This is a genomic window from Ramlibacter albus (genome assembly GCF_014297445.1).
Taxonomy (GTDB): Bacteria; Pseudomonadota; Gammaproteobacteria; order Burkholderiales; family Burkholderiaceae_C; genus Ramlibacter; species Ramlibacter albus.
Map to the genome: position 1 here is coordinate 55,368 of NZ_JACORU010000013.1, position 103,566 is coordinate 158,933.

The window sequence follows — 103,566 nt, forward strand, 5'->3', positions numbered from 1 at the left end:
CGTGCAGCGCGCCCCTCTCGGCGGCGGCACACGCGCTCTCGAATACGCCGCGTCGTTTACGCTGCTCGTGCTGCTGGTCGGGCTGGCCGAGGTCGCGGCGCAGCGCGGCTGGGTCTCCAAGCTCGTGCTGCCGGCGCCCAGCCAGATCTGGGCGGTGCTGGTCGACGGCTTCACGTCGGGCTTCTACCTGCCCCACCTGCGCTCCACCGTCGGCTCGATCTTCGCGGGCTTCTTCATCGCGGCCACCGCGGCGATCACCATCGCCGGCACGCTGGCGAGCGTGCCGGTGCTCGAGCGCGTGCTCACGCCGTTCTTCGTCGCCTTCCAGAGCATGCCCAAGGTCGCGATCGCGCCGCTGGTGGTCATCTGGTTCGGTTTCGGCGAGCTGTCCAAGACGGTGATCGTCATCACGGCGTGCTTCTTCCCGATCCTGATGAACGCGCTGCACGGCCTGAAGCTGCGCGACCGCGACCACCTCGAGCTGATGCGCTCGCTGGGCGCCACGCGCCTGCAGCTGTTCGTGCGCCTGCGGCTGCCGCACGCGCTGCCCTACATCTTCGCGGGGCTGCACATAGGCGTGATCTTCGCGCTGATCGGCACCGTGGTCGCCGAATTCGTGGGCACCAATGCAGGCGTCGGCTACGTGATGCTGCAGTCCAAGGCCAATTTCGACCTGCCCAGCGTGTACGCGTGCCTGCTGCTGCTCATGGCCATCGGTGTGCTGCTGCACGCGCTGATGAAGCAGCTGGAAAAGCGCGTGGCGTTCTGGGCGCAGGACATCAGCCAGGTCTCCGCCTGAGCCTTCCACTTCCACCACAAGGACACTCCCGATGCGACTCTGGTACCAGCTGCTTTCCTCCGAGACGGGGATGAAGAACTTCATCGCCGCCACCCAGAAACTCGTGGACCGCGTGGTCTCGCCCGGCACCACCGTCGAAGTGCGCGGCACCACGCAGGGCGTGCTGGGCGACCAGTACCGCCTGTTCTACAACTACGACACGCGCGAGGTGATCGACAACGCGCTGAAGGTGCGGCAGGGCGGCGGCTACGACGCGTTCGTGCTCGCCAACTCGCTCGACCCCGCGCTGGTGGAGCTGCGCGAGATGCTCGACATCCCCGTCGTGTCGTTCATGGAAGTGAACTGCTTCACCGCCTGCACGATGGGCGAGCGCTTCGGCTTCATCGTGGCCAACCGCAAGATCAGCGCGCGCTACCGCGAGATCATCCACGGCTACGGCCTGCGCGACCGCTTCGCCGGCTGCGAGGCGCTGTTCTTCGACGACGTGCGCAAGCAGGAGGACGCCTTCACCGACCCCGCGGTGGCCGATGCGGTGGTGGAGGAGACCAAGCGCGCCGCACGCCGCGCCATCGACCGCGGCGCCGAAGTGCTGGTGCTGCCCGGCCCGCCCGGCGCGCTGCTCGCGCAGATGGGCATCTTCGAGGTGGAGGGCGTGCCGGTGCTCGACACGTACACGCTGCTCGCGAAGGTTTCCGAAACGATGGCCGTGATGCACAAGCTCACGGGCGTGTGCGTGAGCCGCCGCACGCTGTACGAAGCCCCGCCGGCGGAGCTGGTGCGCAAGGTCGGCGCCGCCTACAAGGTCGACCTGCTGCGCGACGGCTGAACCCGCCGAACCCCACCCAAGGAGACAGACATGAAGCGACAGACGTTCCTCAAGGCGTGCCTGCTCGGCGCGGGCGCCGTGGCGGCCCCGCTCGGGCTGCGCGCCCAGCAGCGCACCAAGGTGGTGGTCGGCGGCGCCGTCACCACCATGCAGACGCTCGCGGCGTACTTCAGCTCCACGCCGCTGGAGCTGTACTGGAAAGAGGAGAACCTCGACGTCGAGGTGATCGGCCTGCCCGGCGCCAACGTCGCGCTGCAGGCGCTGCAGGCCAAGAAGGTGGACATGGTGCCGGGTACGCACTCGGCGCTCTTCGCGCTGCTCGAGAAATTCCCCGACGCGGGCCTGAAGACGTACTTCATCCACACCAACGCGCTCAACAGCCTGCCGGCGGTGCTGGACAAGAGCCCGCTGAAGACCATCGCGGACCTGAGCGGCAAGACGGTGGGCGTGCAGAGCCTGGCCAACAGCCAGGTGCCGATGCTCAAGGCGCTGGTGCAGCAGGCCGGCGGCAACCCCGCCAGCCTCAACTTCGTGGCGGTGGGCGAAGGCGTGGAAGCCGCGCATGCGCTCACGACCAACCGTGTCGACGCGCTCGCGCTTTACGACGGGCTCTATGCCGGCATCGAGGGCGAGGGCGTGAAGCTGCGCGAGCTGGCCGGCGACTTCGTCAAGCGCGAGAACGTCGGCTTCAACGCGGGCCTGATCGTGCGGCAGGAGGACATCGACAAGAACCGCCCGATGCTCATCGGGCTGGCGCGCGGTGTCGCGAAGTCGATCCTGTTCTGCCAGACCAACCCCGAGGCCGCCGTGCACATCCACTGGAAGGTGTACCCCGCGACCAGGCCGCGCGGCATGCCGGAGGCCGAAGCCATGCGCAAGAGCCTGCTGCCGCTGCAGGCGCGGCTGAAGAACGTGGAGAGGCCCGGCGGCCTGTTCGGCAACGTCACGGAGCGGCAGATCGCCGGCTACCAGCAACTGCTGGTGGCGGGTGGCCAGATGAAAGCGCCGATGCCGGCGGCCAAGGTGTGGGACGGCAGCATGGTGCGCGAGATCAACAACTTCGACCATGACAAGGTGATCCGCCAGGCGAAGCAGTGGAAGGCGTGACGCCGTGAACGGCGCCCGCAGCGTCGTCGAAACCCTGCTGGGCGCCGGCGTCGACACCTGTTTCGCGAACCCCGGCACGAGCGAGATGCATTTCGTGGCCGCGCTCGACCAGGCGCGCGGCATGCACTGCGTGCTCGGGCTGCAGGAGAACGTCGTCACCGGCATGGCCGACGGCTACTGGCGCATGGCGGGCAAGCCCGCGTGCACGCTGCTGCACTGCGGGCCGGGCCTGGCCAACGGCATGGCCAACCTGCACAACGCGCGGCGCGCGGGCAGCGGCATCGTCAACATCGTCGGCGACCAGGCCACCTGGCACCGGCCGCACGATCCGCCGCTGGCTGCCGACACCGAGGGCATGGCGCGCACCGTGTCGGCGTGGGTGCGCACCTGCAGCGCTGCGGCCGATGCCGGACGTGACGCGGCGGCCGCGATCGAGGCGGCGTGCACGCTGCCCGGCCAAGTGGCCACGCTCGTGTTGCCGTCGGACGCTTCGTGGGACGAGGGCGGCGAAGTGGCGCAAATGCACGCGCCCACCGCGCAGCCCGTCGACGGCCACGCCATCGACAACGCGGCGCGGGTGCTGCGCTCCGGCCGCAAGGTGCTTCTGCTGCTCGCGGGCGCCGCCGCGCTGGACGAAGGGCAGGCCGCGGCCTGGCGCATCGCCGCGGCCACGGGTGCGACGCTGATGGCCGACTACGTGATCGGTCGCGTCGCGCGCGGGCGCGGCCGGGTGCAGCTCGAGCGCGTGCCGTACAGCACCGACCTCGCGATCGAGGCGCTCGCGAAATTCGCGGACGTCGTGCTCGTGGGCGCGAAGGCGCCCGTCGGCTTCTTCGCTTACCCCGGCAAGCCGTCACGCCTGGTCGCGCCCGGCGCGAACGTGCACGTGCTGGCCCGGCCGGAGCAGGACGGCGTGGCCGCGCTGCGTGCGCTGGCCGAAGCGCTGCGCGTTCCGGCCGCGGCGATCCCCGATCCCGGCCCGCGTCCTGAGGTTGCAGGCGGCGCGCCGACACCCGAGAAGCTCGCGCAGACGGTGGCGGCCTTGCTGCCGGAGCAGGCGATCGTGTCGGACGAAAGCGTTTCGTACGGGCGCGGGTTCTACAAGTTCACGCACGCCGCGGCGCCGCACGACTGGCTGCACCTCGCGGGCGGCGCCATCGGCGACGGCCTGCCGGTGGCGACCGGCGCGGCCATCGGGTGCGGTGGCGGGCGACGCGTGCTCAGCCTGCAGGCCGACGGCTCGGCGATGTATTCGCTGCAGGCGCTGTGGACGCAGGCCCGCGAGAAGCTGCCGGTGACCACCGTGATCCTGAGCAACCGCAAGTACGCGATCCTGGTCAACGAACTGAAGGCCGTCGGCGCATCGCCGGGGCCGACGGCCATGCGCATGCTGGACCTCGCGAACCCGGAGCTGCGGTGGCCCGAGCTCGCGCGCGGCATGGGCGTGGAGGCCGCGACCGCGAGCACGATGGAAGAGTGCGCCTCGCTGATGAAGCAGGGCTTCGGCCGCGAAGGGCCGTTCCTCATCGAGCTGCTCGTCTGAGCGTTGCGCTCAATGCCGCGGCGTCGCGGACGCGCGGCCGTGCCGGCGCCGGTACCAGTCCGGCCGCTCGGGCGTGAGGTGCACCTGCAGCTCGGGCGCGCGCTCTTCCTCCATGCGCCGGAAGACGTTCACGAGGAAGTCGATGAAGAGCCGCACGCGCGGCAGCCGGCGCTGGCTGCTGCGGTAGAGCAGGTTGATCGGCGGCGCATGGCGCGACTCCCAATCGAGCAGCACGGGCACGAGCTGCCCGGTGCGCAGCGGCTCGCGGATCGACAGGTCGCTGAAGCGCCCCACGCCCTGTCCCGCGATGACGGCTTGCAGCACGTCGTCGCGGTGCGTGCTGACGAGCCAGCCCGACACCGATGCGGACCGCTTCAGGCCCTCACGCTCGTGCTCCCAGAAGTCGATGACCGTGCCCTCCTGGTCGCGGAACAGCAGGCATTGGTGCTGCTCCAGCTCTTCGATGGTGGACGGCACGCCGTGCTTGTTCCAGTAGCCGGGCGACGCGCAGATCAGCAGCCGCGTGTTGGCGAGCCGGCGCTGGATCAATCCTGCCGCTTCGGGCCAGCCATAGACCACCTGCACTTCCGCGACGTTCGCTTCGACGGCGGTGGGCTTGTCGACCGTGCGCACGTCGATCTGGATCTCGGGGTAGCGCGCGTGGAAGGCCGGAAGCTCTGGCAGGATGCAGTGCTGCGACAGGATGGTCGGGCAACCCACCACCAGCGTGCCCTTCGGCCGTGACGCGGCGCCGCGCAGCGCCTCGTCCGCGACCTGCAGCTGCTGCAGGATCGGTTGGCACATGTCGAGATACGCCGCGCCGTCGGCCGTGAGCTTGATGCCTTGCGGCGTGCGTTCGAACAGGTTCACGCCAAGATTGGTCTCCAGCGTCGAGACCAGCCTTGCCACGGCGGCGACGCTCACATCGAGCTCGCGCGCCGCGGCCGAGAAACTGCGGGTGCGGGCGGTGGCGAGGAAATATTCCAGGGCGCGCAGCTTGTCCATGGTTACTACCTAGAACGATAGGGTTCGGGGCTTCAACAATTTGTCAAAGCTCATTTTGACGTGCGCGAGGTTTCGCCGCACCGCCGGCATTCCTAGACTGGGGCGAATGGAACCCCACAAGGACAACGCATGATCACCGTCGGCAGCGACATCGGCGGCACCTTCACCGACTTCGTCCAGGTGGACGAAGGCACCGGCCGCATCGAGGTCTACAAGACCCTCACCACACCCTCCGACCCCTCCCTGGCCATCGACCAGGGCGTGCGCGAACTCGCGCAGCGCGCGGGCAGCACGGCCAAGCGCATCGACGCGATGGTGCACGGCACCACACTCGTCATCAACGCCGTCATCGAGCGCAAGGGCGCGCGCACCGGCCTGATCACGACGCGCGGGTTTCGCGACGTGCTGGAGATCGGCCGCGAGAAGCGGTTCGACGCTTACGACCTGCAGATCGAATTCCCGGCGCCGCTGGTGCCGCGGCGCCTGCGGCTGGAAGTGGACGAGCGCATGCACGCGAGTGGCGAAGTGCTGCAGCCGCTGGACGAAGCTTCGGTGCACAGTGCCGTGCAGGCGCTCATCGATGCCGACTGCGAATCAATCGCGGTCTGCCTGCTGCATTCCTACGCCAACCCCGCGCACGAGCGCCGCGTGGCGCAGATCGTGGCCGAGATGGCGCCGCAAGTGGCGGTGACGATCTCCAGCGAGGTGCTGCCGGAGATGAAGGAGTACGAGCGCACGAGCACCACCACGCTCAACGCGTACGCCAAGCCCGTCACCTCCCGCTACCTCACCAAGCTGGAAGAGCGCGTGCGCGCACAAGGCTTCGCCGGCGGCCTGCTGATGATGCAGTCCAGCGGCGGCATCAACTCCGTCGATTTCGCGCGGCAGTTCCCCGTACAGATCATCGAGTCCGGCCCTGCGGCCGGAACGCTCGGCGCCGCGCACTTCGCGCGCCTCGCGGACCTCGACAAGGTGCTCGCGTTCGACATGGGCGGCACCACCGCCAAGCTCGCGCTCGTGGAGAACGGCAAGGCGCTGCGCACCAACGACTTCGAAGTGGCGCACATGCACCGCTTCAAGCCCGGCAGCGGTTTGCCGGTCCGCATCTCCGTCGTCGACCTCATCGAGATCGGCGCGGGCGGTGGCAGCATCGCCAAGCGCACGCCGGTCGGCACTCTGCAAGTGGGCCCGGAGAGCTCCTCCGCGCAACCCGGCCCGGCGTGCTACGCGCAAGGCGGCACGCTGCCCACGGTCTCGGACGCCGACCTCGTGCTCGGCTATCTCGACGCCGAGCACTTCCTCGGCGGCCGCATGAAGCTCGACCGCGAAGCGGCGGTCGAAGCCATCCGCAAGCACCTCGCCGAGCCGCTGGGCATCACGGTGGAGGAAGCCGCGTTCGGCGTCCACGCCATCGTGAACGAGAACATGGCCTCGGCCGCCAAGGCCTATACCAGCGAGAAGGGCGAGAACCCCAAGTCCTGCGCGCTCGTGGGCTTCGGCGGCGCCGGCCCGGTGCACACCTGCGACCTCGCCGCGCGCCTCGCGATCGAGACCGTGCTGATCCCGCCGCGTGCCGGCGTTGCCGCCGCCTTCGGCATGATCGTCGCGCCCGTCACGTACGACGCGGTGCGTTCGCGCCGCACGCTGCTCTCGCGCATCACCCCCGAGTTGCTGGAGCAGGTGAGGGCCGAGCTGATGGCCGAGTGCCGCGAGCGCATGCCTTCGACGGTGGCGCCCGAGTCCATCACGTACGAATTCAGCGTGGACATGCGCTACGTGGGCCAGGGCTACGACGTCAACGCCGTGCTGCCTGCGCAGCTGAATACTGCCGAAGCCGCGGCGGCGATGCAGGAGGCCTTCGAGCGCAGCTACCGCAAGCTCTACGGCCGCACCTTCCCCGTGCCGCTGGAAGTGATGAACTTCCGCCTGTCCGCCAGCGCGAGCCGGAAGGTGATCGACCTGCCGACGGCCACCACCTCCGAAAGCAAGGGCGACGGCCGCGTCGGCAGCCGCCGCGCCTTCTGCGCCCGCACGAAGAGCTGGAAGGATTTCTCGGTGCACCGCCGCAGCGCCATCGCGCCCGGCGTCCACTTTGCCGGCCCCGCCATCGTGGAGGAAGATGAGTCCACCACGGTGATCCACAGCGACTCCTATGCGCACGTCGACGCGAACGGCAGCCTGATCATCCAACTCGAACCTGCAAGGAGCCACGCATGACCGCCGCCTCTCGCGCCATCGACCCCATCACGCTCGAGATGTACTGGCGCCGCATGGTGTCCATCGTGGGCGAGCTCGGCTCCACGCTGCGGCGCACGTCCTTCTCCACCGTGGTGCGCGACATCGGCGACTACGGCTGCGCGATCTTCGACGCACGCGCAAGGCTGCTCGCGCAGACGCCCGACAGCACACCCGGCCTGTGCGGCCCGCTCGGCGCCATGCTCAACCGCTTCCTCGAAGCCATCCCGCCCGCCACGTTGGTGGAAGGCGACGTGCTGATCGGCAACGACCCCTGGGCCGGCAGCGGCCACCACAACGACGTGAGCATCATGCTGCCGGTGTTCCACCGCGCGAAGCTGATCGGCTACGTGATGACGTGCTGCCACCACGTGGACATCGGCGGCCGCCGCGCCACCACCGAAAGCCGCGACAACTACGAGGAGGGCCTGCGCATCCCGATGCTCAAGTTCCACCGCGCTGGGGAGATGAACACGGACGTGCTCGCCTTCATCCAGTCCAACGTGCGTTCCAGCGAAACCGTGGTGGGCGACCTCGGTGCGCAGGTAGCCGCGTGCCACGTGGGCAGCGAGCGCATGCGCGAGCTGTGCACCGAGCTGGGCGCGCCCGACCTGCAGGCGCTGGCCGACGAGATCGTCGCGCGCAGCGAAGAGGTGACGCGCAGCGAGATCCGCAAGCTGCGCAAGGGCACTTTCTCGCACGACGCGCAGGTGGACATCGTCGGCGGCCAGACGCTGCTGATCCGCACCACGGTCACCATCACCGACGACGAGATCGTCGTGGACTACTCGGGTAGCTCGCCGCAGGTGGCGCCCGCGATCAACTGCACGCTCACCTACACGAGCGCGTACACCGTGTTCGGCATCCTGTGCATGCTGGACCTGCCGGTCGCCGTGAACGAGGGCACGCTGCGCCCGATCCGCGTCGTGGCGGAAGAAGGCAGCGTGCTCAACTGCCGCTTCCCCGCGCCGGTGTTCGGCCGCACCGCTATCGGCACCTTCCTGCCGGACTTCGTGTACCAGGCGATCGCGCCCGCCGCGCCGGAGCGCATCTGCGCGGAAGCGGGCGCCACGCCGATGTGGGGCCAGTACATGTTCGGCAAGCGCAGCGACGGCGAGAACTTCGCACCTTTCAACGTGTCCAGCGGCGGCCTCGGCGCGCGCGCGCATCGTGACGGTGTGTCGTGCCTCGCCTTTCCCTACAACGTGGGCAACACGCCGGCCGAAGTGGTCGAGAGTGAAGTGCCTGTGCTCGTCGAGGAGCGTTCGCTGTGGCAGGACTCGGCGGGCCCTGGCCAATTCCGCGGCGGGTTGGGCCAGCGCTATGTGCTGCGTCTGCTCGATGGCGATCTCGGCCCTTCCGGCGACGTGCTCGCCAGCTTCCGCGGCGGCCGCTTCATCCACCCGCCGCTGGGCGTGCTCGGTGGCGGCAGCGCGCCGCGCGGCTTCCTGTCCATCCGGGGCGACCAGCAGGACGCCGGCAAGCAGGTGGTGCTGCGCGCCGGCGACCGCATCGTCAGCCAGATCCCCGGCGGCGGCGGCTACGGCGACCCGCGCCAGCGCAGCCGCGAAGCGGTCAAGCGCGACCTGCAGGACGGCCTGATCTCCGCCGAGCATGCGCGCACGCAGTACGGCTACGAACCCACTCTTTGATTCCGCACGAAAGGCAGTTCACATGAAGACATCGAGAAGCCAGTGGATCCGCGGCGTGGCAGCCGGCCTGTTGGCGCTCGCGTTCGGCGCGGGCGCCTTCGCGCAGGGCGCTTACCCCAACCGCCCTATCAAGCTGATCGTGCCGTGGACGACGGCGGGCACGGTGGACATCTCGGCGCGCATGCTCGCAGAGCGCCTCTCGGCCAAGCTCGGCCAGCCGGTCGTGGTGGACAACCGCGCGGGTGCGACGGGGCAGATCGGTTCGCAAGCCGTCGCACGTTCGCCCGCCGACGGCTACACGCTGCTGGTGATGTCGGCCACCGTGCACTCGGTGTCGCCCAACATCCAGAAGACCTTCCCGTTCGACCCCATCGACGACTTCACGCCGGTTTCGGAGATCGTGCGCTTCCCGTACGCACTGGTCGTTTCGTCGAACAGCCCGTACCAGAGCGTGGCGGACCTCGTGGCTGCGGCGAAGAAGGCGCCGGGCACCATCTCCTACGGTTCGTTCGGCCCCGCGAGCGCGCCGTACCTGATCACCGAGATGCTGGCGCTGGCCTCGGGCACCAAGCTGCTGCACGTGCCGTACAAGGGCGCCGCACCTGCGATCACGGACGTGATGGCCGGCCACATCCACTTCTTCATCGACTCGCTGCCGTCGCCGCTGTCACAGGTGCGCGGCGGCAAGCTGCGCGCGCTGGCCGTGACGACCTCGCAGCGCTCGACCGTGCTGCCGAACGTGCCGACGCTCGCCGAGACGCTGCCCGGCTTCGAAGCGATTGCGTGGCTCGGTATCGCCGCGCCGCCGCAGACGCCGCGTGACGTGGTCGCGAAGCTGCACGCCGCGCTCCAGCAGATCGCCGCCGAGCCGGAGTACGGCGCGAAGCTGCGCGACATCGGCCTGGAGCCCACCGCGAGCGCCTCGCCCGAGCAGTTCCGCACCTTCCTGCAAGGGCAGAAGGCGCACTGGGCCAAGGTGATCAAGGACGCCAACATCCCGCTGAGCGACTGACCGGCATGCCGACGACACACGACTTGCGGACCGGCGAGGTCCGCGGCTTCCGCATGCTCATTGCGGGCGAGTGGCGCAGCGCTTCGGACGGCGAAACTTTCGAGAGCATCGACCCGTACACGCGGCGCGCGTGGGCGCGGGTGCCGCGTGCGAGTGCCGCCGACGTGGATGCGGCGGTCACCGCCGCGCGCCAGGCGTTCGAGTCGGGCCCGTGGGCTTCCATGCTGCCGGCGCAGCGCGCGCGGCTGCTGCGCAAGCTCGGCGAGCTGCTCGAAGGCCAGACCGACGAACTCACGCACGTGCAGGTGCTGGAGAACGGCAAGCTGATTCGCGAAGTGGGCGGCCAGGTGAAGGGCCTCGCTTCCCAGTGCTACTACTTCGCCGGCATGGCCGAATCGCTGCACGGCCACACGGTGCCGGTCAGCGTGCCCGACATGGTGAACTACACGGTGCGAGAGCCGATCGGCGTCATCGCGGCCGTGACGCCGTGGAACAGCCCGCTCTCGCTGCTGTTCTGGAAGCTGTGCCCCGCGCTCGCGGCGGGCAACACGATGGTGATCAAGCCGTCCGAGGTGACGCCGGTGTCCACGCTGGTGCTGGCGGAGTTGTTCGAGAAGGCGGGGTTCCCTCCTGGTGTCGTGAACGTCGTGACCGGCGATGCGCGCACGGGCGCGGCGCTGGCCAACCACCCCGGCGTGGACAAGATCGCGTTCACCGGTTCGACGCAGGCCGGCAAAAGCGTTGCGACGGCGGCTGCGCAGCGGCTTGCACGCGTGTCGCTCGAGCTCGGCGGCAAATCGCCCAACATCATCTTCCCGGATGCCGACATTGCCGGCGCGGTCAACGGCGTGCTCGCAGGCATCTTCGCTGCGACGGGGCAGACGTGCCTCGCCGGTTCGCGCGCGCTGGTTCACGTGGACATCATGGATGCGTTTGCGGCGGCGCTCGTCGAGAAGACGCGCCGCATCCGCATCGGCGACCCGCTGGACCCGGAGACCGAGATGGGCACCGTGTCCTGCCGCATGCAATACGACAAGGTGCTGCAGTACATCGAGATCGCCAAGGCGGAAGGCGCGACGCTCCTGTGTGGCGGCCGGCACCCGACCGACCCGGCGCTGCAGCAGGGCCTGTTCGTGGAGCCCACGATCTTCGGCAACGTACGCAACGACATGCGCATCGCGCAGGAAGAGGTGTTCGGCCCGGTGCTGTGCCTGATCCCGTTCACCGACGAGGACGACGCGGTGCGCATCGCCAACGACAGCCGCTTCGGCCTGGCCGCGGGCGTGTGGACCAACGACATCAAGCGCGCGCACCGCATGACGAGGCGCCTGCGTGCGGGCACGGTCTGGGTGAATACTTATCGCCGCACCAATTACGCCACGCCGTTCGGCGGCATGAAGGAAAGCGGCCTCGGGCGCGAGAATGGCCTCGAAGCGATCTACGATTACACGGAAACGAAGAGCGTGTGGATCGACACCGGCGCCGGCATCAAGGACCCGTTCAATCCGCGCGCCTGAGAGGCTTTGACCGATGGATTTCAATCTCGACCCCGACCAGCAGGCGTTCGTCGACTCGGTGCGCCGCTTCGCGAGCGAGCAGCTCGCGCCCGGTGCGCTCGCGCGCGCGCACTCGCCCGGCTTTCCGCGCGACGTGGCGCGGCTCATGGCGAAGCAGGGGCTGCTCGGCATCGCTTTCGATGAAGCCGATGGCGGGCAGGGCGGCAGCCTGCTCGACGCCGTGCTGGCGATCCAGGAGGTGGCGCTGCACTGCCCGCGCAGCGCGGACGTCGTGCAGGCCGGCAACTTCGGGCCGATCCGCACGTTCGTGGAGTACGCGAGTGCGCAGCAGAAGTCGCGGTGGTTGCCGGGCCTGCTTTCGGGTGAGGTCGTCATCTCGCTGGGCATGAGCGAACCGGAGGCGGGGTCCGCGGTCACAGAGTTGAAGACGAGTGCGCGTGTCGAAGGCGAGCAGGTCGTCGTCAACGGCACCAAGGTGTTCTCGACGCACAGCCCCGATGCGGACGTGTTCCTCGTGTACGTGCGCTTCGGGCCCGGTGTCGATGGCATCGGCTCCGTGCTCGTCGAGCGCAACACGCCCGGCTTCACGGTGGGCAAGCCGTCCGCTTTCATGAGCGGCGAGGAGTGGAGCGAGCTGCACTTCGTGGACTGCCGCATCCCCAATGCGAACATCCTGCTGGGCGAAGGCGGTTTCCGCAAGCAGATCGCCGGCTTCAACGTCGAGCGGCTGGGCAACGCCTCGCGTTCGCTCGCCTTGGGCCGCTACTGCTTCGAGCAGGCGCGCGCTTACGCGACGACGCGCAGGCAGTTCGGCCGTGAGCTGTGCGAGTTCCAGGGCCTGCAGTGGAAGTTCGCGGACATGAAGCTGAAGCTGGAGCTCGCGCAGCTCGCGCTGTACAAGGCCGTGGTGGAGCAAGGGCCCGACGGGCTGCCGACGGCGCAGGGCACGGCCATGGCCAAGCTCGCGTGCAACCAGGCGGGCTGGGAGGTCTCGAACGACGCGCTGCAGGTGATGGGCGCGCTCGGCTACAGCCAGGAGAGCCTCGTCGAATACTGCGTGCGGCGCACGCGGGGCTGGATGATCGCGGGCGGCTCGATCGAGATGCTGAAGAACCGGATTGCCGAAGGCGTTTTCGAGCGCAGCTTTCCGCAGCGGCCGGGGCGATGAGCAGGCTGGCCGATGCCTTGATGCGGCCGCGCAGCGTCGCGCTGGTGGGTGCATCGGACGATCCGGCGAAGACATCAGGGCGGCCGCAGCGGTTTCTTGCCGAGTCCGGCTATGCGGGCCGCGTGATGCCGGTCAACCCTGGGCGTGCCACCGTGCAGGGGCAGCAGGCGTGGCCTTCGCTCGCGGCGCTGCCCGAAGTGCCGGACCACGTGTTCATTCTCTCCCCGACCGACAGCGTCGCCGCTGCGCTCGGCGAGTGCGTGCGGCTGGGTGTGCCGCTCGTGACGGTGCTTGCCGACGGCTTTTCCGAAGAGGGCGAGGAAGGTCGCTCGCGCGAGCAGGAGTTGCGCGCGTTGCTCGAAGGCAGCCGCACGCGCCTCGTGGGGCCCAGCAGCATCGGCGTGGTGAACCCGCGCAACGGCTTGCTGCTGACCGCGAACGCCGCATTCGCGGAACCGCAGGCGCGCGATGGGCGAGTGTTCGTCGCGTCGCACAGCGGAAGCATGATCGGTGCGCTGGTCTCCCGGGGTCGCGCGCGAGGCATCGGCTTTGCGGGGCTCGTGTCGGTCGGCAACGAAGCCGACCTCAGCCTCGGCGAGATCTGCGAAGCGACGCTCGACGACGAAGGCATCGACGGCTACCTGCTGTTCCTGGAGTCGATGCGGCATGCGCACGCGCTGCACCGCTTTGCGGCTGCGGCAGCGGCACGCGGCAAGCCGGTGGTGGCTTACAAGCTCGGCCGCTCGGAGGCGGCGGCGCGCATGGCTGTCACGCACACGGGGGCGCTGGCCGGCGAGGACGCCGTGGCCGATGCGTTCCTGAAGGATTGCGGCATCGCGCGCGTGGGTGTGCTCGATGCATTGCTGGAGACGTTGCCGCTCGCGCGGCGGGTGTCGTTGCGTTCCGTGCGGCGGAGCCGCGTTGGGGTCGTGACGACCACCGGTGGTGGTGCTGCAATGGCAGTCGACCAGCTCGGCATCCGCGGCGTCACCGTGGAGCCCCCGTCCGAAGCCACGCTGGCCCGCCTGAACTCAGCCGGGGTGAAGGCTAGGCCCGGCACGGTGCTGGACCTGACGCTCGCAGGCACGCGCGCCGAGGTGATGAGTGCGGCGCTGGACGTGATGCTGTCGGCGCCCGAGTTCGACCTCGTGCTCGCGACCATCGGCTCGTCCGCGCGATTGCAGCCCGAACTGGCGGTCGCGCCGTTGTTGCGCGCCGGCAAAGGCGAGAAGCCGCTCGCGGTCATGCTCGTGCCGGAGGCACCGCAGGCGCTGGCGACGCTGACCGAGGCGGGCATCCCGAGTTTCCGTTCACCGGAAAGCTGCGCGGATGCCATCGCTGCCGTGTTTGCGCGCAGACCTGCGAGGCCGCCGCTGCCGCATCGAAGTGCCGCCGCCGGCAAGTCGCTTTCCGAATTCGATGCCTATGCGTTGCTCGACTCGCTCGACGTGCCGCATGCGCCCGCGGTGAAGCTGCGCTTCGACGAGCCGTTGCCGCGACTTCCGTTCGAATATCCGGTCGTCGCGAAGATTTGCTCGGCCGACATTCAGCACAAGACGGAGGCGGGCGGCGTGATGCTCGGCATCCGTGACGAAACTTCGTTGCGCGACGCATTGCAGCAGCTGCGCGCGAATGCATTGCGCCACGCGCCATCTGCGAACGTCGAGGAAGCGCTCGTGCAGCCGATGGTCGCGGGCGTTGCGGAAGCACTGGTGGGCTATCGCGTCGATGCGGAAGCGGGACCGATCGTCATGGTCGCGGCTGGCGGCATCTGGACCGAACTCGTGCGCGAGCGCAGCGTTCGGCTCGCGCCCGTGAGCGTCGAGGAGGCGCGCGAGATGGTGGCCGAAGTGCGGATGCTGCAAGCGGCGGCGGGGCGACGTGGCCAGCAAGCGGGTGATCTCGAGGCTTTGGCGCAAGCGATCGCTGCGTTCTCGCAGCTTGCGACGCGTGCGGAGCATGTGCTCGAAGCCGAGATCAACCCGCTCAAGATCCTGCCGGACGGCGTCGCCGCGGTCGACGCACTGGTGGTCGTCGCTGCTGCCTAGGTCAGAACGCCGAGCCGCGCGATTTCCTCAGATGTCGCGGTGTCCAATTGCTGAAGTTGCGCGAGCACGCGCGAAGCCTGCGTACCCGCCGCCGGCTCCGTGAGCTCCATGAACTTGTCCGCGAGCTCTTCATCCGTCAGCGGGTCCTCCGGATCGCCATGCCGGTGCGCCTGCAGGTACTCGTACCGCGCGCCGCCCCGGGTCGTGACGATCGCCCGCGCCGCACGCTGGCCCGGAAAGAGCGCGGTGAGGGCAGGGTCCTCGACAAGGTCCACCCGCCGCATCAACGCCTGCACCTCGGGCAACACCACGCGCTCCGGCTGGAACGCCTCGCTGCGCACGCGCCCGAACAGGATCGCCGTTGCCACGCCATAGCGCAAACAGAACTTCGCCTCGAACGGCGTCGTCGCGGTCGTGCGCCCCGTCACGTCGAGCGACACCTTGTACGACTCGATGCGCACGTGCTCCACATCCGCTGCCTTCAAGCCATGCTCGCGGCAGATCGCGAGCGTGGCATCGATCGCCGAGAAGATGTGCCCGCAGCAGCCATGGTTCTTGAAAGTGACCTGCGTGATGTTGTGCCGCTCGCCCAGGTCGGCAAATGCCTTGTCCCAGTCGGGGTGGTCCGCCATCGCCGCGCCGAACCCGGCCTCGCCTTCCAGGATGTCGAGCGCGCCCGTCACGCCTTCGCGTGCCATCAACGCCGAGGAGACGCCCGCTTCGGCCGCGCGCCCCGCATGCAGCGGCTTGCTCATCGCATCGGAGCGGAAGGCCTGCTGCAGCGCCGCCGCAAACGTTCCCGCCGTGGCAAGCGCATGCGCCGTCTGCTGCGCATCCAGCCCGAGCACCACGCTCGCCGCCGCGGCCGCGCCGAAGCTGCCGACGGTCCCGGTGGGATGCCAGTAGCGGTAGTGCGCAGGCGCCACGGCCGCACCGAGCCGCGTCGAAACTTCATAACCCGCAACCACGGCGCGCATGAACCGTTCGCCATCCGCACCGGTTACCTGCGCCGTCGCCAACGCCGCCGCGATCACCGGACACCCAGGGTGGTAGATCGCGTCGCGATAGATGTCGTCGAACTCCGCGGTGTGCGATGCCGCGCCGTTGATGAACGCCGCCACGCGCGCGGAAGTGGGCGTGCCTTCCGGGTAGAGCATCGCTGCGCCTTGCCCGATCTCGCCCGCGAACGCCTTGCGCATCAACGTCGCAGGCGCAAGGCCGGCACCGGCGATGAGCGCCGCATACCAGTCGATCACCGCGCGCCGCGTGTGGTGGCGCACGTTGGCATCCAGTTGCGCGGTTCGCTGCGCGGCGGTGTATTCGGCGATCTTCTGCATCGGCATGGCCGCATTCTGACCCCAACGTGCCGGTTAACGCGAAAGCAGTCCGTGGATTCCCTCTTGGCATTCGCGCCGCGCACCGCTTCAATGTCCACCTGAGACCCCATGAGAAGGAGCAGTACGTGACTCTCGACCGCCGGACTTTCCTCACCCGCAGTGCCGCGCTCGGCATCGGCAGCGCCTTGGGCACGCCGGCCTTCGCGCAGGCCGAGTACCCCGCGGGCACGGTGAAGATCCTCGTGGGCTTCGCCGCGGGCGGGCCCACCGACCTCGCGGCGCGCCTCGTCGCCGGCAAGCTGCAGACGGCGCTGGGCCAGAGCTTCGTCGTGGAGAACCGCGCCGGCGGCGGCTCCAACCTCGCCTCGGAACTGGTGGCCGCTGCCGCGCCCGATGGCTATACGCTGCTGATGGCGGCGGCGCCCATCGCCATCAACAACCACCTGTACAAGGGCCTGAAGTACGACGTGATGAAGAGCTTCGAGCCGATCAGCCACGTCATGTCCGCGCCCTGCATCCTCGCCGTGCGGCCCGACTCGTACAAGACGATGGCCGAACTCGTTGCGGCGGCGAAGCAGCAGCCCGGCAAGCTGAGCTTCTCGTCCTCCGGCGCAGGCGGTTCGCAGCACCTCGCGGGCGAGCTGATGCAGCAGAAGGCCGGCATCAAGCTGATCCACGTGCCGTACAAGGGCGCGGCACCCGCGCTCAACGACCTGCTCGGCGGGCAGGTCAGCATGGGCTTCATGACGTCGCTGTCTTCGGTGCCGTACTTCACCTCTGGCAAGCTGCGCGCGCTGGCGGTGGCTTCGCCGCAGCGCCTGCCGCAGTTGCCCGACGTGCCGACGATGGCCGAAGTGGGCCTGCCAGGCGTGGAGATCAACTCGTGGAGCGGCCTGCTCGCGCCGGCGAAGACGCCCGCGCCCATCGTCGCGAAGCTGCACGCCGAGGTCGCGAAGGCACTCGCATCGCCCGACGTGAAGGACAAGCTCATGTCGCAAGGCGCGGTGGTGGTGGGCAACACACCCTCGGAGTTCGCGGCCTACCTCGCGCGCGAAAGCGCCGAGTACGGCCGCCTCATCAAGTCGATCAACCTCACGCTGGACTGAAGCGATGGCCGAGAGCTGGGACGAGATCGTCGTGCGGGTGCTGAAGGCCAACAAGGTCCGCCTGGTCGCGCACGTCCCGGACAAGGTGCTGGCCCCGCTGATCAAGCGCATCACGGCCGACGCGTACTTCACCGTCGTCACGCCGGCGCGCGAGGAAGAAGCGGTGGGCATCGTCACCGGCGCCTACATGGCCGGCATGCGCGGCATCGTGCTGATGCAGACCAGCGGCTTCGCCACGATCACGAACGCGCTCGCGTCGCTGACGGTGCCCAGCCAGATCCCGCTGCTGATGATCGTGTCCGAGCGCGGCACCATCGGCGACCACCAGCTCGGGCAGGCGCTCGTTTGCCGCACGCTGCGCCCGATCCTGAACACGCTGAACATCGAGCACTTCGCCATCGAGCGGCACGAGGACGTCGAGTTCGTCGCCGACCGCATGATCAAGCAGGCATTCATGACGCAGGCCGCCGCGGCCATCATCCTGTCGCCGCTGCTGACCGGCCGCAACAAGACGGACTACTGAGGACGCGCATGGACGATCTACTCACGCCGATGCGCCGCAGCGACGCGAAGGTGATGAACCGCGCGGACCTCACGCGCCGCCTCGTCGCGAAACTCGCGAACGAAGAGGCCGTGATCGGCGGCATCGGCAACACGCATTTCGATTTGTGGGCCGCCGGCCAGCGCTCGCACAACTTCTACATGCTGGGCAGCATGGGACTTGCCGCGCCGATCGCGCTGGGCACCGCCATCGCGCAGCCGCAGCGCAAGGTGTTCTGCCTGGAGGGTGACGGCTCGCTGCTGATGCAGCTCGGCTCGCTCGGCACCATCGCCACGGTGAACCCGAAGAACCTCACCGTCATCGTGTGGGACAACGCGGCCTACCAGATCACCGGCGGGCAGCCGACGCTCACGGGCTCCACGGTGGACCTCGTCGCGATGGCGAAGGGCGCAGGCCTTGCGCGCGCCGCGTGGGCGAAGGACGAATCGCACTTCGAGGCGCTCGTAGATGCCGCACTGGCCAACGACGGCCCCATGTTCATCGGCGCGCGCACCGGCAACGACCCGCCCGCGGGCGTGACGGAGCGCGACGCCAACAAGATCCGCACGCGCTTCATGGAGGCGATGCTGGGCGGCAGCAGCCGCGCCTGAAACCCCTAGGGATGCCATCGCGACACCGCCTTCGGTGTCGCCGCCGACTTGCTGCCCGCCAGCGCATACGACAGCTGGTTCGCGGCGCGGATGACCACCTTGGCGTGCTTCTCCAGCTTGGCCTTGCTGAGCCGTGAGCTCGGCCCCGAGATGCACATCGAGCCGAGCAGGCGCCAATTGAGGCCGAACACCGGCGCCGCGACGCTCGCTACCTCGGCCTCGCGTTCCCCCAGCGACAGGTGAAAGCCGCGCTCGCGGATCTCCTCGTACGGCGCGCCGGTGGCGCCGCTGAAGGCCAGGATGACGCGCCCCGGCGCCCCGCGGTCCAGCGGCAGGCGCTCGCCGATGCGCACGTGGTGGCGCACCGAGTGCGGCCCTTCCACACGTGCGACGCATGCGCGGATGTCGCCCTCGCGCACGTAGAAGGATGCGCTCTCGCCGGTGAGCTTCACCAGTTCATGCAGCGTCGGCTCCACGACGTTGTTGACGTCGAAACCCGCCTGGTAACGCGCGCCGAGCCAGCCGGTGGCCGGGCCCAGGCGCCACTGCCCGTCCTCGGTCTGCACCATGTATTGCGAGAGCGCCAGCGTGCGCGCGAGGCGCAGGGCGGTCGTCTTGTGCATGCCGCTGCGGCGGCTGAGCTCGGCCAGCGAGAGCGCCGGTTCGCCAAGGGCGAACGCTTCCATCAACGAGAGCGCGCGCGTCACGGCCGTCACGCCGCCGCCGCTCTCAGCCTCTTCCGTGGTCGAGTTGCGCATGATGCACCGTGGTTCACTGGATGAAACGGCATTGTACGCCGTGGAACACACGCGTAAAGTCCGTGCCACTCACAAGGAGACAAAGCAATGCTGATCACTCGTCGCGCCGCCGTCGCTTTCGCAGCCGCAGCCCTGGCCACCGCCGCCATCGCGGAAACCTGGCCGTCGCGCCCCATCAAGCTGATCGTGCCGTTCCCGGCCGGCGGGGGCACGGACATCATCGCGCGTGAAGTCACGCAGAAGATCCCCGGCTACACCTGGGTCGTGGACAACAAGCCGGGCTCCGGCGGCAACCTCGGCATCGACGCCGTGGCCAAGTCGCCCGCCGACGGCTACTCGCTGGTCATCGGCCAGACGAGCAACCTCGCGATCAACCCGACGCTCTATTCCAAGCTGCCCTACGACTCCGTGAAGGACCTCACGCCGATCGCGCTGGTGGCCAGCTCGCCGCTCGTGATCGTGGCCAGCGCGAATTCGCCGTTCCACACCATCGCCGACGTCGTGAAGGAAGCCAAGGCCAAGCCCGGCACGATCAATTTCGCCACCTCCGGCAACGGCACCGTGGCGCACCTGGCCACCGAGTCTTTCCAGAAGGCCGCCGGCGTCAAGCTCACGCACATCCCCTACAAGGGCGCGTCGCAAGGCGTCACCGACGTGATCAGCGGCCAGGTGCAGCTGTACGTGTCGTCCATCCCCACGCTCATCGGCCACATCAAGAGCGGCAAGATGCGCGCGATCGCGGTCACTTCCACCAAGCGCGTGGACGACCTGCCCAACGTGCCCACCATCGCCGAGTCCGGCTACAAGGGGTTCGAGGCGGTCACGTGGTTCGGCATCCTCGGCCCGGCCAAGCTGCCCAAGGACATCGTCACCAAGCTCAACGCCGACTTCAACAAGGCGCTGAAGGACCCGGCCCTGGCCAAGAAGCTGGAAGACCAGGGCGCGGACATCGCGGGCGGCACGCCCGAGGAGTTCGCCAAGCTCATCCGCGAAGACATCACCCGCTGGGGCAAGATCGTCAAGGAATCGGGCGCCAAGGTCGACTGACCCACATCATTCAAGGACATCGACATGACCACCGACATCAACCGCGAATTCGAGCGCGTCTCCCCCGAAATCGTCAAGCAGGCCGCCGAGTACCAGGCCGCCATCCTGGCCGACGTCAACGGCCGCCGCGGCGCCATGCATGGCCGCATCGCCGCCCTGCGCCCGCGCATGAAGATCGCCGGCTCCGCGCTCACCGTGGAAGTGCGCCCGGGCGACAACCTGATGATCCACGCCGCGATCTCGCTGGCCAAGCCCGGTGACGTGCTCGTCATCGACGGCAAGGGCGACCTCACGTCCGCGCTGATGGGCACCATCATGATGACGGCGTGCAAGCAGCTGGGCCTGGCCGGCGTGATCATCGACGGCGCCGTGCGCGACAGCCTCGAGATCGACGAGATGGACTACCCCGTCTTCGCCGCCGGCACCAACCCCAACGGCCCGACGAAGTTCGTGCCGGGCCGCATCGGCCACCCGATCACCTGCGGTGGCGTGAACGTGTGCTCGGGCGACCTGATCGTCGCCGATGCCGACGGCGTGATGGTCGTCGAGCGCGAGCGCGCCGCGGCCCTGCTGCCGCTGGCCCGCAAGAAGGTCGAGGACGAGACCTCGCGCATCGCCGCCATCAAGAAGGGCGACACCGCCGCCAAGTGGCTCGACGCCGCGCTGCGTGCCGCGGGCGTGCTCAAGGAAGGCGAGAAGCTGTGAGCGCCAGGCGCACGATCGTCGTCACGGGCGCGGACCTCGCATCCCAGGCGCTGGAGCTCCTCAAGGACTTCGAGGTCGTCTACGCCGGCAAGACGCCGCAGGAGGCAGACCTCATCGCGCTGTGCAAGCAGCACGACCCGGTCGGCATGATCGTGCGCTACGGCAAGGTCCCGGGCTCCGTGATGGACGCCGCGCCTTCGCTGCGCGTGATCTCCAAGCACGGCAGCGGCACCGACACCATCGACAAGGAGGCCGCCAAGGCGCGTGGCATCGAGGTGCGTGCGGCGGTCGGCGCGAATGCGGCGGCAGTCGCGGAGCAGGCGCTCGCGCTGCTGCTCGCCTGCGCCAAGTCCGTCGTGCAGCTGGACAAGCGCATGCACGCCGGGCACTGGGACAAGGCCACGCACAAGAGCGTGGAGCTCCACGGCCGCACCATCGGCCTCGTGGGCCTCGGCGCCATCGGCCAGCGCTTCGCGCGCATGTGCGATGCGATGGGCATGAAGGTGATCGGCTTCGACCCGTTCGCGAAGGACCTGCCGTCGTACATCCGCGTGGTGGACCTCGACACGATCTGGCGCGAGTCGGACGCGATCTCGCTGCACTGCCCGCTCACGCCGGAGAACCGCGAGATGGTGAACGAGAAGACGCTGGCCGCGTGCAAGCGCGGCGTGATCATCGTCAACACCGCACGTGGCGGCTTGATCGACGAGGCCGCGCTGCTGCAGGCCCTGCGTTCGGGCCAGGTCTTCGCGGCGGGGCTCGACAGCTTCGCGGTGGAGCCGATGGCGGCGCCGCATCCTTTCCATGGCGAGGCGAACATCGTCCTCAGCCCGCACATCGGCGGCGTGACCGGCGATGCGTACGTCAACATGGGCGTCGGCGCCGCGCAGAATGTGCTGGCCGTGCTCGAGAAGGTTGCAGCCACCGCGCGCTGACAGGAGATTCGCCATGACGAACCGGCTCACCTCATTCACCAGGCGCGCCGCCGTCGTGGTGTCCCTCGGTGCCCTGGCCTTGGCCGCGCAAGGCGCGCTCGCGCAGGCCTGGCCCGCCAAAACGATTCGCATCGTGGTCGGCTTTGCCGCCGGCGGCCCGACCGACGTGGTTGCCCGCGCCTTCGCCGAGCACGCCTCGCGCGCGCTCGGCCAGCCGGTCATCGTGGAGAACAAGCCCGGCGCCAACACCGTGCTCGCCGCCGAGGTGGTGGCGAGCTCCGCGCCCGACGGCTACACGCTGTTGCTGGGCGCCACCAACCACACGATGATCCCGGCGCTGTACAGCGCACGCGTCAAGTTCGACGCCGTGCGCTCGTTCACGCCCGTGTGCACGCTGGCAGAAAGCCCGACGGTGCTCGTCGTCGGCCCGGCGATGAAGGTGACGAACCTCGCCGGTTTCGTGCAGGCGGTGCAGGCCGCGCCCGGCAAGCGCACGTTCGGTTCGCCTGGCCCCGGCAGCTCGGGCCACTTCGCGGGTGAACGCTTCGCGCGGCTCACGCGCACGTCGATGAACCACATCCCCTACAAGGGGGCTGCCCCCGCCGTGACGGACCTGCTCGGCGGCCAGCTGGACAGCTCCTTCGCCACGCTCGGCTCCGTGCTGACGCACGTGCAGTCCGGCAAGCTCACGGCCCTCGCGGTGGCGTCGGCGCAGCGTTCGCCGCTGCTGCCCAGCGTGCCGACCTTCGAGGAAGCCGGCGTCAAGGGATTCCGCGACGACGCGTGGTACGGCCTGCTCGCGCCAGCCGGTACGCCGCCGGGCGTGCTGGAGGCGCTGGAGAAGGCCGCGCGCGGCTTCACGCAATCACCGGCAACCGTCGAGAAACTCGGCGGGCTGGGGCTCAATGCGCAGAACGTTTGCGCCGCGGCGTTCTCCAACCAGTTGCAGCGCGAAGTGCAGGCGAACAGCCAGCTCGCGAAAGAACTCAACCTCAAGCTCGATTGAGCGACTCCCATGAACTTCCTGAACCTGTCCCGCCGTACATTCGTGGCCGCCTGCGCGCTGGCTGCGGCATCGTTCGCCCACGCGGCATGGCCCGAGCGCCCCATCACGCTGGTGGTGCCGTACGCGCCCGGCGGCTCCGCCGATGCGCTGGCCCGCGTGCTCGCCGCGAAGATCGGCACGAAGCTGGGCACGACCGTCGTCGTCGACAACAAGGGGGGTGCCAGCGGCACCATCGGCGCGGCGTTTGCCGCCAAGGCGCAACCGGACGGCTACACGATGCTGTACGACGCGACGCCGTACTCGATCAACCCGCACCTGTTCGCGACGATGCCTTTCCAGCCCACGGCCTTGCAGCCGCTGTCGCTCGTCTCGCTCGCGCCGAACATCGTGATCGTGAAGGCGGACTCGCCGTTCAAGGACATCAAGGACCTCATCGCGAAGGCCAAGGCGCAACCGGGCAAGGTGAACTTCGCCTCCGGCGGCAGCGGCACCGTGCAACGGCTCGCGGCCGAGCTGTTCCGCCAGAAGCTGGGCCTGGACATGGTGCACGTGCCCTACAAGAGCGGCGGCCCGGCGATCACCGACGTGATGGGCGGCCAGGTGGACTTCATGTTCAGCACGGTCGCGGCGTCGTCGCCGCTCGTGAACTCCGGCAAGCTGCGCGCGCTGGCGATCTCCTCGCCCAAGCGCCTGGACAAGCTGCCCAACGTGCCGACGGTGGCCGAAGCGGCCATCCCCGGCTACGAGGTGTACGAGTGGAACGGCATCTTCGTGCCCACCGGCACGCCGGCGGACATCGCCACGAAGCTGCAGAAGGCCGTGGCGGAAGCCTTGCACGACGAGGAAGTGAAGAAGCGCTTCACCGACCTCGGCGCGCAACCCATCGGCTCCACGCCCGCGCAGTTCGCCGACTACCTGAAGAAGGAAGACGCGAAGTGGGGCGAGGTGGTGCGCAAGGGCAACATCAAGCTGGACTGATTCGAGCCGATGCGCCCGCTGCCTGAGCGCGCGTGCGACGCGCACATGCACATCTTCGACGCGCGCTTCGCGCCGTCGCCGCACTGGCCGCGCAAGCCGCCGCACGCGGATGTCGCGGCGTACCGGCAGCTGCAGGCCCGCAACGGCACCGGTCGTTGCGTGGTGGTCACGCCGTCCACCTACGGGGTGGACAACGCATGCACGCTCGACGCGCTCGCGCAACTGGGCGACAGCGCGCGCGGTGTCGCGGTGGTCGATGCCGATGTCTCGCAGGAGGAGCTGGCGCGCCTCGCATCGCAGCGCGTCTGCGGCCTGCGCGTCAACTTCGTCTCGCCGCAATCCTGGGGCGAGACCGCGCCGCGGATGCTGGAGACACTGGCGCACAAGGTGGCGCCGCTCGGCTGGCACATCCAGGTGTTCGCGCACCCGGAGCAGCTGCTGGCGATGGAGCCGTTGCTTGCGTCGCTGCCGGTGCCGCTGGTCATCGACCACATCGGGCGCGTCGATCCCGCGGAAGGCACGCAAGGGCCGGCCTTCAAGCTCCTGCAACGCCTGCTGGGCGGCGGCAACACCTGGGTCAAGCTCTCGGGCGCGTACATGCGCTCGCGCGAGGGGGCGCCGCGCTACGGCGACATGGTCCCCATCGGCCAAGCGCTGGTGCGCCATGCACCCGAGCAGGTGGTGTGGGGCAGCGACTGGCCGCACACGACGGAGCCGGCCGGTTCCGTCAACGACGATGACCTCGTCGACGTGCTGCTCGCGTGGTGCGGTAACGCGGACACGCTGCGCCGCGTGCTCGTCGACAATCCGCAGCGCCTGTACGGCTTCGAGTAAAAGGCCCGCCATGTACTTCCTAAACCCACCGCAAGTGCGCGAGCTCGCGCGCTTCACCACGATGCCCGAGCGCTTCCGCACCCGCACGAAGAGCGTGTGGGCCGACGCGAACCGCGCGGGCCGGCCCACCGACTCTTTCCTCGAGGGGCCGGTGTTCGACCGGCACGGCAACCTCTACGTGACGGACATCCCGTTCGGCCGCATCTTCCGCATCGACGCCGCGGGTGAATGGACGCTGGTGGCCGAGTACGACGGCGAGCCCAACGGCATGAAGTTCCTGGACGACGCCACGCTGCTCATCACCGACTACAAGAACGGCCTCATGCAGCTGGACGTCGCGAGCGGCCAGGTGCGGGGTTTCCTGGAGCGGCGCAACTCGGAGCGCTTTCGCGGCGTGAACGACCTGGTGTTCGACAGCGCGGGCAACCTCTATTTCACCGACCAGGGGCAGACGGGGTTGCACGACCCGACGGGCCGCGTCTACCGGCTGCGCCCGAGTGGCCAGCTCGACCTGCTGCTGGACAACGTGCCGAGCCCCAATGGCGTGTGCCTCTCGCCGGACGAGACGGTGCTCTACCTCGCCGTGACGCGCGGCAACTGCGTGTGGCGCGTGCCGCTGCTGCCGGATGGCAGCGTGGCCAAGGTGGGCCAGTTCTTCACGTCCTGCGGGCCCAGCGGCCCCGACGGGCTTGCGGCCGATTCGCAGGGCCGGCTCGTCGTCGCGAACCCGGGCCTCGGTTATGTCTGGGTGCTCAATGCCCGCGCCGAGCCGGTGTGGGTGCTGCGCGGACCGGAAGGTGCGTCGACCACCAACGTCGCTTTCGGCGGTCCGGGCAACACGCGCCTTTTCGTCACCGACTCGACGCACGGGGACGTGCTCTATGCCGACCTCGAGGCGCCCGGCCTGCCCATCCACCGAAGAAGCGCGAAACCTGCTACTTGACGCTGCCGGGCGAAGCGCGCACCGCCTTCACCGCCGCCGGCTTGCGAGCCTGCCCGTACGGCACGAACACCGGCGCGCGGCGGTTCGAAGCGAGCATCGCCACTTCGCGGAAGCTGTCCACCTCCTGCGGGTTCAGGTCCCAGTAGCTGCCGTAGAGCATCGGGCCGTACTGGTGCATGAAGAGCACGATGCGCGCGGCGTCCGCATCGCCGCGGTTCGCGAGCGCCATCATGCGGCCGAATGCCTCCGAATAGCGCGCGGCGCGGTAGCTGGCCAGTGCGTCGTCGAACTGCCCGTCGGGGCCCGCCAGCACCGGCATCGTGCATGCGGCGAGCAACAAGGCGCAGAAGGCGCGGGAGATGCGTGGATGGGTCATGGCGTCCTCCGTGATCGGTGGACCTTATCGACCGGCGGCGTGGCGCGACATCACCTGACGGGGTGATGTGCGCGGAACATGTGCGTAAACGCACATGCCCCTGTTTCACCGCGCGCGCAATGCTGGCACATTGGCCTGCATGCAGTACGACGAAACGGGAGTTCTCCTCGGCCTCATCGAGCGCATCCACTGCGCCGCACTCGACGCCTCGCTCTGGCCCGGCGTCCTCGAGGACATCGGCCGCGCGGTGGACGCGACCGCGGGCACGATCCACTCGCACGACTTCGCCGACAGCAGCGCGAACCTGGAGACGACGGCGACGAACATCGCGGCGTTCTGCGGCATCGACGAGCCGGCGCTCGTCTCCTACGCCGCGCACTACAGCATGACGAACGTCTGGACCGCGAACGAGGACACGCTGCCGGCCGGCTCCGCGGTGCTGTCCTCGCAGCTGTACCCCGACTCCATGCTCAAGCGCACGGAGTTCTACGGCGACTGGCTGCGCGGGCAGGACCTGTTCTACGCGCTCGGCTCGGTGGTGGAGAAGGAAGACTCGCGCGCCATCAAGCTGAGTTTCCTGCGCCCCGAGCGGGCGGGCCAGTTCGGCGAAGCCGAGTTGCAGCTCGCGCGCTTGCTGATGCCGCACGTGCGCACCGCCGTCGCGGTCCACCGCCGCATCCACCGGCTCGGCCAGCTCTCCCAGTCGGCGCTGGCGGCACTGGAACTGCTGCCGCAGGGTGTGATCTTCGTGGCGGCGAGCGGGCGCCTGCTGCACTGGAACGGCGCTGCGCGCGAGGTCTCGCGGCGCACCGGCAGCATTGCGGTCGCGGGCAACGGCGAGCTGCGTGCGTGCACGCACGAGCTGTCGCTCAAACTCGCTGCTGCCATCCGTCGCGCATGCGAACCGGGCACCAGCGGCGCCAGGAGCCCCGGAACGCTGATGAAGCTTCCCTCCAGGGAGGGCGAAGTGCAGGTGCTGGTCGCGCCTGCCGCGGCTGTCGACAACTCGCCGTTCCCGATGGGCGCCGCGGCCGCGTTGTTCGTCACCGAGAACGCCGGCACGCCGGCCGTGCTCGCCGACGCGCTGCGCCGGGTCTACCAGCTGTCGCCGGCGGAGGCGGCACTGGCCGAAGCGCTGGTCAACGGCAAGTCGCTCAAGGCGTTCGCCGCCGAGCGCAACGTGAGCATGAACACCGTCAAGACGCAGATGAAGTCGGTGACGGCCAAGGTGGGCGCGAAGCGCCAGGTCGACGTCGTGCGCACGATCCTGGCGGGGCCGGCGATGCTCAACGGATCGTTCGAGCCGCCGCGCTAGGCTCCTAGCGCCGCGCGATCAGGTTCGCGCCGGCCCAGCGGCCTTTCGTCACGCACTCGTTCACCGCGACGCGCATTTCGTCGAGCACGCATTGCGTGGCGCGCGTGATGCGCTTCTGCGCGGGCCAGGCCGACACCACGCGCCGCCGCAGCGCGGGGTTCATGGGCGCGGCAGCGAGCACGCCGCGCGCGACGTCGTCAAGGATGGCCGCGCCCGGCAGCACGGTGTAGCCCAGGCCGTGCTGCACGAAGGTCTTCTGCAGGTTCATCGCATCCGCTTCGGCGACGACATCGAGCGTGACCTTCTGCACCGCGCATTCGTGCTCCACCAGCGCCCGGATGCCGTGGGGGGCGCTCGGCAGGATGACGGGCTTGCCGGTGAGGAAGGACAGCCGGCGCGGCTTGCGCAGCGCGAGCCCGCTGACCGGCAGGCCGACGATGTAGAGCGACTCGTCGAGCAAGGGCTCGATCGCGAGCGTCGGTGTCGGCTCGCGGTCGTAGAGCAGGGCGGCGTCGAGGTCGCCGGCCAGCAGCCATTGCTGCAGGTGCCCGGCATAGCCGGTGATGACGCGCAGCTTCACGCCGGGGTACTTGTTCTTCACGCCGGCCGCGATGGGCCCGGCGATCAGGTCGCAGGTGCTCGGCAGCAGGCCCAGGTTGACGACACCCGAGACGGCGACGGACGCCGACTGGATCTCGCCGCGCGCCTGGTCCAGCTCGCGCAGCGCGCGCCGCGCGTGCTCGGCCAGCAGCTTGCCGGCGTCGGTGAGCTCCATGCCGTTGCGCTCGCGCGTGAAGAGTGGCGCGCCCATCTCCTCTTCCAGCAGGCGCAGCTGCCGCGACACCGCCGGCTGCACCAGGTGCAGCACGGCCGCGGCGCGCGTGACGCTGCGCGTCTCCGAGACGGTGAGCAGCGCGCGCAGTTGCTTCAAATCCATGGCATTCCGTCCGCTGATGGGGACCAGCAAAAAATGTTATTTGCCTAGAGGCAGTAGATCAAATTTTAATAGACCCATGACGACCGACAACACCTGGCAGGAACAGATCTACCTGCAGCTCAAGGCCGCCGGCGTGCGGCAGGTGGCCTACGTGCCCGACGCGGGCCATGCGCACGTGATCCGCCGCGTGCAGGCCGACAGCGACATCCGCGACATCGTGCTCACCACCGAGGAAGAGGGCGTGGCCGTCTCCGCCGGGGCCTGGCTGGGCGGGCAGCGCGCCGTGCTGCTGATGCAAAGCAGCGGCGTGGGCAACTGCGTCAACATGTTCTCGCTGCTGGAGAGCTGCCGCTTCCCGTTCTGCACGCTCGTGACGATGCGCGGCGAATACGCCGAGTTCAACCCGTGGCAGGGCCCGATGGGCCGCGCGACGCAAGCCGTGATGGAGCAGATGGGCATCACGGTGCACCGTGCGTCGCGCCCCGAGGAAGTGGCCGACGTCGTCGGCGCCGCGCTCGCGAGCGCATTCGAGGCCGGCGAGCGCGTCGCCGTGCTGCTGTCGCAAAGCCTGATCGGGCGCAAGAAATGGGTGAAGTGATGAGCATCGACCGCCGTGCCTTCGTGGCCGCCCTCGTGGCGCAATGCCCTGACGCCTTGGTCGTCACTGGCCTGGGCTCGCCGTCCTACGACGCGTTCGCTGCCGGCGACCGGCCGGGCAATTTCTACCTGTGGGGTGCGATGGGTGGTGCGGCTGCCGTTGCCCTCGGGCTCGCGCTGGCGAAACCCTCGCGGCCCGTCATCGCCATCACCGGCGACGGCGAGCAACTCATGGGGCTCGGCGCACTCGCCACTGCGGCCGTCCAGCGCCCGGACAACCTCACCGTCGTCGTGCTGGACAACGGCCACTTCGGCGAGACCGGCATGCAGCGCAGCCACAGCAGCCTCGGCCTGAACCTGGTGGCGGTGGCCAAGGGCTGCGGCATCGAGGATGCGGTGGTCGTGCGCGAAATGGACGGCGTGCAGGCCATCGCACGGCGCGTCAATGCGAAGGCCGGGCTCGCGCTCGCGCAGGTGATCGTCGCCGCCGACGAACTGCCGCGCGCGCTGCCGCCGCGCGACGGCGTGTACCTGAAGAACCGCGTGCGCGAGCACCTCGGCCTCGCGCCGCTTTGAGGAGCAGCACCATGCACCGCTTTCGCCAGTTCATCGGTGGCGAGTTTTGCGACGCGGCGGACGGCCGCACCTTCGAGAGCTTTGACCCGTTCCGCGGCACCGCCTGGGCGGAGATCCCGCGCGGCGGCGCGGCGGATGTGGACAGGGCCGTGCAGGCGGCGCATCGCGCCTTCACCTCCGGCGAGTGGGCGCAGCTCACGCCGAGTGCGCGCGGCGCGTTGTTGCGCAAGCTGGGCGACCTCATCGCGCGCGACGCGGCGAAGCTCGCCGCCATCGAAGTGCGTGACAACGGCAAGCTGCTGGCGGAGATGGGTGCGCAGCTCAACTACCTGCCGCAGTGGTTCTATTACTTCGGCGGGCTCGCGGACAAGGTCGAGGGCACCGTGGTGCCGCTCGACAAGAAAGGCTTCTTCAATTTCACCCGGCGCGAGCCGCTGGGCGTGGTGGCCGCGATCACGCCGTGGAACTCGCCGTTGCTGCTGGCCGGCTGGAAGATCGCGCCGGCGCTGGCGGCGGGTTGCACCGTGGTGCTCAAGCCTTCGGAGTTCACGTCTGCTTCCTCGCTCGAACTGGCGGCGCTGTTCCAGGAGGCGGGCTTTCCGCCGGGCGTGTTCAACGTGGTCACGGGCTTCGGTGCGGAGGTGGGCTCGGCGCTTGTGGAGCACCCGCTCGTGCGCAAGATCACCTTCACCGGCTCGGATGTCACGGGCCGTGCGATCGCAGCGAGCGCCGCGCGCAACATCAAGCACGTGAGCCTGGAGCTCGGCGGCAAGTCGCCGAACATCGTGTTCGACGACGCCAACCTCGACGACGCGGTGAATGGTGCCGTCTCCGGCATCTTCGCCGCGACGGGCCAGACGTGCATCGCGGGCTCGCGGCTGCTGCTGCAGTCGTCCATCCACGATGCCTTCGTCGACAAGCTGGTGGCACTGGCATCGACGGCGCGCATGGGCGACCCGATGCAGCCCGACACGCAGGTGGGCCCTGTCACCACGCGTCCGCAATACGACAAGGTCCTGCGCTACATCGACATCGCACGCGGCGAAGGTGCCCGGCTGGTGCTCGGGGGCGGCCCCGCCACGTGCGGCGACGGCTGGTTCGTGCAGCCCACGATCTTCGCGGACGTGCGCAACGACATGCGCATCGCGCGCGAGGAGGTGTTCGGGCCGGTGCTCTCGATCATCCGCTTCGAGGACGAAGAAGATGCGGTGCGCATCGCGAACGACACCGCCTACGGCCTCGGCGCGGGCGTGTGGACGCGCGACCTGGGCCGCGCCTTCCGCATGTCCGAGCGCATCCAGGCGGGCACGGTCTGGGTCAACACCTACCGCGCGGTGAGCTACATGTCGCCGTTCGGCGGCTACAAGGATTCGGGGCTGGGCCGCGAGAACGGCATCTCGGCCATCGAGGGCTACCTGCAGACCAAGAGCGTGTGGATCAACACCGGGGCGCCGACGGGCAACCCGTTCACCATCCGCTGAGAGAAGAGAAGTGAAGGAGACATCGCCATGATCAACCGACGCACCGCCATTGCCGCCGCCGGTGCGGCACTGGCCGCGCCCTCATTCGCGCAGGCTGCGTACCCCTCGCGGCCGATCCGCATCGTCGTGCCCGCAGGCGCGGGCGGCTCGGGCGACATCACGGCGCGCCTGTTCGGCAAGTACCTCGAGGACAGCTGGAAGGCCAACGTGGTGGTCGAGAACAAGGCCGGCGCGAACGGCCTCATCGCCACCGAGTATTTGTGGAAGCAGCCGAACGACGGCTACACGCTGGGCATCGCGTCGGGCTCCACGCATGCAGCGGCGCCGTACCTGTTCAAGAAGCTGCCCTACGACCCGCTGAAGGACTTCGAGCACATCGGCCTCTTCGGCGTGCTCGGCTCCGCCCTTCTGGTGCCGGCGAACAGCCCGATCCAGTCGCTCAAGGACCTCGTCGCGTACAGCAAGGCCAACCCGGGCAAGGTGTTCTTCGGCCACTTCAACACCTCGTCGCAGGTGCCGGGCGAGATGCTCAAGGCGGTGGGCCAGCTGCCGATCGAGGGCGTGGCGTACAAGACGATCGCCAATGCGATCACCGACCTCATCGGCGGGCAGATCCAGCTGATGTTCGTCGACTACGTCGCGGCCGCCTCGCACATCGAGTCCGGCAAGGTGCGGCCCATCGCGGTGTCGGAGGCGAAGCGCAACCCGCGCCTGCCCAACGTTCCCGCCGTGGCCGAGCTGTACCCCGGCTACGAGATCATGGCCTTCCTCGCGTTGTACGCGCCGGCCGGGACGCCTGCCCCTGTCGTCACGAAGGTCAATCGCGCGATGCGCGATGCGCTCGCAACACCCGCCATCCGCACGCGGCTGGAGACACTCGGGCTGACGTTGCGCGACTACTCGCCCGACGACTATCGTTCTTTCCTCGCAAGGGAAATCGAGAACTGGGCGAACTACGCGAAGGTTGCGAAGATCGAACCGCAATGACGGTACCCGCGACGCAGTTCGTCGATGCCCACTTCCACCTGTGGGACCTTGGGAAGAACTATTACCCCTGGCTCTCGGATGGCGACCGGCCGTCGGTGGTGAAGGACTTCTCGTCGCTGCGCCGCAATTACCTCGTGCAGGACTTCGACGCGGACGCCCGAACGCTCGCGCCGGCGATGGAGCGCGTCGCCGCGGTCCACATCCAGGCCGAGCATGACCCGAAAGACCACGTGCGCGAAACGGCGTGGCTGCAGTCGGTGGCGGACGATCCCGCGTCGCATGGCACGCCGCAGGCGATCGTCGCCAACGCCGACCTCGCCGCGCCCGATGCGCAGAAGGTGCTGGAAGCGCACTTCGCCTTCCGCAACACGCGCGGCATCCGCCAGGCGTTGCACCGGCGGCTGCACACCTCACCGCGCTACGACCCGCTCGAAGACCCGGCGTTCCAGCGCAACTTCGGCTTGGTGCAGCGCTTCGGCCTCTCGTTCGACCTGCAGTTCTTCCAGGAGCAGGGCGAGGGTGTGGCCGCGCTCGTGCGAGCGCACCCGGGCGTGCAGTTCATCCTCACGCATTGCGGCATGCCGCTGTCCACCGAGGCGGAGTACCTCGCGCTGTGGCGGCGCAACCTGCAATCGCTCGCCGCGCTGCCGAACGTGGCCGTGAAGATCTCGGGCTTCGGCCTGTGGGCTCCCGACTGGGACGTGGGCACCGTGCGAGACTTCGGAGGCTGCTGTCTCGACCTCTTCGGCGTGGCGCGCTGCATGCTGGCAAGCAATTTCCCCGTCGACCGCATCCACGCGACCTACGACCGCGTGTGGCTCAGCTATGCCGAGGCCTTTGCCGACCTGTCGCCTCATGAACGAGAGGCATTGTTTGCCGGCAACGCCCGCCGCTTCTACCGAATCGAACACACCAAGGACGCTTCATGAAACTGTTCACCACACCGGCATCGCCCTGGGTCCGGCGCTGTGTCGTCTCCATCAGCGAGCTGGGGCTCGACAACCGCGTCGAGCGCATCCCCACCAAGTGGCCGCACACCTGGGCGACGCAGACCACCGAGTACGCGCCCGAGTTCGCCGCGGCCACGCCGGTCGCGCGCATCCCCGCACTCGTGACCGACGATGGCATCCGGCTCGTGGAGTCGCACGCGATCTGCGACTACCTCAATGCGGAGCTGGGCGGCTACCGGCTGCTGCCGCAGTCGGGCCGCAAGCGCTGGGAGCTGATGTCGGTCATCTCCATCACGAGCGGCGCGCTGGAGGCGCAGATCAGCCGCCGCGCGGAGCTGCTGCGCCAGCCGCCCGTGCGCTCCGAAGATTTCATCCGCAAGATGCATGATCGCGAGCACCGCTGCTATGACGCCCTGGAGCAGATGACGGATGCGTTCACCGCCGACGTCGACCTCGCGCAGATCACGCTGGCCTGCGCGCTGAGCTACCACGACTTCCGCTTCAAGGAAGACTGGCGCAGTGGCAAGCCGAAATTGACGCAATGGTTCGAGCGCTTCATCCAGCGGCCCTCCATGCAGGCCACGATGCCCACCGAAACCCCGCAGCACTAGAAAGAAAAAAGATGCATCGCCGAACCCTCCTCGCCGCCACCGCCGCTGCCGCGGCCGCCACGCTGGGCCTGCCCGCCCGTGCGCAGGCCTATCCGAACCGCCCCGTGAAGATCATCCTGGGCCTCGCGCCCGGCGCGAGCACGGACGCGGGCACGCGTTTGCTCGCACAGCACCTGCAGGAAGTGACGGGGCAGACGTTCGTGGTCGAGAACCGCCCCGGCGCGGGCAGCACCATCGGCGCCGCGGCCGTGGCATCCGCGCCGGCCGACGGCTACACGCTGTTCATGGGCACGGGCAGCTACGCGACGAGCGCGGCGCTGTACCCGAACCTGTCGTTCGACCCCGTCAAGTCGTTCAAGCCGATCACGCAGCTCAACCGCTTTCCTTCGGCGATCGGTGTCGATGCCAAGTCGGACATCAAGTCGCTGCCGCAGCTGATCGAGATGGCGAAGGCCAAGCCGGGCACGATCTCTTTCGCGTCGACGGGCCACGGCGGCCAGACGCACTTCGCGGGCGAACTGTTCCAGCAGATCACCGGCACCAAGCTCATCCACGTGCCCTACAAGGGCGGCGGCCCTGCGCTGCAGGACGTGATCGCGGGCCGCGTGCCCTTGATCTTCGTCGACCTGTTCACGCTGCTGCCGCACTGGCGGCAGGGCACGGTGCGCATCCTCGCGGTGACGGGCAACAAGCGCGCCGATGCGGCGCCGGACATTCCCACCGCGCAGGAGCAGGGCGTGCGTGGCTTCGAAGTGGTGGCATGGCTCGGCCTCTTCGCGCCGGCTGGCACGCCCGACTCGGTGGTCGAGTACATCCACAAGGCGGTGGCCACGGTCGGCAAGCGCGAGGCTTTCATCAAGCGCATGGCGGACAGCGGCGCGGAAGTGGTGGCCAGCACGCCGGCCGAGTTCTCGCAGTTCTTCCAGAAGGAAGTGGACCTCTACAAGCGCGTCGCGCAGGCGGCCCACATCAAGCTGGAGTAAGCAACTCGCGTTAGCGCTTTTGGAGCGGGTGGAAACACCAGCTTTGCATGCAGCTGCATGCAAACCTACGATGGGCCGAACGTCACCGGAGACTGAATTGACCATCGGCATCGGCTGCGACATCGGCGGCACCTTCACCGACCTCCTGCTCATCGACGAAACCACGGGCACGGCCCACGTCGAGAAAGTCCTCACCACGCCGGACGATCCGTCGCGCGCCATCGAGACCGGGCTGCGCAGCCTGGACGCGATGGCGCCGGGCACGGTGCGCGAAGCGGCGATGCTGGTGCACGGCACCACGCTCGTCATCAACGCGGTGATCGAGCGCAAGGGCGCGCGCACCGGCCTCATCACAACGCGGGGCTTTCGCGACGTGCTGGAGATCGGCCGCGAGAAGCGCTACGACGGCAACGACCTGCAGATCCGCTTCCCCGAGCCGCTGGTGACGCGGCCGCTGCGCACCGAAGTCGACGAGCGCGTGCACACGTCGGGCCGCGTGCTCACGCCCCTGGACGAGGCCACGGTGGAAGCGGCCGTGAAGAAGCTCGTCGACGGCGGCGTGCAATCGATTGCCGTGTGCCTGCTCAACTCCTTCGCGAACCCGGCGCATGAAGTGCGCGTGGGTGAGATCGCGGCGCGCGTGGCGCCGGACATCCCGGTGACGCTGTCGCACCAGGTGCTGCGCGAGCTGAAGGAATACGAGCGCACGACGACGACGGTGATCAATGCGTACGCGAAGCCGGTGGTGGACCGCTACCTGCAGCGGCTCGACGGCCGCCTGCACGACGTGGGCTTCGGCGGCGAGTTCCTGCTGATGCAATCGAGCGGTGGCCTCAACTCGGCCGCGATGGCGCGGCAATTCCCGGTGCAGATCATCGAGTCGGGCCCGGCGGCCGGGATGATCGGTGCGGCGCACTACGCGCGGCTCGCCGGCTTCGACAAGGTGCTCGCCTTCGACATGGGCGGCACCACCGCCAAGATGTGCCTCGTGATGCAAGGCCGCGTGGGCCGCGTGAACGAGCTGGAAGTGGACCGCGTGCACCGCTTCAAGCGCGGCAGCGGCATCCCGGTGCGCGTGCCCGTCGTGGACCTGATGGAGATCGGCGCGGGCGGCGGCAGCATCGCGAAGGTGAGCGCCAAGGGCACGATGGAAGTGGGCCCCGAGAGCGCGTCCGCGATGCCGGGGCCGGTGAGCTACGGACAGGGCGGCACGGAGCCCACGGTGTCCGACGCGGACCTCGTGCTCGGCTACCTCAATCCCTCGTACTTCCTCGGCGGCCGCATGCCGCTGGACCGCGAGAAGGCCGCGGCCGCCATCGAGATCGAGCTGGGCATCCCGCTGGGGCTGAGCACCGAGAAGGCCGCATGGGGCATCCACAGCCTCGTGAACGAGAACATGGCGAGCGCCGCGAAGGTGTACGTCGCGGAGAAGGGCGAGAGCCCGAGCAGCTGCGCGATCGTCGCCTTCGGCGGCGCGGGGCCGGTGCATGCGTACGACCTCGCGCGGCGCATCGGCGCGCGCACGGTGGTGATTCCGCCGCGCGCGGGTGTGGCTTCCGCGTTCGGCATGCTGATCGCGCCCGCGTCGTACGACACGGTCCGCACGCATCGCACGCGCGCCCGCAAGGCAGACGCCGCGCAGCTGGAACCCGTGTACGCGCAGATGCAGGACGAAGCGCGCGCGGGTTTGCCCAAGAGCGCGAAGCCCGAGTCGGTGTGGTTCGAGCGTTCCGCCGACGTGCGCTACGTGGGGCAGGGCTATGACGTGTCCGTGCCCGTGACGCCGCAGATGCTGAAGCAGGGGGCACTCGAGCCGGCCCTGCGCGCAGCCTTCAACGAGGTCTACCTCAAGCTCTACGGCCGCGTGTTCGACGAGCTGGAGCTGGAGGTCATGAGCCTGCGCGTGACCGCGTTCGCTCCCGGCAAGACCTTTGCCGATGCGGCCCCCGTGCCGAAGGACGGCACCGTCGCGGCGGCCGCGCGCCGCGATGCGTGGTGCCCCGTGAGCGAGGCCTTCGTCGAGCACGCGGTGTATCACCGCGCCGCGCTGCCGGCCGGTGCCACGGTGCAGGGCCCCGCCATCGTCGAAGAGCCCGAGTCCACCACCATCGTCGGCAAGGGCGCGACGATGACGGTCGACGCGAGCGGCAGCCTCGTCGTGCGCGTGCCCGACCTGCAGGTGCGCGCCACGGGCGGCGGCCGCATCGATGCGGTGACTCTGGAGATGCTGTGGCGGCGCCTCGGCTCCTCGGTGGACGAACTGGCCGCGGCGCTCGTGCGCACGTCCTTCTCCTCCGTGATCCGCGACGTGAACGACTACGCCTGCGGCGTGTTCGACGCGCAGGCGCGTTTGCTCGTGCGCTCGACCGACAGCACGCCCGGCATCGCGGGCGGCCTCGCGCCGATGCTCAAGCACATGCTGGAGAAGATCCCGCCGCACACCCTGCGCGAAGGCGACGTGCTGATCGGCAACGACCCGTGGCACGGCAGCGGCCACCACAACGACATCTTCGTGGTCACCCCGGCCTTCCATGAAGGACGGTTGATCGGCTTCGACGCCTGCTCGGCCCACCACGTCGATATCGGCGGCCGCCGCGCGACCACGGAAAGCCGCGACAACTACGAAGAGGGCCTGCGCATCCCGGTGTCGCGCCTGTACAAGGCCGGCGAGCCCAACGAGGATGTGTTCGCCTTCATCGCGAGCAACGTGCGGCTCGCGGAGACCGTGCTCGGCGACCTGCGCGCGCAGTGCGCTGCCAACCACGTGGGCTGCGAGCGCCTGCGCGAGCTGTGCGTGGAGCAGGGCTGGGCCGACTTCCAGCCGCTGGCCGACGAGATCATCCGCCGCAGCGAGGAACTGGCACGCGCGGAGATCGAGCGCATCCCCGACGGCCAGTACGTGCACGAAGCGCCGATCGAGGTGATCGACGGCCAGGCGATCCGCCTGAAGGTGACGGTGACCGTCAAGGGCGACGAGCTCACCGTGGACTACTCGGGTAGCTCGCCGCAGGTGCGCCCGGCGGTGAACTGCACGATCCGCTACACCGCGGCCTACTCGATGTTCGCCGTGCTCGCGCTGCTGAACCTGCCCGTGCAAGGCAACGACGGCTCGATGCGGCCGATCCGCATCGTGGCGGAAGAGGGCAGCGTGGTGAACGCGAAGTTCCCGGCGCCGGTGTTCGCACGCACCAGCATCGGCAACTTCATCCCGGAGACGATCTTCAGTGCACTGGCACCGGCGCTCCCGGACCGCGTGGTCGCCGCATCGGGCTCCACGCCGCTGTGGGCGCAGTACATCTTCGGCAAGCGGCGCGACGGCACGAGCTTCGCGCCGCTGAATGCGGCCAACGGCGGTCTCGGCGCACGCGCAGGCCAGGATGGCGTGTCGTGCCTGACCTTCCCGGTCAACATCGGCAACACGCCGGTGGAGATCCTCGAAAGCGACATCCCCGCGCTGGTGAAACGCCGCGAGCTGTGGGAAGACTCCGCCGGCGCGGGCCGTTTCCGCGGCGGGCTCGGCCAGCGCTTCGAGATGGTGGTGCTCGACGGCGACATCGGCCCCGACGGCAACTTCCTCATCGGGTTCCGGGGCGGGCGCTATTTCTTCCCGGTGCCCGGGCTGCTCGGTGGGGCGGACGGCCCCAACGGCCGGCTCGTCATCAACGGCAAGGTGGCCACAGGCGGTGGCGATGCCTCGGTGCCGCCGGGCGGCACGATGCTCTGCGAAATCCCCGGCGGCGCAGGCCTCGGCGACCCGCGAGAGCGATCGCGCGAGCTGATCGAACGCGACATCGCGTACGGCTACATCTCCGAGCAGAAGGCCCGCGAAGCCTACGGCTGGGAGCGCGCCGTCGAGGCCGCGAAGTGACCGGCGAGGAACTGCCCCGCCCGCTGCGCAAGGGCTCGCGCGTGGGCATCGTGTGCGAGACGATCACCAACGCCATCCGCGAAGGCAAGCTGCGCCCGGGCGAGCGCTTACGCGAGCACGAGCTCGCAGAATGGCTCGGCGTGAGCCGCACCCCGATCCGCGAAGCGCTCAAGCGCCTCGAAGTGCAAGGCCTCGTGAACCCGGCTGCCGACGGCATGATGGTGACGACGCTGTCGCCGCAGCAGGTGACGGAGCTGTACACCGCGTGGGCCGAACTCGAAGGTGTGGCCGCTCGCCAGGCCGCACTGCACGCGCGCCCCGCGGACATCCGCCTGATGCGCAGCATCTGCGAGCAGTGGAGCCCCGACCTCACGCCCGAGCGCCTCGGCACGCTCAACCACCGGTTGCACCAGGCGATATACGCCGCGTCGTGCAACACCTTCCTGCAGCGCTCGCTCGAAGGCATCGAGAACGCGGTCGCGCTGCTGGGCGTGCAAACCTACACCTATGCGCAGCGCCGCGAGGTGGCCGGTGCGGAGCACCTCGCCATCGTCGACGCGATCGCGCGGCGGGACGCCGAGGCCGCGTCGGCCGCGGCATCGAGTCATATCGAGCAAGCGGAAAAGATCAGGTTCCTCGTAGTCGGGCAGCGCCCACCCACTCTCTGAAAGGCAGTCCCATGAAAAGACGTCTCGTGCTCCAGGCAGGAACCGCCCTCGCAGGGCTCTCGGCGTCGGGCCTCGCGCTCGCGCAGCAGTACCCGAGCCGGCCGATCAAGCTGGTGGTGCCCTGGCCCGCGGCGGGCGTGACGGACATCGTCGCGCGCGTCGTCGGCGAGAAGCTGCAGGCCGAGCTGGGCCAGCCCGTCGTCGTGGAGAACAAGGCCGGCGCCAATGGCTTCATCGGCACCGAGTACGTCGCCAAGGCCGCGCCCGACGGCTACACGCTGCTGCTGATGACGACCAGCACGCACGTGGTCGCGCCCAACCTGTATCGCAAGCTGCCCTACGACCCGATCAAGGACTTCGCGCCGATCTCGCAGATCACGGCCGCGCCGACGATCATGGTCGCGCCGCCGAATTCGCCGCACAAGGATGTGGCGGCTTTGATCGCGTACGCGAAGGCGAACCCGAAGAAACTGAACTACGCGACATACGGCGCAGGCGGCAGCTCGCAACTCGCCGCGGCGCTGTTCATGCAGGCTGCCGACATCGACATGACGCCGATCCCGTACAAGGGTTCCGCGCCCGCGATCGTCGGCTTGATGGCGGGCGAATGCGACGTGTTCTTCGACTCCATCCCCGCGTCGCTCGGCCACGTGAAGAACGGCAAGCTCAAGGCGCTGGCGGTGACGAGCCAGAAGCGCGTGGAAGCGGCACCGGAGATCCCCACCGTGGCCGAGACCTTCCCCGGTTTCGAGTTCATCGTGTGGCAGGGCGTCGAAGCACCGGCCGGTACGCCGAAGGCCGTGGTGGACCGCCTGAGCGCGGCGATCATCAAGGTGATCGACCAACCCGAGGTGAAGGCCAAGTTCAACGGCCTCGGCGCGATGGGCGTGAGCAGCCCGACGCCCGAGCACCTCGCGCAGCAGAAGGTGCGCGAGAAGGACAAGATGGGCACCGTGATCAAGCGGGCCAACATCGGCTACCTCGACTAGCCTTGCAAGCGGTGCAGGACTACCCCGCCTCGTGGTGGGCGGCCTCGTCGCGGCACGCCTGCGACTTCGCCGCGCTGCGCGAAGACATCGAGACCCACGTTGCGGTCATCGGCGCCGGCTTCACGGGCCTGTCCGCCGCGCACCACCTGTGCGAGCTGGGCCTGCGCTGCGTGGTGCTCGAGGCCAACCGCATCGGCTGGGGCGCGAGTGGCCGCAACGGCGGCATCGCGGTGCCGCGCTACAAGTTCACGTACCCGGAGCTCGAAGACAAGTACGGCGAGGCGACGGCGCTGCTGATGTACCGCGCCGCGCACGACGCGGTGGACTCGCTGGAGCGCATCGTGCGGCAGCACGGGCTGGACTGCGGCTTCGTGCGCAGCGGGCACCTCACGCCGGTGGTCAGCGCCAGCGACGTGGCAAGGTTCATCGCCGACGTGGAATGGCTTGCATCACGCGTGCACGACACGGCGCCGCGCATGCTGGATGCGGCGGAAGCTTCGCGCAGGATCGGCACTGCGTTCTACTCGGCGGCTTACCACGAGCCGCGCGGCGGCGTGATCCATCCGCTGGAGTACTGCATCACGCTGGCGAATGCGCTGTATGCGGCGGGGGTGCGTATCCACTGCGGCACGCCCGCGACGCGCTGGCAGGTGGAAGGCGACGGTGTCGTCGTGCACACGCCGAATGGCCGCGTGCGCGCGAAGCAACTCGTGATCGCGAGCAATGCGTACAGCGACCTCACGCCCGCGGGCAAGCCGCTCGAAAAGCGCGTGGTGCCGGTGGCATCGGCCGTGATCGCGACGGAGCCTTTGCCCCCGGACCTGCGCGAGAGCCTGCTGCCCGGCGGCGAAGCCGCCACGGATGCCAAGCGCTTGACCAACTACTACCGCGTGCTGCGGGACGGCAGCTTCTTCTTCGGTGGCCGCGGCGGCGCATCGAGCCGCGCCTCGCAGCGCATCTACGACCGCCTGCGGCGCGACATGGTCGCGATCTTTCCGCAATTGGCGAGCGTTGCCGTGCGCCACCAGTGGTTCGGCCTCGTCGCGATGACGCTCGACACCTTGCCGCACGTCGGCTCGCTCGACGCGCGCGTGCACTACGGCATGGGCTACAACGGCCGCGGCGTGGCGCTCTCGGCGCTGTTCGGCCGGCTGCTCGCGAACCGCGTGGCAGGCCATGCGCCCGCAGTGGGGCCCATGAGCTCGGGCCGGTTCGAGCCCATCCCGTTCCATGCGCTGCGCGTGCCGGCCAAGCAGGTCGCCATCACCTGGAAGCAACTGGTGGACGCGCTCGGCGTGTGACCCCGACCGTCAAGGGGTTGGATATGGATCAAACGGGAAGTAATAACCCTGCCGATAAAATCAGGGCAAACCAGCATTAGCCCTTGCCATGAGCGCCTTCCTCGAAGAGAAAGTCCTGTCCGTCCACCACTGGACGGACAAGCTGTTCACGTTCACCACGACGCGCGACCCCGCGCTGCGCTTCTCCAACGGCCACTTCACGATGATCGGCCTGCGCAAGGACGACGGCAAGCCGCTGCTGCGTGCGTACTCCATCGTCAGCGCGAACTACGAGGAGCACCTCGAGTTCCTGTCGATCAAGGTGCCGAACGGGCCGCTCACGTCGAAGCTGCAGCACATCCAGCCGGGCGACACCATCATCGTCGGCAAGAAGCCCACGGGCACGCTGCTGATCGACTACCTCAAGCCGGGCAAGCACCTCTACATGCTGTCCACGGGCACGGGCCTGGCGCCTTTCATGAGCATCGTGCGCGACCCGGAGACCTACGAGAAGTTCGAACAGGTCATCCTGGTGCACGGCGTGCGGCAGAAGGACGAACTGGCGTACCACGACCTGCTGCTGGAACACCTGCCCAACCACGAGTTCCTCGGCGACCTCGTGACGAGCAAGCTGCGCTACTACCCCACGGTGACGCGCGAGCAATACAAGAACATGGGCCGCATCACGGACCTCATCGCCAAGGGCAAGCTGTTCAAGGACCTGGGCATGCCGGACATCAACCCGGAGGACGACCGCGTGATGATCTGCGGCAGCCCCGGCATGCTGCGCGACCTGAAGCACATGCTCGAAGAGCGCGGGTTCCAGGAGGGCAACACCTCCACGCCCGGGGACTTCGTGATCGAGCGCGCGTTCGCCGAACAGTGAACGCTTTGGATCCCCGCCTTCGCGGGGATGACGGGCCTTACGCTCTGAGCCCTTGCGCGTAGGGCGAGGGCCCCGCGATCGCCTCTTCCACCTTGCTCACGCTGCCCAGCGTGGCGAGCTTGTCGTGGATGTTCTGCACGATGCAGTCCTGCTGCCGCCACAGCGCCATGAAGCGCGCGTCGTGTTCCGTCTCCAGCCAGCCTTCGGGGTCGCGCTGCCGCAGCGCGTGCTGGGTGGTGAGGAAGTGCATGAAGCGGTTGTGCACGCCCAGCAGCTCGGCGAAGTCGGTGCCCAGCTCGGGGAACCAGCCGTGGCGGATGAGGCAGGCTTCGTCCAGCGCTTCGGCCGCTTCGTTGCTCTCGCCGAAGAAGACCGGCGTGTAGCGCAGCTGGGCCATCCACGCGCCGTAGCGCTCCAGGGCGTCGAGCAGCCTCAGGGCCTGCTGCCGGCGCACTTCGCGCATGCGCAAGTGCCGGGCGATGCCGGCGCTCAGGAATGCCACGACCACCAGCGCGGCGGCCACCCACAAGCCGAAGTAGAACCAGATCTGCATGGTGACTCCCTAGGCGGCCTTGCGCGCGGTGCTCTTGCGCGCGGTTTTCTGCGGGGCCTTGTGGGCCGCCTTCTTCGCGCCGGCCTTCGAAGCGGCTTTCGCGGGTGCCTTCGCCGCCGCGCGCCCGCCGCCTTGCAGGCTGCGCTTGAGCAGTTCCGTGAGGTCGATGACGTCGGCGCCGCCTTCCTGCGGTGCCTCCTCGAGCTGCACCTTCTCCTGCGTCTCGCCGGACTTCGCCTTGGTCTCCACCAGCTTCATGATCGCGTCGCGGAACGAGTCGCGGTATTCCTCGGCCTTCCAGTGGCCCGACATCTCGTTGACCAGCTGCTTGGCCATCTTCAGCTCGGTTTCCTTCAGCGCGGGCTTCTGCGGCAGCGGCAGGCCCTCCCAGCTGCGGATCTCGTCGCCCCAGCGCATCAGGTTCAGCACGAGCGCCGGGCCCATCGGCACGAGGATGGCCAGGTGCTGCTTGGTCTGGATCACCACTTTGGCGAGACCCGCCTTCTTCGTCTGCACCAGTGCCTCGCGCAACAGCGCGTACACCTTCTCGCCCTTGTTGATGGGCGCGGTGTAGTACGGCTTTTCGAGGTAGACGAAGGGCACTTCGTCGATGTCCACGAAGGCCTCGATCTCGATGGTCTGCGTCGTGCGCGGGTAGGCCTCGGCGATCTCTTCCTTGGTCAACGTGACGTACTCGCCCTTCTGGTACTCGATGCCCTTGACGATGTTCTGGGCGTCGATCTCGCGGCCGGTCTTCTTGTTCACCCGCTTGTAACCAACGGGGTCGCCGGTGCGCTTGTCGAGCCAGTCGAAGTTCAGGTCGGTCTCGGCCGTCGCCGAATAGAGCCCGATCGGGATGTGCACGAGCCCGAAGGTGATCGCTCCCTTCCACACGCTGCGCGTCGACGTGCCGGCCATCCCTTCCGTCGATTTGTTCTTGCTTGCCATGGAAACTCGAAAAAGTGTTTCCAGAAGTGTGCGCGATGCGAGTGCGCGCTTCCTGTCGGACGCGCGCAGGCCGCGGTGTAGGTGGCGGGCTACGCGCCTACGCGGGCTTGAAGCGGCGGGCCTGGCCTTCCCAGCGGGTGCATAGCCGCGCGAAGCGGTCGCGGCAGTCCTGGCTGAAGCATTCCTGCTGGCCCAGCATGCGCAGGTTGCGCGCGATGCGGCTGGCGAGCAGGTAGCGGTGTGCGGGTGCCTGCATCTGCATGAACGCCGTCATCAGCGACAGCGTGGCCAGCCAGAGCGCGCGGCTGGCTTCGGCAAGCGTGGTGAGGGTGGGGTTCGGGGGCATCGGCGCTCCAGCGGTTCAAGACCATTCTGGAGGCCGGGCCCGAGGCGGGCGCGTCAGCGCCCGGGGGAAAAGCGGGCGCGCCGCTTCCTACAGCCGAGGCGGGCCTTTTTACAGCGGGCGGCCTTCGGACTGCGTGGCCTGGGCGCGGGCGTGGCGCTTCTTGCCGGCGGCGCGGGCCTCTTCGCTGGTGAATTCGTGGGCGTGGCCGCTCTGGTGCGCGGCGCGGCCGCCGAGGCTGGCGATCTCGCGCTGGCGCTGCGGGTCCATCGCAGCAAAGCCGCGCAGGGACTTCTTGGTAGCGGGCTTGGTCTCGATCGTGGTTTGCGAATCCATTCTTTCCTCTTGCGGTTGGGTGAAGAAATCAATCCTGGTGCGGGTTCCCTGTTTCCTCGGATTCGGGTCAGCGCAACGGCAGAGTCTGTGCTGGGCCGCGGCCCTGTCGTGTAGGACGAGGCCGATAGCCGTGTCGGAAGTGACGAAGGGGGCCCGTTTAGACTGCGGGCCATGAAACCTGACATGCCTCCGTCCATCGCATCGCAGGCGGAGGCGCACTGGGTCGAGGGCGAGCTGGTTCGCAGCCTGATGCGCACCCAGCGCAGCACGCAGTGGATCGGCCTGGTGATCATCGCCCTCTTCACGGGCGTGCTGTGGGACGACGCGTCGCTGCGTCTGCTGCTCGCGTGGGTGCTGCTCGCACTCGGGGCCGCCGCCGTGCGCTTCTGGTCGATGCGCGAATACGTGCGCGAGGTCATGGTGCGCGGGGCGGCGGAACACCGCGCGTTCATCCAGAAGTGGCGGCTGATGTTCCCCGCCAGCGCGCTCACGTGGGGGCTCACCACCGTCCTCTATTTCGACCGCTCCTCGCTGGCGGACCAGTTCATCTGCTGGCTGATGATGGCGGGCCTGGCGATGTTCTCGATCAACGCGCTGTCCGCGCACCTGCGCTCGATGTACGCCTACCTGAACACGCTGGCCGTCACCTGCCTCGTGGTGATGGGGTGGCGCATCGGCGGGGAGCTGCAGTTCCAGGGGCCCACCTACCACTGGTGGATCATCGCGCTGCTGCTGATCTTCTGGCAGGTGCTGCGGCAGGCCGGCAAGCGGCTGCACGAGACGCACCGCAAGAACTACGAACTGCAGTTCCGCAACAACCAGCTGATCGAGTCGCTCACGCGCCAGACGCAGGCGGCGCTCGATGCGGTGGAGATCAAGAACCGCTTCCTCGCGAGCGCCGCGCACGACATCCGCCAGCCGGTGCACGCGCTGGGGCTCTATGCGGACTGGCTCGGGAGCGAGCCGGAACTGGTGCACGAACTCGCGCCGAAGATCGTGGAGTCCACCAAGGCGGTGAACCAGCTGTTCGACTCGCTCTTCGACCTCGCGCGGCTGGACTCCGGCAAGATCAAGCTGAACATCGAGGTGGTGGACCTCAAGCAGCTGCTGCACGACCTGGAGGTGCAGTACCGGCCGCTCGCGGAGGCCAAGGGCCTGCAGTTCCGCGTGCACGTGCAGCCGGGGACGGTGGTGTCCGACCCCATCCTGCTGCAGCGGATCGTGGGCAACCTGATCTCCAACGCGGTGAAGTACACGCAGAAGGGCGGCATCCTCGTGGCCGCGCGCGGCTCGCGCAGCGGCCGGCGCATCGAGATCTGGGACACAGGCGTGGGCATCGCGCCGGTGTACCAGCGCGAGATCTTCCGGGAGTTCTACAAGGTGCCCACGCATGCGGGCACGGAGGACGGCTTCGGGCTGGGCCTCTACATCGTGGCGCGGCTCACCCAGATCCTCGGGCACCCGCTCACGCTGGCTTCGCGCCCCGGGCGGGGCACGGTGTTCAAGCTGACGATCGAGCCGACCGACCCCGCCCAGGCGACGGAGCGGGCGGTGGCTTCAGTGGCTCAGCTGGTGAGCAGGCCGTGAACGCGGGCGTAGTGGATCGTCTGCGTGCGGCTCTTCACGCCCAGGCGGCGGAACAGGCGCCACAGGTGCACCTTGACGGTGTGCTCGCTGATGCCCAGCTCGTCGGCGATCTCGCGGTTCGACAGGCCCCGGTCCAGCATGACGATCAGCTGCTTCTGGCGCTTGGACAGCTTGTTGTCCGTGGGCGCGAGCTCCTCGAACTGGCCGTCGGCCGAGAGCAGCGCGCGCAGCGCGTTGCCGATCTCCTGCGCGCCGGACGACTTCTCGATGTAGATGTCGGCGCCGGCTTCGATGCACGACTCCTCCGCGTCGGACGCGGGCGAGGCGGACAGCACGGCCAGGGGCGTGTCGGGGAAGCGCTTCTTCAGCTCGATCACGCCCGAGGTGCCGGTCGTGTCGGGCAGCTTCAGGTCCAGCGTGATCAGGTCCGGGTTGCCATGCTGCTTCACGGCCGACTCGATGCCGCCGATGCGCTCGAGCTCGACAACGTTGGCACCCGGGCGCATCCGGCGCAGCAACATCACCACGGCTTCGCGCATGAGGGGGTGGTCATCGATGACGTAGAGGGTCATGGTTGTCGCGGTTGTATGACGAGATGGGGGCGAGGATACAGCTGTTTGCATGCTTACCAAATACTCTAAAACCTTAGTTGGGATCCGCCGTCAGCTCTTGTAAGGCAGAGATGGCGCCGGCGGCGGCTTGCGCGTCCAGGGGCTCGAGCATGGGCTCGGCGGCCACGGCCGATGGCTCGGCGCGCAGGCGGGCGATGAGCTGCCCGGCCTCCTTGGGCGAATCGAAACCCTTGCTCTGCAGCAGCACCTTGCCGTCGGCGGCGGCGAGCTTGAAATAGAACTTGCCGTCGGCTTCACGGTACTGCTTGAAGGCGGGGAGACTGCTCTTGGAGGCTTTTTGCTTCCTCCCGGTTCCCGCCTGAGAAGAAAGATTGCGCAGGCCCACGGCTTCGCGCAGCTGCGCCATGTAGGGCGTGGCACGCTCGCGCGCCTTGGCGCCGCCGGCTTGCAGGATCTGCTCGATCTCGCCCGGGTGCGCCATGTAGTGGTCGTACTTCTCGCGCATCGGCGCGAGCTCGCGGTCGATGCGCTCGAAGACCGCCTGCTTCGCGTCGCTCCACGCGATGCCGTCGGCGAAGGCCTTCTTCAGCGCGGCGGCCTCGTCGTCCGAAGCGAACGCGCGGAAGATCTGGTACAGCGCGGAGCCCTCGGTCTCCTTCGGCTCGCCCGGCGCGCGCGAGTCGGTGACGATCGAGAAGATCTGCTTGCGCATCTGCTCGCGCGGGGCGAAGAGCGCGATGACGTTGTCGTAGCTCTTGCTCATCTTGCGGCCGTCGAGGCCGGGCAGCAGGGCCACGTTGTCGTCCACCTCTGCCTCCGGCAGCACGAGGTGCTCGCCGTAGAGGTGGTTGAAGCTGGACGCCATGTCGCGCGCCATCTCGATGTGCTGCACCTGGTCGCGGCCCACGGGCACCTTGTTCGCCTTGAACAGCAGGATGTCGGCGGCCATCAGCACCGGGTACATGAACAGGCCCGCGGTGACGTCGGCGTCGGGGTCGGTGCCCGCTGCCGTGTTCTTGTCGACGGCCGCCTTGTACGCATGCGCGCGATTGAGCAGGCCCTTGCCCGTCACGCAGGTGAGCAGCCACGTGAGCTCCGGGATGCCGGGGATGTCGCTTTGGCGGTAGAAGAACACCTTGTCCGGGTCCAGCCCCACCGCGAGCCACGTCGCCGCGATCTCCAGCGTGCTGCGCTGGATGCGCTGCGGGTCGTCGCACTTGATCAGCGAGTGGTAGTCCGCGAGGAAGTAGAAGTTCTCGGTGCCCGCGCGGCGGCTGGCCTGCACGGTGGGCCGCATCGCGCCCACGTAGTTGCCCAGGTGCGGCGTGCCGCTGGTGGTGATGCCGGTGAGGTAGCGGATCGGTGTCGTCATCTCAGGCGAACAGCATGTTGAACGGGGTCATCACAAGGTTGATGAGCCAATAGCCCAGCTCCATCAGCGGCAGCATCCACAGCTTGCTCACCACGCCCGCGATGACCAGGCCCATGACGATGAAGAAGCCCCACGGCTCCACGCGCGCGAGCGCGTACGCGGCGCGGTGCGGCAGCAGGCCGACGAGCACGCGCCCGCCGTCCAGCGGCGGCAGCGGGAAGAGGTTGAACGCCCACATCACCAGGTTGGTCAGGATGCCGGCCTTGGCCATGCCGAGGAAGAAGCGCTCGTTGATGCCGAAGCCGACCATCAGCGCGTAGAGCACGGCCCAGAGGATGGCCTGGATGAAGTTGGAGGCGGGGCCCGCGAGCGCCACCCAGATCATGTCGCGCTTGGGGTGGCGCAGCTGGCTGAAATTGACAGGCACGGGCTTGGCGTAGCCGAACACGAACGCGCCCGCGGTGGCGAAGTAAAGCAGCAGCGGCATCGCGATCGTGCCGATCGGGTCGATGTGCTTCATCGGGTTGAGCGTGATGCGGCCTTCGGCATAGGCGGTGTTGTCGCCGAAGTGCCGGGCCACGTAGCCGTGCGCGGCCTCGTGCAGGGTGATCGCGAAGATCACCGGGATCGCGTAGATCGCGACGGTTTGTATGAGGTTGCTGATGTCCACCCAGCTGATTGTCTCAGAGCCCCAATGCCTCCCAGTCGCCACGGCCCTTTCGCAGCAGTACCGCGTCGCCACCCGTGCCCATCGGGGTGAGGTCCACCACCGTCGTCGGCTCATCGGGGCAGGGCCCGGCGCCGATCACGCCGGCCAGCTGGTGCTGCAGGCGCCGGCGGATTTCCTCGGGGTCGTTGATCGGCTTCATGTCGAACGGGTCGAGCAGCGTGGTGGCGAGCAGCGGCGCGCCATGCACGGCGATCAGCTCCTGCAGCACGACGTGGTCCGGCACGCGCAGGCCGATGGTCTTGCGCTGCGGGTGGCTCACGCGGCGCGGCACCTCGCGCGTGGCTTCGAGGATGAAGGTGTAGGGGCCGGGCGTCGCCGACTTGAGCAAACGGTACTGCTTGTTGTCCACGCGCGCGTAGTTGGCCAGCTCGCTCAGGTCGCGGCACAACAGCGTGAGGTGGTGCTTCTCGTCCACCCGGCGGATCTCGCGCAGCCGGTCGGCCGCGGCCTTGTCGTCGAGGTGGCACGCGACGGCGTAGCTCGAATCCGTGGGCACGGCCAGCACGCCGCCCTTGTCCAGCAAGGCGGCGGCCTGCTTCAGCAGCCGCACTTGCGGGTTGGCGGGGTGGATGTCGAAGTACTGGGCCATGGCGTCACGCGAACCGCCGATTTTCGCGCACCGTGAGCCAGGCGCCACCCGCGCCGCAGATCGCGATGAGCACCATGCCGAACATGGACCAGCCGTCGGGCAGGTGCTTGAACACGAGCCAGCCGCCGAGCATGCTGAAGGCGATCTGCGAATACAGGTACGGCGTGAGCGCGCTCGCCGGCGCCTTGTGGTACGCCAGCACCAGCAGGAAGTGGCCCACCGTGCCCATGAGGCCCATGAAGCCGAGCCCGGCCCACAGCCACGGGTCGGGGAGCTGGGTCCAGACGAAGGGCAGCCCCAGCGTCGCGATCAGCGTGCCGGTCCAGCCGGTGTAGAGGTGTGTCGTCAGCGGGTCTTCGGTGCGCGCGAGCTGGCTCGTGATCACCTGGAACCAGGTGTTGCTCGCCACCAGCACCAGCGGCAGCAGGCTGGCCCAGGTGAAGGCCTCGCCGCCGGGGCGGATGATGATCAGCGTGCCGACGAAGCCGCCGGCCACCAGCGCCCAGCGCGTGGGCGACACGTGCTCCTTCAGGCGCGTCGCGGCCATCAGCGTGACGGCCAGCGGGGTGATCATCACGATCGCGGTGAACTCGCCCACCGGCATGAAGCGCAGCGAGGCGAACGCGAGCAGGCTCGACACCAAGAGCAGCACGCCGCGCAGCAGCTGGAAGGGCAGGTGCTGGGTGCGCAGCACGCGCTTGCCGCGCAGGGGAATGACGACGGCCGTGGTGGCCAGCGCCTGGAACGCGTAGCGGAACCACAGTGCCATCAGCAATGGCACGAACGGGCTGACGGCCTTGGTGGTGGTGTCGAGGGCGGAGAAGCACGCGCAGGCGCCGATGGCGAGGCCGATGCCCGCCAGCACCTTGTGGTGGACCGTCACTGGATGCGGTCGGCCAGCAGCTCCCACACCGGCGTGAGCTCGCCGGGCAGGAAGGGCAGCTGGCCCAGGTCGGTGTGGCTCTCGCCGGGGCTGTGGAAGTCGCTGCCGCGCGAGGCCGCGAGACCGAACTCCTTGGCGACGTCGGCGTACTTCACGTACTCCGCCGCCGTATGGCTGCCCGTGACCACCTCCACGCCCTGGCCGCCATGGGCCTTGAACTCGTGGAAGAGCGCGTATTCCTCGTTGGCGGTGAACTTGTAGCGGGCCGGGTGCGCGACCACCGCGATGCCGCCGGCCTGCGTGATCCACGCCACCGCGTCCTTCAGGTTCGCCCAGCGGTGCGGCACGAAGCCGGGCTTGCCTTCGGTGAGGTAGCGGCGGAACACCTCGTTGGTGTCCTTGCAAACGCCCGTCTCGACAAGGAAGCGCGCGAAGTGCGTGCGCGAGATGAGCGCGGGGTTGCCCACGTACTTCAGCGCGCCTTCGTAGGCGTCCTTGATGCCCACTTGCGCGAGCCCCTCGGCGATCTCCTTGGCGCGCGGGCCGCGGCCGTCGCGCGTCTGCAGCAGGCCTTCGTGCATGCGCTCGTCGTCGGCGTCGAAGCCCAGGCCGACGATGTGCACCGTCTCGCCCGCGAAGGTGACGGAGATCTCGGTGCCGGTGAGGTATTTGAGGCCGTTCGCATGCGCCGCCGCCAAGGCCCGCTTCTGGCCGCCGATCTCGTCATGGTCGGTCAGCGCCCACAGCTCCACCCCGTTGGCGGCCGCGCGTGCGGCCAGGTCCTCCGGCGTCAGCGTGCCGTCGGAGACCACGGAGTGGCAATGCAGGTCGGCGTTGAGGATGGCCACGCCCTGATTCTGTCATGCCTCAGTTCAGGGCGCCCGCCTGCCGCACGATGTCGTGGCCGGTCGCAAGGGCACACTCGATGCACGCCTTGAGGCCCTCCACCAGCTCGGCGAGCGGCATCGAGGGCTGGCCCTGCTCCGGCAGCCAGGGCACGTGGATGAGGCCGGCGCGCACGTCGCGCAGGGCCGGGTCGGTCTCCAGCTCGTGCATGAGGCCGTAGAACAGGTGGTTGCAGACGAAGGTGCCCGCGGTCTGGGACACTTCCGCGTGGATGCCGCGAAGCTGCAGCTCGGTGAGCATGGCCTTGATCGGCAGCCGCGTGAAATAGGCCGCGGGGCCACCGGGCACCACGGGCGTATCCACCGGTTGCGCGCCGCTGTTGTCGGGGATGCGCGCGTCGTTCACGTTGATGGCCACGCGCTCGAGCGAGATCGCCGCTCGTCCGCCCGCCTGCCCGGTGGCCAGGACCAGCGTAGGCTTGTGCTGTCGCAACAAGTCGCGCATCGCTTGCAGGGCGGCGCCGAAGACGGTGGGAACCTGTGCACCTATGACTTCATGCCCGGCTACAGTGGTGCCGTGCAGGGCGGCCACGGCCATCCAGCTGGGGTTGACGGCCTGCCCGCCGAACGGGTCGAAACCCGTGAGGAGAACGCGCTTTCGGGGCATGCCGGCACTTTAAAGGAGAGACACACCATGCGCTGGGAAGGCAACCGGGAATCGGGCAACGTCGAGGACATGCGCAGCGGCGGCGGGGGCTTCGGCATCGGCGGCGGCACCATCGGCATCGGCACGATCGTCATCGCGCTGATCGGGGGCGCCATCTTCGGCATCAACCCGCTCACCATCCTCGGCGTGCTGTCGGGCGGCGGGGCGCCGCAGCAGCAGGAGGCGCATGCGCCTCCGGCCAACGACGTGCAGGCGAAATTCGTCTCGACCGTGCTGGCCAACACCGAGGACGTGTGGAAGGAGCTGTTCGCCAAGGGCGGGGCCACCTACCAGGAGCCCAAGCTCGTGCTCTTCCGCGGCGCGGTGCGCACGGGTTGCGGCGCGGGGCAGGCGGCCATGGGCCCGTTCTACTGCCCGGCGGACCGGAAGGTCTACATCGACCTGGGCTTCTACGACGTGCTGAGCCAGCGCCTGGGCGCACCGGGCGAGTTCGCCCGCGCGTACGTGATCGCGCACGAGGTCGGGCACCACGTGCAGAACCTGCTGGGCGTGTCCGAGCGCGCCGAGCAGCTTCGTGCCCGCGCGGGCAGCGAGGCGCAGGCCAATGCGATCTCCGTGCGCGTGGAACTGCAGGCGGATTGCTATGCCGGCATCTGGGCGCACTACTCCCAGCAGTCCAAGCAGTGGCTGGAGCCGGGCGACATCGAGGCCGCGATGAACGCCGCGCAAAAGATCGGCGACGACACGCTGTCGCGGTCCTCGGGCCGCGCCGCCGTGCCGGAAAGCTTCACCCACGGCAGCAGCGAACAGCGCGTGCGCTGGTTCAACACCGGGTGGAAGACGGGCAACATCAAGGCTTGCGACACCTTCAGCACGCGCAGCCTGTAGCTACTCCGGGTTAGTTGTTTCAAGCGCCCGCCTTGTCGTAGTGCGACAATGGCGGGTTGACCTATGACCGCATCCTTCTCCAACCTCTCGCTGGCTGAGCCGCTGGCACGTGCCGTGGCCGAAATGGGCTACGAGACGATGACGCCGATCCAGGCGCAGGCGATCCCCGTGGTGCTCGCCGGCCGCGACGTGATGGGCGCCGCGCAGACGGGCACCGGCAAGACGGCCGCCTTCTCGCTGCCGCTGCTGCAGCGCATGCTCAAGCACGAGAACACCTCCACCTCGCCCGCGCGGCACCCCGTGCGCGCGCTGGTGCTGCTGCCCACGCGCGAGCTCGCGGACCAGGTGGCGCAGCAGGTGAAGCTCTACTCCAAGTACACCAACCTGCGCAGCGCGGTGGTGTTCGGCGGCATGGACATGAAGCCGCAGACGGCCGAGCTGAAGAAGGGCGTGGAAGTGCTCGTCGCCACGCCGGGCCGCCTGCTGGACCACATCGAAGCCAAGAACGCCGTGCTCAACCAGGTGGAGTACGTGGTGCTCGACGAGGCGGACCGCATGCTGGACATCGGCTTCCTGCCGGACCTGCAGCGCATCCTGTCGTACCTGCCCAAGCAGCGCACCACGCTGCTGTTCTCCGCGACTTTCTCGCCCGAGATCAAGCGGCTGGCCAACAGCTACCTGAACGACCCGGTGACGATCGAAGTGGCGCGGCCCAATGCGACCGCCTCCACCGTCGAACAGCACTTCTTCAGCGTGCTGGAGGACGACAAGCGCCGCGCGCTCAAGCAGGTGATCCGCCAGCGCGGCATCACGCAGGCCTTCGTGTTCGTCAACAGCAAGCTCGGTTGCGCGCGCCTCGCGCGTTCGCTGGAGCGCGACGGCCTCAAGGCCGTGGCGATGCACGGCGACAAGAGCCAGGACGAGCGCCTCAAGGCGCTCGATGCTTTCAAGCGGGGCGAGGTCGACCTGCTGGTGGCCACCGACGTCGCGGCGCGCGGCCTCGACATCAAGGACGTGCCGGCGGTGTTCAACTACGACGTGCCGTTCAACGCCGAGGACTACGTGCACCGCATCGGCCGCACGGGCCGCGCGGGCGCGACGGGCAATGCGATCACGCTGGTCACGCGCGACGACACGCGCCTGGTGAGCGACATCGAGAAGCTGCTGAAGAAGAAGTTCGAGATCGAGCCGATCGAGTTCGACGAGGAGCGCCCGCGCGGGCGCATCAACGACGGGCGCCGCTTCTACCGCGAGGTGGAGGAGAAGGGCGACCCGCGCGACTACCTCGACAAGCGCGCCGAGCCGCGCAACGTGGCGCCGCCGAAGGACCCGTTCTTCGACCAGCCGTACGAGACCCCCGAGCGCGAAGCCGCGCCCACGTGGGAAGCGGCGCAGAAGCCGGCGCGCGTGTCGGCGAACATCAAGCCGAAGCGCAAGGTGGCGGCGCTGTTCAAGTCGGCGTCCTGATCACTCGCCGGGCGCCTGTGCCTGCTCGCAGTTCACCTGCAGCAGGCGGTCGGTGCCGATCTCCAGCGCACTGAGGCAACCGCCCCACACGCACCCCGTGTCCAGCGACACGATGTCGGGCCGGTTCAGGTACCCCAACGTGGACCAGTGACCGAATGCGATGCGCACGTTGGCGGTCTTGCGCCCCGGCACGTCGAACCACGGCAGGTAACCCGCGGGCGCGGCGGCCAACCCCCCGCTCGCCTTGAGGTCCATGCGGCCTTCCGGCGTGCAGAAACGCAACCGCGTCAGCGCATTCACGATCACGCGCAGCCGCGCCGGCCCCTCGAGCGAGTCGTCCCACTGCGCGGGCTCGTTGCCGTACATCAATGGCAGGAAAGCCGCGAGCTCGGGCCCGCGCAGCACGGCCTCCACTTCGGCCGCAAGCGACAGCACCTGCTCCAGCGACCACTGCGGCAACACACCGCCATGCACCATCAGCAAGCCATGCGCATGGATCGCCATGTCCTGCTGCCGCAGCCATGCGAGCATCGCTTCACGGTCGGCCGCCTGCAGCACCGAATCCATCGTGTCGTTGCGATGCGGCGGCCGCACGCCGTGCGCCACCGCCAGCAGGCTCAGGTCGTGATTGCCGAGCAGGCATTTCGCGGCGCCGCCATACGCCATCAGCCGTCGCACGACAGCCGCCGACTCGGGCCCGCGGTTCACGAGGTCACCGAGCATGTACACCGTGTCGCGGCTCGGCGAAAAGCCGATCTCCGCCAGCAGCCGCCCGAGCGCGCCGTCGCAGCCCTGCACGTCGCCGATCAGGTAGTTGGGCATCGGGGTCCTGCGGCTGGGATACAGTGCGGCATCACCCGATTCTGTCCGATCCACCGCCCGCAATGGATTTCCTGCTGATCGCGCTGCTCACCTTGCTGAACGGGGCGTTCGCCATGTCGGAGATGTCGCTGGCGGCCAGCCGCAAGGCACGCCTGGGGGCGATGGCCGAAAGCGGCGACAAGGGCGCCGCCGCGGCGATGGAGCTGATGGAGCACCCCACGCGCTTCCTCTCCACCGTGCAGGTGGGCATCACCTCCATCGGCATGCTCAACGGCATCGTGGGCGAGGCGGCGTTCAGCGACGACCTCGCGAAGTGGCTCGCGAGCTTCGGGCTCGCGCCGAAGGCGTCGGGCATCGCGGCCACCTTCATCGTGGTGGTCTGCATCACCTACGTGACGATCATCTTCGGCGAGCTGGTGCCCAAGCGCATCGGCCAGCTCTACCCCGAGCAGGTGGCCCGCTGGATGGCCAAGCCCATGGGCTGGGTGGCCAAGGGCGCAGCGCCCTTCGTGAAGCTGCTGTCCGCGTCCACGAGCGCCGTGCTGAAGCTGCTGCGCATCGACACCACGCAGTCGCGCGGCATGACCGAAGAGGAGATCGCGCACAGCCTGGAGGAAGGCGTGGACGCCGGCGTGATCGAGGAGCACGAGCACCAGATGGTGCGCAACGTGTTCCACCTCGACGACCGGCCGCTCACCTCCATGATGGTCCCGCGCGGCGACATCACCTGGTTCGACATCAACACGCCCGTTGCCGATTGCCTGAAGCGCGCCGGCCAGGACGAGGAGGCGCACTCCTGGTACCCGGTGTGCCGCGGCTCGCTCGACGACGTGGTGGGCGTGGTGAGCATCGCCAAGCTGCTCGCCCTGGGGCCCACGACGGAGGGCACGGTGGAGCCGCACGTCCAGCCGGCGCTCTTCGTGCCCGAAACGCTCACCGGCATGGAACTGCTGGAGCAGTTCCGCATGCGCGCCGCTCGCATGGTGTTCGTGGTGGACGAATACGGCGTGGTGCAGGGCCTGATGACGCCGCACGACCTGCTCGAGGCGATCACCGGCGAGCTGCAGCCCGAGGCCCACATCGAGGCCTGGGCGACGCGCCGCGAGGACGGCAGCTGGCTGCTGGACGGCCTGATGCCCGTGGCGGAGCTCAAGGCCCGCCTGGAGATCAAGGAGTTGCCGGAAGAGGACAAGGGGCGGTACAACACGCTCGCGGGCCTGCTGATGGCGGTGACGGGGCGGCTGCCCACGACGGGCGAGCGCATCGACTGCGGCGAGTGGACCTTCGAGGTGGTGGACCTGGACGGCAAGCGCATCGACAAGGTGCTGGCCGTCGCCGCCCCCAAGGACACGAAGGCGGAACACGAGTAGAGGAGCTGGGGATGTCGGACACCATGTACTACGAGAAGCCGGTCCTGCTGGACCGCGACAAGCACCGCAAGCGGCGGGTGAAGCAGAGCAACAGCTTCGTGTTCGCCAAGAAGGCCAATTCGCTCTACGTCGCGGGCGTGGAGTTCAACGAGGCGTGCAAGGAATACGCGATCGTGTTCACGCGCGGCGGCAACGGCAAGATCGTGCCGGTCGTCATGCTGGGCCTGCGCGCGCGCGAGAACCTGTTCGTCGACGACGAGGACCGCTGGACCGGCAAGTACATCCCGGCCTTCGTGCGCCGCTACCCCTTCGTGCTGGCGGAGCTGCCCGGGCAGGCCATGGGCGTGTGCATCGACGAAGCGTTCGCCGGCCTGAACGACAAGGAAGGCGAGGCGCTCTTCGACGGCAAGGGCAACAACACGCCCTTCCTGCAGAACGCGCTGGATTTCCTGCAGCAGTACCAGCGCGAGTACCTGCGCACCGAGGTGTTCTGCCAGCGGCTGGAGCAGTCGGGCCTGCTGATGGAGATGAACGCGAAGGCCGACCTCACCGACGGCCGCAGCTTCACCGTGAGCAGCCTGATGGTGGTGGACGAGAAGAAGCTGATCGAACTGCCGGACGCGGCGGCGCTGTCGTTCTTCCGCAGCGGCGAGCTGCACCTCATTTCGATGCACCTCACGTCGCTGTCGAACATGCGCGTGCTGGTCGACAAGATGGCGGCGCGGCAGACGCCGCTGCAGCCGGCACCCAAGCCCAAGTCGGCAAAAGCCTAGCGGGCCGCGCGCGCGAACTGCGAGGTGTCCGTCACTTCGACGGCGCCCTGGTCCACCAGGCGCGCGAGCAGGCTGTCCACCTGCTTCTCGTTCAGCCTGGAACTCGCGAGGATCCACTTGCGGTTGACCGGCCGGTGGCTCATGACCGACAGCGTGCGCAGCACGTCCGCGGTCTTCTGCCGGTGCGGCAGGTGCGGCCAGTGCTTCAGGCGGTAGATCAGGTCGCCCGGCTCGGGCAGCTTGCTGTCCGGCCCGTCGGCGCCGAGTCCCAGGAACTCCGTGAAAGAGGAGGTCCTGCGCGCGATCGCGTAGAGGGTGTCGTACAAGCTGGCCATCCATGCAGTTTGCGGATGGGGAGGGGCGCGCCGTTAAGCGATGGCGGCGCACGGCTTAGGGCGTTTGCCTAACCCGGTGTTAACCCTTTAGCAGTGCCACGGTCGCGATGCCCAGTGCGGTGAGCGCGAAGGAGCCCAGGAGGTGGGCGAAAGCGGTGGCTAGCGCCCACGCCGTGTGCCCGTGCTGCAGTTGCGTCACCACCTCCGCGCTGAACGTGGAGAACGTGGTCAGGCCCCCTAGGAACCCGGTGACCACGAACAGGCGCACCTGCGGCGACAGGTCCGGCGCCTGCGCGAAGTACGCCACCGCCACGCCCACGAGGTAGCCGCCGACCAGGTTGGCCGCCAGCGTGCCGAGCGGCAACGGTGCGAACGCGGGGTTGAACCGCACGGAAAGCACCCAGCGCAGCAGCGCGCCGAGCGACGCGCCCGCGCAGATGGAGGCGATGGAGCCGGCCAGCCCCATCAGGTGTAGGAGACGCCGTTTGCGATGATGCCCACGAGGTTGATGTTGTTGGTGTTGAGCGGGTGGTCCGCCGCAAGGATACCGAAAGTGGCCTGCGTGTACTGGCCGCTCGTGATGAAGGGCGTGAAGTTGGCGATCACCGCCGCCGGCATCTCGAACCCGAGCAGGTTCTGCAGCAGCAGGCCCACCACGGCCTCGTTCGTGGCGTTGGCGCCGAGGCGGAACTGCAGCGCGGCGCCCATCAGCGTCTCGTAGCTCATGCCGCCGTCCATGAGCTGCAGGCCGATGCCTTCGAACTGCGGGATCGTGGACGGCCCGAACACCGCGCCCAGCACCTTGGCGACCTGCTGCGACTTCACGTCGAACGCGAGCCTGCGGTCGGAGAACTCCAGCCGTTCGATGTTGCTCAGCGTGTCGGTGGCGCCATTGCCCGAGACGGTGAGCGTGCCGTTGCTGTTGGCCACCTGGTAGCCCGCGCGCGCCGAGCCGTACACCGCCACGTCGGTGCCCGCCCCGCCGTCCGCGCGGTTCGTGCCCGCGCCGAGGGTGAAGCGGTTGTTGGCCGTGTTGCCGGTGACCGTGTCGTTGGACGCGCTGCCCACGAAGTTCTCGACGGTGGTCGAGAGGTCGATGGACACGTTGTTGGCCGTGGTGCCACCTACGGTGCTGAAGCCGCCCGGGCGCATGTCCACCGTCGATGCGGCGCCGCTCGCGGACACGTCGAGTGTGTCGGTGCCGCCGGAGTCGTAGATCGTCGCGAGCCGCGTGGCCGCCGTGCTGTCGAAGCTGAATCGTGTGTCGCCGGAATTGCCCGTGCCCGCGCCGTACAGCGCGCGCAGCGCGAGAAGGTCGTAGCTGCCGAACCAGTCGCGCTGCACGCCGTTGGAGTTGTCGCGGTAGGACATGATCGTGTAGACCGTGCTGTCCTCGGCCGCCCCGAGGAAGTTGCCCGCCGTCGTGGCCCGGGATGCCTCGCCCGCGTTGTAGTTGCCGGGGTGCTTGAGCCCCAGCGCGTGGCCGATCTCGTGCACGAGCGTCGAGTACGCGTACGTGCCCGCACCGACATTGGTGAGGTTGGTCGGGTCCGAATCGTCGGTCCACACGTCGCCGGAAAGATCGTCGCCCGTGCTGTTGGGCATGTAGGCGTAGCCGGCCGAGACGGTCTGCGTGTTGTTGCCGAAGCGGATCTGGCCGTACGACGTGGCGCTGTCGGCCACCTCGCGGAAGCGCAGCCCCGTCTCGGTCGCCAGCCGCGTGAAGATGCCGCGCACCGCCTCCATCTGCTGCGTGGTGTAGGCGCGGAAGCCCACGTCGCCGCCGGAGTCGGTGCCGCCGTAGGTGGGCTTGGCCGTCATGAACGAGTACGTCACCTCCACCGAGGTGCCCATCGCCGCCGTGGCGTTCCAGCGCAGCTGCGCGTTCTCCAGCAGGCAGTCGACGCGGTAGTCACCCGTGATCGACGTGGCGACCACCGCCGCGGCGGGCGCGGGCGGCAGGTCGGTGGGCTTGCTGCCGGCCAGCGGGCCGGCACACATCGGACACATGCAAACGTACGCGCTGCTCATGGCCCCTCCACGGATGAGTTGGAGCGGCCAATGTGCATCGGGAGTGCGTTGCCGCCAAGCGGCGGCCGATCAGCGGTCGCCCCAGACCTCCTGCGCCGTCTCCACCACCAGGCGCAGCTTGTTGCGCTGGTCTTCCACCGCGATGTTGTTGCCGTGCACCGTGCTGGAGAAGCCGCATTGCGGCGAGAGCGCGAGCTGCTCCATGGGCGCGTATTTTGCGGCCTCGTCGATGCGGCGCTTCAGGTCGTCCTTGCTTTCCAGCTGGCCGAACTTGGTGGTGACGAGGCCCAGCACCACGGTCTTGCCCTTGGGCAGGTAGCGCAGCGGGCGGAAGTCGCCGGAGCGGTCGTCGTCGTACTCCATGAAGTACGCGTCGATGTCCATCTCCTTGAGCAGCGCCTCGGCGACCGGCTCGTAGTTGCCCTGCGCCGCGAACGTGCTCTTGAAGTTGCCGCGGCACAGGTGCATGGCCAGCAGCATGCCCTGGGGCTTTTGCGCGACCACCTTGTTGATGAACTTCGCGTAGCGGTGCGGCAGCTCGTTGGGGTCGTCGCCGCGCTGGCGCGCCGCCTCTCGCATCTTCTCGTCGCACAGGTAGGCGAGGTTGGTGTCGTCCATCTGCACGTAGCGGCAGCCCGCGTCGTACAGCGAACGCAGCTCGTCGCCAAACGCCTTGGCCACGTCGTCGTAGAACGTGGGCTCCAGCTCCGGGTACGCCTCGCGGCTGATGCCCGCGCGGCCGCCGCGGAAGTGCAGCATGGTGGGCGAGGGGATCGTGACCTTGGGCGTGTGGCCGGGGCTCAGCTGGGACTTGAGGTATTCGAAGTCGGCTTTCTGGATGTCCTTGGCGTGCTTCACCTTGTCGATCACGCGGATCGTGGGTGGCGCGAGTTCCTCGGTGCCGTCCGGCTTGCGGATGGTGACGGGGATGTCGGTCTTCACGCCGCCGAGCTGTTCGAGGAAGTCGAGGTGGAAGTACGTGCGGCGGAACTCGCCGTCGGTGACCGACTTCAGGCCGATCGATTCCTGGAACTTCACGATCTCGCTGATCGCCTTGTCCTCCACCTCGCGCAGCTGCTGCGGGCTGATCTCGCCCTTGGCCTTCTGCTCACGGGCTTCCAGCAGGTATTTGGGCCGCAGGAAGCTGCCGACGTGGTCGTAGCGGGCGGGCAGTTGCATCATTTCTTTTGTCTCCTAGAGGTCAAGTACAAGCAATTTCGATTTCGCGCGCGAGCAGCACGGCGTGAACTGGTCGTGCTTCGCCTTCTCGTCGTCGGTGAAATAGAGGTCGCGGTGGTCGCACTCGCCTTCCAGCACGCGCGTGATGCAGGTGCCGCACACGCCCTGCTCGCACGAGGTGAGCACCTCGATGCCTTGTTCGGCCAGCGCCTGCGTCACGCTCTTGTCCGCGGCCACCTGGATCACGCGGCCGCTGCTGGCGATCTTCACTTCGAAGGCCTTGTCGCCCGTCGTGTCCTGCGGCGCCGCGCTGAAGTATTCCAGGTGGATCTGGTCCTTGGCCCAGCCCATGCCCTCGGCATGCTGCAGCACGAAGTTGATGTAGCCGGCCGGGCCGCACACATACAGGTGCGCCTTGTCGCCGGCTGCGCGCAGCACGGACGCGATGTCCAGCATCTGCGCCGCGCCACCGTCGTCGAAGTGGAAGTGCACCTTGGCCGCGAAGGGCGACTGCGCGATCTCGTCGTGGAACGCCGTGCGGTCCTTCGAGCGCGTGCTGTAGTGCATGCTGAAGTCCGCGCCGATGGCCGCGAGGCGCTGCGCCATGCACAGCAGCGGCGTCACGCCGATGCCGCCGGCCAGCAGCAGCGTGCGCTCGGCATGCACCAGCGGGAAGTGGTTGCGCGGCTCGCTGATCGCGATGAGGTCGCCTTCCTTCACCAGGTCGTGCATGGCGTTGGAGCCGCCGCGCGACTTGGGGTCGCGCAGCACCGCGATGCGATAGCGGTGGCTCTCGGTGGCGTCGTTGCACAGCGAGTACTGGCGCACCAGGCCGTTGGGCAGCTCCACGTCGATGTGCGACCCCGCGGAGAAACCGGGCAGCGGCGAGCCGTCGGCCCGCGCGAGTTCGAAGCTGGCGATGTCCAGCGCCTCCTGCTTCTTCTGCAGGACCTTGACTGTGAGTTGTGTCATGCCATGAGTTTGGCAGGCTGTTCGGCCGCGATCCAGCGGTCGATCACTTTGCGCGACTGCACGCCGCCGGCGTCGATGTTGAGCAGCAGCAGCTTGCGCTGCGGCCACTGCAGCAGGTTGCGCTGCTGCGCCTCCAGCACGGCCGTGTCCTCGGCGAAGACCTTGGCCTGGCCTTCCTTGATCTGCGCGGTGAGCGCCTTGTCCTTCACGTTGAAGTTGCGCGCCATGCCCCAGAAGTACCACATCGACGTGTCGGTCTCCGGCGTGAGGAAGTCCACCACGATGGAGTACACCTTGTCCTTCGGTTCCGCGTTGTAGCCGCCGCGGCCCGCGAGTGCCACGCCCACCTCGATCATGATGTGGCTCGGCGGGTGGAAGTGGCACACCTGCCAGCGGTCCACCGGCTGGTCGTCCGGCAGCCCGTTGCCGCGCAGGTTGGCGCGCCAGAAGGGCGGCGGCATCACGTTGTCCATGAAGCGCGACGTGACCACGTGGTCCCCGTCGGCCTTGGTACTCACCGGCGTCTCGTCGATCTCCTTCTGCCCGATGGACGTGGTGTGCACGTACGTCTCGTGCGTCAGGTCCATCAGGTTATCGACCATGAGGCGGTAGTCGCAGTGGATGTGGTACAGCCCGCCGCCGTAGGCCCAGTCGGGGCTCTCTGCCCATTCGAGGTGGTGGATCTTCGCGGTATCGGCGAGCGCGGGCTCGCCGGGCCACACCCAGATGAAGCCGTACTTCTCCACGACCGGGTAGGCGCGGATCTTCGGGAAGCCCTGCACGCGCTGGCCGGGCATCGCCACCGTCTTGCCCTCGCAGCCCATCTGCAGCCCGTGGTAGCCGCACACCAGGTTGCCTTCGCACACGTAGCCGAGCGAAAGCGCGGCACCGCGGTGGGGGCAGAAGTCCTCCAGCGCCGCGACCTTCCCCGCTTCGGGCCGCCAGAACACGATCTTCTCGTTGCAGATCGTCCGCCCGAGCGGCTTCTCGTCGATCTCGTCGGGCGTGGCCGCGACGTACCAGGCGTTCTTGGGGAAGGTGCTCATGGTGCGGCAGGATAGTCGATGTATACAATGGCGACAAGGCATCCAGGCTCTTCCCGAGTGGATACCTGCCATAGCAAGCTGATATTTCTCACAGAATGTATACAGCCGACGCCGACTCCTCCCAAGCCGTCAAGGCCCAGCTGCGCCTGCGCGAGCTGATCCTGGCCGGCGAGTTGCCCGGCGGCGAGCGCATTGCCGAGCTGGCGCTCGTGGAACGCCTGGGCGTGTCGCGCACGCCGATCCGCGCGGCGCTCGCGCGGCTGGAGCACGAGGGCCTGTTGCAGGCGCTGCCCGGCGGCGGCTATGCGGTGCGGGTGTTCTCCGAGCGCGACGTGGCCGACGCCATCGAGCTGCGCGGCACCGTCGAGGGCGTTGCGGCTCGCCTGGCCGCCGAACGCGGGGTGGATGCGAGTGCTCTCGCAGCCGCGCGCGAATGCCTCGACGCGGTGGACAAGGTGCTCGCCCGCCGCTCGCTGACCGACGCGGACTTCTCGCGCTACGTGGAGCTCAACGAGCGTTTCCACTCCCTAATGTGGTCGATGTGCGGCAGCGCGGTGATCGAACGAGAGATCGAACGCGTGGTCAGCCTGCCCTTTGCCTCGCCTTCCGGCTTCGTCGTGGTGCAATCGAACTCGCCGCGCGCCCGCGACATGCTCGTCGTCGCGCAGGACCAGCATCGCCAGGTGCTCGATGCCATCGAGCGGCGCGAAGGCACGCGCGCCGAATCGATCATGCGCGAGCACGCGCGCATAGCGCAGCGCAACCTGCGCGAGGCCGTGCGGGGGCAGCAGCACGAGCGGATGCCCGCGGTGCGCCTGATCCGGTAGCAAGCCGGCGGCCCGCCGGGCGGTCGTTGCATCGCCCGCGAATCCCCGCTACGTTCCTCCTGATGTCGAGCTGGCTCGCCAGCCGTGGAGGGGCCATGAGTTCACCGCAGAACGGCGGCGGCCAGCCGCCGACATTCGCGTACCCGGAGACCGGCGTCGCGTACATCGATGCATTGCTGTACGCGCCGGGCAACAAATGGGGCACGGCGCTGGGCAGCGGGGCCTCGCTCACCTTCAGCTTCCCGGCCGCGGGCGCGGTCTGGGCAACCGGGTATTCGGGGACGGAACCCACGGGCGCGATCCCGTTCACCGCCGGCATGATGGAAGCGGCGCGCACGGCGCTCGCGCGGTGGGCCGCCGTGAGCGGGCTGCAGTTCACCGAAGTGCAGGAGACGGCGACCAACGTGGGCGACATCCGTTTCTCGTTCACGAGCGTCAACCACCCCACCACTCCCACGGCGACGGCGTGGGCGGGCGTGCCGAACACCTTCTTCGCCAACGCCGGGGACGTCTGGGTGAAAAGCAGCTTCGTCGGCGCGCCGCAGACGTCCGGCGTGACGGGCACGGGGCTGCTGATGCATGAACTCGGGCACGCCTTCGGCCTGAGCCATCCCTATGACCCGCCCGTCACGCTGCCATCGGCCCAGCAGACGCAGGCCTACAGCGTGCTGGGTTACGGCTTGATCAACAACGCCTGGGTCACGGTCCAGAACGGCGTGACGTCGACGAGCTTCGTCGAACTCTCCGGCCCGATGCTGTACGACATCGCGGCGATCCAGTACCTCTACGGCCCCAACATGTCCTGGCATGCGGGCAACGACACGTACAGCTACGACCCCGCCACACCGTTCTTCGAATGCATCTGGGACGCCGGCGGCAACGACACGATCTCGGTGGCGCGCTTCACCGGCGGCTGCACCATCGACCTGCGCGAGGGTGCCTTTTCCTCGGTGGCGATCCGCTCGCCCAACCCGCAGCTCAACTCGAGCAGTTACGACGGCGTCAACGTTCTGTCCATCGCGTACGGCGCGGTGATCGAGAACGCGATCGGTGGCGCCGGCGCGGACACGCTCACCGGCAACCCGTCGAACAACCGCCTGCAAGGCGGCGGCGGCAACGACACGATCGCCGGCGGCGCGGGCACCGACACGGCGGTGTTCTCCGGCGCGCGCGCCAACTACACCATCACGGGCAGCGCCGCCGCCGGGCTGACCGTGCGCGACAACGCGGGCAGCGACGGCACCGACACGATCCGCGAAGTCGAGCGGCTTGCGTTCAGCGACCGCGGCGTGGCCTTCGACACCGACGGCGCCGCGGGGCGCGCGGTGCTGCTGCTCAATGCGGTGATGGGATCGGCCTCGCTGCAGAACCGCGCGCTCGTGGGCACGGTGATCTCGCTCATGGACGGCGGCGCGAGCATCCAGGTGCTCAGCGACGTCCTCGTGCGCAACGGCACGATGGCGCAGCTTGCCGGCGGTGCGAGCAGCAGCGCGCTGGTGACTTACCTGTTCCGCAACGTGGTGGGCTCCGAAGCGAGTGCCACCACGGTCGCGGCGCTGAGCGCGCTCATCGACGCGGGCGCGCTGACGCAGGGGCAGTTCCTGTGGAAGGTGGCCGAGCTGCCGGTGAACGCGGCCAAGGTCGGGATCACCGGGCTGGCGCAGTCGGGCATCGAGTTCTCGGTCTAGACCGCCTCCAGCGCCATCATCCCGGCCGCCGTGTTCGAGATCGGGATGTGGTAGTTGGCGTGCACCTTGCGCACCGGCCCGCCCACCGCTGCACGCGTGGCCAGCCACATCAGCAGCTCCACGCCCTGCGTGCCGGTCTTCTCCACCAGCTCGTGGATGCTGAACTGCGTGGCCCACTCCGGGTCGCTCACCAGCGAGTCCATGAACTTCAGGTCGAACGGCTTGTTGATGAAGCCCGCGCGCCGCCCATCGAGCTGGTGCGACAGGCCGCCCGTGCCGATCACGACCACGCGTTTGTCCGCGGCCCACGAGCGGATGGCTTCACCCACCGCGCGCCCCAGCGCATAGCAACGCTTCGCCGACGGCAACGGGAACTGCACGGTGTTGATGCACACCGGCACCACCGTCACCGGGCACTCACCCTCGGGCCAGAACAGCTTGAGCGGCAGCGTGAACGCGTGGTCCACCAGCATCTCCTGGCAGGTGGTGATGTCGAATTCGCGCTCGACGAGGTGGTCGATGACGTGCCACGACAGGTCGGTCTCGCCGCGGAACGGCGGCAGAGTGGGAATGCCCCAGCCTTCGTCCGCATTGCGGTACTCGGGCGCGGCGCCGACGGCGAAGGTCGGCATCTTGTCGAGGAAGAAATTGAGGCCGTGGTCGTTGTAGAACACGACGGCCACGTCGGGCTTCACGTCCGCGAGCCAGCGGTGCACGGGCAGGAAGCCGTCGAAGAAGGGCTTCCAGTACGGCTCCTGCTGCAGGCCCCTGGCGATGGCGCCGCCGATGGCGGGCACGTGGGAGGTGGTGAGGCCACCGATGATCGTCGCCATGGTCACGCTTCCTGTTGTTCGTTGGCCCGCACCAGCATCGCCTTGAATTCGGCCTTGGTCATGCCGGTCTGCGCCGCGCCGAGGTCCTGCACGTCGAGGCCGAGGATGCCGGCGAACTTGGCCAGGTAATACACATTGCCTCCTGCGGCCAGCAGGCCAAGGACATCACGGTCGCGGATGGCGTCGGCCTGCGGTCCGGTGACGCCGTACCTGCGCATGTATGCCTCCTCGTCGGCCCGGAAGGCCGCGCGGTTCTCGGCCGAGTTGAAGGAAAAGCACATCTTGTTGAGCGCGTAGCCCTTGCGGGCCTGCACGCCGTCGAAGAGCGTTGTGCCGGGGATGGCAGCAGCGGGCATCGGATTCTCCATGGAGCGTCGCCGCAGTCTCGCGCGCCCGCGCGCAGGCGACCCTGATCCACGTCAAAGCCTGTCCACTGCGCGACTAAACTCGGCGCCGCATGACTTCGAATTCCACAAGGCGCGGCGTGCTCGCCATGGCCGCCGGCATGTGCTGCTTCGTCGCCAACGACGCCCTCGTCAAGCACGTGAGCGAGTCGCTGCCGTCCTCGCAACTGATCTTCATCCGCGGGGTGTTCGCCACCTTGCTGCTCGTCGTCATCTGCCACGGCATGGGAGCGACTTCGCGGCTGCGCGCACTGGGCGACGGCAAGGTGCTGATGCGCGCGGGCTTCGACGCCTTCGCGACAATGGTCTACCTCACGTCGCTGTTCCACCTGCCGATCGCGAACGCGACGGCGATCAACATGGCCACGCCGCTGGTGATCACGCTCATGGCCGTGGTCGTGCTGCACGAAAAGGTGGGGCTGGGGCGGTGGCTGGCCATCGCGACCGGCTTCGTGGGCGTGCTGATGATCGTGCAGCCGACCGGCGCGGCCTTCAACGCGTACTCGTTGCTGTGCCTCTCGGGCACCTTCCTGCACGCCTGCCGCGACCTGACGACGCGGGCGATCCACCGCGACATCCCGTCGATCCTCATCACGCTGAGCACCGCGGTTGCCGTGACGCTGCTCGCCGGCGCGTGGGGCCTGACGCAGGACTGGGAGGCGGTCAGTGCGCGCCAGTTCGCCCTGCTCGCGGGCGCGAGCGTGTTTCTTTCAGGTGGCTACTTCCTGCTGACGGTGGCGATGCGCGCCGGCGAGATGAGCGTGATCGCGCCGTTCCGCTACGCCGGGCTGCTGTTCGCGCTGTTTCTCGGTTACGTCGTCTGGGGCGACGTACCCAATGCGCTGGCCTGGGGCGGCATCGCGCTGCTGGTGGCCGCGGGGCTGTACGTGCTGCACAGCCGCGCGTGAGCCTCACGAGCCCTTGAACTGCGGCTTGCGTTTTTCCATGAAAGCCTGCCGGCCTTCCTTGTAGTCGTCGCTGGCGAAGCAGCGCGCGACGACGTCGCGGCACAGCTGTCGATCGCGCTTCGACTCGTCCTTCAGAGCCTGTGCGACCAGCGTCTTGATCGAGCCGACGGTCAGCGGCGCGTTGGCCGCGATCGTGGCGGCGTAGTCGCGCACGTACGCCTCCAGCTTTTCGCCGGGCACGACGCGGTTCACGAGGCCCATCGACGCGGCCTCATGCACGCTGAACTGCCGCGCGGTGTAGAAGATCTCCCGCGCGAACGACGGGCCGACCACGTCGACCAGCCGACGCACGCCTTCGAACGCGTAGCCGAGGCCCAGCTTCGCTGCGGGCACGGCGAAGGTCGAGCCCTCCGACGCGATGCGCATGTCGCACGAGAGCGCCACCGATACGCCCCCACCGACGCAATACCCGCGCACCATCGCGATCGTCGGCTTGCCGACGTTCACGAGCGAGTCGGTGGCGCGGTGCGCCACTTCGTCGTAGTGCCGCACCGTCTCCTCGCTCGAGCGGTTCTGCTCGAACTCGGAGATGTCCGCGCCGGAAACGAAAGCCTTCTCGCCCGCGCCCTTGAGGACGATGACGCGCACCTCGCGGTCCTCGCCGAACGCGCTGACCGCGTCGTGCAGCCCCTGCCACATCGACAGCGACACGGCGTTGTGCCGCGCCGGGTTGTTGAAGGTGATCCAGCCGATCGCGCCGTCCTTCTGCGCGATCATCTTGTCCGTTGCGAGCTTCATGCGGCCACCTTCGTTTCCATCACCACGCCGCGCTCCAAGAGCGCGGAAACATCCGACGCCGCATAACCCACCTCCTGCAGCACCTCGCGCGTGTGCTGCCCGTGCAGCGGCGCCGGCTTGCGGATCTTCGTGAGGTCGCCGGTGGACTTCAGCGGCAGGCCGAGCGTCTTCATCGGCCCGATGCGCGGGTGCTCGATGTCGTACACCATCTGCCGGTGCAGCACGTGCGGGTCGGCAAGCGTCTGGTCATAGGTGTACACCGGGCCGCCGGGCACGCCGGCCGCGTCGAGCTTCTCGACCCAGTGCGCCGTCGGCTTCGTGGTGAGAATGGATTCGATGAGTTCCTGCAGCGCGTCGGCGTTCTTCACGCGCAGCGGGTTGCGCGCGAAGCGCGGGTCCTGCAGCCACTGCGGCTGCCCCACCACCTGCTCGCAGAAGATCTTCCACAGCTTGTCGCCGCTGGCGCCGATGGTCACGTAGCCGTCCTGCGAACGGAACGCCTGGTAGGGCGCCGAGCGGCGGTGGCGAGTGCCGGTGGCCGTGGGCAACTCGCCGCCGCCGAAGTACGCGCCGAATTCCCAGATGCTCCACGCGAGGCCCGCCTCGAGCAGCGAGGTCTCTAGGTACTGGCCGCTGCCGTGGCGCAGCTTGCCGATCATGGCGCCGAGGATGCCGTACAGCGTGGTCACGCCGCACGCGATGTCGTTCATCGCGATGCCCACCTTCGCGGGCCGCCCGCCGGGGTGTCCGGTCATCATCATGATGCCGGACATGCCCTGCGCGATGATGTCGAAGCCGCCCTTCTTGCCGTACGGGCCCGTCTGGCCGAAGCCCGACATGGACGCGTAGATGATGTCCGGCTTGACCTTGCGGATGCTCTCGTAGTCGATGCCCAGCTTCTTCACCACGCCGGGGCGGAAATTCTCGATGACGATGTCGCTGCGCGCCGCGATGCGCAGGATGGCCTCGCGGCCCTCCGGCGACTTCATGTCGACCACGATGCTCTTCTTGTTGCGGTTGAGCACGGCGAAGCAGTAGCTCTCGCCGTTGACCTGCGGCTCGAACTTGCGCGTGCCGTCGCCCTCGGGGCTTTCGACCTTCACGACCTCGGCGCCCAGGTCGCCGAGCACCATCGCGCAATACGGCCCGGCCATGACGTTGGTGAGGTCCAGGACCCGCATGCCTTCCAGCGGCAGTGGCATTTGTGATGACTCCTTCAATCCACGAGTGTGATCTGCGAAGCATCGAGCTCCGCATAAATGTCCTGGCCGACGTCGAACACCTCGGCCGGCCGCGCACTGACGCGCAGCGGCTGGGCGCCCGGCGCCACGCTGATGTGATAGTCCCACGATTCGCCCAGGTACGCACGCCTTTGCACGCTGGCGCGCACGCTGAAACGGTTGTCGCGCGCCGGCGGTGCCTCGCCCGAAAGCTGGATCGCTTGCGGACGGATGGACACGTTCACTTCCGATGGCAGGTCCGGGCCGCCGAACGCGCGGGCCGGAAGCGCGAAGCCGCCGAAGTCCACGCTGTCGCCGCGGCGCGCGCCGGTGAGGAAGTTCGTGCGGCCGATGAATGCCGCCACGAAACGGGTCTTCGGCCGCCCGTACAGCTCGAACGGCGCATCCAGCTGCTCGATGCGCCCCGCGTTCATCACCGCGATTCGGTCGGACGTCACCATGGCCTCGGCCTGGTCGTGCGTCACGTAGACCATGGTCATGTTGAACTCGTCGTGCAGGCGGCGGATCTCGAAGCGCATTTCCTCGCGCAGGTTGGCGTCGAGGTTGGAGAGCGGCTCGTCGAGCAGCAGCACCTTGGGGTTCACGACGATGGCGCGCGCCAGCGCCACGCGCTGCTGCTGGCCGCCGGAGAGCTCGGCGGGGTAGCGGTCGCGTAAATGCGCGAGTTGCACGACGTCGAGGATCTTGTTGACGTCGCGGTCCATGTCGGCGGCGGGCAGCTTCTTCAGCTTCAGGCCGAAGGCCACGTTCTCGCGCACGGTCATGTTGGGCCAGATGGCGTAGCTCTGGAAGATCATCGACATGCCGCGCTTCTCGGGCGGCAGGCTCGATTGCGGCGAGGAGATCACCTGCCCGTCGAGCTCGATGGTGCCGCCGGTGGGGTTGATGAAGCCCGCGATCATCCGCAGCGTCGTCGTCTTGCCGCAGCCCGACGGGCCCAGCAGCGAGACCAGCTCGCCCTCGCGCAGCGAGAGGTTCAGGCCGTCGACCGCCTTGAAGCCCGCGAACGTGCGCGACACGTTTCTCAACACGAGTTGGCTCATGCCACCGTCCTCCTCAACATGAAGTCGCGCCCCATCAGCTTGAAGCCCACGAGGATCAGCGACACGGTGATCACCACCAGCACCAGGCCGATGGAGCAGAGCATCTCGAAGTTGCCCTCGTCGCTCTTGTCGAACAGCAGCACCGACAGCACCTGCGTGTTGATCGAGTACAGGAAGATCGCGGTGCTCAGCTCGCGCGTGGCGGGGATGAACACCAGGATGAACGCGCCGGCCATGCTGCGCTTGAGCACGGGCATCACCACGTGGCGGATGGCCGTGAAGCGCGAGCCGCCGAGCGTGCGCACCGCTTCCTCCAGCTCCGGGTTGATGCTGCGGATGGCCGCGTTGCTGTTGACGAAGGCGATCGGCAGGAAACGCGTCACGTAGGCCAGGATCAGGATCCACGCCGTGCCGTACAGGATCAGCGGCGGCCGCGAGTAGGCGGCATAGAAGCCGATCGCCAGCACGATCCCCGGCACGACGAAGGGCGCCATGGACAGGAAGCCGAGCACCGAGCCGACGCTGCGGCTCACCAGCCCGCGGTTGATCACGTACGCCGTCACCAGCGCCAGCACGATCGCGATGGCCGACGCCGTGCCCGCGTACACGAACGTGTGCCACGTGGCCGTGCGCGTGAGCGCGTTCTCGAACACGATGGCGTAGACGTTGTGGAAGGTGATGTTGTCCAGCGACCAGCCGCGTCCCCACGCCTTCGCGAAAGCCGCCTGGCACGTCACGACCAAAGGCATGAAGAACGAGAGGGTGGTGACCAGCAGGCACCAGCCGAGCAGCACCCACTTCCACGGGCCCAGCTGCACCTCGCGCCGCTCGCCGCCCTTGCCGGTGAGCGACACGTAACCCTTGCGGTGCGTGATGCGCCGCTGCAGCCAGAACAGCAGGATGGTGATGGCGAGCAGCGGCATGGCGTACGCGGCCGCCAGCCCCACCTTCGGCGGGAACTCGAAGAACTGCCACAGCTGCGTCGTCACCACGTGGAAGCGCCCCGGCAGCGCGAGCAACGCCGGCGAGCCGAACAGCGCGATCGCTTCGAGGAACACGAGGATGAACGCGCCCAGGATCGCCGGCAGCACCAGCGGCAGCGTGATGAGCATCGTGGTGCGCATCGTGCCCGCGCCCAGCACATTGGCCGCATCCTCCATCTCGGACGACACGAGGTCCAGTGCCGACTTGGTGAGCACCACCACGTACGGGAAGCTGTAGCAGGCCACCACCAGCACCAGCCCCGGCATCGAGTAGATGTTGAACGGCCCCTTCTCCACGCCGAACAACGCAATCACCAGCTTGTTCAACCAGCCGGCGTTAGGTCCCGCCAGCAGGATCCACGCGACAGCGCCGAGGTAGGGCGGGATGATGAACGTGCCGAGGATCGCCACCCAGACGAGCGGCTTGAACGGCATGTCGGTGCGCGACAGCGCCCAGGCGAGCGGCACGCCGAACAGCAGGCACAGCACGCCGGCCGAGACGCCGAGCACCAGCGAATTGCCCAGCGCCTCGATGTGGCGCGAGCGGCTGTACGCGGAGATGTAGTTGGCCAGCGTGAACGCGCCATCCGCGTCCTGGAAGCTGACCACGAACAGCCGCGCGAGCGGGTTGACGACGAGGAAGACCAGCACCGCGATGGCGAACAGCCACACGAGGGACCAGCGGTCCCAGTGGCGCCAGCGCTGCGCGAACGTGCCGGGTGCGAGCGCCGCTTCTTGCTCGAGCGCGCCTTTCGCGTACGCCAACTCAGACCCCGAAGGTGTCGCGGAACTTTTCCTTCACCTCGGGGATGCCCTTGATGATCTCGTCCTCGGTGGGGCGCACCACCTTGATCTGCTCCAGCGCCTTCGCGCCGGGCGCGGGCGGCACGCCCTTCATCACGGCGAGCGAGTGCGATTGCACCTGCACGGCACCGGCTTCCTTCGACAGCAGGAACTCCATGTACAGCTTGGCGGCATTGGGCGAGGGCGCGTTCTTCGGGATGCCGCTGGGCGACACCATCAGCAGCGCGCCGTCGGTGGGGTACACCACGGCCAGCGGGTTGCCCTTGTCCTTGCTGAGCAGCGTGGTCGCTTCCGGCCCGGCGGCGACGACACGCTCCTTCGAGTTGAGCATCGTCACCGTGTCGTTCACCGAGCGGCCGATCTGCGGCTGGTTCTTCTCCAGCTTCTTGAAGTAGTCCCAGCCGTAGAGCTTGTTCATCAGCACCACCCACGTGCCGACGTATCCGCTGTAAGCCGGGTGGCCGATGGAGACCTTGCCCTTCCACTTCGGGTCCAGCAGGTCGGGCCAGTTCTTCGGCGCCTCGCTCTCCTTCACCTCCGCGGTGTTGTACGTGAGGAGCATCAGCGCCGCGGCCGTCACCCAGTACTGCCCGTCCTTGTCGTTGTAGGCCTTGAGCGAGTCGACCATGTTGGCCGCGTTGTGCGGCGTGTAGGGCATGAGCAGGCCCTTCTTCTTCAGCTCGCCGTAATGGCCCACGTCCGTGCTGCTGAAGATGGAGGCCACGGGCGCGTTGGCCGCGATGTCCTGCTGGAAGCGCTGGAAGGCCACCTGCGCGGTGGTGCGCACGAAGTTGCACTTGAGGCCCGCGTACTTCTTCTCGAACGCGCCGCACAGGGCCTGCGCTTCGTCGGTGTTGTAGTGCGCGGTGTAGACGGTGATCGGCTTCTCGTTCTTCGCCGCGTCGTACAGCTGCTTCTCCCACGGGGCCATCTGGGCATGGGCGGCGCCTACGAGCGCGATGACCCAGCCGGCGAACAACTTCTTCATGCCTGTCTCCTGGCGTGTGACTGTTATGCAGCCCACTCTAGGGACGTTCGCATGCCAACCGCATCGGCAATTTCCTGCGAAGCAGAAAGTTTGCCTAGAACTCCTCGGTATCCACCTCGGTACGCGACTGCTGGCTGTAGCGGTTGCCGTGCACGGTGCGCTGGTTGACGTGTTCTTCGAGCGCCGCCATCGTGTCGGGCGAGAGCTTCACGTCCGCGGCCTTCATGTTCTCGGTGAGATGCTCCACCTTCGACGTGCCGGGGATCGGGACGATGTCGGCGCGCTTGTGCAGCAGCCACGCGAGCGCGAGCTGCGCGGGCGTGCAGCCGGCCTCGCGCGCGATCGCCTTGTAGCGCGGCAGCAGCTTCAGGTTCTCGGTGTAGTGGTCCGGCGCGAACCGCGGCATGGCGCGGCGGATGTCGTTGGGCACGAACGCCGTGACGTCATGCACCGCATCGCAGAGGAAGCCGCGCGCCAGCGGGCTGAAGGCGACGAAGGCGGCGCCGATCTCCTTGCATGCATCGAGCACCGCGATCTCGGGGTTGCGCGTCCACAGCGAGTACTCGGTCTGCACGGCCGCGATGGGGTGCACCTTGTGCGCCTTGCGGATGGTGCCGGCGGAGACCTCCGACAGGCCGACGGCCCGCACCTTGCCCTGTTCCACGAGCCGGCTGATCGCGCCGACGCTTTCCTCGATGGGCACCTTCTTGTCCCAGCGGTGCAGGTAGTAGACGTCGATGACGTCCGTCTGCAGGCTGCGCAGGCTGTTCTCGCAGTCGCGCACGATGGCTTCGGGCCGGCCGTCTATCACGCGGCGTGCGACGCCGTCTTCGCCCTTCACGGCCGCCATGCCGCCCTTGCTGGCGAGCGTGATGTTGCGGCGGTGCGGCTTGAGCACACGGCCCACCAGCGGCTCGTTGCTGCCCATGCCGTAGAGGGCGGCGGTGTCGAAGAGGGTGACGCCCGCGTCGAGGGCAGCGAGGATGACCTGCTCCGCCTGCTCGGGCGGCGGCGGGACGCCGTAGGCGTGGTTGAGGTTCATGCAGCCCATGCCGAGGCACGAGACCTCGAAGGGGCCGATTCGTCGTGTTTGCATGCTGCGATTGTCTCGCAGCATGCACCGGGCCGCAGCGTCAGCTGCCGGACGCGCCCGCGAGCCGCGCCTGCGCGCTGCGGCTGCCCATGTTTCCGGCCACCTGCAGCCAGCGGGTGGCCTGCGCCTCGCTGCGCTGGACGCAGGCGCCTTCCTGGTACGCCACGCCGAGGAAGTAGCTCATTTCGACGCGGCCGAACTTGATGCCGCTGTCGGTGACCTTGCCGCTGCGCTTGAGGATCGCCGGCACGTCGCCGCGGCCATCGGCGAAGGCTTCCATTTCCTGCACGGTGCGTGCCAGGAAACGGTCGCGCTGGACGGAAGCCGCGGCCTTGTTCTTCGACACGCTCACCAGCTGGTCGGCCAGGATGGGCAGCATCTCGAAGGGCGTCATGCCGCCCTTGGCCTTGGGCGAATACCAGGCGCGCAGCATCGCCTTGTCCAGCGGCAGCAGGCTGTGCGAGTGAGCGGTGAAGTAGCTCAGCACCGTCTCGCCTTCCGGGTGGCCGCGCACGCCCATGACGTGCATGGCCTCGTGGAAGGCGCAGCGCTGCGCGTCCGAGTCGCGCATCTGGACCAGGGCGGATTCGATGGCCTTCTCGGTGAAGAAATTCAGGCCCGTCTGGCAGGGCTGCATCGGGCTCAACTTGTCGTTGGGCACGACCTCGAAGGTCACGTTGGCGACCTCCGCGGCATCGGCGCGGTCGGTCACGTCGTTTACCTTCACGCCGGCCTCCGCGGCCACGGCGCGGATCGCCTCCAGCGAGTGCTCGCGGTGCGCGGGGGCGTTGGGGCCGATCACGCGCACCTGCAGGTCCTTTTCCCAGCGCACGAGCCGCGTGGCCGTGCCGCTCTGGTGCCAGAGCACTTCCCACATGGTGTTCATGTCCCGGTCGAACGTGTTGGCCGGCGCCCCGAACGCGGGGACGAGGGCGGCAGTGGCGAGCAGGGCAGCGGCGGCGCGCTTGAACATCTGTACGTGACTCCTTGGACAGCTGCGAGTAGGAGCGTTCCTACGCGCAAGCGGGTAGGAGGGCTCCTACGCGCCGGAGTTCAACGTACTTACAAATCAGCGATGTACCTGTTGAAAATTGCTCAGGCCGGCCTTCAGGCCAACTGCTTTTCCAGCTGGTCCAGCACCTCGTAGCACGGCAGTACCTGCCGCACGCTCGCGTTGGGCTCGCGGCCCTCGCGGATGGCCGCCACGAACTCGCGGTCCTGCAGCTCGATGCCGTTCATGGACACGTCCACCTTCGACACGTCGAGCTTCTCTTCCTTGCCGTTGAAGAGGTCGTCGTAGCGCGCAATGTACGTCGCCGTGTCGCCGATGTAGCGGAAGAAGGTGCCCAGCGGCCCTTCGTTGTTGAAGCTCAGCGACAGGGTGCAGATGGCGCCGTTCTCGGCCTTGAGCTGGATGCTCATGTCCATGGCGATGCCGAGCACCGGGTGGATCGGGCCCTGGACCGCGTTGGCTTTGACGACGCGGCTGCCGGTCTGGTACTGGAACAGGTCCACGGTATGCGCGGCGTGGTGCCACAGCAGGTGGTCCGTCCAGCTGCGCGGCTGGCCCAGCGCGTTCATGTTCGTGCGGCGGAAGAAGTACGTCTGCACGTCCATCTGCTGGATGTTGAACTCGCCCGCCTGGATCTTCTTGTGCACGAACTGGTGGCTGGGGTTGAAGCGGCGCGTGTGGCCGCACATGGCGACCAGGCCGGTCTTCTGCTGGGCTTCCACCACGTGGCGGCCGTCGGCGAGGTTGTCGCAAAGCGGGATCTCGACCTGCACGTGCTTGCCGGCGTTGAGGCACGCGATGGCCTGGGTCGCGTGCATCTGCGTCGGCGTGCAGAGGATCACTGCATCGACGTCGGCGCGCTGAAGCGTCTCGTCGAGGTTGGTGGTGGCGTGGCCGATGCCGTATTTCTTGGCCACATCCTGCGTCTTGTCGAGTTCGCGGCCGATCAGCGACGTCACTTCGACACCGTCGATGAGCTTCAAGCCGTCGAGGTGCTTCTGGCCGAAGGCGCCGGCGCCCGCGAGTGCGATGCGGATGTTCTTCATTTATGTGTTCTCCAGGATCAGGTGGCCCACGGCCGTGTTGGACGCGGGCACGTGATAGAAGCGGTGCTTCAGCTCGGGCTTCGCGCCGCCCGCGACGTCAGCCATCGCCCCGCGCGCGATGAGCCACATCACGAGCTCGATGCCCTCGCTGCCGGCTTCCTCCACATATTCCATATGCGGCACCTTGGCCAGCTCTTCGGGTTCGTCGATGAGCCGGTCGAGGAAGCGGTTGTCCCACTCGCGGTTGATCAGGCCCGCGCGTGGGCCCTGCAACTGGTGGCTCATGCCGCCCGTGCCCCAGATCTGCACGTTGAGGTCTTCGTCGAAGCTCTCGATGGCCTTGCGGATGGCCTGGCCCAGCTTGAAGCAGCGCATGCCGCTGGGCACCGGGTACTGCACCACGTTGACGGCGAACGGGATCACCTTGAACGGCCACTGCTTCGGCTCGCCGCACATCAGCGACAGCGGGACGGTCAGGCCGTGGTCCACGTCCATCTTGTTGACGATGGTGAGGTCGAAGTCCTGCTGGATCACCGACTGCGCGATGTGCGCCGCGAGGTCCGGCGCGCCTTCCACGTCGGGCACGGGGCGCGGGCCCCAGCCCTCGTCGGCCACCTTGTAGTGCGCGGCCGTGCCGATCGCAAAGGTCGGGATCATCTCCAGGCTGAACGCCGTCGCGTGGTCGTTGAACACGAGGAACACGACGTCGGGCTTGTTCTCCTGCAGCCACCGGCGCGAGAACTCGTAGCCCGAGAAGACCCTCTGCCAGTACGGCTCCTCGGTCTTCTTCAGGTCCATCGCCGCGCCGATGGCCGGCACGTGCGAGGTGTAGACGGATGCGGTGATGCGTGCCATCGGTTTACTTTCTTCCCCATTTCGGGTCGCGGCCGCCGCCGATCATCATGTTGCGGTATTCCTCTTCGCTCATGCCCGTCATGCTGCCCGCCATCTGCTGGAAGCTCTTGCCGTCGGTCGCGCCGATCTTGGCCAGGAAATAGATGTTGCCGCCGAGCTGGATGCAGCGGTTCAGGTCGCGCGCGAGCACGGCCTGCTTCTGGTCTTCGGTCATCGGCCATTCGTCGAGGTACGCGCGCTCGTCCTTCTTGAAGCGGTCTCGGTTCTCCGCCTTCATCAGCGACATGCAGAACTGGTTGAGCCAGTAGCCCATGCGGCTTTGCTCGGCGTCGAAGATCGTGGTGCCGGGGACGTTCTTGTACGGTTTGTCGAGGGGCATGGTCAGGCTCCCCAGTAAAGGCGCGTCGGGTTGTCCACGAGCAGCTTCTTCTGCAGCTCGGGCGTCGTCGCGATGTGCGGGATGAAGTCCACCAGCAGGCCGTCGTCGGGCATGTGGTTCTTCAGGTTCGGGTGCGGCCAGTCGGTGCCCCACAGAACGCGGTCGGGGAAGGTCTCCACGACCTTGCGCGCGAAGGGCACGACGTCGCGGTAGGCGTTCTGCTCGCCGTTCAATGCGGGCGGCCCGCTGACGGAAAGGCGCTCGGGGCAGCTCACCTTGCTCCACACGTTGGCGTGTTCGCGCATGAACTTGAGGAACAGCTCGAACTCCGGGCCGTCGACCGGCTTCGTCACGTCGGGCCGGCCCATGTGGTCCACCACCACCGTCGTCGGCAACGCGGTGAAGAAGTCCCACAGTTCCGGCAGGTCCACCGCCTCGAAATAGATCACCACGTGCCAGCCGAGCGGCGCGATGCGCGCGGCGATCTCCATCAGCTCGTCCTTCGGCGTGAAGTCGACGAGGCGCTTGACGAAGTTGAAGCGCACGCCGCGCACGCCCGCGGCGTTCATCTCCTGCAGTTCGTTGTCGTTGACGGAGCGCTTCACCGTCACCACGCCGCGCGCCTTGTCGTTGGACGACTTCAGCGCGTCGATCAGCGCGCGGTTGTCGGCGCCGTGGCAGGTGGCCTGCACGATCACGTTCTTGTCGAAGCCGAGGTGGTCGCGCAGGGCGAAGAGTTGCTCCTTGCTGGCGTCGCAAGGGGTGTACTTGCGCTCGGGTGCGAATGGGAACTGCTCGCCGGGGCCGAAGACGTGGCAGTGGGCGTCGACGCTGCCGGGGGGCAGCTTGAACCTGGGCTTGCTTGGTCCCGCATACCAGTCCAGCCAGCCGGGTGTCTTTTCGAATTTCATGGTCAATCGATGTAGCGCAGGCCGGCTTTTTCCAGCGGCTCGCGCATCTTGTACATGTCCAGGCCGAGCGTGCCGGCCGCGAGCTTGTTGCGCTTGTCGCCTTCGTTGGCTTCGCGCGCGGCTGCGGCGTCCAGCGTCTTCTTCGCCATGGCGGCGGGTACGCACACCACGCCGTCGTCATCGGCGACGATCACGTCGCCGGGATGCACCAGTGCCTCGGCGCACACGACCGGAATGTTGACGGAGCCGAGCGTCGCCTTCACGGTGCCCTTCGAGCTGATCGCCTTGCTCCACACCGGGAACTTCATCTCCTCCAGCGTGCGCGTGTCACGCACACCCGCATCGATGACCAAAGCACGGGCGCCGCGAGCCTTGAAAGAAGTGGCCAGCAGGTCACCGAAGTACCCATCGGTGCAGGGCGCCGTCACCGCGGCGACGACGATGTCCCCCGGCTGGATCTGCTCCGCCACCACGTGCATCATCCAGTTGTCCCCCGGCTGCAGCAGCACGGTGACCGCGGTGCCCGACACCGGCTCGCCGCGAAAGATCGGCCGCATGTAGGTGTTCATCAGCCCCACGCGGCCCATGGCCTCGTGCACCGTGGCTGAACCGAATGCGCCCAGGCGGTCCGCGACTTCCGGGTCCGCGCGCTGGATGTTGCGATAGACGACGCCGATCTCGTACATGCTATTTCCCCTGCGATTTCAGTCGCGCATCCAGCCGCGGGTACACGCGCCGCGTGTTGCCTTCGAAGATCGCCTGCTTGTCCTCGGCCGACAGCTGCGTGCTGGCATCGATGTAGCGCTTGGTGTCGTCGTAGTAGTTGCCCGTCTGCGGGTCGATGCCGCGCACCGCGCCGATCATCTCGGAGGCGAACAACACGTTCTTCACCGGGATCACCTTGTTGAGCAGGTCGATGCCCGGCTGGTGGTACACGCAGGTGTCGAAGTACACGTTGTTCATCACGTGCGTGTCCAGCAGCGGCTTCTTCATCTCCTGCGCGAGGCCCCGGTAGCGGCCCCAGTGGTAGGGCACCGCGCCGCCGCCGTGCGGGATGATGAAGCGCAGCTGCGGGAAGTCCTTGAATAAGTCGCCCTGGATCAGCTGCATGAACGCCGTGGTGTCGGCATTGATGTAGTGCGCGCCGGTCGTGTGGAAGCAGGCGTTGCAGGACGTGGAGACGTGGATCATCGCCGGCACGTCGTACTCCACCATCTTCTCGTAGATGGGGTACCAGTGCCTGTCGGTGAGCGGCGGGGAATTCCAGTGGCCGCCGGAAGGATCAGGGTTGAGATTGATGCCGACCGCCCCGTATTCCTCGATGCACTTCTCCATCTCGGGGATGCAGGTCTTCGGGTCCACCCCGGGCGATTGCGGCAGCATCGCCACCGGCACGAAGTTGTCCGGGAACAGTTTCGACACGCGATAGCAGAGCTCATTGCAGATCGCCGCCCACGTGCTGGACACGTTGAAGTCGCCGATGTGGTGCGCCATGAAGCTCGCGCGCGGCGAGAACAGCGTCATGTCGTTGCCGCGCTCCTTCATCAGGCGCAGCTGGTTGTTGGCAATGGATTCGCGCAGCTCGTCGTCGCTGATCTTCAGGTCCGCGACCTTGGGCATCTTCGCCGGGTCCTTGATGCCGGCGACCTGCTGGTTGCGCCAGTCCTCCAGCTGCTTGGGCGCCGTGGTGTAGTGGCCGTGGCAATCGATGATGAGGCTCATGGGTTGTCTTTCTCGAATTCAAGCGGGTTCCATGCCCTGCCGGCGCTTGGCGTCCGCCGCTTCGGGCGATGCCATGAAAGCCAGCAGTTCGCGCACTTCGCCGGGCTGGGGCGACGCGGTGCAGGCCGCGCCGGAAAAAATGGTGGTGATCTGCACCGCATCGGGCATGGGGCCCACGATGTCGATGCCTTGCAGGTGGATCAGCTCGGCCAGCTGCTGGAAGCCCAGCGCCACTTCGCCGCGCGCCACCAGCGTGCCCACCGGCACGCCGGGGGGCGCCTGCACGATGCGGCTTTGCAGTTCTTCGGCGATGCCCCAGCGCTCGAAGAGCTGCATCAGCGCCACGCCGCTCGGGCCCGTCGAATAGCCGATGGTGGGAGCGGCGAGCACGGCTTTCTTCAGGGCGTCTTCGCTGGAGAGATCGGGCTTCGGCGCACCGGCCTTCACGGCGACAGCGACGCCGGAGCGCACCAGGTCCACCTTGCTGCCCGCCACGGCCTTGCCCGCGGCGACCAGCTTGTCGATGGCATCGGAGGCGAGGAACACCACGTCGAACGACTCGCCGGCCTGCACGCGCCTGGCCGCGTCCACGCCGCCGACCGATTCCACGAGCAGCGCGCAGCCCGCCTTCTTCTCATAAGCCGCCGCGAGTTCGGCCAGCACCTGCCGGGTGGCCATGGAGGAGATGCCGCGCAGCACGGTTGTCATGCCGGGGATTGTGGTCAGGCCCCCACGCTGCCAGAAGACCGCGCTGCCTCTAGCAGCTATAGCAATTCAGCATAATCCGGGCGCAGGTATAGCAATGGACCTCAAGCAGCTTGAATATTTCGTACGCGTGGCGGAGCTCGGCAGTTTCACGCGTGCGGCCCTGGAACTGGACGTGGCCCAGCCCGCCCTGAGCCGCCAGGTGCGCCTGCTGGAGGTGGAGTTGCGCCAGACGCTGCTCGTGCGCAACGGCCGCGGCGCTATCCCCACCGAGGCGGGCAAGGTGCTGCTGGACCATGGCCGGGGCATCCTGCACCAGGTGCAGCGCGCGCGCGACGACCTCGGCCGCCTGCGCGGCGGCATCTCCGGCCGCGTGGCCGTGGGCCTGCCCAGCAGCGTGGCGCGCGTGCTGGCCGTGCCGCTGACCCGGGCCTTTCGCGAGCAGATGCCCGATGCGCGCCTCTCCATCAGCGAGGGCATGTCGGGCAGCCTGCAGGAGAGCCTGGTGAGCGGCCGCATGGACATCGTGGTGCTGTACAACGCGCAGCCTTCGCGCGAGATGGACATCACGCCGCTGATCGATGAGGACCTGCTTCTCGTTCGTGCGCGCCCGCGCGGGTTGCACGAGGACCCGCCGCCCGGGCCCGTGACCCTGCAGGAGCTGGCGCAGGTCCCGCTCGTGATCCCTGCGCGGCCCAACGCGATCCGCATGCATCTCGAATCCGCTCTCGCCGACGCGGGCCTCAAACCCAACGTGGCGCTGGAGATCGAGGGCGTGTCGGCCATCCTCGACCTCGTTCTCGACGGCGCCGGCGCCGCGATCCTCTCGCGCAACGCGCTCCTCAACTCGCCGCGCCCTTCGGCCTACACCGCGCAGCAGATCGGCGAGCCGCCGCTGCGCATCCCGCTGTCGCTGGCCACAAGCCTGCAGCGGCCGGCCACGCCGGTGCAGAAGGCGGCGCTGGAATTGATCCAAAAGATAACCCCCACGGTGGTGGCTCGGGGTTGACCCTCTGTTCGTGCCGGGTTGGTGTGCCAACACTTGCCCGCACAAGGAGACAACCCCCGATGAAGTTCCTCAAGTCGCTCATCCTCGCAGCCGCGGCAGGCCTCGCCCTCGCCGCATCAGCCCAGAACATCTCCATCGCCACAGGCGGCACGGGCGGGGTGTACTACCCGCTCGGCGGCGGCCTCGCGGCGGCCCTGTCCAAGTACGTGTCCGGCATGCAGGCCACGGCCGAAGTCACCGGCGGCTCGGTGGACAACCTCAAGCTGGTCGACAGCGGCAAGCCCTACGTGGCCTTCTCGATGGCCGACGCGGCGCAGGACGCATTGCGCGGCGAGGACAAGTTCAAGAGCCACAAGGTGCCGCTCAAGACGCTGGCCGTGCTGTACCCCAACCGCATGCACGTGGTGTCGGTCGAGGGCAAGGGCATCAACAAGTTCGCCGACCTCAAGGGCAAGCGTGTGTCCACCGGCTCGCCCGGCAGCGCCACCGAGGTGATGGCCTTCCGCCTGATCGAGGCGGCCGGCATGGACAAGGACAAGGACATGAAGCGCGAGCGCCTGGGCGTCGCCGAGTCCGTCAACGCCATCAAGGACGGCAAGATTGACGCGTTCTTCTGGGTGGGCGGCCTGCCCACCGCGTCCGTGCAGGACCTGGCCAGCACGCCGGGCACGAAGATCAGGATGATCGACCACGCCGACCTGGTCGCGGCGATGAACAAGAAGTACGGCAACCTCTATATCGAGGACACGATCCCGAAGAGCGTGTACGCCGGCATGACGGTGGACAACAAGCAGGCCACCGTGATGAACATCCTCGTCGCGCACGAGAGCATGAGCGAGAAGACGGCCTACGACATCGTCAAGACCATCTTCGAGAAGAAGGCGGACCTGGTGGCGGTGCACAAGGAGGCCGAGAACTTCAAGCTGGAGAACCAGAAGGCCAACGCCACGCCGGTGCCGTTCCATGCGGGCGCGCTGAAGTACTTCGCTGAAAAAGGCATCAAGGTCAACTAAGTGGATCTCGCCAAGGCCGAAGAATTCATCGAGCAGGAGGAGGGCGCGGCGAACAAGTTTCGCGGCGCCATCGCCGTCTTCATCACGCTGGCCGCCGTGGCGATGTCGGCGTTCCACCTCTACACGGCCTACGCCATCGTCCCCACGCAGACGCTGCGGTACATCCACGTGGCGTTCGTGCTGTTCCTCTGCTTCCTCGTCTTCCCCATCGCGCAGCGCTACCGCCACCGCATCATGTGGTGGGATTGGGTCGCCGCGCTGCTCGCCGTCGCCATTGCCGCGTACGCCATCTACGGCGGCGACGACTTCACCGACCGCAACACCTCGCCCGAGAAGTGGGACGTGGTGTTCGGCATCGCGCTCATCGTGCTCGTGATGGAGGCGATGCGCCGCACCAACGGGTGGATCATGCCGGTGATCACCGGCGCGTTCATCGTCTACGCGCTCGCCGGCCCGTGGCTGCCCGCGCCGTGGACGCACAAGGGCTACGAGATCCCGCGCCTCGTCGGCGTGATGTACATGACGCTGGAGGGCATCTTCGGCCCGGCGGTGGACGTGTCGTCCTCGCTCATCATCCTGTTCACCATTTTCGGTGCCTTCCTGCAGTACTCGCAGGCGGGCAAGTTCTACATCGACTTCTCGTTCTCCGCGATGGGTGGCAAGCCGACCGGTGCGGGGCGCACAGTGGTGCTGGCGTCCTTCCTGCTCGGTGGCCCGTCGGGCTCGGGCGTGGCGACGACGGTGACGCTGGGTTCGGTCGCGTACCCGATGCTCGCGAAGGTGGGCTACGAGAAGAACGCCGCCGGCGGCCTGCTTGCCGCGGGCGGCCTCGGCGCCATCATCTCGCCGCCCGTGCTCGGTGCCGCGGCCTTCCTGATCGCCGAGTTCCTGAAGATCTCGTACATCGACGTGCTGTTGATGGCGACGATCCCCACGCTGCTTTTCTATTTCGCGCTGTTCCTGATGGTGGAGATCGACGCGCGCAAGTTCGGCATGGGCAACGTGGTCTTCGAGAAGGTGGAAGGCGTGTGGTCGCTCACGCGCAAGTACTGGTTCCACTTCCTGTCGCTGGTCTCCATCGTCGTCTTCATGATGTGGGGTTTCTCGCCGGTGCTGTCGGTGTTCTGGGCGACGGTGGTGTCGCTCGTCACGAGCCTGCTGCGGCGCGACACCACGCTCATCCCGTACGACCTGTTCACTGCGCCCGGCCCGATGTGGCGCAAGCTGCTGGACATGCCGTTCACGAAAGCCATGGAGGGCGGCTCCATCGGCATGCTGAACGTGGGCGCCACCTGCGCCGGCGCCGGCATCATCGTGGGCGTGGTCACGCTCACGGGCCTGGGGCTGAAGTTCAGCACCATCGTGATCGACTATGCGGGCGGCTCGCTGCTGCTCACCGCGATCTTCACGTCGCTGGTCGTGTGGATCGTCGGGCTGGCGGTGCCCGTGACGGCCTCGTACATCATCTGCGCCGTGATCGCGGCCCCCGCGCTCATCAAGCTGGGCGTGCCGGGGTTCGCGGCGCACATGTTCATCTTCTATTACGCGGTGCTGTCCGAGGTGTCGCCGCCGACGGCCCTGTCGCCCTTCGCGGCGGCGGCCATCACCGGCGGCGACCCGTACAAGACGACAATGCAGTGCTGGAAGTACACCGTGCCGGCCTTCCTCGTGCCCTTCATGTTCGTGCTGGACACGAGCGGGCAGGGGCTGCTGCTCATGGGCTCGGCCAAGGCACTGGCGGCGGCGAACTGGTGGTCCATCGCCGAAGTGACGATCACCGCCGCCATCGGCATCGCGTCGCTCGCGGCGGGCTTCCAGGGCTGGGCGCTGCGCAAGACGACGCCGACCGAACGCGTGCTGTTCATTGCCGCGGGCTTCGCGCTTGTGTACCCCACCTTGCTTGCCGACCTCGTCGGCATCACACTGGCGGTGGTTGCGGTGGCCATGCAGTACCTGCGGCGGGCCGCCGTGGACGCACCGTTACCCAGCAAGGAGACCTGATGTACCCAGGCGCCATCGCACGGCAGTCCCCGGACCGTCTCGCCGTGGTGATGGCCGGCACGGGCATCGGCATCACGTACGCGGAGCTGGACGCGCGCAGCAACCAGCTCGCGCACCACCTGCGCGCGCAGGGCTTGGCGCGCGGCGACCACTTCTCCATCTTCATGGAGAACTGCATCGAGTTCGTCGAGGGCTGCGCGGCGGGCGAGCGCTCCGGGCTCTATTACACCTGCATCAACTCCTACCTGACGGCGGGCGAGCTTGCCTACATCCTGAACAACAGCATGTCGCGGGTGCTTGTCACGACGGCCGCGAAGTTCGAGGTGGCGCGGGCCGCTTTGCCCGAGTGCCAGCGCATCACGGAGTGCGTCGTGGTGGGTGGCGCGGGCGAGGTCACGCAGGTGGGCGAGTGCAAGGTTCGCGGCTACGAAGAGACGCTGCGCGACTACCCTTCGGCGCCCGTGGCCGACGAGTCGCTCGGCGGCGCGATGCTGTACTCGTCGGGCACCACGGGCCGGCCCAAGGGCGTGCTGCGCCCCATGCCCGACCAGCCGCCCGAGCAGGCGCACCCGCTGTCGCTGTTCCTCGCCAAGCTGTGGCGTGCCGAGGACGGCATGCGCTACCTCTCGCCCGCGCCGCTGTACCACGCCGCACCGGTGGCCAACGTCGGCGTCGCGATCCGCGCCGGCGGCACGGTGGTGGTGATGGAACGCTTCGAAGCCGAGGACTACCTGCGCCTCGTGGAGCGCTACCGCATCACGCACACGCAGCTGGTGCCCACGATGTTCTCGCGCATGCTCAAGCTGCCGCTGGCGATGCGCCACGCGTACGACCTGTCGTCGCTGAAGATCGCTGTGCACGCCGCCGCGCCTTGCCCCGTGCCGGTGAAGGAGCAGATGATCCAGTGGTGGGGCCCGATCATCCACGAGTACTACGGCGCCACCGAAGGCCTGGGCTTCACCGCCTGCGACAGCCAGGAGTGGCTCGCGCACAAGGGCACGGTGGGCCGCGTGCTGCTGGGCGACATGCACATCCTCGACGCGGCCATGCAGCCGGTGCCCAAGGGCGAGCCCGGACAGATCTGGTTCAAGCCGGCGAACGTGTTCGAGTACTTCAACGACCCCGAGCGCACGAAGGCCGCGTTCTCGCCCGACGGCGTGCTCACGACCGTGGGCGACGTGGGTTACGTCGAGGACGGTTTCCTGTACCTCACCGACCGCGCGAGCTTCATGATCATCTCCGGCGGCGTCAACATCTACCCGCAGGAAACCGAGAACCTGCTCATCACGCACCCCAAGGTGGGCGACGCGGCGGTGTTCGGCATCCCAGACGACGACCTCGGCGAGCAGGTGAAGGCGGTGGTCGAACCCCTGGCCGGCGTGCAGTTCGGCCCTGCGCTGGAGCGCGAGCTGATGGACTTCTGCCACGCCAACCTCGCCCGCCACAAGTGCCCGAAGTCGATCGACTTCACCGAGCAGCTGCCGCGGCTGCCCACGGGCAAGCTTTACAAGACGAAGCTGCGCGAGCCTTATTGGGCGGGCCGCGGCTCCCGCATCGTGTGAGCTAGATGTGAAGTGTCAAGAGGTTGTTTCTTGACTTGCTGAGCCGAGACATGGGTGCAGCGCCACCGATTCCCTGATGAGGGCGGTGCCAGTTGTAATGGTGATTCCAGTGATCCAGAGCGGCCGAGCGCTCGCTGGAGTGCTGGTACGTGAACCCGTAGGCCCATTCACGCAAGGCGGACTGGATGAATCGCTCGGCCTTGCCATTGGTCTGCGGCCGGTAGGCACGAGTGAACTTGTGGCGGATCCCCAGCTCGGCGCAGGTCTGGGCAAACTGCTTGGAGCGGAAGGGCGAGCCGTTGTCGGTCAGCACGCGCCGAACCGTCACGCCCAGGCTTGCGAAGTAGGCCACGGCGTTGCGAAGGAACTGAACGGCCTGCGGCCACTTCTCGTCCGGGTGCATGTCGGTGAAGGCGATGCGTGCGTGGTCGTCCACGGCCACGAACAGCATTTCCCAGCCCGCGCCTTCCACGCTGTCGCGGCGATCGCCGGTGACGCGGTGCGAGGGCCGCTCGATGCGGCCGAGCCGTTTGGTGTCGATGTGAAGCATGTCCCCAGGGGCCTCGTGCTCGTAACGCACGACCGGCTCGGCCGGCTGCAGATCGGCCAGGTGCGATAGCCCGGCGCGGGCCAAAATCCGCGAGACCGTGCTCCTGGAGACGCCCACGGCGATCGCGATACGAGCCTGAGTCAGTCGCTTGTGGCGCAGCTCCACGATCGCCAAGGCCTTGGCCGGCCCGATCGCTCGAGGCGACACCGTCGGTCGGCTCGAAGCGTCGACCAGCCCCGACTCGCCCACTGCCAGGAAGCGGCCAAGCCACTTTCGAGCGGTGGGGGCAGTCACCCCGTGCAACGCAGCAGCCTCGCAGACGCTCAGGCCGCGCAGCGTGATGTCCTGGACCATTTCAATGCGACGAGCCAAGCTCAGTCTGGCATTCTTATGAATGTTCATCTGGTTGAGTTCCTCTGAGAGGTTTGGGTGTTTGGCGATTCCCAGTCTCTCAAACTCAACTCAGATGAACAGATACAACCTATTGGACCTTCACAGCTAGAACGCCACCACGGAGCCTTCCAGCGGCATCGGCATCGACACGAGATCGCGCCTGTACATGGCGCCGTGCAGCTCGATCGCCGCTGCGGCTGCCTCGGGGTCGATGCCGCGCAGCACCGCGGCGAACTCACGCGCGCTCGAGAAGCGATGCACCGGGTCGCGCGACAGCGCACGCGCCAGCACCTTGCCGATGGGGCTGGTGAACAGCCCGGGCGGCAGGCGCAGCTGGCCGCGCAAGTGGGCGTTCATCACGTCGAACACCGGCCCGCCCGCGACCATCGCCCAACCGAAAAGAGACTCGGCCAGCACCAGCGCCATCTGGTAGACGTCGGACGCCGGCGTGGCCTCGCCATCGACGATGTACTCGGGCGCCGCATAGCGCGGCGTGCACGCGAAAGCGCCGGTCTGCGTGATGGACGCGCGCTGCGTGTGCCGCGCGATGCCGAAGTCCGTCACGCGCAGGCGCGGCCGCTCGGGCGACTTGCGGTCGAGGAACAGGTTGGCCGGCTTGATGTCCTTGTGCACGATGCCGCTGCGATGCACTTCGTCCAGGCCGTCCAGCGCCTCGCAGAACAGCGGCAGGATCCAGCCCGGCTCCACCCGGCCGCGGCGGTGCAGCACGCCGGCGAGGTCCTCGCCGACCAGCAGCTCCATCACGATGAAGAGCCGCCGGCTCTCCACCGCGATGCCGAAGTCCGCGATGGGCACGAGGTTGGGGTGCGATACGCGCGCAGCCGCCAGCAGCTCCTGCATCACGCGGCGGTCCATCGCGGTGCCTTCGAGCGGCTCGCGCAGCAGCTTCACCGCAACCGTCTCGCCGGTTTCCAGGTCGTCGGCCGCCACCACGTCTGCCATGCCGCCCGCGCCCAGCAGGCAGCGCACGCGGTACCTGTGCGCGATCACCGCGCCGGTTTCGGTCGGGTCCATGGCGTCAGCGCAGCATCTTGGCGGCCACCACGACGGCCGCGACGGTGAGGACGGCGAGCATCGCCACGGCGGTGGCGAGCAGCGGCTTCGACGAGGAGTCGCTGCGCTCGCGCGGTGCGGGTGCGGGTGCGGGTGCGGGCACGGCCTGCGCCATCGCCTGCACGATGGCGGCGCGCACTTCGGCGGCGATCAGCTGCGGCAGTGCCTGCAGGCGGCCTTCGAGGCGGGCCTGTGCCTGCACCTGCGCCTCCACCTGCTGCTGCACGAGTTCGAGCAGCGCACCGACGTCGCGGCGCAGCGTCGCGTCGGCGACCGGCGCAGGACGCATCGCGGCCGAAGGCATCGCCGGCATCGAACCTGAGGGCATCGACAGGGCGGGGCGGCCATCGAGCTGCACCGTGCGGTCTTCCGAGCTGGGCCTGGCGTTGGCGGCGGCAGGCTTCGACGTCTGCGCATGGAGGTCGAGCAGGCTCGCCTTCGGCGTGGGGAAGGCACCGTTCGGTTGCGTGTGGTACACGGAGAACGACAGCCCCGAGCCCGGCACGGCCGCCTGGCCCAGCGCGTTGAAAACCTGCTTCGGGTCCTCGCTGCCGGGCATGCGCGCGTCAAGCACCTGGCCGGCCTTGAGCAGCACTTCGCTGTGCACGGTGTCCGCGCGGTTCACGCGGAAACGCAGGCATTGGCGGCTCATGCCGAGCACCTGCACCACGTCGTCGAAAGCGCATTCGTCGAAGCTGCCCGCCATGACCTGCACGTCGTTCGTGCCGAAGGCGAAGGGCGTGAAGGTCGTGCTCATCGCGCACCCTCCTTCGCGGCTTGCCGGGCGCCCATCATCATGGTGGACGACATCACCGTGTACAGCTTGCTCCATGCGGCGCGCGTTTCCTTCGTGAACGCCTGGCCCAGGCCCATGTCGAGCGCCCAGATCAGCGCCTCGCCGACCGTGGCGTAGCCTTCCTGCGGCACCTTGTAGAGCATGGCGTGGCGGCGGCCGAGCGCCAGCACCACCAGCACCAGGTCGTCGTCGGTGGCGACGTCCTGCGCCCATGCCTCGTCGGGCCAGTCGCACGCCTTCACGGCGAAACCCAGCATGCCCATCAGCTTGCGCTTCTGGCCGCTCATGTCGTCGGGGAAGAGCGCGCGGTAGGCGGGCTGCAGCTCGAACAGTCGGCGGTAGAACAGGTCGGCGGCGGTGTCGATCACCGGCACCACCAGCTTCCACGATTCGCGCAGCAGGCGCTTTTCGTCGGTTGAGAACATGGACCCTCCGGACTCCGTTTTTGCGGTGCCGGAATAATGGAGGGCGGCCGTATCCCCCTTGCTGCGCGTGTGCAGCGGGGTTGAACCGGTTCGTATCCAGCTTGTATCAGCCGTATTCGCGGCGCAGCAGCTGCGCGGCTTCGACCATCGCCTTCAGCTTGCCCTGCGCAACCTCGCGCGGCAGGTACTTCATGCCGCAGTCCGGCGCCAGGATCACCTGCTCGGGCTTGATGTGCTTGAGCGCCTTGCGGATGCGGCCGGCCACGACGTCCGGCGTCTCCACGTTCATGTCGTTCAGGTCGATGCAGCCAACCATCACCTGCTTGTCGCCGAGCTCGGCGAGCACGCTCGTGTCGAGTTTGGACTGCGCCGTCTCCACCGACACCTGCTTGCACTTGCAGCCGCGCATTTCCGGCAGGAAGGAGTAGCCGCTCGGGCGCACGTGGATGATGGCGGCGTAGCCGAAGCAGATGTGCACGGCGGTCGTGCCCTGCACGCCTTCGAGTGCGCGGTTGAGGGCGGCCAGGCCGTACTGGCGGGCCTTCTCCGGGCGAGCCTGCATGTAGGGTTCGTCGATCTGCACCACGTCCGCTCCCGCGGCGAACAGGTCCTTTATCTCGGCGTTGACGGCATCGGCGTAGTCCTGTGCGGCTTCTTCCTCGCTCTTGTAGAAGTCGTTCTGCGCCTGCTGCAGCATGGTGAACGGGCCGGGCACCGTGATCTTGGTCTTGCGCGTGGTGTTCTTCTTCAGGAACTGCAGGTCGCCCACTTCCACCGCATGCTTGCGGCGGATCTTGCCGACGATGCGCGGCACGGGGTTGGGGTGGCCCGAGCGATCGAGGGCGGTGCCGGGGTTGTCGAGGTCCACGCCATCGAGCGCAGTGGCGAAGCGGTTGGAGTAGCTCTCGCGGCGAATCTCGCCGTCGGAGACGATGTCCAGCCCTGCTTCTTCCTGGAAGCGGATGGCCAGCAGCGTCGCGTCGTCCTGCGCCTGTGAGAGGTACGGCTCCTGCAGCCGCCACAGCTCCTTGGCGCGCACGCGCGGCGGAAAGCGGCCGGCCAGCTTGGCGCGGTCGATCAGCCATTCGGGCTGCGGGAAGCTGCCGACGATGGTGGTGGGGAAGAGCATGATCGTCTCCTGGGTTGTTTCACACGCCGAGGTAGGCCTGGCGGATCTCGGGGCGCTTCATCAATTCCTGCGGCTCGCCTTCGGCCACGATGCGGCCCAGCTCCAGAACGCACGCACGGTGCGCGAGGCGCAGCGCCTGCGACACGTTCTGCTCCACGAGCACGATCGTCATGCCGCCCTGGCTGATCTTGCGCACGGCGTCGAACACGGCGGCGGTCACGAGGGGCGAGAGCCCGAGTGAGGGCTCGTCGAGCAGCAGCAGGCGCGGGCGCGCCATCAGCGCGCGGCCGATGGCCACCATCTGCTGCTGGCCGCCCGAGAGCTCGCCGGCAGGGGCCGTGAGCCTGGCGGTGAGCGCGGGGAAGAGCGCCAGAACTTCGTCCAGCGTCTCGCGCCGCTTCGCCTTGGCGGCGGGCAGGTAGCTGCCGACGTCGAGGTTCTCCGCGACGGTCATGCCGGTGAAGAGGCGCCGGCCTTCCGGCACGAGCGCGATGCCGGCTTCGCAGAAGCGGTGCGGGGCCAGCCCGGTGATGTCGCGGCCCTCCATCGTGATGCGGCCGGCGCGTGGCGGCAGGATGCCGGCTAGCGTATTGACGAGGGTCGTCTTGCCCGCGCCATTGGGGCCGACCACGCACAGCAACTCGCCCTGCGTGACCTTCATCGACACGTCCCACAGCGCGCGCGCTTCGCCGTAGGCGACGGTGAGTTGCTGCAGTTCAAGCATGCGCAACTCCCAGGTAGGCGCTCATGACGGCGGGGCGCTGCATCACCTCGCGGGGCTCGCCCTCGGCCAGCATCGCGCCCTGGTCGAACACGACGATGCGGTCGGTGAGCGCCATGACGGCGTCCATCACGTGCTCCACGAACACGATGGTGGTGCCCTGGTCGCGGATGCGGCGGATCAGTTCGACGGCGGAGTGGATCTCGGTGGGCGTGAGGCCGCACAGCACTTCGTCCAGTAGCACGAGCTTGGGCCGGGAGGCGAGGGCGCGCGCGAGCTCGAGGAACTTGCGCTGGTGCAGGTTGAGCTCGCTGGGCAGCGCGTCGGCCTTGGCGTCGAGGTTCGTGAAGGTGAGCCAACGCCGCGCCTCCATGCGGCCGGCCTCCAGAGTCTTGAGGCCATCGCCCGCGTACATCGCCGCGATGGCGACGTTGTCCAGCACCGTCATCTGCGAGAACGGGCGCGGGATCTGGTAGGTGCGCGCGATGCCCGCGCGCGCGATGCGGTGCGCGGGCAGGCCGGCGATGTTGCGGCCGTCCAGCCACACCTCGCCGCCGTCGGCTTCGTAGTGGCCGGACACGACATTGATGAAAGTGGACTTGCCCGAGCCGTTGGGGCCGAGCAGGCCGAGGATCTCGCCCTGGCGGACTTCGAGCGAGACGTTCGAGAGGGCCTGCACGCCGCGGAAACTTTTCGACAAGCCGCGCACTTGCAACAGGACTTTGCCGTCATCCCCGCGGAGGCGGGGATCCAAGGCGTCCGGAAGCTTTGGATTCCCGCCGTCGCGGGAATGACGGAATGCTCCCATCACGCCTTGCGGCATGAACAGGATGCCGATCACCAGGATCAACCCGATCGCACCCTTGCCCAGCACCGCGAACTGGCTGCCCGTGAACGCAAACAGCAGGCACGTGATCGCCACCGCGCCTATCGCCGGCCCCGCCCAGTGCCGCGAGCCGCCGAGGATGCTCATGAGCACCACCGTCAGCGGCACCGTCAGGTTGAACGTCTCCGCCGTCGTCACGTACGACACGAACAGCGCGTGGATGCCGCCGACCCAGCCGGCGAGTGCGCACGAAACCGCGAGCGCGGCGAGCTTCCACCGGTAGCTCGGCACACCCATCACCTCCGCCGCGTCCTCGTCGTCGTGGATGGCGAACAGGCCCGCGCCGAAGCGGGACTGGCGGATGACCCACGAAACCAGCATCGTGACCACGGCGGCGACAAGCATCATCAGATAGAGGCTCGATGTTGGTGTCGGCCCGAGCTTGGGCACCGGCACCGCGTTCAAGTACACACCGGGCCCGCCGTCGATGGGCGTATTGCCGACGATGGTGGCCAGCACGAAGGTCACGGCGAGCGTGAGCAAGGCGAACAGCTCACCGCGCACGCCGCGTACGCGGAATGCCACCGCGCCAACGCCGACACCGATCGCAGCCGCCACCAGCGCAGCAACGGGGAGCGTCAGCAGGAACGGCCAGTTGAACTTCACCGCCAGCGTCGCCGACGTGTACACACCCGCGCCGAAGAACGCCCCGTGCCCGAACGAGAAGTACCCGGCGTAGCCCGAGAGGATGTTCCACGACGTGGCGAGCACGATCCAGAACAGCGCGAGGTAAAGAAATGACTCGTAGAACGCGGGCGGCTTCAGGAACGGCAGGGCAGCCAGCAGCACGCCAGCGCCGAGGATCGCGGCCGGAGCCCTGCGCAGCTTCACCGCACGCGCCCCGGCCGCACGAGCAGGATGGCGATGAGCAGCGTGAACGAAACCAGCGGCGCCCATGACGGCGACGTCACGGCCATCGTCACCGCCTCACTGACGCCGATGACGATGCCGGCCACCAGCGGCCCGAGCGCGCTGCCGAGCCCGCCCAGCATCACGGCGGCAAACACCACGCCCACCCACGTGTACATCTGCGACGGGCTGATGCTGCTGGAAAGCGCGATGCACACGCCGGCGACGCCTGCGAGCGCCGCGCAGAACCCCGCGAGCAGGAAGCCGTTGCGGCGCTGGTTGATGCCGAAGGCGGCTGCAACGGGCGCGTCCTCCGCGGAAGCGCGCAAGGCCTTGCCGAGGTCGGTGTGCCGCAGCACCACCCATGCCGCCACCGAGATTGCAACGGCGAGCCCGAGCGTGAGCAGCTCGGGGATCGGCAAGTAGAGTGGACCCAGGCGCAGCTTCATGTCCGCGTAGTGCGACTCCAGCTTGCGCGGGTCTGCCGTCCAGATGCTCTGCATCAGCGACTCGACGATGCCCATGCAGCCGAACGTGAGCAGCAGCGAGGAGAAGGGCGTGAGCTTGAACCTGTCCGTCAGCCAGTGCAGACCGGAGCCCAAGGCGAACATGAGCGGCACGATGCCCGCCAGCGTGAGCAGCGGGTCCACCTTGGACACCACCGCGAACTGGTAGCAGAGATACGCCGACAGGAATGCGAAGGCGAAGTGCGTGAGGTTGATGGTGCGCAGCAAGCCCCAGCTGAGCCCGAGGCCCAGCCCGAGCAGGCCGTAGAGTGCCCCGGCGAACACGCCCGACAGGATCGACTGCGCGAGCAGTGTCCAGCTGGGGAAAGACATCAACGCGCCGTCATCTTCGCGCCGGGCGCGGCGAACTCGGGCGGGTACACCACCTGCCACTTCCCGTTCTGCACCTGCTTGATCCGCATGAGGTCGTCGCCATAATTCGAGGGCCCGTCGAAGCGCAGCGAACCCTGGATGGTGTCCACGCGGTTCTTCTTCAGGTAGTCGGCAATGGCCTTGTCGTCGAGGCTCTTCGTGGCGATGACGGCCGCCTCGAGGATCTGCCACGCCGTGAACGAAGCCGCGGCCTGCACCTCCACCGACGTGTCGGGGAAGTTCGCCGCCTTCGCGCGCTCATGGTAGGTCTTGATGAACGCATCCGCCTTCGGCCGCGAAGTGAACGGCGGGTGCTCCTCGAAGATGGTCACCGACAGCGCACCGCTCGCCTCGGGGAGCGTCACCAGCGGCCCCGGCGCGGGGTACAGGTAGAAGTGCTGCGGCGGCGCATAGTCGATCTTCTTCATCGCATCGAGCAGCAGGTTGCCATCGAGCCCGATCGCGCCGACCCACACGAAGTCCGGCTTGGCGTCCTTGATTCGGCTGGCGATCGGCCCGAACTCGCGGTTGCCGAATTCCCATTCGAGGAACAGCACCTCCTGCAGCCCGCGCTTCTTGATCGTCTCGCGCGCGCCCATCGACATAAAGTGGATCGAGGGGAACTTGCTGGTGACCACGGCCACGGTCTTCGGCGGCTTCGGGCCCTTCGCGAGCGCTTCGAACACCGTGTTGGTGGTCGTGTTGCCGGGGTCCGAGCCGAGCGACCACGCGGGGAACTGCATCTCGTACTTGGCGAGCGAGGGCACGCCCAGCGTGTGGTGCACCAGCACCTTGTTGTAGCGCTGCGCGACGCCCATCGCGGACAGGATGGCGCCGGTGGCGTACGGGCCCATCAGCAGGTCCACCTTGTCGGCGGTGATCAGCTGCTCGTACAAAGTACGCGCGAGGTCGGGCTTGGACTGGTCGTCCTTCAGCACCCATTCCACGCGGCGCCCGAGCAGGCCGCCACGCTTGTTGAGGTCTTCGACGTAGATGTCGCCCACGAGCTTGTGCACCTGCGCCGTCGCGGAGAGCGGGCCGGTGAGCGCGAGCGTGCTGCCGATGCGGATGGGTGGCTGCTGGGCCCAGGTGGCCAGCGGCGCCGCCGCGGTGAGCGCGGCCGCAGCCAGGACGGTGCGGCGGGGGAACGAACGCGTGTGTGTCATGGCTGTCTCCTTGGTGAATTCCTCTCGACCCAGTCGTCGAACTTCGCGAGCACGCCGCGCAGGAACTCCTGCGTGTCGGGCACGAGCTTGCCCTCGGCATCGAACAGCGTCGCGACGCGGCTCAAGTAGACCTCGGGGTGCGGCATCGTCAGTGCGCCCGCACCAGCGAGCGCCTGCTTGAGCGCGAACGAGCCGGCGAGGCCACCCAAGGGGCCGCTGCTTTGTGCCATCACGAGCGCGGGCTTGCCGGGCCAGAGGTTCATGCCGTTCGGTTTGGACGCGATGTCGATCGCGTTCTTGATGCCGGCCGGGATGGAACGGTTGTATTCGGGCGTGATGAAGACGATGCCGTCGGCGGCGCGCACGCCGTCGCGCAGCTGCTTCCACGCAGGCAGCTCCTCGAGGTCGCCGTTGTAGAGCGGCAGCTCGCCGATGGCCAGCTCATGGAACTCGGTGCCCGCAGGTGCGAGCGCGGGCAGGTGGGCGGCGATACGCCGGCTGTTGGACTCGCGCCGCAGGCTGCCGACGATGGTTGCGATGCGCTTGCTCATGCGGGGGCTTCGGTGGAAAGCATCGCGTCGATCTCGCCGTTGTGCTCGCCCAAGGTGGGTGGTGGGCGAACTTCGAGCGAGCGCTGGCCGTCGAAGCTGACGGGTGGGCGAACGGTGTGGAAGTCGCCCATCGTGGCGTGGTGCGCGTGGACCAGCAGTTCCAGGTGCTTGGCTTGCGGGTCTTCGAGCGCCTCGTCGGTGGAGTACATCGGCGCGTGCGGCACGTCCTCGGCGAGAAGCCGCGCGCACCAGTCCTCGCGCGTGCGCGTCGCGAAGCGTTCCGACAGCAACTCGATCATCGCCTCCTGGTTGTCGATACGCGCCTCGCGCGTGGCGAAGCGCGCGTCCTTGAAGATGTCCGGGCGCTCCACCGCGTTGGCCAGCCCCTGCCAGAACTTCTCGGGCGATGACATGTGCAGCGCGATCCACTTGCCGTCCTTGCACGCCATCACGTAAGACTGCGACACGCGCGGGCGGCTGAAGGGCCCCATCACCTCGCCGGCGGAGTAGTAGTGCGTGAAGGCGTCGAGGTTCCAGTGCGCCATGGCTTCGAGCATCGACACTTCCACCTTGCGGCCCTTGCCGGTGCGCGAACGTTCGAAGAGGGCGCCGAGCACGCCGTAGGCAGCGTAGAAGCCGGTGACCGCATCCGCAATGGCTGGGCCCACCACGCGCGGGTTCGCTGGATTCACCAGCAGCTTGAGATAGCCGCTCGCAGCCTGCGCCACCGTGTCGTAGCTGGGGCGCTGCGCCGACGGGCCTGTGGCGCCGAAGCCGCTGATGGAGCAGTACACCAGGCGCGGGTTCAGCTCGCGCAATTGCTTGTCGCCCACACCCAGCTCCTCCGCCACGCCGGGCCGGAAGTTCTGGATGTAGACGTCGGCCGTCTTCACCAGCGCGTAGAGCCGCTCGCGGTCCGCCGCCTGCTTGGTGTTGAGCGTGATGCTGCGCTTGTTGCGGTTGTAGGTCTGGAAGTGCGGGCTGTACAAGCCGCCCTTGAAGGCGCGGAAGGGATCGCCGGTGCCCGGCTGTTCCACCTTGATGACGTCGGCGCCGAGGTCGCCCAGCAGCATGCCGCACGCGGGGCCCGTGATGAACGTGCCCTGTTCGAGCACGCGCACGCCGTCGAGCACGCCTTTCACTTGTCGCCCTCGTAGATCAACTCGCGCGTGGCCTGGTACGACAGCGCGAAGCCGCTCGGCGTGACCGCTTCCTCGGTGAGGTGCGCGATGAGGCTCGCGGTGCGCGCGAGGATCGGCACGCCACGCAACGCGCGCAGCGGGAAGTTGGTGCCGAGCAGCACCGCTGGGATGGCCGCGGACACGTTGAGACGCAGGTCCTTGCCGACGACCTCGGGAATCACGCGCTCCACGGCCTCCGCGATCTCGACGAAACGCAGGCTCGTGCCCGCCTCCTTCGCCACGCGAAACAGCGCCGCAACGCGCGGGTCACGGTCCTTGTGCAGCGGGTGGCCGTAGCCCGGCACCGGCCGGCCCATCTCGCGCCAGCGGCGCACCACCTTCGCAGCGGCGGCTTCGAGATCGCCCGTGCCCGCGCCCGCATGCACTTCGGCAAACAACTGGCCCGCCGTTTCCGAAGCACCCAGGATCACGCTGCCGCAACCCAGCACACCCGCCGCCACCGCGCCCTGCAAGGCATCCGGCGCCGCCGCATACGTCATGCGGCTCGCCTGAACGCTCGGCACCATGCCGTGCTCCGCGATGGCAACCAGCGTGGCGTCGAGAACCATCGCATCGCCCTTCGTGGGCCGCTGCCCGGTGACCAGCAGGCTGAAGTAATCGGTGAACGAGATGCGCCCGATCAGGTCGCGGCACAGGTCCTGGCCGCGCACGGTGATGGAGTGCTCGTCCGACGTGCTGATCGCGGTGCGCGGCACCGTCGACTTGCCGATCTTGTTGATGTTGCTGCTCATGATGTGGGGATCAGCCGGAAGTCGAAATTGGCGACGTGGTAGGGCTTGTTCATCTTCCGCCCGTCCATCGCCGTGCCGGGCTCGTGCTTCTCGAATTCGACGATGAGGCTTTCGCGCACGCCGAACACCGCGTCCGAATCGAGGTAGGGGCTGCCCTTGACGAAGAGGTGCGTCGTCACCTCCTTGTGCCCCGGCGCCGACACCTTCATGTGGATGTGGCCCGGCCGGTTGGGGTGCCGGCCCATCTTGCGCAGCATGTCGCCCACCGGGCCGTCGTCCGGCACCGGGTAGTAAGTGGGCCGGATCGACCAGAACCAGTAGCGGCCCTCGTGGTCCGTGCGGATGCGGCCGCGCGCCTTCATGCCGCTGTCCGCGCGCTGCATGTCGTACACGCCTTCGCCGTCGCCGGACCACACGTCGAGCAGCGCGCCGGCGAGGGGCTTGCCTTCGAGGTCGGTCACGCGGCCGTTGTAGAGGGCGGGCTCGCCGGAAACGCCTTCGCCGATGTCGCCACCTAGCGGCGTGTCCGGTGCGCCGACCCAGTAGAAGGGCCCTTGCACCGTGGCATCGGTGGGCGGTGTTGCACCGGTGCGGCCCTTGAGTGCGCGCGCATGTTCGAGCGCCACCACCAGCATCGACACGCCCAGCGTGTCGGATAGCAGGATGAACTCCTGGCGCTTGTCGTCGCAGGCCTTGCCGCAAGCGGTGAGGAACTCGATGGCCTTGAACCACTCGTCGCCCTTCAAGTCGACGTCGCGCGCGAAGTCGTGCAGGTGGCGGATGAGCGAGGTCATCACCTGCTTGAAGCGCGGGTCGTTGCAGTCGGTGAGCCGCGCGATGACCGCGTCGGTGATGCTGAGCGTGTCGTATTCCATCTGTGCCATGGCGCGGCCCTCCACGTTGATGGGGCGGGACTGTATCGATTGACACCGCACCGCAGAAGTGAAGAATTTCGATGGTCTGGATCGATGCTGTCGATCATTTGCACGGGTTAACCCTATGGAATTGCGGCACCTGCGGTACTTCGTCGCCCTGGCCGAGTGTTTGAGCTTCACCCGTGCGGCGGAGCGCGTGCACGTGACGCAGAGCACGCTGTCACACCAGATTCGCCAGCTGGAAGAGGAGCTGGGGCACGACCTGTTCGACCGCATCGGCAAGCGCGTGGTGCTCACGGAGGCGGGCGAGACGTTCCTTGCGTATGCGGCAAAGGCGTTGCGCGAAGTCGATCAAGGTCTGTCGGATCTGTCGCGAAGTGCCGAGGCCTTGTCCGGCGAAGTGCGCATCGGCGCCACGGGCACGTTCAACATCGAGTTCGTGCCGGAGTGCCTCGCGCTCTTCCTGCAGCGCAACCCCACGGTGAAGGTGAGCGTGGAGGAGCTGTCGGGCGACGTCATCGCGCAGAAACTGATCGACGCATCGCTCGATGTCGGCATCGCGTATCAGCCCGCGGACGCACAGCGCCTGTGGTTCGAGCCGCTCTACACCGAGGAGATGGTGCTGGTGGTGGGCGCCACGCACCCGCTCGCGCAGCGCAAGCGCGTGCGCATGGCGGAGCTGCACCGCCAGAGCCTGGTGCTGCTGCCGCATGCCTTCACCACGCGCGGCATGCTGGACCATTGCTTCCGCACGAGCGGTGCGGAGCCGGTGGTGGCGGCGGAGATGAACACCATCGCGCCGATGATCGGGCTCGTTGCGCGCACGCAGCTTGCGGCCATCGTGTCGAGCCATGCGGTGACGCCGCAGGCGGACGTGCGCATCATCCCGCTGGAAAGCCCGACGCCCGTGCGCACGCCGGGCTTGCTGTGGAAGCGCGATGCGAAGCAGCCGGCGGCGGTGCGGTCGTTCGCGGCCTGCATCCGCAAGTTGGCGTTGGGCAAGAGCTTGCGCGCCGCTGCATAGTGCGGCTACGCTGGCGCCTTCACCGCAGGAGAGCACGATGAGCTTCGACACACCCCTGACCCGGCTGCTCGGCATCCGGCACCCCGTCCTGCTCGCGCCCATGGACGTGGTGGCCGACGCGAAGCTATCCGCGGCGGTCAGCGCCGCGGGCGGGCTTGGGCTGCTCGGCGGCGGCTATGGCGACCGCGAATGGCTGGCGCGCGAACTCGCTGCCGTGTCCGCGTCGCAACAGCCGTTCGGCGTGGGCTTCATCACGTGGAGCTTGCGCAAGCAGGAGTCGCTGCTGGACCTGGCCCTCGAATACAAGCCGCGCGCCGTGATGCTCTCCTTCGGCGACCCGGCCGGGTTGGTCGACCGCATCCACGCCGCGGGCTCCCTCGCGATCTGCCAGGTGCAGACGCTGGCGATGGCGCGCGAGGCGCTTGCCGCAGGCGCGGACGTGCTCGTCGCGCAAGGCGCGGAAGCCGGCGGGCACGGCGCGTCGCGCGGGCTCTTCACGCTGCTGCCGGAGATCGTCGATGCGAGCGCGGGCAAGGTGCCCGTGGTGGCGGCAGGCGGCATCGCCGATGGCCGTGGCATGGCCGCGGCGCTGGTGCTCGGTGCGTCGGGCGTGCTCGTCGGCACGCGTTTCTATGCGTCGCAAGAGTCGCCCGCTGCATCGGCCGCGAAAGAGCGCATCTGCCGGGCGGGCGGTGACGACACCGTGCGCAGCATCGTGTTCGACATCTCGCGGCGCAATGTGTGGCCGGCGCCGTTCAACGGCCGCTGCATGCGCAACGGCCACACGGAGCGCTGGCTGGGCCGCGAGGTGGAGCTGATGCAGAACATCAACGCCGAGGCCGAGCGCTATGCGCGTGCGCGGGCTGCGGCGGACTTCGACGTGGCCGCGGTGATCGCCGGCGAGGCCGTCGGTCTGGTCAACGAGGTGTTGCCGGCCGGCGAGATCGTGAACCGCATGGTGGCCGACGCGGCCCGGCGCAGCGCCCAAGGCTGAGCGGGCCGCGCCTGCCGGGGTGGGACAATCCGGGCATGCGCATTTCAGAGATCAGGCAACGGCTGCGAGAAGCTGGGGCCCTGCCCACCCATGAGTTCCGCGTGCTGCGCCTGTGGTCGCAGGCCTTGCCGCAGACGAGCGGGCCGCGGCGCATCGAGGACTTCCTGCCGCAGGCGCTGCGCGATGCGCTGCCTGCGATCGAGGCGCAGCTCGATGGCTTGGCGCATGTCATCTCAGCGCATCCCGGTGAAGACGGCGGCGAGCGGCTGCTCGTCGGTCTGGCCGATGGCCAGTCGGTGGAGAGCGTGCTGCTGCCGCGCGCGGATGGCTTGTGCATCTCATCGCAAGTGGGCTGCGCCGTCGGCTGCGTGTTCTGCATGACAGGCCGCAGCGGGCTGGTGCGGCAAGTGGGCAGCGCCGAGATGGTGGCGCAGGTGGTGCTGGCGCGCACGCGGCGGCCGGTGAAGAAGGTGGTGTTCATGGGCATGGGCGAGCCCGCGCACAACCTGGACAACGTGCTCGAAGCCATCGACCTGCTGGGCACGGCGGGCAACATCGGGCACAAGAACCTGGTGCTGTCGACCGTGGGCGACCCGCGCGTGTTCGAGCGCCTGCCGCAGCAGCAGGTGAAGCCGGCGCTGGCGTTGTCGTTGCATACGACGAAGGCGCAGCTGCGTGCGCGCTTGCTGCCGCGCGCGCCGGCGATGACGCCGGAGGAGATCGTCGAGCGCGGGGAAGCCTATGCGCGGGCGACAGGGTATCCGATTCAATACCAGTGGACGCTGCTGGAAGGCATCAACGACGGGGACGATGAGGTTGAAGGGATCGTGCGGCTGCTGGAGGGGAAGTACGGGGTGCTGAACCTGATTCCGTACAACACCGTCGACGGGCTTGATTTCAAGCGGCCGCCGGCCGAGCGTGCAAGGGAGATGCTGCGCACGTTGATGCGCAGGCGCATCCTCACCAAGCTGCGGCAGTCGGCGGCGCAGGATGTGGAGGGCGGGTGCGGGCAGCTGCGGGCGCGTGCGATGGGCGGCGGGTCAGTGCAGCGTGTCGAGTGGGCTGGGCGTGCCGCCCGCGGCAACCTTCAGGACGTGCGTGTAGATCATGGTGGTGCTGACGTCGCTGTGACCGAGTAGCTCCTGCACGGTGCGGATGTCGGTACCGCGCTGAAGCAGGTGCGTGGCGAAACTGTGGCGAAGCGTGTGGGCCGAGACACGCTTGGCGATGCCAGCCTTCGAGACCGCCGCTTTGATTCCGCGTTGCAGGCGCTCCTCGTACAGGTGGTGACGGCGGACGACGCCCGTGCGCGGGTCCGTTGCGAATGTGGGTGAGGGGAACACCCAGAACCAGCCCCAGCTCTGGCCGACCTTGGGGTATTTGCGCTCGAGTGCGTGAGGTACTTCAACGCCTGCTCGGCCGGCGTGATGGTCGGAGGTCCAGACGGCTCGCGCGGCGGCGACCTGAAGGCGCAGCGGTTCCGCGAGCGCTTTGGGCAACATGACGACCCGGTCCTTGTTGCCTTTGGCTTCGCGCACGACGATGGCGTGCCGGTCGAAATCGACGTCCTTGATGCGCAGGCGCATCGCTTCCATCAGGCGCATGCCCGTGCCGTACAGAAGGCGCGCGATCAGTGCCGTGCCCTGTGGCATGGCGTCGAGCAGCGAGCGAACCTCTTCGGACGTGAGCACGGTGGGGATGCGGCGCGTGTATGCGGGGCGTTGAAGGTTTTCCAGCCATGGCAACTCGGTGCCAAGCACCTCGCGATACAGGAAGAGAAGAGCGCTCAGTGCCTGGCTGTGGGTGGACGGGGACACGCGACGCTGCGTGGCAAGCATGGTGAGAAATGCCTGGACTTCCTCTTCGCCCAGCGTGCGCGGGTGACGAAGGCCGGACCAGCGCACGTACATGCGGATCCAGTACACGTACGCCTTCTCGGTGCGGAGGCTGTAGTGCAGATAGCGCGCGCGCTCGCGGACCTGTTCGAGCAGGCGGGGCTGTGCGGAGGTGGATGGCGCAGCGCTGCGGGTTTCCATAGTGCTTTATACTGTATGAAAAGCCAGCTATCAACCGCTTGCCCGCGTGGATGCTTGCTGGCAGACTGCCCGCTCGGGCAAGAAACGGCTTTATCCGGCGGTTTTATCCGTCACGCGATCAACGCGTGGTGCGCGGGATATGAGGTCGTTTTTGAAGTGAGCTCGTTGCACGGGAGGTGAGCGAAAAATGCTTCAGCGTCAGCTAGTTACCACGGCTTGGTCACCAGTCTTATCCAGCGAGTGCGGGATAAGAAGTTTCGGTGTGCGGTCCACATTACGTTAGACGGCACGAAACGCATGGTCGCGATTGAAGCGCAGAACGAGAAGGGCTGGCGATGGATTTCGGCCATTTGCCGTCATCGGGAGACCGCAGAAGCATTCCTTGCCTCGGTTCCCCCTGAACTCCGTGGGTTCCAGCGGTTGGTCGAGATTCCGCATGAACGCTACCCGCTCTTCGTCATCGAAGATCGGCAGTTCGAATATGGGAAGGCCGACCTTGTGCGAAAGCGTCTCGCTGAACCCCAGCCTTCCGGCAACGAAGACGCCGTCCTGTTGAACGTCTACATCGTCCGGGAGGACTTCGTGCCGCAATACCCCGGTAGGGACTCAATGGGGTACCTTTACCATTGGCACATTACCGACGAGGCGCTTGTGCCGCCCCGTAGCCATGTGATCGCCGAAGAACTTCTGGAGGCCGAGCGCGATGCCGTCTAACAAGTCGGTCGACACGGACACGCACCGGCAGCGCGCCACAAGGCGCGCGGGTGATCGTGCACTTTGTGGCGCGCTGCCGGTGCGTGCCGGTCACCTCCAACTACAAGGGCTTCCCCGTCTGTCAAGCGATTGAATTCCTCGAGCGAAGCTCGATCTCCATTCTTCAAATTGCGTGCGCAGGCAGATTGCAGCGAAGGATGCGGACAGCGAAACTACAAACGG

At 68.0% G+C, this 103,566-nt stretch carries 102 protein-coding genes (1 of these 102 cut by a window edge); 49 read left to right on the top strand and 53 right to left on the bottom strand.

The genetic code is table 11. The features are described from left to right. The 4 genes in view from H8R02_RS25560 to H8R02_RS25575 are tightly spaced (at most 31 nt apart) and all read left to right on the top strand, a layout consistent with a single transcriptional unit that may run on beyond the window. Window positions 1-799, top strand: the 3' portion of a protein-coding gene (locus H8R02_RS25560; protein ID WP_187084341.1) for an ABC transporter permease. The gene continues 32 nt to the left of window position 1, outside the view; 799 of the gene's 831 nt are visible here — the last part of the coding sequence; its start codon lies off the left edge, out of view; its stop codon occupies window positions 797-799. A gap of 31 nt (window positions 800-830) precedes the next feature. Then, window positions 831-1,625 (top strand): aspartate/glutamate racemase family protein, encoded by a 795-nt coding sequence (locus tag H8R02_RS25565; protein WP_187084342.1) that lies wholly within the window; start codon window positions 831-833, stop codon window positions 1,623-1,625. A 30-nt stretch (window positions 1,626-1,655) separates the two neighbouring features. Further along, window positions 1,656-2,732 (top strand): ABC transporter substrate-binding protein, encoded by a 1,077-nt coding sequence (locus H8R02_RS25570; RefSeq protein WP_187084343.1) that lies wholly within the window; start codon window positions 1,656-1,658, stop codon window positions 2,730-2,732. A 4-nt stretch (window positions 2,733-2,736) separates the two neighbouring features. After that, complete coding sequence (locus H8R02_RS25575) at window positions 2,737-4,275, top strand: acetolactate synthase large subunit (protein WP_187084344.1); 1,539 nt, start codon at window positions 2,737-2,739, stop codon at window positions 4,273-4,275. Window positions 4,276-4,284: 9 nt separating this feature from the next. Here H8R02_RS25575 and H8R02_RS25580 read toward each other — a convergent pair whose 3' ends face one another. Continuing rightward, window positions 4,285-5,280 carry a LysR family transcriptional regulator gene (locus H8R02_RS25580; protein WP_187084345.1) on the bottom strand — a complete coding sequence of 332 codons (996 nt, stop codon included), beginning with the start codon at window positions 5,278-5,280 and terminating at the stop codon, window positions 4,285-4,287. Between the two features lie 129 nt (window positions 5,281-5,409). Between H8R02_RS25580 and H8R02_RS25585 the strand changes: the two genes are divergently transcribed. Genes H8R02_RS25585 through H8R02_RS25610 form a run of 6 tightly spaced genes read left to right on the top strand, consistent with a single transcriptional unit; the run spans window position 5,410 to window position 14,912 of the window. After that, entirely contained in the window at window positions 5,410-7,497 is a 2,088-nt protein-coding gene (locus H8R02_RS25585; RefSeq protein WP_187084346.1) for a hydantoinase/oxoprolinase family protein, read from the top strand. Then, a complete protein-coding gene (locus H8R02_RS25590; RefSeq protein ID WP_187084347.1) occupies window positions 7,494-9,167 on the top strand; it encodes a hydantoinase B/oxoprolinase family protein in 1,674 nt (557 codons plus the stop codon). The genes H8R02_RS25585 and H8R02_RS25590 overlap by 4 nt, the downstream gene beginning before the upstream one ends. Window positions 9,168-9,189: 22 nt before the next feature. Continuing rightward, window positions 9,190-10,179: a Bug family tripartite tricarboxylate transporter substrate binding protein gene (locus H8R02_RS25595; RefSeq protein ID WP_187084348.1), complete on the top strand. Its 990-nt coding sequence runs from the start codon at window positions 9,190-9,192 to the stop codon at window positions 10,177-10,179. A 5-nt stretch (window positions 10,180-10,184) separates the two neighbouring features. Continuing rightward, window positions 10,185-11,696 carry an aldehyde dehydrogenase gene (locus H8R02_RS25600; protein ID WP_187084349.1) on the top strand — a complete coding sequence of 504 codons (1,512 nt, stop codon included), beginning with the start codon at window positions 10,185-10,187 and terminating at the stop codon, window positions 11,694-11,696. A gap of 13 nt (window positions 11,697-11,709) precedes the next feature. Beyond that, window positions 11,710-12,864 (top strand): acyl-CoA dehydrogenase family protein, encoded by a 1,155-nt coding sequence (locus tag H8R02_RS25605; RefSeq protein WP_187084350.1) that lies wholly within the window; start codon window positions 11,710-11,712, stop codon window positions 12,862-12,864. After that, window positions 12,861-14,912, top strand: coding sequence for an acetate--CoA ligase family protein (locus tag H8R02_RS25610; protein WP_187084351.1), 2,052 nt, complete (start codon window positions 12,861-12,863; stop codon window positions 14,910-14,912). The genes H8R02_RS25605 and H8R02_RS25610 overlap by 4 nt, the downstream gene beginning before the upstream one ends. Here the strand turns inward: H8R02_RS25610 and H8R02_RS25615 are convergent. Next, entirely contained in the window at window positions 14,909-16,255 is a 1,347-nt protein-coding gene (locus H8R02_RS25615; RefSeq protein WP_187084352.1) for an MmgE/PrpD family protein, read from the bottom strand. The genes H8R02_RS25610 and H8R02_RS25615 overlap by 4 nt on opposite strands. A gap of 119 nt (window positions 16,256-16,374) precedes the next feature. Here H8R02_RS25615 and H8R02_RS25620 point away from each other — a divergent pair, with 119 nt between their 5' ends. The 3 genes from H8R02_RS25620 to H8R02_RS25630 are packed head-to-tail and all read left to right on the top strand — an operon-like array spanning window position 16,375 to window position 18,507. Then, window positions 16,375-17,355 (top strand): Bug family tripartite tricarboxylate transporter substrate binding protein, encoded by a 981-nt coding sequence (locus H8R02_RS25620; protein ID WP_187084353.1) that lies wholly within the window; start codon window positions 16,375-16,377, stop codon window positions 17,353-17,355. 4 nt (window positions 17,356-17,359) lie between these two features. Continuing rightward, on the top strand, window positions 17,360-17,878 hold the full coding sequence (locus tag H8R02_RS25625; RefSeq protein WP_187084354.1) for a thiamine pyrophosphate-binding protein: 519 nt from the start codon (window positions 17,360-17,362) through the stop codon (window positions 17,876-17,878). A gap of 8 nt (window positions 17,879-17,886) precedes the next feature. After that, a complete protein-coding gene (locus tag H8R02_RS25630; RefSeq protein ID WP_222622641.1) occupies window positions 17,887-18,507 on the top strand; it encodes a thiamine pyrophosphate-dependent enzyme in 621 nt (206 codons plus the stop codon). 5 nt (window positions 18,508-18,512) lie between these two features. Here the strand turns inward: H8R02_RS25630 and H8R02_RS25635 are convergent, their stop codons facing one another. Beyond that, complete coding sequence (locus H8R02_RS25635) at window positions 18,513-19,265, bottom strand: IclR family transcriptional regulator (RefSeq protein WP_187084355.1); 753 nt, start codon at window positions 19,263-19,265, stop codon at window positions 18,513-18,515. Between the two features lie 87 nt (window positions 19,266-19,352). On the opposite strand from H8R02_RS25635, the gene H8R02_RS25640 reads away from it, so the two are divergent. From H8R02_RS25640 to H8R02_RS25670, 7 genes are read left to right on the top strand one after another with little or no spacing between them, the layout of a single operon-like run. After that, window positions 19,353-20,312, top strand: coding sequence for a Bug family tripartite tricarboxylate transporter substrate binding protein (locus H8R02_RS25640; RefSeq protein WP_187084356.1), 960 nt, complete (start codon window positions 19,353-19,355; stop codon window positions 20,310-20,312). 24 nt (window positions 20,313-20,336) lie between these two features. Next, a complete protein-coding gene (locus H8R02_RS25645) occupies window positions 20,337-21,017 on the top strand; it encodes an RraA family protein (RefSeq protein WP_187084357.1) in 681 nt (226 codons plus the stop codon). After that, window positions 21,014-21,952 carry a hydroxyacid dehydrogenase gene (locus H8R02_RS25650; RefSeq protein ID WP_187084358.1) on the top strand — a complete coding sequence of 313 codons (939 nt, stop codon included), beginning with the start codon at window positions 21,014-21,016 and terminating at the stop codon, window positions 21,950-21,952. Before H8R02_RS25645 ends, H8R02_RS25650 begins: the two co-directional genes overlap by 4 nt. Before the next feature lie 13 nt (window positions 21,953-21,965). Beyond that, window positions 21,966-22,958, top strand: a complete 993-nt coding sequence (locus H8R02_RS25655) for a Bug family tripartite tricarboxylate transporter substrate binding protein (protein WP_187084359.1) — start codon at window positions 21,966-21,968, stop codon at window positions 22,956-22,958. An 18-nt stretch (window positions 22,959-22,976) separates the two neighbouring features. Next, window positions 22,977-23,936, top strand: coding sequence for a Bug family tripartite tricarboxylate transporter substrate binding protein (locus tag H8R02_RS25660; RefSeq protein WP_435531306.1), 960 nt, complete (start codon window positions 22,977-22,979; stop codon window positions 23,934-23,936). A 9-nt stretch (window positions 23,937-23,945) separates the two neighbouring features. Continuing rightward, window positions 23,946-24,770, top strand: coding sequence for an amidohydrolase family protein (locus H8R02_RS25665; RefSeq protein ID WP_187084361.1), 825 nt, complete (start codon window positions 23,946-23,948; stop codon window positions 24,768-24,770). A gap of 10 nt (window positions 24,771-24,780) precedes the next feature. Further along, entirely contained in the window at window positions 24,781-25,713 is a 933-nt protein-coding gene (locus H8R02_RS25670) for an SMP-30/gluconolactonase/LRE family protein (protein WP_187084362.1), read from the top strand. Here H8R02_RS25670 and H8R02_RS25675 read toward each other — a convergent pair. Then, window positions 25,706-26,089: a hypothetical protein gene (locus tag H8R02_RS25675; RefSeq protein ID WP_187084363.1), complete on the bottom strand. Its 384-nt coding sequence runs from the start codon at window positions 26,087-26,089 to the stop codon at window positions 25,706-25,708. The two genes, H8R02_RS25670 and H8R02_RS25675, sit on opposite strands and share 8 nt — an antisense overlap. Before the next feature lie 139 nt (window positions 26,090-26,228). Here H8R02_RS25675 and H8R02_RS25680 point away from each other — a divergent pair, with 139 nt between their 5' ends. Next, entirely contained in the window at window positions 26,229-27,404 is a 1,176-nt protein-coding gene (locus tag H8R02_RS25680) for a helix-turn-helix transcriptional regulator (protein ID WP_187084364.1), read from the top strand. A 4-nt stretch (window positions 27,405-27,408) separates the two neighbouring features. Here the strand turns inward: H8R02_RS25680 and H8R02_RS25685 are convergent, their stop codons facing one another. Then, window positions 27,409-28,341: a LysR family transcriptional regulator gene (locus H8R02_RS25685; protein ID WP_187084365.1), complete on the bottom strand. Its 933-nt coding sequence runs from the start codon at window positions 28,339-28,341 to the stop codon at window positions 27,409-27,411. A gap of 76 nt (window positions 28,342-28,417) precedes the next feature. Here H8R02_RS25685 and H8R02_RS25690 point away from each other — a divergent pair, with 76 nt between their 5' ends. The 12 genes from H8R02_RS25690 to H8R02_RS25745 all read left to right on the top strand — a co-directional run bounded on the left by H8R02_RS25690 (window position 28,418) and on the right by H8R02_RS25745 (window position 42,217). Then, window positions 28,418-28,939: a thiamine pyrophosphate-binding protein gene (locus tag H8R02_RS25690; protein WP_187084366.1), complete on the top strand. Its 522-nt coding sequence runs from the start codon at window positions 28,418-28,420 to the stop codon at window positions 28,937-28,939. Continuing rightward, window positions 28,939-29,514 carry a thiamine pyrophosphate-dependent enzyme gene (locus tag H8R02_RS25695; RefSeq protein WP_255429556.1) on the top strand — a complete coding sequence of 192 codons (576 nt, stop codon included), beginning with the start codon at window positions 28,939-28,941 and terminating at the stop codon, window positions 29,512-29,514. Before H8R02_RS25690 ends, H8R02_RS25695 begins: the two co-directional genes overlap by 1 nt. A gap of 11 nt (window positions 29,515-29,525) precedes the next feature. Beyond that, entirely contained in the window at window positions 29,526-30,995 is a 1,470-nt protein-coding gene (locus H8R02_RS25700) for an aldehyde dehydrogenase (protein ID WP_187084368.1), read from the top strand. Window positions 30,996-31,022: 27 nt separating this feature from the next. Continuing rightward, window positions 31,023-31,982 carry a Bug family tripartite tricarboxylate transporter substrate binding protein gene (locus tag H8R02_RS25705; RefSeq protein ID WP_187084369.1) on the top strand — a complete coding sequence of 320 codons (960 nt, stop codon included), beginning with the start codon at window positions 31,023-31,025 and terminating at the stop codon, window positions 31,980-31,982. Further along, a complete protein-coding gene (locus H8R02_RS25710) occupies window positions 31,979-32,911 on the top strand; it encodes an amidohydrolase family protein (protein ID WP_187084370.1) in 933 nt (310 codons plus the stop codon). Before H8R02_RS25705 ends, H8R02_RS25710 begins: the two co-directional genes overlap by 4 nt. After that, window positions 32,908-33,543: a glutathione S-transferase family protein gene (locus tag H8R02_RS25715; RefSeq protein ID WP_187084371.1), complete on the top strand. Its 636-nt coding sequence runs from the start codon at window positions 32,908-32,910 to the stop codon at window positions 33,541-33,543. Before H8R02_RS25710 ends, H8R02_RS25715 begins: the two co-directional genes overlap by 4 nt. Before the next feature lie 11 nt (window positions 33,544-33,554). Continuing rightward, window positions 33,555-34,526: a Bug family tripartite tricarboxylate transporter substrate binding protein gene (locus H8R02_RS25720; RefSeq protein ID WP_187084372.1), complete on the top strand. Its 972-nt coding sequence runs from the start codon at window positions 33,555-33,557 to the stop codon at window positions 34,524-34,526. Between the two features lie 97 nt (window positions 34,527-34,623). Beyond that, on the top strand, window positions 34,624-38,394 hold the full coding sequence (locus tag H8R02_RS25725) for a hydantoinase B/oxoprolinase family protein (RefSeq protein WP_187084373.1): 3,771 nt from the start codon (window positions 34,624-34,626) through the stop codon (window positions 38,392-38,394). Further along, entirely contained in the window at window positions 38,391-39,062 is a 672-nt protein-coding gene (locus H8R02_RS25730) for a GntR family transcriptional regulator (RefSeq protein ID WP_187084374.1), read from the top strand. The genes H8R02_RS25725 and H8R02_RS25730 overlap by 4 nt, the downstream gene beginning before the upstream one ends. 11 nt (window positions 39,063-39,073) lie before the next feature. After that, window positions 39,074-40,051: a Bug family tripartite tricarboxylate transporter substrate binding protein gene (locus H8R02_RS25735; protein ID WP_187084375.1), complete on the top strand. Its 978-nt coding sequence runs from the start codon at window positions 39,074-39,076 to the stop codon at window positions 40,049-40,051. 11 nt (window positions 40,052-40,062) lie between these two features. Continuing rightward, the gene (locus H8R02_RS25740; RefSeq protein WP_187084376.1) at window positions 40,063-41,352 is read left to right on the top strand and encodes an NAD(P)/FAD-dependent oxidoreductase; all 1,290 of its coding nucleotides are present in this window, start codon (window positions 40,063-40,065) and stop codon (window positions 41,350-41,352) included. 88 nt (window positions 41,353-41,440) lie between these two features. Then, window positions 41,441-42,217: a ferredoxin--NADP reductase gene (locus H8R02_RS25745; RefSeq protein ID WP_187084377.1), complete on the top strand. Its 777-nt coding sequence runs from the start codon at window positions 41,441-41,443 to the stop codon at window positions 42,215-42,217. A 37-nt stretch (window positions 42,218-42,254) separates the two neighbouring features. Here H8R02_RS25745 and H8R02_RS25750 read toward each other — a convergent pair whose 3' ends face one another. The 4 genes from H8R02_RS25750 to H8R02_RS25765 form a co-directional block, all read right to left on the bottom strand. After that, window positions 42,255-42,770, bottom strand: coding sequence for a hypothetical protein (locus H8R02_RS25750; RefSeq protein WP_187084378.1), 516 nt, complete (start codon window positions 42,768-42,770; stop codon window positions 42,255-42,257). Between the two features lie 9 nt (window positions 42,771-42,779). Continuing rightward, complete coding sequence (ku, locus tag H8R02_RS25755) at window positions 42,780-43,718, bottom strand: non-homologous end joining protein Ku (RefSeq protein WP_222622642.1); 939 nt, start codon at window positions 43,716-43,718, stop codon at window positions 42,780-42,782. Window positions 43,719-43,815: 97 nt separating this feature from the next. Then, window positions 43,816-44,064 (bottom strand): hypothetical protein, encoded by a 249-nt coding sequence (locus tag H8R02_RS25760; RefSeq protein ID WP_187084379.1) that lies wholly within the window; start codon window positions 44,062-44,064, stop codon window positions 43,816-43,818. Window positions 44,065-44,172: 108 nt separating this feature from the next. Continuing rightward, window positions 44,173-44,397 (bottom strand): KGG domain-containing protein, encoded by a 225-nt coding sequence (locus tag H8R02_RS25765; protein WP_187084380.1) that lies wholly within the window; start codon window positions 44,395-44,397, stop codon window positions 44,173-44,175. Window positions 44,398-44,568: 171 nt separating this feature from the next. Here H8R02_RS25765 and H8R02_RS25770 point away from each other — a divergent pair, with 171 nt between their 5' ends. Beyond that, complete coding sequence (locus H8R02_RS25770; protein WP_187084381.1) at window positions 44,569-45,984, top strand: sensor histidine kinase; 1,416 nt, start codon at window positions 44,569-44,571, stop codon at window positions 45,982-45,984. Here the strand turns inward: H8R02_RS25770 and H8R02_RS25775 are convergent. The 7 genes from H8R02_RS25775 to pcp all read right to left on the bottom strand — a co-directional run bounded on the left by H8R02_RS25775 (window position 45,963) and on the right by pcp (window position 51,642). Then, the gene (locus tag H8R02_RS25775; RefSeq protein WP_187084382.1) at window positions 45,963-46,556 is read right to left on the bottom strand and encodes a LuxR C-terminal-related transcriptional regulator; all 594 of its coding nucleotides are present in this window, start codon (window positions 46,554-46,556) and stop codon (window positions 45,963-45,965) included. The two genes, H8R02_RS25770 and H8R02_RS25775, sit on opposite strands and share 22 nt — an antisense overlap. A 73-nt stretch (window positions 46,557-46,629) precedes the next feature. Continuing rightward, complete coding sequence (locus tag H8R02_RS25780) at window positions 46,630-47,928, bottom strand: tryptophan--tRNA ligase (RefSeq protein ID WP_187084383.1); 1,299 nt, start codon at window positions 47,926-47,928, stop codon at window positions 46,630-46,632. Window position 47,929: 1 nt separating this feature from the next. Then, the gene (locus H8R02_RS25785) at window positions 47,930-48,598 is read right to left on the bottom strand and encodes a site-2 protease family protein (RefSeq protein ID WP_187084384.1); all 669 of its coding nucleotides are present in this window, start codon (window positions 48,596-48,598) and stop codon (window positions 47,930-47,932) included. Window positions 48,599-48,611: 13 nt separating this feature from the next. After that, the gene (locus tag H8R02_RS25790; RefSeq protein ID WP_187084385.1) at window positions 48,612-49,247 is read right to left on the bottom strand and encodes an L-threonylcarbamoyladenylate synthase; all 636 of its coding nucleotides are present in this window, start codon (window positions 49,245-49,247) and stop codon (window positions 48,612-48,614) included. A 4-nt stretch (window positions 49,248-49,251) separates the two neighbouring features. Next, the gene (locus H8R02_RS25795) at window positions 49,252-50,157 is read right to left on the bottom strand and encodes a DMT family transporter (protein ID WP_435531304.1); all 906 of its coding nucleotides are present in this window, start codon (window positions 50,155-50,157) and stop codon (window positions 49,252-49,254) included. Beyond that, window positions 50,127-50,978 carry a 3',5'-nucleoside bisphosphate phosphatase gene (locus H8R02_RS25800; protein ID WP_187084386.1) on the bottom strand — a complete coding sequence of 284 codons (852 nt, stop codon included), beginning with the start codon at window positions 50,976-50,978 and terminating at the stop codon, window positions 50,127-50,129. The genes H8R02_RS25795 and H8R02_RS25800 overlap by 31 nt, the downstream gene beginning before the upstream one ends. Before the next feature lie 19 nt (window positions 50,979-50,997). Then, window positions 50,998-51,642 carry a pyroglutamyl-peptidase I gene (pcp, locus tag H8R02_RS25805; RefSeq protein ID WP_187084387.1) on the bottom strand — a complete coding sequence of 215 codons (645 nt, stop codon included), beginning with the start codon at window positions 51,640-51,642 and terminating at the stop codon, window positions 50,998-51,000. Window positions 51,643-51,669: 27 nt separating this feature from the next. Here pcp and ypfJ point away from each other — a divergent pair, with 27 nt between their 5' ends. Both ypfJ and H8R02_RS25815 read left to right on the top strand, forming a co-directional pair. Beyond that, entirely contained in the window at window positions 51,670-52,530 is an 861-nt protein-coding gene (ypfJ, locus tag H8R02_RS25810) for a KPN_02809 family neutral zinc metallopeptidase (protein WP_187084388.1), read from the top strand. 63 nt (window positions 52,531-52,593) lie between these two features. Next, a complete protein-coding gene (locus tag H8R02_RS25815; RefSeq protein ID WP_187084389.1) occupies window positions 52,594-53,997 on the top strand; it encodes a DEAD/DEAH box helicase in 1,404 nt (467 codons plus the stop codon). Here the strand turns inward: H8R02_RS25815 and H8R02_RS25820 are convergent, their stop codons facing one another. Continuing rightward, window positions 53,998-54,819, bottom strand: a complete 822-nt coding sequence (locus H8R02_RS25820; protein ID WP_187084390.1) for a symmetrical bis(5'-nucleosyl)-tetraphosphatase — start codon at window positions 54,817-54,819, stop codon at window positions 53,998-54,000. It lies immediately after the preceding gene. Window positions 54,820-54,881: 62 nt separating this feature from the next. Here H8R02_RS25820 and H8R02_RS25825 point away from each other — a divergent pair, with 62 nt between their 5' ends. Continuing rightward, window positions 54,882-56,189 (top strand): hemolysin family protein, encoded by a 1,308-nt coding sequence (locus tag H8R02_RS25825; RefSeq protein ID WP_187084391.1) that lies wholly within the window; start codon window positions 54,882-54,884, stop codon window positions 56,187-56,189. An 11-nt stretch (window positions 56,190-56,200) separates the two neighbouring features. Continuing rightward, a complete protein-coding gene (locus H8R02_RS25830) occupies window positions 56,201-56,962 on the top strand; it encodes a SapC family protein (protein WP_187084392.1) in 762 nt (253 codons plus the stop codon). Here H8R02_RS25830 and H8R02_RS25835 read toward each other — a convergent pair. The 6 genes from H8R02_RS25835 to H8R02_RS25860 form a co-directional block, all read right to left on the bottom strand. Then, window positions 56,959-57,297 carry a hypothetical protein gene (locus H8R02_RS25835; protein WP_187084393.1) on the bottom strand — a complete coding sequence of 113 codons (339 nt, stop codon included), beginning with the start codon at window positions 57,295-57,297 and terminating at the stop codon, window positions 56,959-56,961. The two genes, H8R02_RS25830 and H8R02_RS25835, sit on opposite strands and share 4 nt — an antisense overlap. A gap of 79 nt (window positions 57,298-57,376) precedes the next feature. Next, the gene (gene crcB / locus H8R02_RS25840; protein ID WP_187084394.1) at window positions 57,377-57,763 is read right to left on the bottom strand and encodes a fluoride efflux transporter CrcB; all 387 of its coding nucleotides are present in this window, start codon (window positions 57,761-57,763) and stop codon (window positions 57,377-57,379) included. After that, window positions 57,763-59,328, bottom strand: a complete 1,566-nt coding sequence (locus H8R02_RS25845) for a M10 family metallopeptidase C-terminal domain-containing protein (RefSeq protein ID WP_187084395.1) — start codon at window positions 59,326-59,328, stop codon at window positions 57,763-57,765. The genes crcB and H8R02_RS25845 overlap by 1 nt, the downstream gene beginning before the upstream one ends. Before the next feature lie 69 nt (window positions 59,329-59,397). Further along, on the bottom strand, window positions 59,398-60,510 hold the full coding sequence (locus H8R02_RS25850; protein ID WP_187084396.1) for a 5-methyltetrahydropteroyltriglutamate--homocysteine S-methyltransferase: 1,113 nt from the start codon (window positions 60,508-60,510) through the stop codon (window positions 59,398-59,400). A 12-nt stretch (window positions 60,511-60,522) separates the two neighbouring features. Then, entirely contained in the window at window positions 60,523-61,479 is a 957-nt protein-coding gene (locus tag H8R02_RS25855) for a PDR/VanB family oxidoreductase (protein WP_187084397.1), read from the bottom strand. Then, entirely contained in the window at window positions 61,476-62,525 is a 1,050-nt protein-coding gene (locus H8R02_RS25860) for an aromatic ring-hydroxylating dioxygenase subunit alpha (RefSeq protein ID WP_187084398.1), read from the bottom strand. Before H8R02_RS25860 ends, H8R02_RS25855 begins: the two co-directional genes overlap by 4 nt. Window positions 62,526-62,620: 95 nt before the next feature. On the opposite strand from H8R02_RS25860, the gene H8R02_RS25865 reads away from it, so the two are divergent. Then, a complete protein-coding gene (locus tag H8R02_RS25865; protein ID WP_187084399.1) occupies window positions 62,621-63,352 on the top strand; it encodes a GntR family transcriptional regulator in 732 nt (243 codons plus the stop codon). Window positions 63,353-63,447: 95 nt separating this feature from the next. Next, complete coding sequence (locus tag H8R02_RS30720; protein ID WP_290428126.1) at window positions 63,448-65,040, top strand: M10 family metallopeptidase; 1,593 nt, start codon at window positions 63,448-63,450, stop codon at window positions 65,038-65,040. Here H8R02_RS30720 and H8R02_RS25875 read toward each other — a convergent pair. Further along, on the bottom strand, window positions 65,037-65,873 hold the full coding sequence (locus H8R02_RS25875) for a class III extradiol dioxygenase family protein (RefSeq protein WP_187084400.1): 837 nt from the start codon (window positions 65,871-65,873) through the stop codon (window positions 65,037-65,039). The genes H8R02_RS30720 and H8R02_RS25875 overlap by 4 nt on opposite strands. 2 nt (window positions 65,874-65,875) lie before the next feature. Then, the gene (locus H8R02_RS25880; protein WP_187084401.1) at window positions 65,876-66,229 is read right to left on the bottom strand and encodes a protocatechuate 4,5-dioxygenase subunit alpha; all 354 of its coding nucleotides are present in this window, start codon (window positions 66,227-66,229) and stop codon (window positions 65,876-65,878) included. 101 nt (window positions 66,230-66,330) lie between these two features. Here H8R02_RS25880 and H8R02_RS25885 point away from each other — a divergent pair, with 101 nt between their 5' ends. Then, complete coding sequence (locus tag H8R02_RS25885) at window positions 66,331-67,185, top strand: DMT family transporter (RefSeq protein WP_187084402.1); 855 nt, start codon at window positions 66,331-66,333, stop codon at window positions 67,183-67,185. Between the two features lie 3 nt (window positions 67,186-67,188). Here H8R02_RS25885 and H8R02_RS25890 read toward each other — a convergent pair whose 3' ends face one another. The 14 genes from H8R02_RS25890 to H8R02_RS25955 all read right to left on the bottom strand — a co-directional run bounded on the left by H8R02_RS25890 (window position 67,189) and on the right by H8R02_RS25955 (window position 80,768). Further along, window positions 67,189-67,983, bottom strand: coding sequence for an enoyl-CoA hydratase (locus tag H8R02_RS25890; RefSeq protein ID WP_187084403.1), 795 nt, complete (start codon window positions 67,981-67,983; stop codon window positions 67,189-67,191). Then, complete coding sequence (locus H8R02_RS25895) at window positions 67,980-69,185, bottom strand: CaiB/BaiF CoA transferase family protein (RefSeq protein ID WP_187084404.1); 1,206 nt, start codon at window positions 69,183-69,185, stop codon at window positions 67,980-67,982. The genes H8R02_RS25890 and H8R02_RS25895 overlap by 4 nt, the downstream gene beginning before the upstream one ends. Before the next feature lie 14 nt (window positions 69,186-69,199). After that, a complete protein-coding gene (locus H8R02_RS25900; protein WP_187084405.1) occupies window positions 69,200-70,267 on the bottom strand; it encodes an ABC transporter ATP-binding protein in 1,068 nt (355 codons plus the stop codon). Next, the gene (locus H8R02_RS25905; RefSeq protein ID WP_187084406.1) at window positions 70,264-72,015 is read right to left on the bottom strand and encodes an ABC transporter permease; all 1,752 of its coding nucleotides are present in this window, start codon (window positions 72,013-72,015) and stop codon (window positions 70,264-70,266) included. The genes H8R02_RS25900 and H8R02_RS25905 overlap by 4 nt, the downstream gene beginning before the upstream one ends. Before the next feature lies 1 nt (window position 72,016). Next, on the bottom strand, window positions 72,017-73,042 hold the full coding sequence (locus tag H8R02_RS25910) for an ABC transporter substrate-binding protein (protein ID WP_187084407.1): 1,026 nt from the start codon (window positions 73,040-73,042) through the stop codon (window positions 72,017-72,019). A 94-nt stretch (window positions 73,043-73,136) separates the two neighbouring features. Beyond that, window positions 73,137-74,138 carry an aldo/keto reductase gene (locus tag H8R02_RS25915; RefSeq protein ID WP_187084408.1) on the bottom strand — a complete coding sequence of 334 codons (1,002 nt, stop codon included), beginning with the start codon at window positions 74,136-74,138 and terminating at the stop codon, window positions 73,137-73,139. Between the two features lie 37 nt (window positions 74,139-74,175). Next, complete coding sequence (locus H8R02_RS25920; RefSeq protein ID WP_187084409.1) at window positions 74,176-75,108, bottom strand: hypothetical protein; 933 nt, start codon at window positions 75,106-75,108, stop codon at window positions 74,176-74,178. A gap of 134 nt (window positions 75,109-75,242) precedes the next feature. Beyond that, window positions 75,243-76,193, bottom strand: a complete 951-nt coding sequence (locus H8R02_RS25925) for a Gfo/Idh/MocA family oxidoreductase (protein ID WP_187084410.1) — start codon at window positions 76,191-76,193, stop codon at window positions 75,243-75,245. After that, on the bottom strand, window positions 76,194-77,048 hold the full coding sequence (locus tag H8R02_RS25930) for a class III extradiol dioxygenase subunit beta (protein ID WP_187084411.1): 855 nt from the start codon (window positions 77,046-77,048) through the stop codon (window positions 76,194-76,196). It lies immediately after the preceding gene. A gap of 4 nt (window positions 77,049-77,052) precedes the next feature. After that, complete coding sequence (ligA, locus tag H8R02_RS25935; RefSeq protein ID WP_187084412.1) at window positions 77,053-77,427, bottom strand: protocatechuate 4,5-dioxygenase subunit alpha; 375 nt, start codon at window positions 77,425-77,427, stop codon at window positions 77,053-77,055. A gap of 2 nt (window positions 77,428-77,429) precedes the next feature. Beyond that, complete coding sequence (locus tag H8R02_RS25940; protein WP_187084413.1) at window positions 77,430-78,338, bottom strand: amidohydrolase family protein; 909 nt, start codon at window positions 78,336-78,338, stop codon at window positions 77,430-77,432. Between the two features lie 2 nt (window positions 78,339-78,340). Beyond that, window positions 78,341-79,024: a 4-carboxy-4-hydroxy-2-oxoadipate aldolase/oxaloacetate decarboxylase gene (gene ligK / locus H8R02_RS25945; RefSeq protein WP_187084414.1), complete on the bottom strand. Its 684-nt coding sequence runs from the start codon at window positions 79,022-79,024 to the stop codon at window positions 78,341-78,343. Between the two features lies 1 nt (window position 79,025). After that, on the bottom strand, window positions 79,026-80,060 hold the full coding sequence (locus tag H8R02_RS25950) for an amidohydrolase family protein (RefSeq protein ID WP_187084415.1): 1,035 nt from the start codon (window positions 80,058-80,060) through the stop codon (window positions 79,026-79,028). An 18-nt stretch (window positions 80,061-80,078) separates the two neighbouring features. Continuing rightward, entirely contained in the window at window positions 80,079-80,768 is a 690-nt protein-coding gene (locus H8R02_RS25955) for a substrate-binding domain-containing protein (protein WP_187084416.1), read from the bottom strand. A 94-nt stretch (window positions 80,769-80,862) separates the two neighbouring features. Between H8R02_RS25955 and H8R02_RS25960 the strand changes: the two genes are divergently transcribed. The 4 genes from H8R02_RS25960 to H8R02_RS25975 are packed head-to-tail and all read left to right on the top strand — an operon-like array spanning window position 80,863 to window position 86,350. Further along, window positions 80,863-81,774 (top strand): LysR substrate-binding domain-containing protein, encoded by a 912-nt coding sequence (locus H8R02_RS25960; RefSeq protein WP_187084417.1) that lies wholly within the window; start codon window positions 80,863-80,865, stop codon window positions 81,772-81,774. A gap of 59 nt (window positions 81,775-81,833) precedes the next feature. Next, a complete protein-coding gene (locus tag H8R02_RS25965; RefSeq protein ID WP_187084418.1) occupies window positions 81,834-82,787 on the top strand; it encodes a TAXI family TRAP transporter solute-binding subunit in 954 nt (317 codons plus the stop codon). Then, window positions 82,788-84,788: a TRAP transporter permease gene (locus H8R02_RS25970; protein ID WP_187084419.1), complete on the top strand. Its 2,001-nt coding sequence runs from the start codon at window positions 82,788-82,790 to the stop codon at window positions 84,786-84,788. Then, a complete protein-coding gene (locus H8R02_RS25975; RefSeq protein ID WP_187084420.1) occupies window positions 84,788-86,350 on the top strand; it encodes an AMP-binding protein in 1,563 nt (520 codons plus the stop codon). The genes H8R02_RS25970 and H8R02_RS25975 overlap by 1 nt, the downstream gene beginning before the upstream one ends. A gap of 1 nt (window position 86,351) precedes the next feature. On the opposite strand, the gene H8R02_RS25980 is transcribed toward H8R02_RS25975, so the two are convergent. From H8R02_RS25980 to H8R02_RS26040, 13 genes are all read right to left on the bottom strand, one after another. Further along, the gene (locus H8R02_RS25980) at window positions 86,352-87,302 is read right to left on the bottom strand and encodes an IS481 family transposase (protein WP_187084421.1); all 951 of its coding nucleotides are present in this window, start codon (window positions 87,300-87,302) and stop codon (window positions 86,352-86,354) included. Between the two features lie 96 nt (window positions 87,303-87,398). Next, window positions 87,399-88,328, bottom strand: coding sequence for a serine/threonine-protein kinase (locus H8R02_RS25985; protein WP_187084422.1), 930 nt, complete (start codon window positions 88,326-88,328; stop codon window positions 87,399-87,401). A gap of 4 nt (window positions 88,329-88,332) precedes the next feature. Then, window positions 88,333-89,124 carry a hypothetical protein gene (locus tag H8R02_RS25990; protein ID WP_187084423.1) on the bottom strand — a complete coding sequence of 264 codons (792 nt, stop codon included), beginning with the start codon at window positions 89,122-89,124 and terminating at the stop codon, window positions 88,333-88,335. Continuing rightward, the gene (locus tag H8R02_RS25995; protein WP_187084424.1) at window positions 89,121-89,588 is read right to left on the bottom strand and encodes a globin domain-containing protein; all 468 of its coding nucleotides are present in this window, start codon (window positions 89,586-89,588) and stop codon (window positions 89,121-89,123) included. The genes H8R02_RS25990 and H8R02_RS25995 overlap by 4 nt, the downstream gene beginning before the upstream one ends. 106 nt (window positions 89,589-89,694) lie before the next feature. Further along, window positions 89,695-90,717 carry a uroporphyrinogen decarboxylase family protein gene (locus tag H8R02_RS26000; RefSeq protein WP_187084425.1) on the bottom strand — a complete coding sequence of 341 codons (1,023 nt, stop codon included), beginning with the start codon at window positions 90,715-90,717 and terminating at the stop codon, window positions 89,695-89,697. 19 nt (window positions 90,718-90,736) lie between these two features. Then, on the bottom strand, window positions 90,737-91,441 hold the full coding sequence (locus H8R02_RS26005; protein WP_187084426.1) for an ABC transporter ATP-binding protein: 705 nt from the start codon (window positions 91,439-91,441) through the stop codon (window positions 90,737-90,739). Continuing rightward, entirely contained in the window at window positions 91,434-93,155 is a 1,722-nt protein-coding gene (locus H8R02_RS26010; protein ID WP_354004976.1) for a branched-chain amino acid ABC transporter ATP-binding protein/permease, read from the bottom strand. Before H8R02_RS26010 ends, H8R02_RS26005 begins: the two co-directional genes overlap by 8 nt. Next, window positions 93,152-94,012 carry a branched-chain amino acid ABC transporter permease gene (locus tag H8R02_RS26015; RefSeq protein ID WP_187084428.1) on the bottom strand — a complete coding sequence of 287 codons (861 nt, stop codon included), beginning with the start codon at window positions 94,010-94,012 and terminating at the stop codon, window positions 93,152-93,154. Before H8R02_RS26015 ends, H8R02_RS26010 begins: the two co-directional genes overlap by 4 nt. Then, entirely contained in the window at window positions 94,012-95,217 is a 1,206-nt protein-coding gene (locus H8R02_RS26020; RefSeq protein WP_187084429.1) for an amino acid ABC transporter substrate-binding protein, read from the bottom strand. The genes H8R02_RS26015 and H8R02_RS26020 overlap by 1 nt, the downstream gene beginning before the upstream one ends. Next, window positions 95,214-95,768 carry an NADPH-dependent FMN reductase gene (locus H8R02_RS26025; protein ID WP_187084430.1) on the bottom strand — a complete coding sequence of 185 codons (555 nt, stop codon included), beginning with the start codon at window positions 95,766-95,768 and terminating at the stop codon, window positions 95,214-95,216. The genes H8R02_RS26020 and H8R02_RS26025 overlap by 4 nt, the downstream gene beginning before the upstream one ends. Beyond that, a complete protein-coding gene (locus H8R02_RS26030; protein WP_187084431.1) occupies window positions 95,765-96,910 on the bottom strand; it encodes a CaiB/BaiF CoA transferase family protein in 1,146 nt (381 codons plus the stop codon). The genes H8R02_RS26025 and H8R02_RS26030 overlap by 4 nt, the downstream gene beginning before the upstream one ends. After that, window positions 96,907-97,701: a citryl-CoA lyase gene (locus tag H8R02_RS26035; RefSeq protein ID WP_187084432.1), complete on the bottom strand. Its 795-nt coding sequence runs from the start codon at window positions 97,699-97,701 to the stop codon at window positions 96,907-96,909. Before H8R02_RS26035 ends, H8R02_RS26030 begins: the two co-directional genes overlap by 4 nt. Beyond that, window positions 97,698-98,585: a dioxygenase family protein gene (locus H8R02_RS26040; protein WP_187084433.1), complete on the bottom strand. Its 888-nt coding sequence runs from the start codon at window positions 98,583-98,585 to the stop codon at window positions 97,698-97,700. Before H8R02_RS26040 ends, H8R02_RS26035 begins: the two co-directional genes overlap by 4 nt. Before the next feature lie 115 nt (window positions 98,586-98,700). Here H8R02_RS26040 and H8R02_RS26045 point away from each other — a divergent pair, with 115 nt between their 5' ends. Genes H8R02_RS26045 through H8R02_RS26055 form a run of 3 tightly spaced genes read left to right on the top strand, consistent with a single transcriptional unit; the run spans window position 98,701 to window position 101,733 of the window. Next, a complete protein-coding gene (locus H8R02_RS26045) occupies window positions 98,701-99,600 on the top strand; it encodes a LysR substrate-binding domain-containing protein (protein WP_187084434.1) in 900 nt (299 codons plus the stop codon). A gap of 37 nt (window positions 99,601-99,637) precedes the next feature. After that, window positions 99,638-100,594 (top strand): NAD(P)H-dependent flavin oxidoreductase, encoded by a 957-nt coding sequence (locus H8R02_RS26050; protein WP_187084435.1) that lies wholly within the window; start codon window positions 99,638-99,640, stop codon window positions 100,592-100,594. Window positions 100,595-100,629: 35 nt separating this feature from the next. After that, window positions 100,630-101,733 (top strand): RNA methyltransferase, encoded by a 1,104-nt coding sequence (locus tag H8R02_RS26055; protein ID WP_187084436.1) that lies wholly within the window; start codon window positions 100,630-100,632, stop codon window positions 101,731-101,733. Here H8R02_RS26055 and H8R02_RS26060 read toward each other — a convergent pair. After that, entirely contained in the window at window positions 101,635-102,630 is a 996-nt protein-coding gene (locus H8R02_RS26060) for an integron integrase (protein ID WP_187084437.1), read from the bottom strand. The two genes, H8R02_RS26055 and H8R02_RS26060, sit on opposite strands and share 99 nt — an antisense overlap. A gap of 297 nt (window positions 102,631-102,927) precedes the next feature. Between H8R02_RS26060 and H8R02_RS26065 the strand changes: the two genes are divergently transcribed. Further along, window positions 102,928-103,344, top strand: a complete 417-nt coding sequence (locus H8R02_RS26065) for a hypothetical protein (protein WP_187084438.1) — start codon at window positions 102,928-102,930, stop codon at window positions 103,342-103,344. Window positions 103,345-103,566: the final 222 nt, after the last annotated feature.

Bases quoted from the DNA above. Each gene is read 5' to 3' on its own strand.
- H8R02_RS25815 (WP_187084389.1), top strand. From the start codon at position 52,594: ATGACCGCATCCTTCTCCAACCTCTCGCTGGCTGAGCCGCTGGCACGT.
- H8R02_RS25695 (WP_255429556.1), top strand. From the start codon at position 28,939: ATGAGCATCGACCGCCGTGCCTTCGTGGCCGCCCTCGTGGCGCAATGC.
- H8R02_RS25855 (WP_187084397.1), bottom strand. From the start codon at position 61,479: ATGACACAACTCACAGTCAAGGTCCTGCAGAAGAAGCAGGAGGCGCTG.
- H8R02_RS25920 (WP_187084409.1), bottom strand. From the start codon at position 75,108: ATGTTCAAGCGCGCCGCCGCTGCCCTGCTCGCCACTGCCGCCCTCGTC.
- H8R02_RS25850 (WP_187084396.1), bottom strand. From the start codon at position 60,510: ATGATGCAACTGCCCGCCCGCTACGACCACGTCGGCAGCTTCCTGCGG.
- H8R02_RS25910 (WP_187084407.1), bottom strand. From the start codon at position 73,042: ATGAAGAAGTTGTTCGCCGGCTGGGTCATCGCGCTCGTAGGCGCCGCC.
- ypfJ (WP_187084388.1), top strand. From the start codon at position 51,670: ATGCGCTGGGAAGGCAACCGGGAATCGGGCAACGTCGAGGACATGCGC.
- H8R02_RS25835 (WP_187084393.1), bottom strand. From the start codon at position 57,297: ATGGCCAGCTTGTACGACACCCTCTACGCGATCGCGCGCAGGACCTCC.
- H8R02_RS25570 (WP_187084343.1), top strand. From the start codon at position 1,656: ATGAAGCGACAGACGTTCCTCAAGGCGTGCCTGCTCGGCGCGGGCGCC.
- H8R02_RS25980 (WP_187084421.1), bottom strand. From the start codon at position 87,302: ATGAACATTCATAAGAATGCCAGACTGAGCTTGGCTCGTCGCATTGAA.
- H8R02_RS25950 (WP_187084415.1), bottom strand. From the start codon at position 80,060: ATGAGCCTCATCATCGATTGCCACGGCCACTACACCACGGCGCCCAAG.
- H8R02_RS25975 (WP_187084420.1), top strand. From the start codon at position 84,788: ATGTACCCAGGCGCCATCGCACGGCAGTCCCCGGACCGTCTCGCCGTG.
- H8R02_RS25890 (WP_187084403.1), bottom strand. From the start codon at position 67,983: ATGAAGCTCGCAACGGACAAGATGATCGCGCAGAAGGACGGCGCGATC.
- crcB (WP_187084394.1), bottom strand. From the start codon at position 57,763: ATGGGGCTGGCCGGCTCCATCGCCTCCATCTGCGCGGGCGCGTCGCTC.
- H8R02_RS25720 (WP_187084372.1), top strand. From the start codon at position 33,555: ATGCATCGCCGAACCCTCCTCGCCGCCACCGCCGCTGCCGCGGCCGCC.
- H8R02_RS25865 (WP_187084399.1), top strand. From the start codon at position 62,621: ATGTATACAGCCGACGCCGACTCCTCCCAAGCCGTCAAGGCCCAGCTG.
- H8R02_RS25635 (WP_187084355.1), bottom strand. From the start codon at position 19,265: ATGCGCAACTCGACCACGGAAGAGGCTGAGAGCGGCGGCGGCGTGACG.
- H8R02_RS25690 (WP_187084366.1), top strand. From the start codon at position 28,418: ATGACGACCGACAACACCTGGCAGGAACAGATCTACCTGCAGCTCAAG.
- H8R02_RS25990 (WP_187084423.1), bottom strand. From the start codon at position 89,124: ATGAGCACGACCTTCACGCCCTTCGCCTTCGGCACGAACGACGTGCAG.
- H8R02_RS25700 (WP_187084368.1), top strand. From the start codon at position 29,526: ATGCACCGCTTTCGCCAGTTCATCGGTGGCGAGTTTTGCGACGCGGCG.
- H8R02_RS25585 (WP_187084346.1), top strand. From the start codon at position 5,410: ATGATCACCGTCGGCAGCGACATCGGCGGCACCTTCACCGACTTCGTC.
- H8R02_RS25900 (WP_187084405.1), bottom strand. From the start codon at position 70,267: ATGAGCCAACTCGTGTTGAGAAACGTGTCGCGCACGTTCGCGGGCTTC.
- H8R02_RS25605 (WP_187084350.1), top strand. From the start codon at position 11,710: ATGGATTTCAATCTCGACCCCGACCAGCAGGCGTTCGTCGACTCGGTG.
- H8R02_RS25885 (WP_187084402.1), top strand. From the start codon at position 66,331: ATGACTTCGAATTCCACAAGGCGCGGCGTGCTCGCCATGGCCGCCGGC.
- H8R02_RS25770 (WP_187084381.1), top strand. From the start codon at position 44,569: ATGAAACCTGACATGCCTCCGTCCATCGCATCGCAGGCGGAGGCGCAC.
- H8R02_RS26005 (WP_187084426.1), bottom strand. From the start codon at position 91,441: ATGCTTGAACTGCAGCAACTCACCGTCGCCTACGGCGAAGCGCGCGCG.
- H8R02_RS26035 (WP_187084432.1), bottom strand. From the start codon at position 97,701: ATGAGCAGCAACATCAACAAGATCGGCAAGTCGACGGTGCCGCGCACC.
- H8R02_RS25985 (WP_187084422.1), bottom strand. From the start codon at position 88,328: ATGGACCCGACCGAAACCGGCGCGGTGATCGCGCACAGGTACCGCGTG.
- H8R02_RS25775 (WP_187084382.1), bottom strand. From the start codon at position 46,556: ATGACCCTCTACGTCATCGATGACCACCCCCTCATGCGCGAAGCCGTG.
- H8R02_RS26020 (WP_187084429.1), bottom strand. From the start codon at position 95,217: ATGACACACACGCGTTCGTTCCCCCGCCGCACCGTCCTGGCTGCGGCC.
- H8R02_RS25925 (WP_187084410.1), bottom strand. From the start codon at position 76,193: ATGAAGAACATCCGCATCGCACTCGCGGGCGCCGGCGCCTTCGGCCAG.
- H8R02_RS25680 (WP_187084364.1), top strand. From the start codon at position 26,229: ATGCAGTACGACGAAACGGGAGTTCTCCTCGGCCTCATCGAGCGCATC.
- H8R02_RS25860 (WP_187084398.1), bottom strand. From the start codon at position 62,525: ATGAGCACCTTCCCCAAGAACGCCTGGTACGTCGCGGCCACGCCCGAC.
- H8R02_RS25600 (WP_187084349.1), top strand. From the start codon at position 10,185: ATGCCGACGACACACGACTTGCGGACCGGCGAGGTCCGCGGCTTCCGC.
- H8R02_RS25615 (WP_187084352.1), bottom strand. From the start codon at position 16,255: ATGCCGATGCAGAAGATCGCCGAATACACCGCCGCGCAGCGAACCGCG.
- H8R02_RS25960 (WP_187084417.1), top strand. From the start codon at position 80,863: ATGGACCTCAAGCAGCTTGAATATTTCGTACGCGTGGCGGAGCTCGGC.
- H8R02_RS25965 (WP_187084418.1), top strand. From the start codon at position 81,834: ATGAAGTTCCTCAAGTCGCTCATCCTCGCAGCCGCGGCAGGCCTCGCC.
- H8R02_RS25875 (WP_187084400.1), bottom strand. From the start codon at position 65,873: ATGGCGACGATCATCGGTGGCCTCACCACCTCCCACGTGCCCGCCATC.
- H8R02_RS25995 (WP_187084424.1), bottom strand. From the start codon at position 89,588: ATGTTCTCAACCGACGAAAAGCGCCTGCTGCGCGAATCGTGGAAGCTG.
- pcp (WP_187084387.1), bottom strand. From the start codon at position 51,642: ATGCCCCGAAAGCGCGTTCTCCTCACGGGTTTCGACCCGTTCGGCGGG.
- H8R02_RS25640 (WP_187084356.1), top strand. From the start codon at position 19,353: ATGCTGATCACTCGTCGCGCCGCCGTCGCTTTCGCAGCCGCAGCCCTG.
- H8R02_RS25760 (WP_187084379.1), bottom strand. From the start codon at position 44,064: ATGCCCCCGAACCCCACCCTCACCACGCTTGCCGAAGCCAGCCGCGCG.
- H8R02_RS26025 (WP_187084430.1), bottom strand. From the start codon at position 95,768: ATGAGCAAGCGCATCGCAACCATCGTCGGCAGCCTGCGGCGCGAGTCC.
- ku (WP_222622642.1), bottom strand. From the start codon at position 43,718: ATGGCAAGCAAGAACAAATCGACGGAAGGGATGGCCGGCACGTCGACG.
- H8R02_RS30720 (WP_290428126.1), top strand. From the start codon at position 63,448: ATGAGTTCACCGCAGAACGGCGGCGGCCAGCCGCCGACATTCGCGTAC.
- H8R02_RS25820 (WP_187084390.1), bottom strand. From the start codon at position 54,819: ATGCCCAACTACCTGATCGGCGACGTGCAGGGCTGCGACGGCGCGCTC.
- H8R02_RS25745 (WP_187084377.1), top strand. From the start codon at position 41,441: ATGAGCGCCTTCCTCGAAGAGAAAGTCCTGTCCGTCCACCACTGGACG.
- H8R02_RS25930 (WP_187084411.1), bottom strand. From the start codon at position 77,048: ATGGCACGCATCACCGCATCCGTCTACACCTCGCACGTGCCGGCCATC.
- H8R02_RS25915 (WP_187084408.1), bottom strand. From the start codon at position 74,138: ATGCAAACACGACGAATCGGCCCCTTCGAGGTCTCGTGCCTCGGCATG.
- H8R02_RS26000 (WP_187084425.1), bottom strand. From the start codon at position 90,717: ATGCTCTTCCCCACCACCATCGTCGGCAGCTTCCCGCAGCCCGAATGG.
- H8R02_RS26065 (WP_187084438.1), top strand. From the start codon at position 102,928: ATGGTCGCGATTGAAGCGCAGAACGAGAAGGGCTGGCGATGGATTTCG.
- H8R02_RS25655 (WP_187084359.1), top strand. From the start codon at position 21,966: ATGACGAACCGGCTCACCTCATTCACCAGGCGCGCCGCCGTCGTGGTG.
- H8R02_RS25940 (WP_187084413.1), bottom strand. From the start codon at position 78,338: ATGAAATTCGAAAAGACACCCGGCTGGCTGGACTGGTATGCGGGACCA.
- H8R02_RS26060 (WP_187084437.1), bottom strand. From the start codon at position 102,630: ATGGAAACCCGCAGCGCTGCGCCATCCACCTCCGCACAGCCCCGCCTG.
- H8R02_RS25715 (WP_187084371.1), top strand. From the start codon at position 32,908: ATGAAACTGTTCACCACACCGGCATCGCCCTGGGTCCGGCGCTGTGTC.
- H8R02_RS25735 (WP_187084375.1), top strand. From the start codon at position 39,074: ATGAAAAGACGTCTCGTGCTCCAGGCAGGAACCGCCCTCGCAGGGCTC.
- H8R02_RS25670 (WP_187084362.1), top strand. From the start codon at position 24,781: ATGTACTTCCTAAACCCACCGCAAGTGCGCGAGCTCGCGCGCTTCACC.
- H8R02_RS25845 (WP_187084395.1), bottom strand. From the start codon at position 59,328: ATGAGCAGCGCGTACGTTTGCATGTGTCCGATGTGTGCCGGCCCGCTG.
- H8R02_RS25830 (WP_187084392.1), top strand. From the start codon at position 56,201: ATGTCGGACACCATGTACTACGAGAAGCCGGTCCTGCTGGACCGCGAC.
- H8R02_RS25825 (WP_187084391.1), top strand. From the start codon at position 54,882: ATGGATTTCCTGCTGATCGCGCTGCTCACCTTGCTGAACGGGGCGTTC.
- H8R02_RS26050 (WP_187084435.1), top strand. From the start codon at position 99,638: ATGAGCTTCGACACACCCCTGACCCGGCTGCTCGGCATCCGGCACCCC.
- H8R02_RS25780 (WP_187084383.1), bottom strand. From the start codon at position 47,928: ATGACGACACCGATCCGCTACCTCACCGGCATCACCACCAGCGGCACG.
- H8R02_RS25565 (WP_187084342.1), top strand. From the start codon at position 831: ATGCGACTCTGGTACCAGCTGCTTTCCTCCGAGACGGGGATGAAGAAC.
- H8R02_RS25610 (WP_187084351.1), top strand. From the start codon at position 12,861: ATGAGCAGGCTGGCCGATGCCTTGATGCGGCCGCGCAGCGTCGCGCTG.
- H8R02_RS25790 (WP_187084385.1), bottom strand. From the start codon at position 49,247: ATGGCCCAGTACTTCGACATCCACCCCGCCAACCCGCAAGTGCGGCTG.
- H8R02_RS25625 (WP_187084354.1), top strand. From the start codon at position 17,360: ATGGCCGAGAGCTGGGACGAGATCGTCGTGCGGGTGCTGAAGGCCAAC.
- H8R02_RS25580 (WP_187084345.1), bottom strand. From the start codon at position 5,280: ATGGACAAGCTGCGCGCCCTGGAATATTTCCTCGCCACCGCCCGCACC.
- H8R02_RS25595 (WP_187084348.1), top strand. From the start codon at position 9,190: ATGAAGACATCGAGAAGCCAGTGGATCCGCGGCGTGGCAGCCGGCCTG.
- H8R02_RS25880 (WP_187084401.1), bottom strand. From the start codon at position 66,229: ATGCCCGCTGCTGCCATCCCCGGCACAACGCTCTTCGACGGCGTGCAG.
- H8R02_RS26040 (WP_187084433.1), bottom strand. From the start codon at position 98,585: ATGGCACAGATGGAATACGACACGCTCAGCATCACCGACGCGGTCATC.
- H8R02_RS26045 (WP_187084434.1), top strand. From the start codon at position 98,701: ATGGAATTGCGGCACCTGCGGTACTTCGTCGCCCTGGCCGAGTGTTTG.
- H8R02_RS26055 (WP_187084436.1), top strand. From the start codon at position 100,630: ATGCGCATTTCAGAGATCAGGCAACGGCTGCGAGAAGCTGGGGCCCTG.
- H8R02_RS25590 (WP_187084347.1), top strand. From the start codon at position 7,494: ATGACCGCCGCCTCTCGCGCCATCGACCCCATCACGCTCGAGATGTAC.
- H8R02_RS25705 (WP_187084369.1), top strand. From the start codon at position 31,023: ATGATCAACCGACGCACCGCCATTGCCGCCGCCGGTGCGGCACTGGCC.
- H8R02_RS25955 (WP_187084416.1), bottom strand. From the start codon at position 80,768: ATGACAACCGTGCTGCGCGGCATCTCCTCCATGGCCACCCGGCAGGTG.
- H8R02_RS25765 (WP_187084380.1), bottom strand. From the start codon at position 44,397: ATGGATTCGCAAACCACGATCGAGACCAAGCCCGCTACCAAGAAGTCC.
- H8R02_RS25645 (WP_187084357.1), top strand. From the start codon at position 20,337: ATGACCACCGACATCAACCGCGAATTCGAGCGCGTCTCCCCCGAAATC.
- H8R02_RS25685 (WP_187084365.1), bottom strand. From the start codon at position 28,341: ATGGATTTGAAGCAACTGCGCGCGCTGCTCACCGTCTCGGAGACGCGC.
- ligK (WP_187084414.1), bottom strand. From the start codon at position 79,024: ATGTACGAGATCGGCGTCGTCTATCGCAACATCCAGCGCGCGGACCCG.
- H8R02_RS25750 (WP_187084378.1), bottom strand. From the start codon at position 42,770: ATGCAGATCTGGTTCTACTTCGGCTTGTGGGTGGCCGCCGCGCTGGTG.
- H8R02_RS25665 (WP_187084361.1), top strand. From the start codon at position 23,946: ATGCGCCCGCTGCCTGAGCGCGCGTGCGACGCGCACATGCACATCTTC.
- H8R02_RS25710 (WP_187084370.1), top strand. From the start codon at position 31,979: ATGACGGTACCCGCGACGCAGTTCGTCGATGCCCACTTCCACCTGTGG.
- ligA (WP_187084412.1), bottom strand. From the start codon at position 77,427: ATGCCCCTCGACAAACCGTACAAGAACGTCCCCGGCACCACGATCTTC.
- H8R02_RS26015 (WP_187084428.1), bottom strand. From the start codon at position 94,012: ATGTCTTTCCCCAGCTGGACACTGCTCGCGCAGTCGATCCTGTCGGGC.
- H8R02_RS25895 (WP_187084404.1), bottom strand. From the start codon at position 69,185: ATGCCACTGCCGCTGGAAGGCATGCGGGTCCTGGACCTCACCAACGTC.
- H8R02_RS25630 (WP_222622641.1), top strand. From the start codon at position 17,887: ATGGACGATCTACTCACGCCGATGCGCCGCAGCGACGCGAAGGTGATG.
- H8R02_RS25675 (WP_187084363.1), bottom strand. From the start codon at position 26,089: ATGACCCATCCACGCATCTCCCGCGCCTTCTGCGCCTTGTTGCTCGCC.